This is a genomic window from Rhizobium sp. WW_1 (assembly GCF_003610155.1).
GTDB lineage: Bacteria > Pseudomonadota > Alphaproteobacteria > Rhizobiales > Rhizobiaceae > Rhizobium > Rhizobium tropici_A.
Genome location: NZ_RAIN01000004.1, coordinates 1 through 112937 on the forward strand (window position 1 = coordinate 1; position 112937 = coordinate 112937).

General features: G+C 58.9%; 113 protein-coding genes and 1 pseudogene (1 of these 114 running past the window's edge). 53 read left to right on the plus strand and 61 right to left on the minus strand.

The genetic code is table 11. From position 1 onward, the window contains the following. Positions 1-91: 91 nt before the first annotated feature. Positions 92-559: a DUF2026 family protein gene (locus tag BJ928_RS12960; RefSeq protein ID WP_047629578.1), complete on the minus strand. Its 468-nt coding sequence runs from the start codon at positions 557-559 to the stop codon at positions 92-94. Between the two features lie 533 nt (positions 560-1092). On the opposite strand from BJ928_RS12960, the gene BJ928_RS12970 reads away from it, so the two are divergent. Both BJ928_RS12970 and BJ928_RS12975 read left to right on the plus strand, forming a co-directional pair. Then, complete coding sequence (locus tag BJ928_RS12970) at positions 1093-1335, plus strand: helix-turn-helix transcriptional regulator (protein WP_047629583.1); 243 nt, start codon at positions 1093-1095, stop codon at positions 1333-1335. Next, positions 1332-2738 (plus strand): type II toxin-antitoxin system HipA family toxin, encoded by a 1407-nt coding sequence (locus BJ928_RS12975; RefSeq protein WP_082011783.1) that lies wholly within the window; start codon positions 1332-1334, stop codon positions 2736-2738. Before BJ928_RS12970 ends, BJ928_RS12975 begins: the two co-directional genes overlap by 4 nt. Before the next feature lie 39 nt (positions 2739-2777). On the opposite strand, the gene BJ928_RS12980 is transcribed toward BJ928_RS12975, so the two are convergent. The 5 genes from BJ928_RS12980 to BJ928_RS13000 form a co-directional block, all read right to left on the minus strand. Beyond that, positions 2778-3248, minus strand: a complete 471-nt coding sequence (locus BJ928_RS12980) for a ribonuclease HI (protein ID WP_047629585.1) — start codon at positions 3246-3248, stop codon at positions 2778-2780. 105 nt (positions 3249-3353) lie between these two features. Further along, a complete protein-coding gene (locus BJ928_RS12985; protein WP_047629586.1) occupies positions 3354-3785 on the minus strand; it encodes a hypothetical protein in 432 nt (143 codons plus the stop codon). Positions 3786-3788: 3 nt separating this feature from the next. Continuing rightward, on the minus strand, positions 3789-4187 hold the full coding sequence (locus BJ928_RS12990; protein WP_047629587.1) for a hypothetical protein: 399 nt from the start codon (positions 4185-4187) through the stop codon (positions 3789-3791). A 487-nt stretch (positions 4188-4674) separates the two neighbouring features. Then, positions 4675-5031 (minus strand): hypothetical protein, encoded by a 357-nt coding sequence (locus BJ928_RS12995; RefSeq protein WP_047629589.1) that lies wholly within the window; start codon positions 5029-5031, stop codon positions 4675-4677. Positions 5032-5215: 184 nt separating this feature from the next. Further along, positions 5216-5449, minus strand: a complete 234-nt coding sequence (locus tag BJ928_RS13000; RefSeq protein ID WP_047629592.1) for a DUF2171 domain-containing protein — start codon at positions 5447-5449, stop codon at positions 5216-5218. Positions 5450-5749: 300 nt separating this feature from the next. Between BJ928_RS13000 and BJ928_RS13005 the strand changes: the two genes are divergently transcribed. Next, complete coding sequence (locus BJ928_RS13005; RefSeq protein WP_082011784.1) at positions 5750-6853, plus strand: PAS domain S-box protein; 1104 nt, start codon at positions 5750-5752, stop codon at positions 6851-6853. 46 nt (positions 6854-6899) lie between these two features. Here BJ928_RS13005 and BJ928_RS13010 read toward each other — a convergent pair whose 3' ends face one another. From BJ928_RS13010 to BJ928_RS13015, 3 genes and pseudogenes are all read right to left on the minus strand, one after another. Then, positions 6900-7397, minus strand: a complete 498-nt coding sequence (locus BJ928_RS13010; RefSeq protein ID WP_047629596.1) for a ferritin-like domain-containing protein — start codon at positions 7395-7397, stop codon at positions 6900-6902. Between the two features lie 135 nt (positions 7398-7532). Then, positions 7533-7709 (minus strand): hypothetical protein, encoded by a 177-nt coding sequence (locus BJ928_RS38795; protein ID WP_183079405.1) that lies wholly within the window; start codon positions 7707-7709, stop codon positions 7533-7535. Between the two features lie 86 nt (positions 7710-7795). Next, positions 7796-9093 (minus strand): annotated as a pseudogene (locus tag BJ928_RS13015) (divalent metal cation transporter). Between the two features lie 231 nt (positions 9094-9324). On the opposite strand from BJ928_RS13015, the gene BJ928_RS13020 reads away from it, so the two are divergent. The 4 genes from BJ928_RS13020 to BJ928_RS13035 all read left to right on the plus strand — a co-directional run bounded on the left by BJ928_RS13020 (position 9325) and on the right by BJ928_RS13035 (position 11596). Further along, positions 9325-9540 carry a hypothetical protein gene (locus BJ928_RS13020; RefSeq protein WP_047629598.1) on the plus strand — a complete coding sequence of 72 codons (216 nt, stop codon included), beginning with the start codon at positions 9325-9327 and terminating at the stop codon, positions 9538-9540. Between the two features lie 51 nt (positions 9541-9591). Next, positions 9592-9834, plus strand: a complete 243-nt coding sequence (locus BJ928_RS13025) for a DUF2934 domain-containing protein (protein WP_047629601.1) — start codon at positions 9592-9594, stop codon at positions 9832-9834. A gap of 271 nt (positions 9835-10105) precedes the next feature. Further along, positions 10106-11008: a hypothetical protein gene (locus BJ928_RS13030; RefSeq protein WP_047629603.1), complete on the plus strand. Its 903-nt coding sequence runs from the start codon at positions 10106-10108 to the stop codon at positions 11006-11008. Positions 11009-11353: 345 nt separating this feature from the next. After that, the gene (locus BJ928_RS13035; RefSeq protein ID WP_047630428.1) at positions 11354-11596 is read left to right on the plus strand and encodes a DUF982 domain-containing protein; all 243 of its coding nucleotides are present in this window, start codon (positions 11354-11356) and stop codon (positions 11594-11596) included. Between the two features lie 16 nt (positions 11597-11612). On the opposite strand, the gene BJ928_RS13040 is transcribed toward BJ928_RS13035, so the two are convergent. From BJ928_RS13040 to treY, 3 genes are all read right to left on the minus strand, one after another. Further along, the gene (locus BJ928_RS13040) at positions 11613-11972 is read right to left on the minus strand and encodes a hypothetical protein (protein ID WP_120296554.1); all 360 of its coding nucleotides are present in this window, start codon (positions 11970-11972) and stop codon (positions 11613-11615) included. Positions 11973-12147: 175 nt separating this feature from the next. Next, positions 12148-14217 carry a glycogen debranching protein GlgX gene (gene glgX / locus BJ928_RS13045; RefSeq protein WP_047630430.1) on the minus strand — a complete coding sequence of 690 codons (2070 nt, stop codon included), beginning with the start codon at positions 14215-14217 and terminating at the stop codon, positions 12148-12150. A 90-nt stretch (positions 14218-14307) separates the two neighbouring features. Beyond that, positions 14308-16785: a malto-oligosyltrehalose synthase gene (gene treY / locus BJ928_RS13050; RefSeq protein WP_047629604.1), complete on the minus strand. Its 2478-nt coding sequence runs from the start codon at positions 16783-16785 to the stop codon at positions 14308-14310. A gap of 128 nt (positions 16786-16913) precedes the next feature. Here treY and treZ point away from each other — a divergent pair, with 128 nt between their 5' ends. Next, positions 16914-18683, plus strand: a complete 1770-nt coding sequence (gene treZ / locus BJ928_RS13055) for a malto-oligosyltrehalose trehalohydrolase (protein WP_047630431.1) — start codon at positions 16914-16916, stop codon at positions 18681-18683. Positions 18684-18729: 46 nt separating this feature from the next. Here the strand turns inward: treZ and BJ928_RS13060 are convergent, their stop codons facing one another. Then, positions 18730-19611, minus strand: coding sequence for an alpha/beta hydrolase (locus BJ928_RS13060; RefSeq protein ID WP_047629606.1), 882 nt, complete (start codon positions 19609-19611; stop codon positions 18730-18732). 169 nt (positions 19612-19780) lie between these two features. Here BJ928_RS13060 and BJ928_RS13065 point away from each other — a divergent pair, with 169 nt between their 5' ends. Beyond that, a complete protein-coding gene (locus tag BJ928_RS13065) occupies positions 19781-20035 on the plus strand; it encodes a DUF982 domain-containing protein (RefSeq protein WP_047629608.1) in 255 nt (84 codons plus the stop codon). A gap of 155 nt (positions 20036-20190) precedes the next feature. Next, a complete protein-coding gene (locus BJ928_RS13070; RefSeq protein ID WP_245432294.1) occupies positions 20191-20709 on the plus strand; it encodes a sigma-70 family RNA polymerase sigma factor in 519 nt (172 codons plus the stop codon). Positions 20710-21371: 662 nt separating this feature from the next. Here the strand turns inward: BJ928_RS13070 and BJ928_RS13075 are convergent. After that, on the minus strand, positions 21372-21611 hold the full coding sequence (locus BJ928_RS13075) for a hypothetical protein (protein ID WP_147413905.1): 240 nt from the start codon (positions 21609-21611) through the stop codon (positions 21372-21374). Positions 21612-21753: 142 nt separating this feature from the next. Beyond that, on the minus strand, positions 21754-22611 hold the full coding sequence (locus BJ928_RS13080) for an SDR family oxidoreductase (protein WP_047629612.1): 858 nt from the start codon (positions 22609-22611) through the stop codon (positions 21754-21756). A gap of 310 nt (positions 22612-22921) precedes the next feature. Between BJ928_RS13080 and BJ928_RS13085 the strand changes: the two genes are divergently transcribed. Both BJ928_RS13085 and BJ928_RS13090 read left to right on the plus strand, forming a co-directional pair. Next, positions 22922-23359, plus strand: coding sequence for a PPC domain-containing DNA-binding protein (locus tag BJ928_RS13085; RefSeq protein ID WP_052227525.1), 438 nt, complete (start codon positions 22922-22924; stop codon positions 23357-23359). Positions 23360-23446: 87 nt separating this feature from the next. Beyond that, a complete protein-coding gene (locus BJ928_RS13090; protein ID WP_047629613.1) occupies positions 23447-25540 on the plus strand; it encodes a catalase in 2094 nt (697 codons plus the stop codon). A gap of 133 nt (positions 25541-25673) precedes the next feature. Here BJ928_RS13090 and BJ928_RS13095 read toward each other — a convergent pair whose 3' ends face one another. Then, a complete protein-coding gene (locus BJ928_RS13095; RefSeq protein WP_047629615.1) occupies positions 25674-26756 on the minus strand; it encodes a DNA topoisomerase IB in 1083 nt (360 codons plus the stop codon). A 124-nt stretch (positions 26757-26880) separates the two neighbouring features. Between BJ928_RS13095 and BJ928_RS13100 the strand changes: the two genes are divergently transcribed. Both BJ928_RS13100 and ligD read left to right on the plus strand, forming a co-directional pair. Beyond that, on the plus strand, positions 26881-27759 hold the full coding sequence (locus tag BJ928_RS13100; RefSeq protein ID WP_047629616.1) for a Ku protein: 879 nt from the start codon (positions 26881-26883) through the stop codon (positions 27757-27759). A gap of 2 nt (positions 27760-27761) precedes the next feature. Continuing rightward, complete coding sequence (gene ligD / locus BJ928_RS13105; protein WP_047629618.1) at positions 27762-30332, plus strand: DNA ligase D; 2571 nt, start codon at positions 27762-27764, stop codon at positions 30330-30332. 38 nt (positions 30333-30370) lie between these two features. Here ligD and BJ928_RS13110 read toward each other — a convergent pair whose 3' ends face one another. After that, entirely contained in the window at positions 30371-31177 is an 807-nt protein-coding gene (locus BJ928_RS13110; RefSeq protein ID WP_047629620.1) for a Ku protein, read from the minus strand. 560 nt (positions 31178-31737) lie between these two features. Here BJ928_RS13110 and BJ928_RS13115 point away from each other — a divergent pair. From BJ928_RS13115 to BJ928_RS13150, 8 genes are all read left to right on the plus strand, one after another. After that, a complete protein-coding gene (locus tag BJ928_RS13115) occupies positions 31738-32016 on the plus strand; it encodes a hypothetical protein (RefSeq protein ID WP_245432295.1) in 279 nt (92 codons plus the stop codon). Between the two features lie 376 nt (positions 32017-32392). Further along, a complete protein-coding gene (gene tauA / locus BJ928_RS13120; RefSeq protein WP_047629622.1) occupies positions 32393-33406 on the plus strand; it encodes a taurine ABC transporter substrate-binding protein in 1014 nt (337 codons plus the stop codon). A 57-nt stretch (positions 33407-33463) separates the two neighbouring features. Beyond that, positions 33464-34252 carry an ABC transporter ATP-binding protein gene (locus BJ928_RS13125; RefSeq protein ID WP_047629624.1) on the plus strand — a complete coding sequence of 263 codons (789 nt, stop codon included), beginning with the start codon at positions 33464-33466 and terminating at the stop codon, positions 34250-34252. Next, complete coding sequence (locus BJ928_RS13130; RefSeq protein WP_047629627.1) at positions 34249-35103, plus strand: ABC transporter permease subunit; 855 nt, start codon at positions 34249-34251, stop codon at positions 35101-35103. The genes BJ928_RS13125 and BJ928_RS13130 overlap by 4 nt, the downstream gene beginning before the upstream one ends. 85 nt (positions 35104-35188) lie before the next feature. Further along, on the plus strand, positions 35189-36304 hold the full coding sequence (locus tag BJ928_RS13135) for an LLM class flavin-dependent oxidoreductase (protein ID WP_052227527.1): 1116 nt from the start codon (positions 35189-35191) through the stop codon (positions 36302-36304). 105 nt (positions 36305-36409) lie between these two features. Beyond that, positions 36410-36859 carry a manganese-binding transcriptional regulator MntR gene (gene mntR / locus BJ928_RS13140; protein ID WP_047629628.1) on the plus strand — a complete coding sequence of 150 codons (450 nt, stop codon included), beginning with the start codon at positions 36410-36412 and terminating at the stop codon, positions 36857-36859. A gap of 218 nt (positions 36860-37077) precedes the next feature. Then, positions 37078-38547 (plus strand): sensor domain-containing diguanylate cyclase, encoded by a 1470-nt coding sequence (locus BJ928_RS13145; RefSeq protein WP_047629629.1) that lies wholly within the window; start codon positions 37078-37080, stop codon positions 38545-38547. A 122-nt stretch (positions 38548-38669) separates the two neighbouring features. Beyond that, a complete protein-coding gene (locus BJ928_RS13150; RefSeq protein ID WP_047629630.1) occupies positions 38670-39509 on the plus strand; it encodes a mechanosensitive ion channel domain-containing protein in 840 nt (279 codons plus the stop codon). A gap of 173 nt (positions 39510-39682) precedes the next feature. On the opposite strand, the gene BJ928_RS13155 is transcribed toward BJ928_RS13150, so the two are convergent. The 4 genes from BJ928_RS13155 to BJ928_RS13170 form a co-directional block, all read right to left on the minus strand. Further along, on the minus strand, positions 39683-40345 hold the full coding sequence (locus tag BJ928_RS13155) for a hypothetical protein (protein WP_047629632.1): 663 nt from the start codon (positions 40343-40345) through the stop codon (positions 39683-39685). 413 nt (positions 40346-40758) lie between these two features. Further along, positions 40759-41850, minus strand: coding sequence for an LLM class flavin-dependent oxidoreductase (locus BJ928_RS13160; RefSeq protein ID WP_047629633.1), 1092 nt, complete (start codon positions 41848-41850; stop codon positions 40759-40761). A 240-nt stretch (positions 41851-42090) separates the two neighbouring features. Next, positions 42091-42402 carry a hypothetical protein gene (locus BJ928_RS13165; protein WP_047629636.1) on the minus strand — a complete coding sequence of 104 codons (312 nt, stop codon included), beginning with the start codon at positions 42400-42402 and terminating at the stop codon, positions 42091-42093. Between the two features lie 105 nt (positions 42403-42507). Beyond that, positions 42508-43416 (minus strand): LysR family transcriptional regulator, encoded by a 909-nt coding sequence (locus BJ928_RS13170; protein WP_047629639.1) that lies wholly within the window; start codon positions 43414-43416, stop codon positions 42508-42510. Between the two features lie 104 nt (positions 43417-43520). Here BJ928_RS13170 and BJ928_RS13175 point away from each other — a divergent pair, with 104 nt between their 5' ends. The 4 genes from BJ928_RS13175 (at position 43521) to BJ928_RS13190 (ending at position 50905) form a co-directional block, all read left to right on the plus strand. Then, positions 43521-44915: a VOC family protein gene (locus BJ928_RS13175; protein WP_047629641.1), complete on the plus strand. Its 1395-nt coding sequence runs from the start codon at positions 43521-43523 to the stop codon at positions 44913-44915. A gap of 57 nt (positions 44916-44972) precedes the next feature. Further along, positions 44973-46505: an aldehyde dehydrogenase family protein gene (locus BJ928_RS13180; protein WP_047629642.1), complete on the plus strand. Its 1533-nt coding sequence runs from the start codon at positions 44973-44975 to the stop codon at positions 46503-46505. A 5-nt stretch (positions 46506-46510) separates the two neighbouring features. Next, the gene (locus tag BJ928_RS13185; protein ID WP_047629644.1) at positions 46511-47746 is read left to right on the plus strand and encodes a pyridoxal phosphate-dependent aminotransferase; all 1236 of its coding nucleotides are present in this window, start codon (positions 46511-46513) and stop codon (positions 47744-47746) included. A 123-nt stretch (positions 47747-47869) separates the two neighbouring features. Then, positions 47870-50905: an FAD-binding and (Fe-S)-binding domain-containing protein gene (locus BJ928_RS13190; RefSeq protein ID WP_047629646.1), complete on the plus strand. Its 3036-nt coding sequence runs from the start codon at positions 47870-47872 to the stop codon at positions 50903-50905. A gap of 85 nt (positions 50906-50990) precedes the next feature. Here the strand turns inward: BJ928_RS13190 and BJ928_RS13195 are convergent, their stop codons facing one another. Next, the gene (locus tag BJ928_RS13195) at positions 50991-52094 is read right to left on the minus strand and encodes a saccharopine dehydrogenase family protein (RefSeq protein WP_047629647.1); all 1104 of its coding nucleotides are present in this window, start codon (positions 52092-52094) and stop codon (positions 50991-50993) included. A 138-nt stretch (positions 52095-52232) separates the two neighbouring features. Between BJ928_RS13195 and BJ928_RS13200 the strand changes: the two genes are divergently transcribed. After that, positions 52233-52664, plus strand: a complete 432-nt coding sequence (locus BJ928_RS13200; RefSeq protein ID WP_047629650.1) for an Lrp/AsnC family transcriptional regulator — start codon at positions 52233-52235, stop codon at positions 52662-52664. 10 nt (positions 52665-52674) lie between these two features. On the opposite strand, the gene BJ928_RS13205 is transcribed toward BJ928_RS13200, so the two are convergent. The 8 genes from BJ928_RS13205 to BJ928_RS13240 form a co-directional block, all read right to left on the minus strand. Then, a complete protein-coding gene (locus BJ928_RS13205) occupies positions 52675-53499 on the minus strand; it encodes an ABC transporter ATP-binding protein (protein ID WP_047629652.1) in 825 nt (274 codons plus the stop codon). Further along, positions 53496-54485 carry an ABC transporter ATP-binding protein gene (locus BJ928_RS13210; RefSeq protein ID WP_047629654.1) on the minus strand — a complete coding sequence of 330 codons (990 nt, stop codon included), beginning with the start codon at positions 54483-54485 and terminating at the stop codon, positions 53496-53498. Before BJ928_RS13210 ends, BJ928_RS13205 begins: the two co-directional genes overlap by 4 nt. 4 nt (positions 54486-54489) lie before the next feature. Continuing rightward, positions 54490-55347, minus strand: a complete 858-nt coding sequence (locus BJ928_RS13215) for an ABC transporter permease (RefSeq protein ID WP_047629656.1) — start codon at positions 55345-55347, stop codon at positions 54490-54492. A gap of 3 nt (positions 55348-55350) precedes the next feature. Continuing rightward, a complete protein-coding gene (locus tag BJ928_RS13220; RefSeq protein ID WP_047629658.1) occupies positions 55351-56355 on the minus strand; it encodes an ABC transporter permease in 1005 nt (334 codons plus the stop codon). A gap of 117 nt (positions 56356-56472) precedes the next feature. Further along, positions 56473-58374 carry an ABC transporter substrate-binding protein gene (locus tag BJ928_RS13225; protein ID WP_047629660.1) on the minus strand — a complete coding sequence of 634 codons (1902 nt, stop codon included), beginning with the start codon at positions 58372-58374 and terminating at the stop codon, positions 56473-56475. Between the two features lie 192 nt (positions 58375-58566). After that, positions 58567-60075 (minus strand): alpha-N-arabinofuranosidase, encoded by a 1509-nt coding sequence (locus tag BJ928_RS13230; protein WP_047629662.1) that lies wholly within the window; start codon positions 60073-60075, stop codon positions 58567-58569. A 218-nt stretch (positions 60076-60293) separates the two neighbouring features. Next, positions 60294-61223 carry an ArsR family transcriptional regulator gene (locus BJ928_RS13235; protein WP_047629663.1) on the minus strand — a complete coding sequence of 310 codons (930 nt, stop codon included), beginning with the start codon at positions 61221-61223 and terminating at the stop codon, positions 60294-60296. Between the two features lie 181 nt (positions 61224-61404). Next, positions 61405-61905 carry an invasion associated locus B family protein gene (locus BJ928_RS13240; protein ID WP_047629665.1) on the minus strand — a complete coding sequence of 167 codons (501 nt, stop codon included), beginning with the start codon at positions 61903-61905 and terminating at the stop codon, positions 61405-61407. Positions 61906-62065: 160 nt separating this feature from the next. Between BJ928_RS13240 and BJ928_RS13245 the strand changes: the two genes are divergently transcribed. Together BJ928_RS13245 and BJ928_RS13250 are read left to right on the plus strand one after the other, a co-directional pair. Further along, entirely contained in the window at positions 62066-62488 is a 423-nt protein-coding gene (locus tag BJ928_RS13245; RefSeq protein ID WP_047630435.1) for a GNAT family N-acetyltransferase, read from the plus strand. A gap of 287 nt (positions 62489-62775) precedes the next feature. Next, positions 62776-63798 (plus strand): LLM class flavin-dependent oxidoreductase, encoded by a 1023-nt coding sequence (locus BJ928_RS13250; RefSeq protein ID WP_047629667.1) that lies wholly within the window; start codon positions 62776-62778, stop codon positions 63796-63798. 159 nt (positions 63799-63957) lie between these two features. On the opposite strand, the gene cml is transcribed toward BJ928_RS13250, so the two are convergent. After that, positions 63958-65154 carry a CmlA/FloR family chloramphenicol efflux MFS transporter gene (gene cml / locus BJ928_RS13255; protein WP_047629669.1) on the minus strand — a complete coding sequence of 399 codons (1197 nt, stop codon included), beginning with the start codon at positions 65152-65154 and terminating at the stop codon, positions 63958-63960. 336 nt (positions 65155-65490) lie between these two features. Between cml and BJ928_RS13260 the strand changes: the two genes are divergently transcribed. Then, positions 65491-66993, plus strand: coding sequence for a globin-coupled sensor protein (locus BJ928_RS13260; RefSeq protein WP_047629672.1), 1503 nt, complete (start codon positions 65491-65493; stop codon positions 66991-66993). Between the two features lie 91 nt (positions 66994-67084). On the opposite strand, the gene BJ928_RS13265 is transcribed toward BJ928_RS13260, so the two are convergent. Next, positions 67085-67963: a LysR family transcriptional regulator gene (locus BJ928_RS13265; RefSeq protein ID WP_047629673.1), complete on the minus strand. Its 879-nt coding sequence runs from the start codon at positions 67961-67963 to the stop codon at positions 67085-67087. 171 nt (positions 67964-68134) lie between these two features. Between BJ928_RS13265 and bla the strand changes: the two genes are divergently transcribed. Then, entirely contained in the window at positions 68135-69028 is an 894-nt protein-coding gene (bla, locus tag BJ928_RS13270; protein ID WP_047629674.1) for a class A beta-lactamase, read from the plus strand. A gap of 68 nt (positions 69029-69096) precedes the next feature. Continuing rightward, on the plus strand, positions 69097-70290 hold the full coding sequence (gene ampC, locus BJ928_RS13275; protein WP_245432296.1) for a class C beta-lactamase: 1194 nt from the start codon (positions 69097-69099) through the stop codon (positions 70288-70290). A gap of 77 nt (positions 70291-70367) precedes the next feature. On the opposite strand, the gene BJ928_RS38800 is transcribed toward ampC, so the two are convergent. Beyond that, positions 70368-70526 (minus strand): hypothetical protein, encoded by a 159-nt coding sequence (locus tag BJ928_RS38800; RefSeq protein ID WP_183079406.1) that lies wholly within the window; start codon positions 70524-70526, stop codon positions 70368-70370. Positions 70527-70808: 282 nt separating this feature from the next. Between BJ928_RS38800 and BJ928_RS13280 the strand changes: the two genes are divergently transcribed. From BJ928_RS13280 to BJ928_RS13305, 6 genes are all read left to right on the plus strand, one after another. Continuing rightward, entirely contained in the window at positions 70809-71207 is a 399-nt protein-coding gene (locus BJ928_RS13280) for a hypothetical protein (protein ID WP_047629676.1), read from the plus strand. Positions 71208-71405: 198 nt separating this feature from the next. Further along, a complete protein-coding gene (locus BJ928_RS13285; RefSeq protein WP_047630437.1) occupies positions 71406-72095 on the plus strand; it encodes a GntR family transcriptional regulator in 690 nt (229 codons plus the stop codon). A 68-nt stretch (positions 72096-72163) separates the two neighbouring features. After that, entirely contained in the window at positions 72164-73678 is a 1515-nt protein-coding gene (locus BJ928_RS13290) for a putative N-acetylmannosamine-6-phosphate 2-epimerase (protein ID WP_047629678.1), read from the plus strand. A gap of 47 nt (positions 73679-73725) precedes the next feature. Continuing rightward, positions 73726-75051 carry an extracellular solute-binding protein gene (locus BJ928_RS13295; protein ID WP_047629679.1) on the plus strand — a complete coding sequence of 442 codons (1326 nt, stop codon included), beginning with the start codon at positions 73726-73728 and terminating at the stop codon, positions 75049-75051. Between the two features lie 53 nt (positions 75052-75104). Continuing rightward, positions 75105-75971 (plus strand): sugar ABC transporter permease, encoded by an 867-nt coding sequence (locus BJ928_RS13300; RefSeq protein ID WP_047629681.1) that lies wholly within the window; start codon positions 75105-75107, stop codon positions 75969-75971. Between the two features lies 1 nt (position 75972). Further along, on the plus strand, positions 75973-76794 hold the full coding sequence (locus tag BJ928_RS13305) for a carbohydrate ABC transporter permease (protein WP_047629683.1): 822 nt from the start codon (positions 75973-75975) through the stop codon (positions 76792-76794). 117 nt (positions 76795-76911) lie between these two features. Here the strand turns inward: BJ928_RS13305 and BJ928_RS13310 are convergent, their stop codons facing one another. The 5 genes from BJ928_RS13310 to BJ928_RS13330 form a co-directional block, all read right to left on the minus strand. Next, entirely contained in the window at positions 76912-77433 is a 522-nt protein-coding gene (locus BJ928_RS13310) for an ATP-binding protein (protein ID WP_047629685.1), read from the minus strand. Between the two features lie 216 nt (positions 77434-77649). Continuing rightward, complete coding sequence (locus BJ928_RS13315; RefSeq protein ID WP_047629687.1) at positions 77650-78630, minus strand: branched-chain amino acid ABC transporter permease; 981 nt, start codon at positions 78628-78630, stop codon at positions 77650-77652. After that, on the minus strand, positions 78627-79535 hold the full coding sequence (locus tag BJ928_RS13320) for a branched-chain amino acid ABC transporter permease (RefSeq protein WP_047629689.1): 909 nt from the start codon (positions 79533-79535) through the stop codon (positions 78627-78629). The genes BJ928_RS13315 and BJ928_RS13320 overlap by 4 nt, the downstream gene beginning before the upstream one ends. Continuing rightward, complete coding sequence (locus BJ928_RS13325; RefSeq protein WP_047629691.1) at positions 79532-80281, minus strand: ABC transporter ATP-binding protein; 750 nt, start codon at positions 80279-80281, stop codon at positions 79532-79534. The genes BJ928_RS13320 and BJ928_RS13325 overlap by 4 nt, the downstream gene beginning before the upstream one ends. Next, positions 80278-81075: an ABC transporter ATP-binding protein gene (locus BJ928_RS13330; RefSeq protein WP_047629693.1), complete on the minus strand. Its 798-nt coding sequence runs from the start codon at positions 81073-81075 to the stop codon at positions 80278-80280. Before BJ928_RS13330 ends, BJ928_RS13325 begins: the two co-directional genes overlap by 4 nt. A gap of 121 nt (positions 81076-81196) precedes the next feature. On the opposite strand from BJ928_RS13330, the gene BJ928_RS13335 reads away from it, so the two are divergent. From BJ928_RS13335 to BJ928_RS13370, 8 genes are all read left to right on the plus strand, one after another. Then, on the plus strand, positions 81197-81931 hold the full coding sequence (locus tag BJ928_RS13335; protein ID WP_120296539.1) for a GntR family transcriptional regulator: 735 nt from the start codon (positions 81197-81199) through the stop codon (positions 81929-81931). Next, positions 81928-82416, plus strand: a complete 489-nt coding sequence (locus BJ928_RS13340) for a DUF3830 family protein (RefSeq protein WP_047629696.1) — start codon at positions 81928-81930, stop codon at positions 82414-82416. The genes BJ928_RS13335 and BJ928_RS13340 overlap by 4 nt, the downstream gene beginning before the upstream one ends. Before the next feature lies 1 nt (position 82417). Continuing rightward, on the plus strand, positions 82418-82771 hold the full coding sequence (locus BJ928_RS13345; protein ID WP_047629698.1) for a TIGR04076 family protein: 354 nt from the start codon (positions 82418-82420) through the stop codon (positions 82769-82771). A gap of 5 nt (positions 82772-82776) precedes the next feature. Further along, on the plus strand, positions 82777-83832 hold the full coding sequence (locus BJ928_RS13350) for an aldo/keto reductase (protein WP_047630439.1): 1056 nt from the start codon (positions 82777-82779) through the stop codon (positions 83830-83832). Further along, positions 83829-84257, plus strand: coding sequence for a DUF4440 domain-containing protein (locus tag BJ928_RS13355; protein ID WP_047629700.1), 429 nt, complete (start codon positions 83829-83831; stop codon positions 84255-84257). The genes BJ928_RS13350 and BJ928_RS13355 overlap by 4 nt, the downstream gene beginning before the upstream one ends. A gap of 51 nt (positions 84258-84308) precedes the next feature. Further along, a complete protein-coding gene (locus BJ928_RS13360; RefSeq protein ID WP_047629703.1) occupies positions 84309-85565 on the plus strand; it encodes an ABC transporter substrate-binding protein in 1257 nt (418 codons plus the stop codon). A gap of 136 nt (positions 85566-85701) precedes the next feature. Then, positions 85702-87000, plus strand: coding sequence for an FAD-binding oxidoreductase (locus tag BJ928_RS13365; protein ID WP_047629705.1), 1299 nt, complete (start codon positions 85702-85704; stop codon positions 86998-87000). 174 nt (positions 87001-87174) lie between these two features. After that, positions 87175-88392 carry an SfnB family sulfur acquisition oxidoreductase gene (locus tag BJ928_RS13370; RefSeq protein WP_047629708.1) on the plus strand — a complete coding sequence of 406 codons (1218 nt, stop codon included), beginning with the start codon at positions 87175-87177 and terminating at the stop codon, positions 88390-88392. A gap of 81 nt (positions 88393-88473) precedes the next feature. On the opposite strand, the gene ftsZ is transcribed toward BJ928_RS13370, so the two are convergent. Further along, positions 88474-89481 (minus strand): cell division protein FtsZ, encoded by a 1008-nt coding sequence (ftsZ, locus tag BJ928_RS13375; RefSeq protein ID WP_047630440.1) that lies wholly within the window; start codon positions 89479-89481, stop codon positions 88474-88476. Positions 89482-89979: 498 nt separating this feature from the next. On the opposite strand from ftsZ, the gene BJ928_RS13380 reads away from it, so the two are divergent. Together BJ928_RS13380 and BJ928_RS13385 are read left to right on the plus strand one after the other, a co-directional pair. Beyond that, positions 89980-90276, plus strand: a complete 297-nt coding sequence (locus BJ928_RS13380) for a hypothetical protein (protein WP_047629711.1) — start codon at positions 89980-89982, stop codon at positions 90274-90276. Then, a complete protein-coding gene (locus BJ928_RS13385) occupies positions 90273-90473 on the plus strand; it encodes a hypothetical protein (RefSeq protein WP_047629714.1) in 201 nt (66 codons plus the stop codon). Before BJ928_RS13380 ends, BJ928_RS13385 begins: the two co-directional genes overlap by 4 nt. On the opposite strand, the gene BJ928_RS13390 is transcribed toward BJ928_RS13385, so the two are convergent. Next, a complete protein-coding gene (locus tag BJ928_RS13390; RefSeq protein ID WP_047629716.1) occupies positions 90451-90993 on the minus strand; it encodes a phospholipase D family protein in 543 nt (180 codons plus the stop codon). The genes BJ928_RS13385 and BJ928_RS13390 overlap by 23 nt on opposite strands. 144 nt (positions 90994-91137) lie before the next feature. Between BJ928_RS13390 and BJ928_RS13395 the strand changes: the two genes are divergently transcribed. From BJ928_RS13395 to BJ928_RS13410, 4 genes are read left to right on the plus strand one after another with little or no spacing between them, the layout of a single operon-like run. Further along, positions 91138-91341: a hypothetical protein gene (locus tag BJ928_RS13395; RefSeq protein ID WP_052227528.1), complete on the plus strand. Its 204-nt coding sequence runs from the start codon at positions 91138-91140 to the stop codon at positions 91339-91341. Between the two features lie 4 nt (positions 91342-91345). Beyond that, a complete protein-coding gene (locus BJ928_RS13400) occupies positions 91346-91849 on the plus strand; it encodes a hypothetical protein (RefSeq protein ID WP_052227529.1) in 504 nt (167 codons plus the stop codon). Between the two features lie 11 nt (positions 91850-91860). After that, positions 91861-92583, plus strand: coding sequence for an SOS response-associated peptidase (locus BJ928_RS13405; RefSeq protein ID WP_047629718.1), 723 nt, complete (start codon positions 91861-91863; stop codon positions 92581-92583). A gap of 8 nt (positions 92584-92591) precedes the next feature. Continuing rightward, positions 92592-92891 (plus strand): hypothetical protein, encoded by a 300-nt coding sequence (locus tag BJ928_RS13410; RefSeq protein WP_047629720.1) that lies wholly within the window; start codon positions 92592-92594, stop codon positions 92889-92891. Positions 92892-93075: 184 nt separating this feature from the next. On the opposite strand, the gene BJ928_RS13420 is transcribed toward BJ928_RS13410, so the two are convergent. The 4 genes from BJ928_RS13420 to BJ928_RS13435 all read right to left on the minus strand — a co-directional run bounded on the left by BJ928_RS13420 (position 93076) and on the right by BJ928_RS13435 (position 94754). Next, on the minus strand, positions 93076-93423 hold the full coding sequence (locus BJ928_RS13420) for a DUF1515 family protein (protein ID WP_047629722.1): 348 nt from the start codon (positions 93421-93423) through the stop codon (positions 93076-93078). A 131-nt stretch (positions 93424-93554) separates the two neighbouring features. Next, a complete protein-coding gene (locus BJ928_RS38805; protein WP_052227530.1) occupies positions 93555-93914 on the minus strand; it encodes a hypothetical protein in 360 nt (119 codons plus the stop codon). 2 nt (positions 93915-93916) lie between these two features. Continuing rightward, positions 93917-94519 (minus strand): glycoside hydrolase, encoded by a 603-nt coding sequence (locus tag BJ928_RS13430; RefSeq protein ID WP_047629725.1) that lies wholly within the window; start codon positions 94517-94519, stop codon positions 93917-93919. Further along, complete coding sequence (locus BJ928_RS13435; protein ID WP_047629728.1) at positions 94506-94754, minus strand: hypothetical protein; 249 nt, start codon at positions 94752-94754, stop codon at positions 94506-94508. Before BJ928_RS13435 ends, BJ928_RS13430 begins: the two co-directional genes overlap by 14 nt. Before the next feature lie 272 nt (positions 94755-95026). Between BJ928_RS13435 and BJ928_RS13440 the strand changes: the two genes are divergently transcribed. Continuing rightward, entirely contained in the window at positions 95027-95914 is an 888-nt protein-coding gene (locus BJ928_RS13440) for an alpha/beta hydrolase (protein ID WP_047629730.1), read from the plus strand. On the opposite strand, the gene BJ928_RS13445 is transcribed toward BJ928_RS13440, so the two are convergent. The 17 genes from BJ928_RS13445 to BJ928_RS13525 all read right to left on the minus strand — a co-directional run. Further along, positions 95893-97623 carry a right-handed parallel beta-helix repeat-containing protein gene (locus BJ928_RS13445; protein WP_047629733.1) on the minus strand — a complete coding sequence of 577 codons (1731 nt, stop codon included), beginning with the start codon at positions 97621-97623 and terminating at the stop codon, positions 95893-95895. The genes BJ928_RS13440 and BJ928_RS13445 overlap by 22 nt on opposite strands. A 2-nt stretch (positions 97624-97625) precedes the next feature. Further along, positions 97626-99332 (minus strand): glycosyl hydrolase family 28-related protein, encoded by a 1707-nt coding sequence (locus BJ928_RS13450; RefSeq protein ID WP_047629735.1) that lies wholly within the window; start codon positions 99330-99332, stop codon positions 97626-97628. 621 nt (positions 99333-99953) lie between these two features. Beyond that, complete coding sequence (locus BJ928_RS13455; RefSeq protein ID WP_052227531.1) at positions 99954-102155, minus strand: hypothetical protein; 2202 nt, start codon at positions 102153-102155, stop codon at positions 99954-99956. Then, the gene (locus BJ928_RS13460; RefSeq protein WP_047629737.1) at positions 102152-102559 is read right to left on the minus strand and encodes a hypothetical protein; all 408 of its coding nucleotides are present in this window, start codon (positions 102557-102559) and stop codon (positions 102152-102154) included. Before BJ928_RS13460 ends, BJ928_RS13455 begins: the two co-directional genes overlap by 4 nt. A gap of 7 nt (positions 102560-102566) precedes the next feature. Next, positions 102567-103163 (minus strand): hypothetical protein, encoded by a 597-nt coding sequence (locus BJ928_RS13465; RefSeq protein WP_047629740.1) that lies wholly within the window; start codon positions 103161-103163, stop codon positions 102567-102569. Continuing rightward, complete coding sequence (locus BJ928_RS13470) at positions 103163-103897, minus strand: hypothetical protein (protein WP_047629742.1); 735 nt, start codon at positions 103895-103897, stop codon at positions 103163-103165. Before BJ928_RS13470 ends, BJ928_RS13465 begins: the two co-directional genes overlap by 1 nt. Positions 103898-103899: 2 nt before the next feature. Continuing rightward, on the minus strand, positions 103900-107985 hold the full coding sequence (locus tag BJ928_RS13475; protein WP_052227532.1) for a phage tail tip lysozyme: 4086 nt from the start codon (positions 107983-107985) through the stop codon (positions 103900-103902). Positions 107986-107987: 2 nt separating this feature from the next. Further along, positions 107988-108266, minus strand: a complete 279-nt coding sequence (locus BJ928_RS13480) for a hypothetical protein (RefSeq protein ID WP_120296541.1) — start codon at positions 108264-108266, stop codon at positions 107988-107990. 74 nt (positions 108267-108340) lie between these two features. Further along, positions 108341-108772: a hypothetical protein gene (locus tag BJ928_RS13485; protein ID WP_047629743.1), complete on the minus strand. Its 432-nt coding sequence runs from the start codon at positions 108770-108772 to the stop codon at positions 108341-108343. 11 nt (positions 108773-108783) lie between these two features. After that, a complete protein-coding gene (locus BJ928_RS13490; RefSeq protein WP_047629744.1) occupies positions 108784-109275 on the minus strand; it encodes a hypothetical protein in 492 nt (163 codons plus the stop codon). A gap of 61 nt (positions 109276-109336) precedes the next feature. Next, on the minus strand, positions 109337-109780 hold the full coding sequence (locus BJ928_RS13495) for a phage tail terminator-like protein (RefSeq protein WP_047629747.1): 444 nt from the start codon (positions 109778-109780) through the stop codon (positions 109337-109339). Continuing rightward, positions 109773-109898: a hypothetical protein gene (locus BJ928_RS39730; RefSeq protein ID WP_281024130.1), complete on the minus strand. Its 126-nt coding sequence runs from the start codon at positions 109896-109898 to the stop codon at positions 109773-109775. The genes BJ928_RS13495 and BJ928_RS39730 overlap by 8 nt, the downstream gene beginning before the upstream one ends. A gap of 70 nt (positions 109899-109968) precedes the next feature. Next, on the minus strand, positions 109969-110430 hold the full coding sequence (locus tag BJ928_RS13505) for a hypothetical protein (protein ID WP_047629751.1): 462 nt from the start codon (positions 110428-110430) through the stop codon (positions 109969-109971). Continuing rightward, the gene (locus BJ928_RS13510; RefSeq protein ID WP_047629752.1) at positions 110430-111482 is read right to left on the minus strand and encodes a hypothetical protein; all 1053 of its coding nucleotides are present in this window, start codon (positions 111480-111482) and stop codon (positions 110430-110432) included. Before BJ928_RS13510 ends, BJ928_RS13505 begins: the two co-directional genes overlap by 1 nt. A 342-nt stretch (positions 111483-111824) precedes the next feature. After that, positions 111825-112190 carry a hypothetical protein gene (locus BJ928_RS13515; RefSeq protein ID WP_047629753.1) on the minus strand — a complete coding sequence of 122 codons (366 nt, stop codon included), beginning with the start codon at positions 112188-112190 and terminating at the stop codon, positions 111825-111827. Beyond that, positions 112190-112687 carry a DnaT-like ssDNA-binding protein gene (locus BJ928_RS13520; RefSeq protein WP_047629755.1) on the minus strand — a complete coding sequence of 166 codons (498 nt, stop codon included), beginning with the start codon at positions 112685-112687 and terminating at the stop codon, positions 112190-112192. Before BJ928_RS13520 ends, BJ928_RS13515 begins: the two co-directional genes overlap by 1 nt. A 49-nt stretch (positions 112688-112736) precedes the next feature. After that, a protein-coding gene (locus BJ928_RS13525; RefSeq protein WP_052227534.1) for a hypothetical protein crosses the window boundary here: on the minus strand, positions 112737-112937 show its 3' portion. 273 nt of this gene lie beyond the right edge of the window; 201 of the gene's 474 nt are visible here — the last part of the coding sequence; its start codon lies beyond the right edge, outside the window; its stop codon occupies positions 112737-112739.

Genomic DNA, 112937 nt, shown 5'->3' on the forward strand with positions numbered 1-112937 from the left:
TCAAATCAAAGCGCGCCATCACAGCCTCCAATCGCTGAAGAAAGTGAATCACAAACCGCTCAAATCTAAAACTATTTTATGGGTATGTGACCTAGATCGATCGAACGCTCTTCGCCTCATCCTCGAGCGGGCGCTGCATCATCTTACGCGGGAGTTCAGCGGCAGTAGGATGCCCACTAAAGGCCTCGCGATAAATTGGCGCCATGAAATCGATCATGTGGGTCTCGGTCTGCAGCCACATATGGAAGGCATCGCGCGCAGACACCAGTTGATTGCCATCGAACCTGCCAAACACCGCGACGTCGCACTCACCGACACAAAAGCTGAAAGCTCCTCCTGCGACCCGCGCCTTGCTCTTGTACTTCTGGTTAAGCACGTAGCCGCCGGTCAAATGGCGCTCCAACGTGAGCATTTCGCCATCGTTGTTCGCGAACTCCACCCAAGCCGTCTCGTAGCCGGCGGCCTCGTCGATTACTTTCTTGAGTTCTTCTGCGCCCAGCACATAGTCGACAAGGCGCAGCAGGTAGCTCTTGCCGGTATCGGAGTCCCCGGTGACCACGTTCGACCCAGGCTCGAATCTTACGATTGCGTCCGTCTGCCCTGTCCCCGTCAGTCTTATCTCAGCTAAGGCAGAAGGCCTTGTAGGACTTGGCGTCGTCGAACAAGCGGAGATGGCTAAGCGTGAACGTCCGGCAATACGGGGACAGCAGGAAGTGCTGGTTGCGCCAATATTTCTACCCTCCGGAGGACCTCCAGGTCGGGCGCGGGTTTGCGCGGCTGCGGAATGACGGACGGCAGGCTATCGGAGACCATGTTCAGTTCCCTGTAGGATACGCGATACGACGGGATCTCGCCGGGGTCGGCGAGCGGAAGGTCAGCGTTGTCGTATTCGTATGATCCTGAACATGCGGCGGACCATACCAAGGTGTTCGAGAGGAGTCGATCGCGAATGTCTATCGATATCATTTGCTTGCAAAGACTCTTAAATGCGATTATTTTAGCATTAAATGTGCCTAAACGCGATTGGGTGTTATTATGTTCGCATTTAACATGTCGTCTCCAGCCGAAGTCATTTGCGGCTTGTCGGAAAGAATGAAGCGCCGAAGAATACAGCACGGACTGACCCAGCGGGAACTGGCGGCAAGATCGAATGTCTCATACGGATCACTGAGGTTATTCGAAGAAAGTGGGAAAATTTCGCTCGAGAGTCTCGTGAAAATTGCCTTCGTCCTTGAGGCCGAGGCTGAGTTCGACCACTTGTTTCCAAGTCGGCCGCCGCAGAATATCGATGATGTCGTTGATCGTCCTCTTAAGCAGCGGGTGCGCCGGAAATGAAGTTCAAACCAATCCAGCAGATGAGTGTTTATCTGAATCTCGAAGGGAGCGACAAGAAACTCGGCACACTCGCTTGGAGTAGTAAGGAACGAAGGGCCTACTTTGAGTACTCGGCCGAGTTTCTCGCGGCGCCCCTTCCGATCTCGCCATTCCATATGAAGGTCGGCTTGATTGCGGCGCCGCGCGACCCATTCGACGGGCTCCATGGGCTATTTAACGACAGCCTGCCCGATGGATGGGGCCGTTTGTTGCTGGATCGTCGTCTCCAGCGAGCTGGCATCGACTATACTCAGCTCACACCCATTGACCGCCTCTCCGCCGTGGGTAGAACGGGCATGGGCGCGCTGACATACGTTCCTGAGTGGCCGGACGATCCAAAACAGCCGACCGACGCTGACGACCTTGACTGGTTTGCGGATCAGGTGGATTTGGTGCAGACGGAGATGGACGTCGCTGACATCGATAGGTTGCAGGGCGCGCAAGGCGGGTCCGCGGGCGCACGACCGAAGATTATGATCGGCTTCAACAGGGCCGAAAACACGTTTGTGTTGGATTACGGACAGCAGTTGGATCCGGGATTTGAAAGATGGATGGTCAAGGCTCCAAGTTCTGACGACCCGCGAGAAATTGGCGCAGAGGAAAAAGCCTATGCGCTCATGGCGGTAGCTGCGGGGCTGGAGATGGCAAAGACCCGCGTATTTGACACCAGAAAAGGAAGACGGCTTTTCGCAACAAAACGTTTTGATAGGACAGGTGCCGGCAGGCTCCACATGCACACAGCAAGCGGCTTGTTGAATGCCAGTCACCGCGAAGCCTCTCTGAACTACGAGCAACTGCACAAGCTTACGCAAATGATGACCCGTGACGCTGCGGAAGTCCTCAAGATGTTCCGAAACATGGTGTTCAATGTCTATGCCAAAAATCGCGACGATCATGCTAAGAACCACGCATTCCTGATGCAAGGGAATGGCCGTTGGTCATTGGCACCTGCATACGATCTTACCTTTTCGGCCGGACCAGGCGGAGAACACAGCGCGGCAATCGCTGGTGAAGGTCGAGCCCCTGGCATGCCTCACCTCATGGCGGTCGCCAGAGGGGCCTCGATCTCGGATCAGGACGCCAAGAATGTCATCGAACAAGTGCGAACGGCCGTCGATCGATGGCCGGAATTTGCTGAAAAAGTCCGGCTATCCAGATCCCGTACCGTTGAACTGGACAACTTCTTGAATGGTAATCGGCCGGCTCAGACGCTTCGCGTGTCCTATGACCGGAATGACTACAGCATTTCTACGCCAACACGAGCAGTCAAAACCTCGAGCGATGATGATACGGGGGGGGGGGCAGCCCGAAGCGCTGAATCCCTCTTTCAAGTATGGTGGCAGTTGCTACCTAATTGCGGATAACACTTGAGCCACGGAAGCACAGCGATTAAGGCCAGACAGCTAGGTCTTCGCCGAGCGCGGTGTGCGCGCCAGGGCGTCGGCGAGTTCGTTGCCTGCGGCTCCTGAATGCCCCTTGCGCCACTCCACGATTACATTTGGATGCTGATCCAGAAGGCGGTCGAGTTGCTGCCAGATCTCCATGTCGCTGATCGGTCGTCGTCGCGCGTGCGGGTTCGGAGTGATCCGCTTCCAGCCGTTGGTGCGCCAGATGGCCCTCCATCGACAGCAGCCTTCGATGACGTGGACGGCGTCCGTCCAGAGTGTAATCGGCCGTGCTGGAGCCTCCGAGGCGATCCAAGCCATCGCGTTCAGAACGGCGAGGACTTCGAATGTGTTGTTCGATGTGCCGGACCCCTTGCCGGAGGCGGCGTGCACCTGGCGGTCACCTTCATAGACGACGAAAGCCCATCCTCCGGAGCGGGAGGCGGCATCGAAGGAGCCGTCGGTGTAGGTGTGGAGCGCGTCAGTCATTCGGAGGCCATGGTATCGAAAGGGAGGCCGCTATGGAAAGAGTTCGAGGACTTTCGCGAACGGGTTCTTTCGCTTAGGTGCCCCTCTCTCTTTCTCGCGGGAGCATTACTGCCTACATCGATACGGATCCTTGACACGGAGACCGTCGATCTTCCCATGGTAGGGCTGCGATCCTTCGACCAGGACGAGATTGCGGTCGATGGCCGTGGCGACGACCATGCGGGACATGTCGCCCAGATCCTCGTCGCCATCGACCTGGAGATCGAGCTGGGCGATCCGGGAGAAGACGGCCCCCGCCGCTTCGTCGAAGAGCTCGAGAGCATTGTTCCTGCGTGTGAAGGATACAAACGCTCTGAGCGCCAGATCCATCACCTCCCGGCCTTCTTCAAGCGGGGTCGCGAGGATCTCGGCCTGGACATGGGCGACCGAAACAACGCTTGCATGAATGGCCTGCGCCGGAACCGGGCGGATCCATCCGGTCACGTCCGGGTTTTCGCAGATGATGTCCATCAGCGCCTGCGTTGAGAGTAAGAACATGCGTCAGAGGGCCATCTTCGCGCCAGAGGCATTATCGCTGCGCTGCAGACGTTCGCGCTTGCGGCCCTGACCGACGATGATGCGGCCGCCGGAGTACGGCTTGAAACCGATGGCATCGAGCGCTTCTCCGAAGGTCTCCTGCTGCCGTGCGGCGGTGACGAGTTCGGCGAGATCCTGGACGGAGATCACGACCGCCATGTCGTCGGCCTTCTTCATGTTGCCGATGACCTGGGGAACGCCGCTTCGGGCCTTTCCAAGCACCGCACTCAGCTCGTCCTTCGCCTTCCTGACGGTCAGCGGATCGCCTCCGATCTGTACGATCGTCTCCACAAGGCCGTCGGTGATGTCCTGCCTGCTTGCGTTGCGGGCCACCTGCACCGTCTTGAGTATCCTCGCGTCCATGTCGTCATCTCCATTTGCTGAACAGGATAATGGGGGCGTGGCCACTTTTGTCAAGAAAGATGGCCACGCATGCGGATGGCCGTCGGTCCCGACGAGTTTGCTCGACATAATCGGCCCTGCCGTGAACATCGCCAATCGCTACAGCGTCCGACTGACCCGGCTGGACAGTCATTGTATCAGGGGTGTTCCTGCTGCCGTACCCCGCAGGTTCGACCGACTCTGATGGACAGAATTTTCGGTTCCAGAAAATGGATGGCAGCGCAATTGGGTTCGACCCATGGGAAGGCAAAGTCCGGCGCGAAAGCCGGTTCATCGAGACTCAAGGGAATGAAAGGCGGACGCCCTAAGAAGAATGCAGCAGCGTCGTCACTCCTCTAACTCGCCCGAAAAGGAGGTCTGGTAGGCAAGGTATTCCGTTGGTGGCAGTTGCTACCTCCGTAATATTCTTTTCGTTGGCGACGTGTTGCAAAGGATCAGCGCCTGTTCCCTACTTGGGATCCGGGTGCTCGCCGATGGTCCTACCTGTGCAATATTGATTGCCCTGAGCTGCCTGCGCGGACAATTCGCCTTCCATACTTCGCAGAAGCTCGAGTGCCCTTTGTCTTTCTTCCGGCATGTCCCGGCTGAAGTGAGCGAGCGCCGTTAGTGTCGACAGATGGTGAAGCTTATCGAAATCGACGATTCCGGCCCGGTAAAGCTTGATCAGATCCGAGGCAAACGCCTCTCGGCTGAAATCGGTCAGATCGAACCATGGCTGCGCTATCACTACGTCGAAGATCCTTTGAAGGTCATTGATCTCCTCCGGTTGAAGCACTCCTTCAACCAGATGATGATGGGCAAGCATTGCCGTCTCCCTCGAATGGACGGCCTCCCCCGGTCTTCGGTGGCACCGCCATCCCTTCGGGGTATCTTACTGGGAGGGCGCCTTGATTTCAATCTTTGGCGCGCTCCAGCGATCATGGATTTGGATCAATGTTGCGCATCAATAATGAGGTGGAGCCGCATCAACGCGGCTCCATGGATCCGTGTCAGGTGGCGGAAGACCATTGGCTTCGAACATCGTTCGAATTCTTTTTCAAATGGACGTGTGTGTCGACGTGGTCGACCCAATCGACGGGGATCAGGTGATGTTGGCCGTCGACCGAATCGTTCTTGGTAAGCTTGATGCGGGTGTCGCCTTCCATGTGGTCGACAGTTCCGACAGGAATCCCATCGGCTGCTATCACTTCCATATGCTCGGCAATCTGTTCTGCAGAATTCATTTTTGCCTCCTCTTCTTTCTTGGGCTTTGTCTAACCCCTGCAAAAGCGGATGGTTCCCAGCGACTATTTCTGTTGCGGTAATTGGTCGAAACGTTTTCGATATCCAGAGGTCGATGGCTCATGCAGCACCCAAGATTGTTCAAGGGCGATCGGCACGTGCGCGCTCTCGTTAGAGTTTTAGCCATCCCCAGAGTTCATCAAGCTGGACAAAGCGATTGACGCGCCTATCTTCCCCTTGTTTCGCCAGAACATCTTCGGATGCTTTAAGCTCGCCGTTGATAGCGGGACGTGGAGGAAGGCATGTCGGCCGAACACGATCATCAAACACGCGAATCCACTCTGCGGAAGACGTTGCCACCTCGTGGGCAGGCTAAAAACACATTGCTCGGACAGCTCGGCTCGAACGCTCCGTCGGCCCAGGCATTCCTCGCGGCAATTGTCGAGAGCTCCGACGACGCCATCGTCAGCAAATCAATTAATGGCATCATCACGAGTTGGAATAAAAGCGCCGGGCGGCTGTTTGGTTTCACAGCGGAAGAAGCCGTTGGCCAGCATATCACCATCATCATTCCCGAGGATCGGCTGCACGAGGAGGAGGCGATCATCGCCAGCATTCGCGCGGGAAACAGGATCGACCACTACGAAACCGTCCGGCGCCGAAAGGACGGCACCTTGGTGGACATCTCGCTGACGGCCTCCCCGGTTCGCGATGCCGAGGGAAACATCATCGGAGCATCGAAGGTCGCCCGCGATATTTCCGAGCGCAAGCGAGCAGCCGAACGGCAGGAACTGCTGCTCCGGGAAATGAACCATCGCATCAAGAACATCTTTGCGGTCGTAGGCGCGGTGATCGGTCTGAGCGAACGCACAGCGACCTCGACCAAGGACCTGCCAAATGATCTTAGAGCCCGAACCAATGCGCTTGCGATCGCCCACGAATTGACCTTGCCGGATACGGATGGCACGAGCGTCCGGTCGCAGGCCACGACGTTGTTCACACTGGTCAAGGCGCGCTTTGCGGCTCATCAGAATGATGGTCACGAACGAGTGGCGATAAATGGCAGGGATCTTCCTGTAAGAGGCGCAGTGCTGACCTCGCTTGCGTTGGTTCTGCACGAGTTCGCGACGAACGCGGTCAAATATGGAGCCCTTTCCACTCAGGATGGACGGATTGCGATCCATGTCGACCGAGACGACGATTTAGTCCTCACCTGGTCGGAAATCGGCGTACCCGAAGTCGAGCCGCCTGAAGGCCCCGGAGGATTCGGATCCCAACTGGAACGGGCAACGGTCGGATCGCTCCACGGTTCCATCGAGCGAGAATGGAAGCATTCTGGCCTCAGTATTGTCCTGAGGATTCCGTCACGCGTCTTGGATGACGAGAAGGATCCAACCTCGGGCTGAATGAACGGTGCGCCGCCTTCGCAACGCACCGCAGGCTCGTCGCGGCTTATGCCGCCTTCGCCTTCGCGTTAGCGGCGGTTTCCGCCAATTTGGTCAGCTTCTGATCGGTCGCCTTCTCTTCCTGCAATGTCTGCTGCAGCAATGTGACGGCCTCCTTGAGTCCTAATTGTTTGGCCCATTCGATCAACGTGCCGTAGCGCGCGATCTCATAATGCTCGACGGCTTGCGCCGACGAGATCAGGCCGGCATCGAGTGCTTGGGTACCTTTGAATTCCTCGATGATTTCGTCGGCCTCGGCGATGATCCCCTGGATTGCTTCGCAGGTCTTTCCGCGTGCCGGCTTGCCAAGGAGCTCGAACACCTGCTCGAGGCGCTCCACATGACCCTGGGTTTCATCGCGGTGGTGAAGAAAGCCCTGCTTTCCTTCTTCCGCCTGCACCGCGCGTGCCATCTTGGGCAACGCTTTCAGGATTTGCTTCTCGGCGTAATAGATATCTTTCAGCGTCTCCAGAAAGAGATCGTTCAACGTCTTCTCGGATGCCATTTTGGGGTCCTCCAACATTTGTGGTGAATTTATCGCGGTGTGAGGCACTACACTTCCATAGCCCTGAGAGCGGCCAGTCGAAGAAGCGTATCAGAGGAAGAGAGTCTCGCGTTAGCGGGCCTCTCTCGCACTCGATCAGGAATTCTTGTGGCTGTGCTGACCGGCCTTTACATGCTGTTCGTGCGAGCCGCCGCGTTCGCCGCCGGACTGCGGCTCCTTGCCGCCAGACAACGCCTGCTTTGTGTCGGTATTCTTGTGGCTCTGCTGGCCGGATTTAACGTGCTGTTCGTGAGATCCACGGTGGGAAGCCATGATGTTTTCTCCTCTCGTTTGATGGCGAGACCTCCTCGGTCTCGCGGTTCGAACAGCGGATGGGAAGTTTGGTTCCTGCATGACTTCTAAAAAAATGCAGTGATGGCCATTCCGACCACTGCGGCGAACATTGCAAGGCAAGAGGCCCAGCCCAGCGCCTTCAAACCGCCCTTTATAACAAACTGCTTCATGACCTGCTGATTGGAGGCGATCAGCATGAGGATCGCCATGACGGGAACCGCGAACACGCCATTGATGACAGCACTCCAGAACAGTGCCTTCATCGGCGAGATCGGCGTAAAGTTCAAAAGCATGCCGACAATCGTCGCCAGTCCCACCGTTGTGTAGAAAGCCTTGGCCTCGCTCGGTTCGCGCGACAGTCCCACCTTCCAGCGCGCTGCCTCCCCAACCGCGTAGGCCGCTGAACCCGCAAGAACAGGGACTGCCAGCAGACCGGTTCCGATAATTCCGGTTGCGAAGATTATCTTGGCAAAATGTCCGGCAAGCGGCTCGATCGCTTTCGCCGCATCGACCGAGCTCTCGATATTGGTCGCACCCGCCTTGTTGAGCGTGGCGGCGGTGTCGTGATGATCGCAAGCGCAACGATATTGGAGGCCGCCATGCCGATCAGCGTATCGAGCGTGATGCGTGTGTTCGCCCTCTTTGCCTCATGCGGATGCTCAATCAGGGGCTCCTGACGCGGCTTATCCTTCAGATCCTCCGCTTCCTGGGAGGCCTGCCAGAAGAACAGGTACGGGCTAATGGTCGTCCCGAAGATCGCAACGATCATCGACCAGTAGTTCGGGTCCGCCTTGAACGTCGGCAGCAGCAACCCCCGTATGAAGTTCGACCAATCGACGTGCACGACAAACAGGGTCGCGATGTAGGAGAGCAGTGCCAGGCTCAACCATTTGAGAACAGCGACATAGCGCTTGTACTTAAGGAGCACTTGCAGGAGGATACAGATCACCCCGAACGCAGCGACATAGATCAGCGAATTGCCGTTGACGAGCAGATGCGCCGCATCCCCCATCGCGCCGAGATCCGCGCCGAGATTGATGACGTTGGCCAGCAACAATGGAACCGTGATGCTGACGCCAACCCAGCGCGGATAGCACTGCGTCATGCTGCCCGCCAAGCCTTTGCCCGTCGTCCGGCCAATGCGCGCACTGATCATCTGCACGGCGACCATCAGCGGGTATGTCAGTATCAGCGTCCAGCTCGCAATGTATCCGAATTGCGCTCCGGCTTGCGAATAGGTGGCGATCCCGCTCGGATCGTCATCCGAAGCACCTGTCACCAGGCCCGGCCCAAGGATTTCCAACAGTCGTGGCTTTGAAGGTTCAACAACAGCGCTTCTATCATCCAAACGGTAGTCGCTCATGACCGCCTCCCAGCAGACAACGGGAAGGACTCGCACTTCCCGGTCCGACTGAACTTCACACGTCGACCGTTTGTTCCCGCGGACCGGCAAAGACTAAAAACAATGCAACTCCAAAAACTTAACTTCCTCATCTCCTCAATCCTTGCGTGCTGTTTCGCAATATTTCTGGGCTGAGGGAACTTTCAACACTCGTATCGATTTGCTTGATCGAAATGAGGAGGATCATCGGATATGAAAACGCAAGGGCTTTTCGAACGGCGCCGGACGATCCGGGGTGCAGCCTATTCCCTGGCAGAATTCCAGAAGAAGTACCGTCTCGACGACAGGATGGCCGAAGACCTTTTCATTCGTTTCGGCCCGTCCTCAGTCGAATTGGATTTGCTCATGGCAGCAAAGCGTCGGTCTCTGTCCTTCGATGAACTGACGAAGGAGATGCCATTGCGTTAGGCATCCTTGAAGGACGTCAACCCCAGCATCGAAAAAGAAGGAGGAAGTTCAATGAACAATGACGAAAACGAGAATGAAGACAAGCGCCGCGAGCGTGCCTACAGGATCTGGGAAGAGGAAGGACGGCCCGAAGGGCGTCATCTGGACCACTGGCAACGAGCCGAAGAACAGCACGAGCGCACCGAACAGGAAGCGGAGTCGCCCACAGGACAGGAAAGCGGCGATCCAACCGCGCGTGACCACGAGCAGACGGGAGCCGCTTCCGCAAAGGCTTCCAAGTCTGTTCGGGAGTGAGACGTTTCGACATCGAACCTGCGCCGCAGATTATGTACTTGCGGCGCGGAAATATCCTGCAATGTGCTTCGATTTACTATTCTCGATACAAGCACAACGCGAAACACCCGCAAGGACTTCGGAACAAAATCGGCTCGATTGCCGTTGCTGGTGACATCAGTTCAAACTCTTGGAGGATATTCAAATGGGTCGAGGTATTCTGCTCTGGCTTCTGGGAATCCCGTTGCCGATCGTCATTCTTCTCGTTCTCTTCACACGATAGGAGGCGTCAATGGCCGCCTTCGAAAACGCGCCTGCGGGAGCCGAACCCATTGAATCCTCCAAACCCGCCATCGTATGGGGCCCAATTATCGGCGGCGCTCTTGCCGCAACGGGAATCGCCCTCATCCTTCTGCTCCTTGGATCGGGCGTCGGCCTGTCGATGGTCTCTCCCTGGTCCGGTCAAAGCAGCTCGGCGACGACCGTCGGCATTACGGCGGCCATCTGGCTGGTGGTCGTTCAGTGGCTGTCATCAGCGATCGGCGGCTACCTGACAGGTCGGCTTCGCACCAAATGGGTGGAAGTCCATTCCGACGAGGTTTTCTTTCGCGACACGGCACATGGTTTTCTAAGCTGGGCATTGGCGACGGTCTTTGTGGCAGGTTTTCTCGCCTCCTCATTGACCTCGCTGGCCGGTGCGTCGGTCAATGCCGCAGGCCAGGCTGCGCATACGGCCGTCACTGCAGCCGCATCCGCGGCCCCCAAAGGCAATCTGGATTCGACCGCGTATTTTACCGACGCCCTGCTTCGCCCGGCAAAAGCGGGAGACCGTGGTCAGTCCGACAATGGCGCCGCCGCCGCCGAAATCTCGCGGATCCTGTTGCAAGGTGCCGCTAGCGGACAGATTCCGGAAGGCGACAGATCATATGTCGCGTCGATCATTGCAGCGCGAACCGGTCTCTCCGAGGCAGACGCCCACAGCCGCGTAGACACGGTGCTCAAGCAAATCGACGATGCAAAATCGGCGGCGAAAGAAGCGGCTGACAAAGCCCGGAAGGTCGGAGCAACGACAGCGCTGGTCGGTTCTCTATCACTGCTGGTCGGCGCCTTCATCGCCTCCGCTGCAGCAGCCCTTGGCGGCCGCCAACGTGATGAGGAAGAAGATCTGCTGATCGGTGCGCGTCGACGTCCGTAACGACGCCGATATGCCGCTCGTAACCAAGAATGGACAAAAGTCTCAAGCACGGCTCACCGTCGTGCTTGAGACTTTTGAATGAGCCGCTTCCCAGCTTTCAGACAGTGAGATCCCGGCGACCGTTCTCCTCCTTCAATCCGATTTGGATCCTATTCCCGAGACAAGCGGATAAATGTTGCGCCAGGAGATGCAAATTTGTCCCCGCGCTTCGGGCGATGTCCGCACGCAGATCGAAAGCGCTATTCTGGCGACAGCACGATGCCGGGCAGTAGTTTGCTTGAGAAATGGAACCAAGCCGCCACCTCAGCATTTCTACCCACGGGAGAAAATGTGGAGGAACTTCTCATGCTGATCAATACATGGAGCAGACCGGTGCAAATTGAGCTTGGTCCCTCCGGTTCTCGTTCCGTCAACGGACCTTTCGAGGCGATGATCTATTTGACGGATCTTTGGCCAAATCGTTCAGGCTTGCACTTCATTCGCGCCCGCAATGCCTGCAAGGCCGCAGTTGCCGGACGGAAAAATCCCGAAGATGCCCGCAGCGAATTCCTGGCTGCGGCCAAGGAGATACAAGACGCGACACGCTAGCCGCTTTCGCCCATCTCTACTTCTCTGCACGTTGCAAGAGAATGCGCATCTCCTCGAAACGCCGTTTCCGGTCGGCATCGCCGTCATTGGGCGCATAGCACGTATTCGATACGCAAAATTTCGCGAGGTTGTGTGGCTTGTCGGTCCTGTCGAACTCACACTCGAATGTGTCAGTCATATCCGCTGCAGCGGTTCCCTGGCGCGTCGAGTAGGTCATGCGCACACCGGGTGGCTTGAGTTCCGGAAAGGACTGAACCAGACCGATGGCAAGCCCGTCCGACAGGAAGAAGTTCTTGGCGACCGTCTTGCACGTGGCCTCGAGGTCAGGGGATTGAGCAAGAGCTCCGGTCGGAAAGACGATAAAGCAGGCTAACATGACATGCTTCAACACGGCGATCTCCTCTCGATCTTTGCCAGAATCATTCAAAATCCTCATCAGAAAACGCAGGTGAAAACAGTAGGTTCCGCGGTATATGGCGCCACATCGCCGAAGAAATTTCATGCGCCGCCGGGAGCCGCCAGCCCGTCAGCGCTTCGCTCGATGGAAGGCGTCAGGCCTGTCGCAAGAGCGCGAGACTGCGGGCCTCGAGTTGCAGGACCTGCCCGTCGAGCCTTTCAGTTCCTTGCAATTCAGGATTCGAGGTCGACAATTCCAGGGCCCACCGCTTGTCGTCAGGCAAGGTAAAGTCGATCCCACCATCGAGGGGATTGAAAAGGATCAGAACATCGTCCCACCCCTCTTCGAGTGGCTGCACCCGGGATATTCTAAGGCCGATGCTCGTATTTGATCCGTCGTCCCATTGATCTTCCGTGTGTTCGCCGCCACCGGGATTGAGCCAGATGACTGCCAAGCCGTCGCGCCAATTTTCACGTCTCAGGATGGAATGCTCCTGCCGCAACGCGATGAGACGCCTGGTAAAGGCGCGAAGGTCCTCCGCGCTCCCATAAGCATCTTCCCAATGCAGCCAGTTCAGTTCGTTGTCCTGGCAATAGCCATTATTATTGCCCATCTGGCTGCGGCCGAATTCGTCCCCCGCCAGCAGCATCGGCGTGCCATGCGAGAGAAACAGGGTGCCAAGAAAATTGCGCTTCTGGCGCTCCCGAACGGTGTTGACACCATCCTCGTCCGTCGGCCCTTCCGCACCGTAGTTGTAGCTGCGGTTGTCATTGTGGCCGTCGTTATTATCCTCCCCATTCGCTTCGTTGTGCTTGTCGTTGTAGGAGACCAGATCATTGAGCGTGAAGCCGTCATGCGCGGCGATGAAGTTGACGCTTGCCCAGGGTCGGCGGCCACGCAGATCATAGACATCGCCTGACCCTAGGATGCGGGCTGCAAAATCTCTCGTCGTACCGGGTGTGCCCTTCCAGTAATCCCGGACAGTGTCGCGATATTTATCGTTCCACTCCGCCCAGCCGGGCGGAAACCCGCCGACCTGATAACCGCCCGGTCCGATGTCCCACGGTTCCCCGACAAGCTTGACCTTTGACAACACCGGATCCTGGCCCACTGCATCGAAGAAGCCGCTGCGCTGATCGAAGCCCTCCGGTTCGCGGCCGAGAATGGTTCCGAGATCGAAGCGAAAGCCGTCGACTTCCATCTCCTCGGCCCAGTAGCGGAGCGAATCCGTCACCATCTGGAGCACGCGCGGGTGCGAGGTGTTGATCGTGTTACCGGTGCCGGTGTCGTTGATATAGTAGCGGGGCTGGTCCGGAAGAGTGCGGTAATAGGAAAAGTTGTCGATACCCTTGAACGAAAGGGTGGGGCCAAGCTGGTTACCCTCAGCCGTATGATTGTAGACCACGTCCAGGATGACTTCGATGCCAGCATCGTGGAAGGCGCGTACCATGTCGCGAAAACCCGCAAGACCTCTTGGGCCGTAATAACGCGAGGCGGGAGCAAAGAAAGCAAGACTGTTATAGCCCCAGTAATTGCGCAGACCCTTGTCGAGCAGGTGGCTGTCATCCGGAAAGTAATGGATGGGAAGAAGCTCGATCGAGGTTATTCCAAGGCTCTTCACATAGTCGACAATCGCCCCCTGCCCCAGGCCGTCGAAGGTGCCACGCAGCGTCTCCGGAATTGCCGGGTGAAGCATCGTCATTCCCTTGACGTGCGCCTCATAGAAAATCGTTTGCGACCACGGAACGCAGGGCCTTTCAACGCGCGCGTCCCTCTCGATGTCGATGACGCGGCACTTCGGCATCCCGGCCGCACTGTCGGTCTCGTCGAAGGAAAGATCCTTCTGCTCGTCATCAAGACCGTATCCGAACTGCGCCTGTGACCACTCGACCTCACCCACGAGTTCACGGGTATAGGGATCGACGAGCAGTTTGTTTGGATTGAACCGGTGGCCTTTCTCCGGGTCGAAAGGTCCGTGAACGCGGTAGCCATACAAGGTGCCCGGCTTCAACCCCGGAAGATAGCCATGCCAGATCTCATTGGTGTATTCGGGCAGGACAATCCGTTCGATCTCACGCTTTCCATCCTCATCGAACAGGCAAAGCTCCACCCGCTCCGCATGAGCACTGAAAATTGCGAAGTTGATGCCCTGACCATCATAATGTGCGCCAAGGCGCGTGAAATCGCCTGATTGGATCGCATGCCGCTTGTCGTTTTCAGTCATGGAAACCTCATCGTTGATGCGCAGCAGAAACACCGCAACGATGGGCTTTGTTCCGGTGTCGCATTTGCAGGCAAGTTGCCGGCGAAATCGTCAGCTGTGTCTGACGAGAATGGCTACGGGATGATCCTCAAAGAGCTGCGCCGCGAGAAGATCGCCGCCCGTCAACGGCCGATCCGTCAGCAGATTGCGCATCTGCGCGCGCAGGTCTTGTGGCACAATGACGGCTGTGTCCGACCAGAAATCCGAGGAATGGCCGTCAATCAGACGCGGCACGACCGTTATCGCAATCTCCTGCTCGTAAACGCGAGCAAAGGCTATGAGATTGGCTGCTCGTTCGCCGCTTGTCTTGAGCGGCAAATAGTGACCAGCGACAAACAGAAGTGGATGGTCCCTGCGGTCGCGCAGAACGCTACGGATGATCTGTCGCTTGAGCGATGCCGTTTTCGACGCGAGCGAATTGGCGTCTGTCGAGACATCGCTCCACACATGGTCAACGGGCCTGCGGTTGTCCGGATCGACGAGGCTGAGATCGAGACCCTCCGATCCCTGGTAAATATCCGGAATTCCAGGAGCCGTGAGCTTGATCAGCAATTGGGACAAGCTGTTGCGATAGCCAATCTCCATAAATGGTTGGAGGGTTCTTGCGAAGTCCGTGGCGAATGCCTCGTTTTCACTTGAAAGCAAAGCCCTGGCATAGGCCTCCACGGCGCATTCATATGCCGTGTTCTCATCCCGCCAATCCGTCCGGAGCTTCGCCTCACGCACCGCTTTCAGAGCATAGGCGACAAAGCGGTCCTTCAGTTCATCCCGATCGCTTTGTCCGATATCGTCGGGCCAAATCCCGGCCAGCGCCTGATACAGCATCCACTCGATATTGGGCTCTGGCGCCGGTCCGTCAGCAAGATTTTCAAGAAAGGGAGAGTTCATACTGCGCCATCGCTGGACGCCCGCAACCCATGCTTCCGGATCCTGGCTAAGGCTATACAGGCGCGCGCGGGCATCCTCCCCGCGCTTCGTGTCATGCGTCGAGGTCGCGGAAAGGCCATGAGGCTGGCGCCGAACACGATCATCCATGAAACGATGAAAAGTCGCTGTAGCCTCAGGACGTATCTCGGCGCGCGCGCCTACTTCGTTCATCGCAATCAGGCGGTTATAGCGATAAAACAGCGTATCTTCGACCGCCTTTGCCATCACCGGGCCGCTCAGTTGCTGGAATCTCGTGCAAAACTCCAGCGCTTCGGCGGTGGTGAGATTACCTTTCAAGAGACCGGCAATCGCCTCCACGGCGCCAACGCCTGGCAATCGGGCCCGTGCCCGTTCAGTCGCGCTGCGGATAACGGCCTCGTCCTCCCCAGACGCAGCTCCCTTGCACCCATAAGTACGATAGACCGGGAAGGCGACCAGCAATTCCCGCAGCGCCGACTGTCTATCGGACTCGCTATATTCGGGAAAAATCGAACGAGCGAGCGTGGCCAGTCGCGCGGTCTCTCCGGCAAAATTGCGGTCAATCATCAGAAGTTTCGCCTTGCGCAAGCCCCCGGCGAAATCGGCGTGTTCCATGTCGACAGCCCTGTAGGCTGCATCCAGTTGGCACAATCCCTCTTGGCTGACGAACAAATCGGCCATGGCGGATATGAACTCGTAGCCGGTTGTCCCCGAGACAGGCCAGTTCGCTGGAAGTGTCTCACCATCATGGAGAATTTTTTCGACCACGATGAAAATGTCGCGGCCGACCGCGCCCCGCAACCGCGTTAGATAAGTTCCCGGATCGGCAAGCCCATCGATGTGGTCGATGCGCAGGCCCTGGATCTGCCCTGCCCGTACCAGTTCGAAGATCAGCCGATGGGTGTCATCGAAAACCTGTTCGTCCTCCACCCGCACGCCGACAAGGCCTGTCACCTCGAAGAAGCGCCGGTAGCTGAGGTTCGCGGCGGCATCTTTCCAGTAGAGCAATTGCCAATTCTGTTGTGCGAGGAGCTCCGTCATTGCGAGCGGGTCCATCGAAAGGGCCAGCAAACGGCCAGTATCCGTTCCGATCCGCGCCTCGATCTGCCCGGCGCTTTCATCCGAAAGAGGAAGAAGGCTATCGAAATACTCAAGGTACATACGGCCATCGACGGGCTCATGGCGGAGATGAAGCTCTTGCGCCGCGAGAACTTCGTTGAGGGGCTTTCCAAGCTGAGGCAAAGTAAGCTTCCGGCTCCAGTCTATGTCGAAGCATCTGGCATAGCGACTAGCCGATCCATGCCTGAGGACGTCGTTCCATCGGGCATTTTCGACGGAGGCGGCCATATGATTAGGCACGATATCCAGGACCAGCCCCATTCCCGCACGCTGCAGGGCCGCACAGAACACGTCGAAGCCTTGACGACCGCCGAGTGCTGGATCGATCTCGTTCGGATCGGTGACATCGTAGCCATGCGTCGATCCCGTCGTGGCCGCGAAGATGGGTGACGCATAGACGTGGCTGATACCGAGATCCTCAAGGTAAGGAACAAGCTTGACTGCTCGGTCAAAGGTGACATCGCCTCGCAATTGCAGGCGATAGGTGGAGGTCAGGACGGTCATGGCTCTCTCTCGACATCTGAGCGCCCTTACCAACGGAATTGAACGAGATCTGTTCCTATTTCAGGAACCGTTTCCTGAAAGACGCGTTGGCAATGCACATAACCGGCGACACCAAAGGACGAGATGCCATGCTGCAACGCTTCGCATTTGGCCCCGAAATCAACGAGCATGCCGTCATGTTTCGCCTATGGGCGCCGCTTGCCGAGCAAGTCCTCGTCCAGATCGAACAACGCGGACAATGGGCAATGCAGCCAGGGAAAGACGGCTGGCATGTTGCCGAGGTCTCACATGCCCGCGTCGGCGACCGCTATAGTTTTCTCCTGCCGGACGGCACTAAGATCCCGGATCCAGCCTCCCGTTTTCAGCCAGACGATGTTCACGGACCAAGTGAGCTGATCGATCCGTCGTTCGAATGGCAAACTCAAGGATGGAAGGGCCGCCGGTGGGAGGAAATGGTCATCTACGAACTTCATGTCGGTGCCTTCACGGAGGCTGGCACCTTCTTGTCGACGATCGAGAAACTCGACCATTTGCAGCGGCTCGGCATCACCGCAATGCAGCTCATGCCGATTGCAGATTTCCACGGGCGCTATGGCTGGGGCTATGACGGTGTTCTGCCATATGCGCCAGACAGCAGCTACGGCCGCCCCGAAGACCTCAAGGCTCTCATCGATGCAGCACATGATCGCGGCATCTGCGTCTTCCTCGACGTCGTCTACAATCACTTCGGGCCTGACGGGAACTACCTCCCACTCTATGCGCCAATATTCAGCAGCCGGCACAAGAGCTTTTGGGGCAACGGCCTGAACTACGATGGCGAGGGCAGCCGCTTCGTCCGCGATTTCGTCATCGAAAACGCGATCTATTGGCTGAGCGAGTTCCGCATGGACGGACTGCGCCTCGATGCCGTTCACGCGATGACGGATGACAGCGATCCGCATATTCTCACGGAGCTCGCCGAGCGCGTCAGGCTCGCCTGCCCCGAGCGCCACATTCATCTTATTGTCGAAAACGAGAACAACGACGCGGGTCTTCTTTCTCGAAGGGAATCTGGGGAACCACGCCATTTTACTGCGCAATGGAACGACGATATCCACCATGCTCTGCATGTGGCCGCGACCGGCGAGATTTTCGGATACTATGGAGATTATGCCGATCATAGATCGCGCCTAAGCCGTTCCCTTCGCGAAGGATTCGCGTTTCAAGGCGAGCACATGCGATACAGAGGTCGCTCCAGGGGATCGCCGAGCGCCGGACTACCACCCACGGCTTTCATCTCCTTCATCCAGAACCACGACCAGATCGGCAACCGGGCGCATGGCGATCGAATGATCTCTTCTCATGCCGTTGCGGCAATCAAGGCGATCGCGGCCATTTATCTGCTCTCGCCGCAAATCCCGATGCTGTTCATGGGTGAAGAGTGGGGCTCGGTCGATCCCTTTCCCTTCTTCTGCGATTTTAACGAAGAGCTGAACCGAAAAGTCCGGCTCGGCCGCAAAGAAGAACTGGGGCGCCTGCCCGGCTTCGATGCGCGAGATGCTCCCGACCCGACGTCGGAAAGCACATTCCGGAGTGCGAAGCTGCGCTGGGAGGAGCTCTCGCACGACCGGGGTCTCGGCGAACATTATCGACGGTTGATAGGGCTGCGACATCAAACGATCGTACCGCTCCTCTCACAAGGTGGCGGTCAGGCGGCCACTCATGACAAAAACGGCTCACTCATCAGCGTGCATTGGACGTTTCGGACAGCAATCCTTTCGTTGATCGCCAACTTGTCGAATGCTGTCGTTGTCCCCAGCGGTCCAATCCACGGGCAGACGATATTTTCGTCGGCGCCCGGTTCAGTCGGATCATTCGATCCATGGACCGTCATCTGGAGTCTGTCCTCGGAAATCTAGTTCGAAGTCGGATGCGTGCATGAGCCTCGACGCCACCCGCGGCGATCTAGGTCTCGCTCCGGAGCGGACCATCGTTGAAAAAGCCTCGCAGCGAATTCGCCAGGGCCTCCGGGTTCTCCTCAGCAACGTGATGACCGCTGTCGATTCCATGGCCGACGACGTTGGTCGCCCATGATTGCCAGATCTCTCGAGGATCACCGAAGAGCTGCTCCAGATCATCCCGTGTCGACCAAAGGCAGAGCAAGGGGCATGTGATCCGTTTTCCCGCAGCACGGTCCCGCAATTCATCTTGTCGATCGAGGGTCAATCCGGCCCTATAGTCCTCGACCATTCCATGGACGACGGCAGGATCTTGGATCGCCGACATCAGATCCTTATAGGCTTCTGCGCCCATGAACTCCGGAGTTATGGCGTTGTACCACGCCTTGGGGTTGGCGTTGATCGCCTGTTCGGGCTTTTGCCGTTGCGCGAAGAAGAACCAATGGTACCAATCTCGGGCAAATTGCCAGTCCATTCGCTCGAGATGCTCGACGATTGGAATGCTATCGATGACGGCGACCTTGGTGACGGTCTCGGGATAATCCATCGCAAGTCGAAATGCGACGTAACTGCCGCGGTCATGTCCCGCTACGGCGAAAGTCCGATGCCCCAGCCTGCGCATCAACTCCAGGCAATCAAGCGCCTTCGCCCGCTTTGAAGAATGGCGGCTGTCGTCGCTGTCGGTCGGTTGGAAGGACCTTCCAAATCCCCTAAGGTCCGGGCAGACGATCGTGAAATGCGAAGACAACAGATCAGCAACATGACCCCAGGTCATATGTGTCCGCGGATGACCGTGTAGAAGTAACAAGGGCGGGCCGCTGCCGCCATGGCGGATGCGTAAGGTGCCCGGCCCAACGTCGATGTAATCCAACGCCATTCCACTGAACATCTCCGGCCTCACTGCAATTTCCGCGGATTGACCTTACGTTTGTCTCTTCGAATTGTTCCACCTTCACCAATCCATCAGACGATTGACACGGGATGAACGACGACGCTCGCGGAAGCTGTTTGCCGGAACATTCAGGTCGAGGTGCCGTTTCTCTTTTGGAGGACAGCAGATGATGCGACAATTGTGGAGCAAGCCAGTCACAGTCGAGACGAGCAAGCCTGGTCAGCGCCTGACAATCACAAATACCGAGGCTGCTACCTACTACCTGCTTCGAGGCTGGCCTGTGAAGACGCACGGATCCGCCTACAAGACCGCGAAGAGGACTCTTATCAGAGCCCATGAAGGTCATTCGGGCGCCCTGGCGGCGAGAACGGCATTCCTTGCCGCCATCGAAGAAAGCGACATCGAAATCTTTGACGCGTGACGGCAAGCCAGGCGCGAGATCCGATACGAGCCTCCGAATTCCTCTACTGCCGTCTCGTTGCTACCTGCAGCATTGATCGCAAATAACCTTGAGGAATCCTTGGAACAAGGACGCTTCGCAAGCATTGCTCTTGTACCCCACCAGGAGAAATGAAGATGCCTGAAGCAACGCGCGCGTCGCTGGACGCCGACGTCGTAGTGCTACTTCCAGCACTGCGAAACTTTGCCAGAAGATTTGTGTCCAGCCCGACCGATGTCGACGATCTCGCGCAAGAGACCATCTCGAAGGTGCTGCGTCATTCCGAAAAATTCACCCCCGGCACCAGCCTCAAGAGCTGGGCATTCACCATCATGCGAAACACCTACATGACCGAATACAAGCGTCGAAAGCGGCTGCAGGTTCGCGCGAACAGCGATGCGCTCTTCGAAATCCCGACAGAGTGTTCCCAACAGAAATGCGTTTATGCCGCAGAGGTCGGCAAGGCGCTTGGCCAGCTTCCGAAACATCAGCGCGACGCTCTTCTCATGATCGTGGAAGGAGTTTCATACGAGGCCGCCGCCAAACACTGTGGCTGTGAGGTGGGAACAATCAAAAGCCGGGTCTCTCGCGCGCGAACCACTCTCGTCGGGATACTCGGCGAGGATTCGATACACGCCGCCGCCTCGATTCATTGAAATCCGATCCCCATCAAACTTTCCGCAGAACGGAGGAACCGCCATGCCAGAAAAATCCGGCTCGCCCGCAGTCCAATAGTGCTGAACGAACGGCAAGAGCAACGCAAACGATCCACTGGAAGTGATCTCGACAACGCGCTGAAAGATACCTTCCCGGCGTCGGACCCGATCTCCGCCACTCATACGGCGGTGCCCTCTGGGAGGGTTGCAGCGGAAACCTCGGAAGGCGCCGTCGCGGGGGGCCATGTGGATCGCTTCGAAGATAGTTATCCGATGAGGAGGACAACGTCGAAGCCTGCGAGCGAACCAGACACTCGAATCGATGCTGGCACCGCAAGAAGGAACGTCCGGGCCCTCTACAAAGCCGTCCGCCGAATTGGCACATATGATCACGAGAGCATATCCCGGCCGGCCGTTGCCGCGCCTGGGTGTTCGAGCGTTGTGGGTGACATCAAGCAGAAGATACGTCAAAGACCGCTGCTCTCCGTCATAGCTGCAGCGGCCATCGGATTCGTATTGAGTTCGACACGATAGGAAGCGGTCGTTGGAGGTCATGCCCGCTTGAAGCGCGGCCCGTTGACAGCGGGTCGCACAATTGTCGCAGGACTTATATCCTTTTGAATCCAGGCTTCGAACGAAGCCACTTTAACGAGCCCGGCGAACTACGCTGCCTGCGTATCCGCTTGGTCCGTCACAGGCAACATCGTTGCCAGAACTTCGAAATTATCTGACGGCCGCCTGCATCGGCCCATCCGACGCGTTTCGTAAATTATCTCGATAGCTTCGGTGTGCGAAGATCGTGTCATCGACGAAATGAGGGCAATTGCTTCCCTGTCGTCAAAGACTCCCGATTGAAGCTCAATTGTTCCGCCTTGTCGCACTGCAATGCTGACGCTCAGCATCTTTGTCTCCTTACCGATTTCCGCGAGAAAAACGCCCAGACGAAGGACCAGTTCCAACGACCTGAAAAATCTCCGAAGCGGCCTTCGCCTGCGAGGTCCGTGGGACAATATCGAATGATTGACCTTAGCCGTCTCACCGCTGCTACAGGATGGGTCTGCCTCCGGTCACCGCCACGGTCGCTCCCGAGACGTAGCTCGACAGCGGATCCGCGAGCATGACGTAGGCTGTCGCCAATTCGGCCGGCTGGCCGGGTCGCTTCATCGGAACCTGCTTGCCGAAATTCTCCACGGCTTCAGTGGACATGGTCGAGGGAATAAGCGGCGTCCATATCGGCCCCGGCGCGACGGCATTGGCGCGGATACCGTTTTCGGCCAGCAATTGCGCGAGTCCCGCCGTGAAGTTCTGGATCGCACCTTTCGTGGTCGCATAGGCCAGCAGTGTCGGATTTGGGCTGTCGGAATTGATTGAAGCGGTATTGATGATCGCGCTCCCCGGCTTCATGTGGGGAACCGCCGCCTTTGTCAGGAAGAACATGGCGTGGATATTGACCCTGAATGTCAATTCCCATTCCTGATCGCTGATATCGCCGATGTCATGAAAGCTCGCCTGATGAGCGGCGTTGTTGACAAGGATGTCGATACCGCCAAGCTCCGCGACTGCGGTGTCGATGATCCTTCGGCAATGTTTGCTGTTCTGGATATCGCCGGGGAGAAGTACCGCCTTGCGCCCTGCCTCCTCAATCCAACCCTTTGTCTCCGCCGCATCCTCGTCTTCATTGAGATAGGCAAGGAGAACGTCCGCCCCTTCGCGGGCATAGGCGATCGCAACTGCCCGCCCAATGCCGCTGTCTCCTCCGGTAATGACCGCTTTCTTGCCCAGCAGGCGGCCGGATCCGCGGTAGGATTCCTCGCCGTGATCGGGAAGCGGCCGCATCGCTGCGGTATTTCCAGGCATCGATTGCTGCTGTGATGGAAATGGAGGCTGGGGATGAGTGAACATGCGCTTCTCCCTTCTAGGGTGGTTTCAACTAGATCGTTTGCCGCCTAACCGTGGAGTCGCCTTGTAGCTCCCACAGCTGCAACGATTTCTCGCCAAGAGAGCAAGCGATCGATCAACCCATTGGAACCTTCGGGCCCTCGCAAGGTTTCAATCCGTCGACCTTGCGAGAGTTCTACGAACCGGCCGCAATCCACGTGAGGCGCCGGTTCGTCGGCTCAAGGCCGACAAAGTGACTGTACCGGGACTGTCGTCGACGGCAGGAGGCGGTCTCGGTACGCAAGATCGCGAGGGCCAGCACGGAGGCAATGCCATGCATCACAAGACAATCGAACTTCAAAATGGACTGAAGACCTTTATCGTCGTCCTCGATGCGAACGAAGAAGCATTTTCCACGCTTGCCGCGTTTGCAACCGAACAGGGTTTGACCGCGGCTTCGGTTACCGCAATGGGTGCATTTGAAAGGGCGACCGTCGGCTGGTTCGATTTCGCTGGTCGGAGCTACCGCAAGATCCCCGTTTCCGAGCAATGCGAGGTGCTCAGTCTGATCGGTGATATTGCGATGGGCGACGATGGCAAGGCGAGCCTCCATCTCCATGCTGTCCTGGGCCTCAAGGATGGATCCACCCGCGGCGGTCACTTCGTCGAAGGCATCGTGCATCCGACCTTGGAAGCAACCATTCTCGAAACGCCAGCAGAACTGCATCGTCGGCATCAAAGGGATCTTGGCATCGCACTGATCGAGCTTTGAGATTGGCGGCCATCGAGCTCCAGATAGAAGGAACATTCTCGACCGGGAGAGGTTCTGTCAGCATTCCGACGGCAGAAGGAGGATATCATGGCGACGGAAGAGAGCTCCGAAACTTCACGCGGCATCGGTGGCGAGACGCACCAGCACGTTCCCAAAGGCGGTCCTCATGATGGCGCGGAGCACCTGACGACCAATCAAGGCATTCGGGTTTCGGACAATCAGAACAGCCTCAAATCCGGTAAACGCGGTCCGACGCTGCTTGAAGACTTCGTCCTGCGTGAAAAGATCTTCCATTTCGACCACGAGCGCATTCCCGAAAGGATCGTGCATGCCCGCGGGTCGGCCGCGCATGGCTTCTTCGAGCTCTATGAGCCGCTTTCGGACATTACGAGCGCCGATCTCTTTCAACGCAAAGGCGAAAAGACAGCGGTTTTCGTCCGCTTCTCGACCGTCGCCGGTGGCGCCGGCTCAGTGGACACACCGCGTGATGTCCGCGGCTTTGCGGTGAAGTTCTATACCAAGCAAGGCAATTGGGACCTGGTGGGCAACAATATCCCCGTGTTCTTCATACAGGACGCGATGAAGTTTCCAGACCTCGTCCATGCCGTGAAGATGGAAGCTGACAGAGCCTATCCGCAGGCTGCCTCCGCTCATGACACCTTCTGGGACTGGGCATCGCTGATGCCGGAATCCACGCATATGCTGATGTGGGCAATGTCGGATCGCGCCATTCCCCGCTCGCTGCGCATGATGCAAGGATTCGGCGTTCACACCTTCCGCTTCGTGAACGATGCGGGCAAATCAACATTCGTAAAGTTTCACTGGAGACCGAAACTCGGGATTCAATCGCTGGTCTGGGACGAGGCGCTGAAGTTGCAGGCGGCCGACAATGACTATCACCGCCGCGATCTCTTCGAGGCGATCGCCGCCGGACATTTCCCGGAATGGGAATTGGGTCTTCAGCTATTCGACGAAGCCTTCTCCGAAAGCCTTCCCTACGATGTTCTGGATCCCACCAAGATCATTCCCGAAGAAATTCTGCCGCTGAAGATGGTGGGGCGCCTCGTTCTTGATCGCAATCCAGACAATTTCTTTGCCGAAACCGAACAAGTAGCATTCTGCCCGGCCAACATCGTGCCAGGCGTCGATTTCACCAACGATCCCCTGCTCCAGGGGCGTCTGTTCAGCTATCTCGATACGCAGAAATCCCGTCTCGGCACAGCCAATTTCCATCAGTTGCCTATCAATGCGCCAAAATGTCCCGTCATGAACTTCCAGCGCGACGGGCAAATGCAGATGCAGGTCCCAAAAGGCCGCGCCAATTATGAGCCGAACAGTCTCGGCGAAAACGGCGAGGCCGGTGCGCCGCGCGAATGTCCGGTGACGGGTTTTCGTACCTACGAACATCAGGCGGGTGACGACGAACAAGGCAACAAGCTGCGCGTCCGCGCCGAGCTGTTTGCCGACCATTACAGTCAGGCGCGTCTCTTCTGGAAATCACAAACGCCGTCAGAACAGGCTCATATCGCATCGGCCTTCGTCTTTGAATTGTCGAAGGTGCAATTGCAGCATGTGCCGCCGCGCATGGTCGGGAACCTGATGAATGTCGATGCCGGCCTCGCCAGTCGCGTTGCCGCGGGGCTCGGACTTGTCGGGCCCACCAAGAACTGGCCGGCGCGCGAACCGATCGAACTCGATGCATCTACAGCGCTCTCCATTCATAGGAACATGAAGGAGACGTTGGAGGGACGCCAGATTGGAATTCTGATCGCTGCTGGAAGCGATGCCAAGGCGATCTCCGATCTCGTCGATGCCCTGAACGATGTCAAGGCGAAGCCGTTCATCGTGGCTCCAAAGATCGGAGAAACGAAACTTTCCGACGGCAATACGATCCGCGCCGACGGTCAGCTCCTTGGTTCGCCGTCACAACTTTTCGACGCCGTCGCCATCATTCTTTCCAAGGAGGGCGCAGCGTCCCTGATGAACGAGGGAGCGGCCATACAATGGGTGATGGACGCATTCGGGCACTTGAAGGCGATCGGCCATGACGCGGCAGCCAAACCGCTGCTCGATAAGGCCGGCATTCAACCTGATGCTGGTGTCGTGGATCTCGGATCCTTCATCGGGGCAGCTGCCAAGCGATATTGGGACCGCGAGCCCAAGATACGCATGCTGGCCTGAGGTTCCCAACCCGCCATGTCGCCGACCCAGCCTCCTGTCCGGCGACGAGCAGCACCTGTCGATCCATGCGGGCCGATGGGTGCTGTTTGTTTATCATCGCCCAAATGCATGGTGCTGACAATTTAACCCCCAGTCAGATGACTTGCCGTTGCTGGGCCATACGCTTAAGCCAGCGCTCGACGCCGACTTCTTCCAAGTCCATCCATTCCAGAAGTCTTTTGCTACTGGTTCGAATCTTGAGGACATCGCCAAGGATTCCCGCCCTGAAATCCTCGAAGACCGCGGGATGGATGTAAGAGGACCTGCACACGGAGCGCGTATTGACCAGCTTCGATGCCACAACGTCGATCGCCTCGTTGATCTGGCGCGCGATCCCCCGCTCGGAATTTTCGACCTTGAGCGGAGCGAGCGCCGCGACCGCCATGCAGGTCGCTCCCCAGGTCCTGAACTGTCGAGAACTGAAATCCTCTCCGGCCGTTTCCTGGATGTAGGCATTCACATCCTGCGACGAGATCTGGCGGCACCCGCTTTCGTCGCAGACATATTTGAAGAGCTGCTGTCCCGGCAGTTCCTGCAGGCGTCGCACGACGTTGGCGATGCGGCGGTCGTAATGAGTGAGGTTCCATTCCTTGCCGGATTTCCCCTTGAAGCGGAATTTGACGCTTCCACCCTCCACCCGCACATGCCGATTCCTGAGCGTGGTCAGGCCGTAGGATCGGTTCGTTTCCGCATAAGCCGAATTGCCCACACGAATATAGAGATTGTCCAGCATCCAGACCACGGTCGCCAACGCCTTTTCCATGGTCAGACCTCGAGAGCGCAGATCGTCATCCACCCTGCGCCGAATGTCCGGCAGGCGGTCGGCGAAATCGACAAGTCGATCGAACTTCGAGCGGTCGCGTTCGGACTGCCAGTCGGGGTGATACCGGTATTGCTTGCGACCACGTGCATCCGTGCCGATCGCCTGGAGATGGGATAAAGGATTCGTGGAGATGACGACGTTCGTATAGGCAGGAGGAACGGCCAATGCGTCCAGTCGGGCAATCTCCGAAGGGCGAGTGATCCGGCTCCCTGCGGGCGAGTAGTAGAGAAAACCCTTTTTTCCCTGTTTTCGGGTAATGCCCGTCTCAAGGCCCGGAATGTATATCAATCCGGAATGGAGCTTCGCTTCCGCTGCTGCCGCGGCAAGACCGACTTTGGAAAGCATCTGGTTCATGCCCGGATAACTCCGCTTGAGCGACCCGGTTCCACCGCATTGGATCGGATGACCCTGATGTCATGTAGACGACAGGGAACAATGCCCATTCGACGCCGTTTGAGTCCTATCGTCGACATGGAGTCTGCAGATGAGCCCGCGCGCGCAATGGAAGGGGTACCTGAAGTTCGGAGAGGTCAGTTGCGCAATCGCGCTCTATACGGCGGTTTCCACTTCGGAGCGGATTTCCTTTCATACGCTGAACCGGGAAACCGGAAACCGCGTCAGGCGCGAATTCATCGACGGCGAGACCGGAAAGCCGGTGCCGCGCGAAGATCAGGTTAAGGGATATGAGCTCAACAAGGACGACTATATCGTCCTCGAGCCTGAGGAAATTTCTGCCGTGGTGCCGGAGAGCGACAAGATCCTGCACGTGAAGGCCTTTCTGGCATGTGCTGAGATCGACGACGTCTATTTCGACCGGCCGTATTATCTCGCTCCTTCGGCCCCGGCAGCGGAAGAGGCATTCACGCTGATCCGTGAGGGCATGCGCGCTCGGAAGGTTGCCGCCATTGCCCAGACCGTTCTTTTTCGCCGCCTGCGCACGATGATGATCCGCGCCCATGGCAAAGGATTGATCGCCACCACATTGAACTTCGACTACGAGGTGCGCCCGGCAAAGGAAGCCTTTGAAGACGTTCCGGACATGACGATCAAGGGCGAGATGCTCGATCTCGCCAAACACATCATCGATACGAAAACAGGGACCTTCCACGCAGGCGAATTCGATGATCGTTACGAGGCGGCCCTTGCCGATCTCGTGAAAGCCAAGATCGAGGGCAAGGCGATCCCACAGCGCAAGCCAGCAACACCTGCCAAGGTTACCGATCTCATGGAAGCCCTACGCCAGAGCGCCGGGCTGGATGGCAAAGGCAAAGCAAAGGCGAGGTCGAGCCCCCGGTCCAAGAAAGCAACGAAACCTCGCGCGCCATCCTCTTCACGCACGCAACGCAAGGCGAGCTGACCATGGCATTGGAAATCTACAATCGTAAGCGTGATTTTACTAAAACATCCGAGCCAAAAGGTCGCGCAAAGAGAAAAAAAGCCGCCGCTGCCGGCAGCAGCTTCGTCATCCAGAAGCACGATGCACGCCGCCTCCACTATGATTTTCGTCTTGAACTCGACGGCGTGCTGAAGAGCTGGGCCGTGACCAGGGGACCGAGCCTGGTGACCGGCGAAAAGCGGCTTGCGGTGCAGACCGAAGACCATCCTCTCGAATACGGTGGTTTCGAAGGCACGATCCCGAAGGGCGAATACGGCGGCGGCACGGTTCTCGTCTGGGATAAAGGCTCCTGGACGCCGATTGGCGATCCGCACAAGGGACTGACCAAGGGACATCTCGAATTCGAGCTCCACGGTAAAAAGCTCGGCGGACGCTGGCACCTGATCCGGATGGCCGGAAAACCCCGCGAGAAGCGCGAAAACTGGCTGCTGATCAAGGGAGAAGACAATGCGGCTCGCCCCGAAGGAGCACTCGACATCCTGGAAGAACGACCGGAATCGGCCAAGACGGGACGGCTTATCAACGAGGTCGAGAACGAGAGGCCGGGCTGGTCATCCAAGACGGGTAAGATCGATCGCAGAACGGCGAAACCGAAGAACAGCTCCCCTGTGTCGAGTAAGACAGAACCAGAACGCGATACAGAGCCTGTCGATCCCTCTTCCTTGAAGGGCGCAAGGAAGGCAGCGCTGCCTTCCTTTATCGAGCCGGCTTTAGCGACACTGGTATCCAAGCCGCCCTCGGGTAAACGTTGGCTCCACGAAATCAAGTTCGACGGCTACCGGCTTGAGGTCCGCATCGAGGCTGGCCGCATCAAGTTGCTGACGCGCAGCGGTCTCGACTGGACGCAAAAATTCGGCAAGGAGATTCTCGCCGCCTTCCGGGATCTTCCGGTCGGCACAGCTGTCATCGATGGCGAACTGGTCGTCGAGCCCGCGGCCGGCGCCTCTGACTTTTCCGCCCTCCAGGCCGACCTTAGCGAAGGGCGCAGCGACCGCTTCGTCTTCTACGCGTTCGATCTCATCTATCTCGACGGCTATGACCTGACCGCCTGCCCGTTGATCAGCCGCAAGGAATTGCTGCAGAAGACCATTCCATCCGAAACCGGGACCCTTCGCTTCAGCAGTCACTTTGATGAAAATGGAAACCTGCTGCTTAGCCATGCCTGCCGATTGAGCCTGGAAGGGATCGTATCCAAGGTCGCCAGCGATCCCTATCGCTCCGGTCGCAGCAAGACATGGATCAAATCGAAATGCTCGTCACGGCAGGAATTCGTCATCGGAGGCTTTGTGCCCTCGACCACATCTCGAAAGGCGATCGGCTCGTTGGTTCTCGGTGTCTACGAGGACGGCAAGCTGGAGCATGTCGGCCGCGTCGGCACGGGCTATACGCACACCGTCGCCGAGCAGCTCTTCCAGAAGCTGACGCGCATGAAGCCGGAGGAAAACCCCTTTGCCACAAAGCTGACCGCGGAAGAAAATCGCGGCGTCCGCTATGTGCGGCCGGATCTCGTGGCGGAAGTCGAGTTTCGCGCCTGGACGGCCGACGGCCACCTGCGCCACGCCTCTTTCCGCGGACTTAGAGAGGACAAGAACCCGCTCGACATCGTTCGGGAGACGCTGGAATCTCCGATGAAAGCCTCAACGGAAAAGCCTCCCGGAAGCAGCGTATCCCTCACCCACCCGGATCGCCTCTATTGGCCGGACCAAGGCGTGACCAAGGCCGGGCTTGCCGACTACTATAGCGAGGTCTGGCGCTATATGGGTCCTTTCGTCGTCGGACGGCCGCTCGCGCTGGTGCGCTGTCCGAATGGAATCGGCGGCCAGCACTTCTTCCAGAAACATGACTGGAAGGGCATGAACAAGAATATCGCGCTGGCAAAGGACCCGCAGGACGACGAGCCTTATGTGAGCATCGATGACCTGAATGGCCTGATCGGCCTCGTGCAGGCCGCGGTCCTCGAAATCCATCCCTGGGGATCGATGGTTGGCGATTGGGAAAGGCCTGACATGATCGTCATGGATCTCGATCCCGGTCCGGACGTCGCATGGCGCGAAGTCATCGTCGCGGCCAAGGAAACAGCCGAACGGCTGAGACAGGCGGGCCTCGTACCTTTCGTCAAGACATCGGGAGGCAAAGGATTGCATGTCGTGTGCCCGCTGGTCGCCAAGGCCGAATGGCCGGCCGTCAAGGCCTTTACCAAGGGTATCGCCGATGCGATGGCGGCAGACGCCCCCGATCGTTACGTCTCGACGATCACCAAGTCGAAACGCCGCGGCAAGATCCTCATCGATTATCTCAGAAACCAGCGCGGCTCGACCGCCGTCGCCCCCTATTCGACCCGCGCGCGTCCGGGAGCGGCCGTCTCCATGCCTTTGTCCTGGGAGGAGTTGAGCCCGGCAATCGGCCCGGACTATTTCACCGTGCTCAACGTGCCGACACGGCTTGCGGCGCTCAGATCGGATCCTTGGGCCGATTTCAGGCGGGCGGCCGAACCCTTGCGTCAGCCCAACGGGAAGCGCAAACGCGGTTCCTGACAGACGCCCGGCTTTGCGAGGGAAGCCCGCCATGTGAACTATCGTTTTTTTGCGCTTCTTTCCTGCGAAAGGCTCTTTCGAAGCGCATCCATGATGTTGATGACATTGTCTGGCGCAGGCGTCTTCTCCATCTTCGTCTTCGAGGGACGCTTGCGACCTTTCTTCTTGGAAGCAATGATTTCGAGAAGCTTGTCCTGGACGGGATCGGAGACCATTTCAGGATCCCATGGCTTGGTACGTTCTTTTATCAATTCTTCGACAAGCTTCATCAGCTTGGCATGGGCCGGTTTCGCGTCGATATCCTCGAAGTAATCCTTCACGTCCCGGACCTCGTCGCCAAACCGCAAGGTCCAAAGGACGATCCCCCTGTCTCGCGGTTCCAGCATGACGGCCCGCTCGCGGCGATACATGACGAGCCGCGAGATGCCAACCATGCCACTCGCGGCCATCGCGTCGCGGATGACGCAATAAGCCTCCTCGCCGACGGCGTCATTGGGTGTCAGGTAATGCGGCGTGTCGAACCAGATCCATTCGAGACTGTCGCGCGGCACGAACATGTCGATATCGATCGTCCGGGTGCTTTCGAGCGCGACCGCATCGAGTTCGTCATCCTCGAGCATCACATAATCGTCCTCGCCGCGCTCATATCCTTTGACCTCATCGTCCTCGTCGACCACGCCGCCCGTGACGGAATCGACATATTGGCTGAGGACACGATTGCCTGTCTTTCGGTTAAGCGTGTGGAAGCGAACCTTCTCATTGTCGCTCGTCGCCGGCGCCATGGCGACCGGACAAGTCACCAGCGACAGTTTGAGATAGCCTTTCCAGAATGACCGCGGCGCCATGAATTTCCTCCATTAGCAAGAGGAACGGTCGCGGGCACCCATGGTTCCGCTCGCGAATCCGTTCCGGCTCCAGCCTTAGTGCATGCCGCCACCGCCGCCTTCCTTGAGATCGACATTGCTGAGGATCAGTGCAAGCGGACTTCATACATCACCGCCCTTTAAACCTCGGAAACGGTCGTTTATCAGACGCCCTATCGACATTCGACTTTGGCGGTGTCGAGCACATCTATCAAAAGTCAGATCTCAGCTTCAACTAGCCACCGTTCCTCGAAGAAACGACCTCGAGAATCCGCTTCGGCGGGTTTTTTCGTCTTCTGTACAGAATCTGGCCGTCCAACTGTGACTCCTCTTGGACGCCAAATTGCTCACTTTCGCAGGCATCGCGGGATCGAGGCATTGAAATCATTGGCGTTTCTGGAAAAATGTGACATTTGTGACGGACCATGCAAGAAACAGCATGATGGCCTCAAAGAACAGCGCCGTGGGTTGCGATCACCAACTTCGTCGAAGAATGGCCGGGCGGGCGGCTCGGCATCGGACAGCGACTTTGCGATGATCGAATGGATAGATTGCCAAAAGCCGCAAATCAGTTCACTTTTTCAATCATGCCTAATATTGCGCGACCATTCGTGACCGATGATGATCCCGATAGGGAGATCCGCTGCCAGGACGCACTGCAAGCCGCTTTTCGAGAGTTGCTGATTGCAGCGACGCTGGCAGGTTGGTCGGAGCGCGAGGCTACTCGGGCAATCGGCGAGCTTGCGGACAAGCACCTTCTCTCGCTGGAGTCCAATGACAACACGGACGCGTTGATCGCGCTGCTGCGGCGGATGACCTAACCCCTCCATCCGGCCGATTCTTTCCGTTGTCTTTTCGGGTGTGCATCACGGGAATCTCCCGGAAGTGGTGTTCGACCGCAAAGGCCTCAATCTGATCCGCTGACGCTCGATTGCCGAATCCTGGGCCATTTGCGATGGATGTGCTGGCGGCAGCGGGATGCCTGGGCGGAACGATGAGACAATTGTGACGCCCGGCCCGGTTTACTCCTCCGAAGGGCGTGAAACCCGACGATGCCGTCGATTCAGACAAACAATTCCTATTATAATCTATAAAAATAGTTTGCTATTTCTGTCGATCCCATCCCCGATTTCGCTAGGCTTTGCTCATTGCACTCAGGGAACCGCCGGAAAACGTAGTCCGGCCAAGGGGACAAGTATGAAGTTCAACACACTGATCGCTGCCGTCGTCCTAGGCGTCGCCAGCATTTCGACGACGGTCGGCGCGTATGCTGCCGAAAAGAAGGTCGTCGTCGCCTATCAGACCGACGCATTGCCCTCTTCCGTCGCGATCGCCAATGGCGATTTCGCCAAAGAGACCGGCTACGAGATCGACTTCCGCAAATTCAACTCCGGAGCGGAGATCTTCGCAGCCATCGCATCCGGCGATGTCCAGATCGGCTACGTCGGTTCGAGCCCGTTTGCCGCTGCCGCCTCGCGCGGGCTCGAGGTGAAGGCCTTTTACCTCTCCTCCATATCGGGCGTCGATGAAGCACTCGTGGTGCGCAACGGCTCCGGCATCAACACGCTCGCCGATCTGAAGGGCAAGAAGCTCGCGGCAGCACCTGTCTCCACTGATCATTATCAGTTGCTCGCTCTCATCAAGTCTCTTGGCCTCAGCGAAAAGGACGTGCAGGTCTTCGCAGTGCCGCAGCCGGAAATCGTCGCAAGCTACAATCGCGGCGATATTGACGGCGGCTTCGTCTGGGACCCGGCACTGACCGAGCTCAAGAAGAGCGGCAAGGTGCTGGTGACTTCCAAGGACGTCGCCGACAAGGGCGCTCCGACGTTTTCCGCCTGGGTCGCGACCTCGAAATTCGCTGCCGACAATCCGCAATTCCTGAAGGCCTACGCCTCGGTGATCAACAAATACTATGCCTCGTTTGCCGTCGATAAGGCCGCGTGGGGACCGGATAGCGGCAATGCGAAAGCGCTTGCAAAGCTCCTGGGAGGCACGGCCGAGCAGCAGGCTGCAGCGCTCAAGAACCTTACTCTGTTGACGCCGGATGTGCAGGCATCGGCAGCATGGCTCGGCGGCGGCGACCAATCCGGCGCCGCCAGGATCCTGAAGGACACCGCAACGTTCCTTAAAAGCCAGGGGAAAGTCTCCGAGGTCCTGCCGAATTACGGCGCATTCGTCACGGCTGACGCATTCACCAGCGCCAGCAACTGATACCTCCCCGACACCGGCGCACGCGTTGCGTCGGTGTCGCTCCTTTTTGAGGGCCCCATGCTTCAAGTCGACCATGCCAGCGTTTTCTTTGCAGCGCGTGACGGCAGAACCGTTCACGCGCTCGACCGCGTTTCCTTCAATATTCCCGAGCGCGGTATCGTCGTGGCGCTTGGCGCATCGGGCTGTGGTAAATCCACCTTGCTCAACGCCATCGCCGGCTTCCTGCCGCTTTCGGAGGGAAAGATCACGCTCGACGGCAGGCCGGTCGCCGGCCCCGGTGCCGATCGCGGCGTCGTCTTCCAGAAGGATTCGCTGCTGCCATGGAAATCCGTGATCGACAATGTGGCCCTCGGCCTGCAGTTTGCCGGATTGGGACGACGGGAACGCCGGGAGCGCGCGTCCGAGCTTTTGCGCATCGTCGGGCTAGGCGACTTTGCCAATGCCCTGCCCTATGAGTTGTCGGGCGGCATGCGGCAGCGCGTCGGTATTGCCCGGGCTCTTGCCACCGATCCGGATATATTGCTGATGGACGAGCCCTTCGGCGCGCTCGACAGCCTGACACGCGAGCAGATGCAGGAGCTTTTGGTTTCCATCTGGGCCAGAACCGACAAGCGCATTTTCTTCATCACCCATTCAATCGAGGAGGCGCTGTTCCTCGGCACGGAGGTACTGGTCATGTCCCCAAGGCCGGGTCGTGTGGTTGCCCGCTTCGAGCTCGAGTTCGTGCATCGCTTTGCCGCAAGCGGCGATGTCAGGGCAATCGTCTCCTCTCCCGAATTCGGCAGCCTTCGGGAAGACATTCGCGCCATCCTCCATGACGCCGAAAACATCCGGAGCGCGGCATGAGCGACATTATCGAAACGCGCCCGATCGTCACGCCTCAAACACAAGCGCAGCCGAAGCTGGTTCGCATTCCAGGCTTCGGCGTCGGCGAGAAGCCGACTATCGCCATCAGTATCGCCACCGCGCTCGTCTTCCTGGCGTTGTGGTGGCTCGTCGCCAAGCTCGGACTGGTGTCGCATCTCTTCCTTCCGCGCCCCGACGAGGTGCTGACGCAGATCGGCGTCATCTATCGCGACGGTTATGCCGGCGCCTCGCTTTCCGAGCATGTTCTGGCGAGCCTGTTTCGCATTGTCGTCGCCGCGGTCATCGCGATCGGTGTAGGCATTCCCGTCGGCCTGTTGATGGGACTCAACCGTTGGGCAAAGGGCGTTCTGGATACGCCGATCGAATTCTATTGGCCGTTGCCTCCCCTTTCCTATCTGCCGCTGATGATCATATGGCTCGGCATCGGCGAGACCTCGAAGATCACGCTGCTCGTGCTCGCCATGTTCGCGCCGATCTGCCTGTCCGCCCAGGCCGGCGTCCGTTCGCTGCCGCTGGAGCGGGTCAACGCCGCGCGTTCGCTTGGTGCGAACCGGCTGCAGCTCTTCTTCGTCGTCGTCCTGCCATCGGCTCTGCCGGAGATCCTGACCGGTATCCGGATCGCCTTCGGCATTGGCTGGGGAACCCTGGTGGCGGCAGAGCTCATCGCCTCAACGCGCGGCATCGGCTTCATGATCATGTCGGCATCGCAGTTCCTCGCCACGGATGTCGTCTTCGTCGGCATCGGCATCATCGCGATCTGTGCCTTCGCCTTCTCGGCCGCCATCCGCATTCTCGAAGCCATTCTCGTTCCCTGGAAGGGCAAGCTCTAGATGCGATGCCCCTGAGCCGAGCATTGAACGCGGCTCTCTCTGCCACAAATCCCACATTAATTCATACAGACCGACAGGCGCAGGCATGAGCGATAATAGCGAATTTCTCTGGTACATCCCGAATGACGTAAAACCGGGCCATCGCGGCGATTCCGCCGTTGAGAACCATAACAGCCTGGAGACGCTCACCAGCCATGCCAAGGCTCTGGAGGATCACGGCTGGAAGGGCGCGCTGGTCGGCACGGGCTGGGGTCGCCCCGATACTTTTACCGTCGCGGCAGCGCTTGCCGCACGCACCACCACGTTCGAACCGCTGATTGCAATCCGCCCCGGCTACTGGCGACCGGCGCATTTCGCTTCCGCCGCTGCAACGCTCGATCAACTGAGCGGCGGCCGCGTGCGCGTCAACATCGTATCGGGCAAGGACAATCTTGCCGCCTATGGTGACAGCGAGGGCGATCAGGCCCATCGCTACGGCCGCACCAAGGAATTCATGCGGCTTACCCGCAAGCTCTGGACGCAAGAGAATGTGACCTATGAGGGAGAGCATTTTCGCGTCAGAGAATCCACGGCTGCGCCGCGCATCGAGCCTCGTGGCGAACGCCTGCATCCCAAGCTCTATTTCGGCGGCGCTTCGGACGCGGCGGAACGTGTTTCCGCCGCGGAGGCCGATGTCCAGCTTTTCTGGGGCGAGCCGCTCGCCGATATCGCGGAGCGCATCAGCCGACTCAAGGCGCTAAGCACAGACCTCGACCGCGATCTGCCGCCGCTGGAATTCGGACTGCGCATCACGACGCTGGTTCGAGGCACCACGGAAGAGGCCTGGGCAGATGCCGAGGCAAAGGTTGCGGAGATGGCGAAGAACAACGGCGTCGGCTGGAACGACCACCGGCAATCGATCGCTGTCGGGCAGAAACGGCTGTTCGATCTTACCGCACGCGGCGACGTGCTCGATGACAATCTCTATACCGCGCCGGGCAAATTCGGCGGCGGCGGCGCCGGCACCACCTGGCTGGTCGGCTCGGCTGAAGATGTCGCGAACTCCCTGCGCAAATATCGCGATCTCGGCATCACGCATTTCGTCCTCTCGGATACGCCGTACCTACCGGAAATCAAAAGGCAGGGCGAGCAACTGCTGCCGCTCTTACGGTCTGACGGCGGAATGCGACGCCCCGGTGAAGACAGGAGAAATTCGATTTGACGGCTGGCTGCGATCGGCAACCGGGGTTTCATAACGCAGCTGAATTATTTATAGTCGAGGCTAAACATCATTACACGACTCTCAACCCTAGGGAGATGAGCCGCCTTGACGAAATCGCCTGCCGCCCCGGAAAGCCGTCTTTCTTCGACCGAGATCGAGATACATGCCGAGGCATTTCAGAAGAGCCGCGACGATCGACGCACGGAATTGATGGAAGACTACGTCGAACTCATCGCCGACCTGATAGAACATACCGGCGAAGCGCGCCAGACCGATATTGCCCAAAGACTGGGCGTGACGCAGCCGACAGTTGCCAAGATGCTCAAGCGACTGGCCGAAGAAAACCTAATTACCCAACGCCCCTATCGCGGCGTCTTCCTGACCGAAGAGGGCCAGCGCCTGGCTGTGGCGACCCGCCGGCGCCACGAAATCGTGGAGGCCGTTCTTTGCCGTCTTGGCGTTGATCCCGACACGGCAAGGAACGACGCAGAAGGCATCGAACACCATGTCAGCGAGAGAACCCTCGAAGCCTTCGAACGCTTCTTGAAGACATGACGCTTATATATCGAACACGTCCGATATCGATCAGACCAGAGAGCCATTTGGGGCACAGTTTCAGCAAGAATGGGTTGAAAAGAAGCGGATATTGATCGTCCGGCTTGACCTGCTGCCTGATATCAACGCAAGGTTTACGAATGCTCGTTAAGTAGAACTTAGCGAATTGCCGGCCTTTGCATTTGATGTACTGACTTTTATTGCCGGCGCAGGGAATCATGATGAACGCCCACGACTTCAGCAGCACCATTTTCGACCTCGCCCCCGTCGCCATGTGGCTGGAGGATTTCAGCGGGGTCAAGGAGCAGTTCGAACTTTGGCGTGACGAAGGCGTGACCGACCTGCGTTCCTATCTGCTTGCCGACGTGCAGCGCGTCGCTGCCTGCTCGCAAAAGATCAAGCTTCTTGCCGTCAATGCCAGAACGCTGGAACTCTTCGAAGCGCCGTCCTTCGAAACGCTTGTCGGAAATCTTTCCCGCGTCTTCCGGGACGAAATGCTGCAAAGCCATGTGAACGAGCTTGTCGCGCTTTGGGAGGGCAGGACTGAGTTTTCCGGCACTGCGATCAACTATTCGCTCAGCGGCAGAAGGCTTGACATCCAGCTTCGCGGCGTCATCCTGCCGGGTCATGAGACGTCCTGGAGCAGGTTGCTGCTGACCACGGAAGACGTGACGGCGCGCGAGGAAGCAAGGCGGCAGGAAGAGCGGCAACGCCGCTACGCGGAGGGGATGTTCGAGCATTCGCCCGTCTCTCTCTGGGTCGAGGATTTCAGCCGTATCAAGATTCTGCTCGACGAGATCCGCCACCGCGGCATCGTCGACTTTCAGGTATTCCTCGACGTGCATCCGGAATTCGTCCAGCAATGCATGAGCGAAATCAGCGTGCTCAATGTCAATCAGGCAACCCTCGATCTCTTCTGTGCGCCGGATCGCCAGACGCTGCACCATCGGATCGGCGAAGTGTTCCGCGATGATATGGAGAAGCATTTTCGCGGACAGCTGGTCGAGCTATGGAACGGCCGCCTCTTCCATCAGCGCGAGGTGCTGAACTATGCCCTCGACGGATCGGAGCGTCACGTTCTCCTGCAATTTTCCGTATTCCCCGGCTACGAGGACGACTGGTCGCTCGTGCAGGTGGCGCTGACCGATATTACGGCGCGCAAGAAGGCGGAAGCCTATCTCGAATATCTCGGCAAGCACGACGTGCTCACAAGGCTTTACAACCGCGCCTTCTATATGGACGAACTCAACAGGCTGGAGCGCAAGTCGCTTCGACCGGTATCCGCCATCATCATCGATCTCAACGGCCTGAAGGAGGCCAATGACGAGAGCGGTCACGACGCCGGCGATGCGCTGCTGCGCCGCATGGGCGAAGTGCTGAACAGCGTCGTCTCCCTGCCGAACCACGCGGCGCGCATCGGCGGTGACGAATTCGCCGTTCTCATGCCGGGCGCGGACGACATTACCGCCACGGCAATGGTGGAGACCATCAACGAGCTGCTGAAGATCAACAATCAGTTCTATTCCAGCGCGCCGCTCAGCGTCTCTATCGGCGTAGCAACAAGCCAGCCCGGCGAGACCATGGAAGCGATGATCAAGCGCGCCGATCTCGGCATGTACGAGCAGAAGAAGGCGCATTACGCTGCGGTCGCCACCATGGGCCCACATCAGGCAAAGCATGGCGCCTGACGCCTCCACCTGAAAACCAACCCACGCAATCCATTGAAACGGCTGCCTTTCATTGTGCTCGATAATCGGGAACAAAGATTGCGACTTCTCATTTGGCTCTCTGGGAAAGATGGAGTTTTGACATGGAAGATCAAACGGCCAACATCGTCGTCGCCACCCGGACTGCACTCGATCAAGCCTCGGCGCTCGCGGTCCAATACGGCTTCTCGCTTCTCGGCGCGATCATTCTCCTGATCGGCGGCTGGCTACTGGCAGGCATCATTAGCCGCTCGGCTTATCGCGTCATCTCGCGCATTCGCGGCATAGACGAAACGCTGGCGAGCTTCTTCCAGAACGTCCTGCACTACAGTTTGCTTATCCTCGTCTTCATCACCGTGCTTGGCCAGTTCGGTGTGCAGACCGCCTCGATCATTGCCGCTCTCGGCGCCGCCGGCCTGGCAATCGGCCTGGCACTGCAGGGCACGCTCCAGAACATCGCCGCCGGCATCATGCTGCTGATCCTGCGGCCGTTCCGTGTCGGCGAATATATTGAGACGACCAATGTCAAAGGCTACATCAAGGACATCGGGCTCTTCGCAACGGAAATGAGGACGGCGGACGGCCTCTATCTCATGGCGCCGAATTCCACGCTCTGGAACACGCCCATCACCAATCATAGCCGCGAGCCGGATCGTCGCCAGCAGTTGTCCGTCGCCTTGGGCGACAAGGTCGACATCGATCTTACCCGCAAGACTATCCTCGACATCCTTAAAGCGGACCAACGCATCAAGACCATGCCCGCGCCGAAGGTCTACCTCGATGATCTGGCAGTCGACCAAGCCGTGCTCAACATCGAATATTGGGCAATCACCTCGTCTTGGTCGGATGTCCGGCACGATGTGGTATCGAAACTGAAAGCCAAGCTTGCCGAACCCGACATCACAGTCAAATCGCCGGCTGATGCAACAGGTCCGGCCGACTAACCGTCCTGGCGCAAGCGCTAAGCCTGCCGCCGGCAGGGAGTTGAACCAGCGGCAGGCTTCGCGAGGTCACAACACCCCAAGCAAGATCGATGTCCTGCCAGTTGTAAACTGCCGCAAGCGGCATTTGTTCCTCGCATAGATAAGTAAATGCCGGAGGCGGCAACCTCCCAGCCTTACCATCTGATGCGGTAATCCACGCGCACATTGCCTGTTGGTGTCAACGTCTGCGGATCGGCAAAGGAAGCCGAAAAGTTCAGGTTCGGCGCCAACGGCTGTTGAAACGAAACCGTAGTCGAAAGGACGTTTCCGACATCCTTCAGATTGCCGATCGCCGACACGGAGGTTCCCGTCCAGGGAACGGCGACGGTTACGGCCTGCGTCGCGATAATGGAGTTGGCGGCGTTTCGCGAGCCTGCATAGTTCACGTTCAGCGACCGAGATGTCCTCATGTCCAGATTTTCCGACACCGTCCAGCTTCGCGAACGTTCGAGGCAGAGCGTTCCCGTGCTGTTCAGCGTATCGACCCTCAACGCGACTTCGCGTCGTAATACGGTCGAAAAGCGCTTGTGATCGTCGATCGCCGTGCCCCAGAGTGTCGCCAGGCTGCTGCTGCGCAAGATCGTACCGCTCGCTGCCCCACCCAGGCCCAGATCCATGCCCGCACTGACTTCCCATGCCATCGGCAGTCGAAAGCCGAGCGTCGTCTTGTACGTTCGCGGCGCGACCTTGACTGGCGACCAGATCATTAGGTCGCTGGCTTTGGCGACCTGTGGCAAGCTGACACTCGCGAGAAGACCAAGAACGCCGCGAAGGGCGCGTTTTGACTTAATGCCCATGTTAAAGCCCGCATTCTCCATACCCGACGCAACCGCGTTCGGGACGCACTAAGACAGCGACCAGACACGGAACAACGCCGCATTCTGGCCTTGGATTGATTTGTTCGGTTAAGCGCCGGCAAACTGCGGCGCGTCGGAGCCAAGGTTGACGGCATCCGGTTGAAGGGATCGTCGCCGCCGCAAATCGAGCAGCACCCCTCGCCTAGAGACTCCCATCCGGGGCCGCGCTTGTAAACCCCTTGAGCCGATGTTTTTTGCTGCGTTGCACACATGTCGCAGTCAAGACATGCGACATGAAAACGACAATTCGGTGATGTATCACGAAAGCTGGCTCATACCGGCCGGCTATGGCCCCGATGGCGAGTGATCACATTCGCGCGAGCAAGGTCGCACCCAGACGGTAATGCGGCGGCTCACTCGACCCGGAGCCCGGCCTTCTTGAGAATCGGCAGCACCCGATCGCAAAAATAGGGAAGCTCCTGCGTGTAATTGACGAAGGATAGCGCAATGCCCGCATAGCCTTGCGCGGCAATGGCAATCATCTCGTCCGCAATCCGCTGCGGGGTTCCGATCAGCGGATAGCTGCCTGCCCCACCGGCAAAGCGTTGGCGATAGCGGTCATAGGCTTCGCGACCATGGGACTGCGAGAACTCCTTCTTGCCGGCCATGTGCTGATCGACGGCGGCGTGATCCGCCATGGTTACGGCATAGCGGGTGTAATAGTCCTCAGCCTCTGTTTGCGCCTCGCGGCAGACGACATGACAGACTGTATAGACCCCGACCTGCCGGCCCTTGCCTTCGGCGCGCCCGGCGATATCAGCCACATGTCTTCCCGCCTCGTCGATCTCGGTAAAGGTGGTGAAGAGATAGTCGCAATGGCCGGCGGCGAAGTCGCGGCCAAGGCCCCCGAATGCCGCATTCATCGTGACCGGTCGCGGCGCCTGCAGGCTTGCAGGGCGGCTGACGGCTTCCTTCAGATTGTAATAAGTGCCGGCATAATCGAGCGGCTCGTCCGAGGCATAGAGCCTTTCGACGATTTCGAGCCATTCGGCCGCCTGGTCATATCCCTTTTCGACCAGCGGCACGCCGAACATGCCGAACTCCTTCGGATTCCAGCCGCAGACGATGTTCAGTCCGGCTCGACCCTGGCTGATATGGTCGACGGTTGCCAGCGACTTTGCCGCATACAGCGGATGGACAAGTGGCACATGTACGGTCATGAACAGCCCAATCCGGTCGGTCGCAGCCGAAAGTGCCGCCGCCCAGGTGAAGGTCTCGAACGACCATTCGCGAACCCGGTTCTTACCGCCAAAGCCGCGCCACCGGGCAATCGGCAGAAAGAATTCGAGCCCGGCGCGGTCAGCGATCTGTGCGGCGGTGAGATTGTCCTGCCAGTCAGCCGTCCAGCGCTCCGGCACATCAGTAATTGCCAGGCCGCCATCCGCATTGGCGGAAAAAACGCCGAGCTTCAACCGGTTCGGTCCCTTCAGCGGATGCGTCTTCATGGTGGTTTGCTCCTCCCCGAGTTCACCGCACGCCTGCGCTGCTCAAGATATGCAGCGACACGATACGAGAATGTGTGACGCTCGCGAGAGGGAATTTCAAGCTTAAAATTTATAGATCTACGTCGAATTCGGGGTCCACGAAATCGATGCCCCGGATGTCGCCTTGACGAGTGCTGCGAAGCATTGGCTCCACGCAAATTCACCGAGAGGTACGCGCTCCGGCGGCTAATAGCCTAGGGGCTATTTTCCCATTGATTTGTATTCAGCAATCGAGGCCTTGCCTGTCTTCTTATCGTAGAGACATAACAGGTTGACGTTCTGAACAGCGGCTTTCGATTTGCCGATCGAGCCACGCAGCAAGAGCCCGACCTTGCCGGTCGCATCATCAAAGACAATGGGAGCCGAAACCTCTGGCGTATTCATGCGGGACATTCCGATGCAGGTGCCGTTTACCTTGGCGAAAAGCGCGTCCCACGCGCGTTCGCTGGAAGCATAGCTCTGCGCACTCGACACGAGTAGAGCCAACGCGGCGATCCCAAATTTCTGATACATGTCAAACCTCTCGCACAGACCAAACGCCTTCTTGTTACGGCACCCTGAGCTGAGCCATGACGGCTGAGTGCCTGACGCGACTAGATACAAATCAACATGGCTTCATCAAGTCTGCTCTTGGGGAGTAACCTCACTCAGCAGCCAATCTTGAAACAATGTTGCTATCTCGTTCGTCTGCTTCTTTTCCGGCATGACGACATAGTAACTGTTCTCGGTCGGCATCGGCAGATCAAACAGCGGCCGAAGCGTGCCGGCCTTAAGCTCTTCCTCGATCAGATAGATCGGCAAAAGCGCGACGCCGAGCCCGGCGATGGCAGCGGCGATAATCATGGAGAATTGGTCAAAGCGCGCACCGGGATAGGCGTTCTCGGTCGGCAAGTCCTGCAAATCGAACCATTGCGCCCAAAGCTTTGGGCGGGTCGTCAGATGCAACAGCGGAGCCGCCGCCAGTTCTTCCGGTGCGGCAAGACCCAATCGTCCGGCAAGTTCCCGGCTGGCGACGGGCAACACGGTCTCGCTGCAAAGAAAGGTCGCAACAGCCCCTGCCCAGGCCGGCAAGCCATAGTGAATGGCGAGGTCGAAATTATCCTCATCAAAGCCGAAGGGCTTGGATCGCGATTCCACCGTGACGGCGACGTCGCGATGCTCGTCGAGAAACCGGCCGAGACGCGGCACCAGCCAGCGCGCGCCGAAGGTCGGCAAGGTCGCGACCTTCAGCGACAGTTTCATCTGGCCAGCGGCAACAGCGCCGATCATCAGCCGCTCCGAACGCAAGAGCAGATCTTTCACCTCCGGCAACAGCCGAAGACCAGCCTCGGAGAGGACGACGCGCTGGCGCACGCGTTCGAACAATTTCAGCCCCGTCTGCTGCTCGAGATCGCTGATCTGGCGACTGACAGCGCTTTGCGTGAGGTTCAACTCTTCGGCCGCGCGCGAAAAATTCTGGTGGCGCGCCGCGCATTCGAATGCCTGCAGATTGACGATATCAGGGATGAGGCGCCGACGCATATTCATTCCATTTTCGCATCAAGTTAGAATTCTCTCTCACAACAAAAGCGGCCAAACAAGAGATATTCTGCAAAACAGGAATGATATAGCCTTTCAGGAAGAGATCGCACATGAAGCCTGATCACGTCTCGACCAGCGATATTCGCAGCGCTTTTTCGGCCGCCATGTCGGCGATGTATCGCGAGGAAGTCCCCGCCTACGGCACGCTCATGGAACTGGTTGCCCGCGTCAACGACGAAACGCTCATCGCACAACCGAAGCTTAAGGAGCGCCTGGAGGCGACCGATTATCTCGATCGTATTTCCGAGGAGCGGCACGGCGCCATCCGGCTCGGGACAGCGGCGGAACTTGCGATGATGGCGCGCGTCTTCGCCGTCATGGGCATGTACCCGGTCGGTTATTACGATCTGTCGACCGCCGGCGTGCCGGTTCATTCGACAGCGTTTCGCCCGATCGGTGATGCCGAGCTGAAGCGCAATCCCTTCCGCGTTTTCACCTCGCTGCTGCGGCTGGATCTCATCGCCGATGAAGACCTTCGCAAGGCTGCCGCGGACATTCTTGCCAAGCGCCGGATTTTCACCGATGGCACGGTTGCGCTCACCGAGAAGGCCGAACGCGATGGCGGTCTGACCATGGCCGATGCCAGCCGGTTCGTCGACGAAGTGCTGGAAACCTTCCGCTGGCACGACGAAGCCAATGTCGATGTCGGCATGTACCACCGCCTTCACGATGCGCATCGGCTGATCGCCGATGTCGTGTCGTTCAAGGGGCCACACATCAATCATCTGACGCCGCGCACGCTCGATATCGATCAGGTCCAAGCATTAATGCCGGATTACGACATCGCGCCGAAAGCCGTCGTTGAAGGGCCGCCGACACGTGCCTGCCCGATCCTGCTGCGCCAGACCTCGTTCAAGGCGCTCGAAGAACCCGTTTCCTTCCGCAATGCCGATGGCGTTTGGGAGGCCGGCTCGCACACTGCCCGCTTCGGCGAGATCGAACAGCGCGGCATTGCGTTGACGCCGAAGGGCCGCGCGCTTTATGACAAGCTGCTCGATCAGTCCCGCAAGGTCGTGCGCCCGGCCGCCGACGGATCGAATGCCCGCGATTATGAGGCAGCACTTGCGCAGAGCTTCGCCGAATTCCCGGATGATTGGGCGGCAATCCGCGCCGAAGGCCTCGGCTACTTCACCTATTCGCTGACGGCCAAGGGCCAGACCGCCGCAACGAGCCATGCGGATATCGACGCGCTGATCGACCAGGGCCTCGTCCAGTTCGACCCGATCGTCTACGAGGATTTCCTCCCCGTCAGCGCCGCCGGCATCTTCCAGTCCAATCTTGGCGATGGCGCACAGCAGGATTTTGTCGCCAGCCCGAACCAGCAGCGCTTCGAAGCCGACCTCGGCATGAAGGTGCTGAACGAATTCGACCACTACGCCGGCATCGAACAGGCATCGATCGACGCCTGCCTGCGGGCACTATCCAAACAAGACGCCGCCGAGTGAGGCGCAGCGGCGTCAATCGCCGCTCGCCGGGATCAAAGACAATTGGAGTTTCATGAGATGAACATCGCAGCCAAGACCCCTTCCGTTGCAGCCGAAGCCGCCGCCATTCTCGAAAAGCTCGGCGTCGACAAGGCGCTGTATATCGACGGCAGCATGCCTTCCTACTCCCCGGTTACCGGCGAGAAGATCGGCAGCCTCAAGACCGTTTCGGCCGATGAAGCGGCAAAGAAAATCGAGAAGGCCCATGCCGCATTCCGCGCCTGGCGCCTCGTGCCGGCACCGAAACGCGGCGAACTGGTGCGCTTGCTCGGCGAAGAGCTGCGCGCCGCCAAGGACGATCTCGGCCGTCTGGTGTCGATCGAAGCCGGCAAGATCCGCTCCGAAGGCCTCGGTGAAGTGCAGGAAATGATCGACATCTGCGATTTCGCCGTCGGTCTCTCCCGCCAGCTCTACGGCTTGACGATCGCGACTGAACGTCCGGGCCATCGCATGATGGAAACCTGGCACCCGCTCGGCGTCGTCGGCATCATCTCGGCCTTCAACTTCCCGGTCGCGGTCTGGTCTTGGAACGCGGCGCTGGCACTCATCTGCGGCGACGCCGTCATCTGGAAGCCCTCGGAAAAGACACCGCTGACGGCGCTGGCCTCGCAGGCGATCCTCGATCGCGCGCTTGCCCGCTTCGGCGATGCCCCTGAGGGCTTGTCGCAGGTGCTGATCGGCGATCGTGCGATCGGCGAGATTCTCGTTGACCATCCGAAGGTGCCGCTCGTTTCGGCAACCGGCTCGACCCGCATGGGCCGCGAAGTCGGGCCCCGGCTCGCCAAGCGCTTTGCACGCGCCATCCTCGAACTCGGCGGCAACAACGCCGGCATCGTCTGCCCGTCGGCCGATCTCGACATGGCGCTGCGCGCCATCGCCTTCGGCGCCATGGGCACGGCCGGCCAGCGTTGCACGACGCTTCGCCGCCTCTTCGTCCACAAAAGCGTCTATGACCAGCTCGTGCCGCGTCTGAAGAAAGCCTATCAGAGCGTCTCGGTCGGCGATCCCCTGCACTCCTCCGCTCTCGTCGGTCCACTGATCGACAAGGCGGCGTTCGACGGCATGCAGAAGGCAATTGCCGAAGCGAAGGCGCATGGCGGCACGGTTACCGGCGGCGAGCGGATCGATGTCGGCCATGCCGACGGCTACTACGCAAAGCCGGCGCTTGTGGAAATGCCGAAGCAGGCAGGCCCGGTGATGGAAGAAACCTTCGCGCCTATCCTCTACGTCATGCCCTATGACGATTTCGATGCTGTCATCGACGAGCACAATGCGGTTGCCGCCGGCCTTTCATCCTCGATCTTCACGCGCGACATGCAGGAATCCGAGCGCTTCCTCGCAGCCGACGGCTCCGATTGCGGCATCGCCAACGTCAACATAGGCACGTCGGGTGCTGAAATCGGCGGCGCATTCGGTGGCGAGAAAGAAACCGGCGGCGGTCGCGAATCCGGCTCGGATGCCTGGAAGGCATACATGCGCCGTGCGACCAACACGGTGAACTACTCCAAGGCCCTGCCGCTGGCGCAGGGTGTCTCCTTCGACATCGAGTAAGCTCCATGACGATCGCCACGAAAATCGAAGAGGCGGGCTTTAAGCCCGCTTCGCGGATCGCTTCCATCGGCGTTTCCACTATTCTCCAGATCGGCGCGCGCGCCAATGCCATGAAGCGGGACGGCCTGCCCGTTATCATTCTCGGTGCGGGCGAGCCGGATTTCGATACGCCTGATAACGTCAAGGAAGCCGCAAAAGCCGCCATCGATCGCGGCGAAACGAAGTACACCGCGCTCGACGGCACGCCGGAATTGAAGAAGGCAATCGCCGGAAAATTTCAGCGCGAAAACGGCGTCGATTACGCGCTCGACGAAATAACCGTGGCGACGGGCGCCAAGCAGATCCTGTTCAACGCCTTCATGGCCTCGATCAATCCGGGCGATGAGGTCATCATCCCGACGCCCTATTGGACCTCTTACTCCGATATCGTCGAGATCTGCGGCGGCGTACCTGTTCTGATCCCTTGCGATGCTGAGGCCGGCTTTCGCCTCAAGGCTGATCAGTTGGAGAAGGCGATCACGCCGAAGACGCGCTGGTTGTTGCTCAACTCACCGTCGAACCCATCGGGTGCGGCGTATTCCGAGGCCGATTATCTGCCGCTGATCGAGGTCCTGCTACGCCATCCGCATGTCTGGCTGATGGTCGACGACATGTATGAGCATATCGTCTATGACGGCTTCAAGTTCGTCACGCCGGTCGCGATCGAGCCAAGCCTCAAGAGCCGGACGCTGACAGTCAACGGCGTTTCCAAGGCCTATGCCATGACCGGCTGGCGCATCGGCTATGCCGGCGGCCCGAAGGCGCTGATCAAGGCCATGGCCGTTATCCAGAGCCAGGCGACCTCCTGCCCCTCCTCCGTCAGCCAGGCCGCGGCTGTCGCCGCCCTCAATGGCCCGCAGGATTTCCTTGAGGGCCGCAAGGCAAGCTTCCAGAAACGGCGCGATCTGGTGGTCGGAAGGCTAAACGCCATTGATGGCCTGGATTGCCTTGTGCCGGAAGGTGCCTTCTACACATTCTCTGGCTGCGCAGGCGTACTCGGAACCACAGCGCCATCCGGAAAGTCCATCGAAACGGATGCGGATTTCTGCGCCTATCTGCTGGATGACGCGCACGTCGCCGTCGTACCCGGCTCGGCTTTCGGATTGTCACCCTATTTCCGCATTTCCTATGCGACGTCGGAAGCCGATCTCGTCGAGGCCCTCGATCGCATCGAAACGGCCTGCGCGGCTCTCCGCCGCTAAAGCAATTCTCGTGGAAGCGCAAAGCCGAACTGCGTGAAAACAAAGAGATAGAGCATCTCCGTAATTCTGTTTAGAAACGGGTATGCCCTAGTCATCGCGTAAAACGCCGGAAGCTTTCGCATCATGATACCACGCCTCGTTTCGGCCAAAGACAGCTTCAATCAGCAGATCGACGCCCTTGCGCGCCGACTGGCTGCACTCAAGTTTCAAGGCGATGTCGAGACGGATGATGGCGCGCGGACGGTCGCCTCGACCGACAATTCCATCTATCAGCTCAAGCCGGCAGCAATCCTCTACCCTCGCGGCATCGGCGACCTTAAGATTATCGCCAAAGCCATATCCGAGCCCGAGTTTTCCGATCTCGCCATCACCCCGCGCGGCGGTGGCACCGGAACCAACGGTCAATCCCTGACTTCAGGCATCGTCATCGACTGCTCCAGGCACATGAACCGCATTCTGGAGATCGATCCGGTACGAAGGATCGCGCGTGTCGAGGCTGGCGTCGTCAAGGATCAGCTCAACAAGGCGCTGAAACCATTCGGGCTGTTCTTCGCACCCGAACTTTCCACCTCCAACCGCGCGACCATCGGCGGCATGATCTCCACCGATGCCTGCGGCCAGGGGTCCTGTTTGTACGGCAAGACCAGCAATCATGTTCTCGGCCTTCGCGTGGTGCTTTCCGATGGCAGCGACTGGTGGTCGCGACCGCTCGCCGTTGCCGAACTGGAGGAGATCAAGGCGCGTGACGGTCGGGTCGGTGAAATCCACAGGGTCGTCGATGCGATTGCCAGGGACAAAAGCGAGCTCATCGCGGCGACCTTCCCGAAGCTCAACCGCTACATGACCGGCTACGATCTCGCCCATATCAGGCGCGAGGACGGCCGCTTCGATCTGAATGCGGTGCTGTGCGGCTCGGAAGGCACACTTGCGATGATCGCCGAAGCCGAGCTCAACGTGCTGCCGATCCCGGCGCATTCGGCCCTCATCAACATTCGCTATGGCAATTTCAACACGGCGCTTGAGGATGCACGGCGGCTGGTGGCGCTGAGGGTCGCTTCCGTCGAGACGGTCGACGAGAAGGTGCTGGGTCTGGCCAAGGGCGACATCGTCTGGAGCGGTATCGCGCGCTTTTTCCCAGAGGATGCTTCAGGCCACGCCAATGGCATCAATATCGTCGAAGTGCTGGCCGACAATCGCGACGAGCTGGAGCGTAAGCTGACCGATGTGACCGCCGCTCTTGATGACCTCTCGGCAGCCCGCCACAAGGGCTATACGATCGCGCGTGAAAGAGCGGAGATCGAAGCGATCTGGTCCATGCGCAAGCGCGCCGTGGGCCTGCTCGGCAATGTCGAAGGGCCGGTGCGGCCGGTGCCGTTCGTTGAGGACACCGCCGTCCCGCCCGAGCATCTGGCCGCCTATATCGGCGAATTCCGCGCACTTCTCGATGCCGAGGGGCTGGACTACGGCATGTTCGGCCATGTCGACGCCGGCGTGCTGCATGTCCGCCCGGCGCTTGATCTTACCCGCGCCGACCATCAGCCACTCGTCCGCAGGATCAGCGACGGCGTCGTTGCCCTTACCCGCAAATATGGCGGCGTGCTCTGGGGAGAGCATGGCAAGGGCGTGCGCTCGGAATATGTGCCCGCCTATTTCGGCGATCTCTATCCCAGCCTGCAGGAGATCAAACGCGCTTTCGATCCCGGCGACCGGCTCAATCCCGGCAAGATCGCCTCCGGCTCATCACGTCCATTACTCAAGATTGACGAAGTGTCGCTGCGCGGTGACTTTGATCGGATTATCGGCAACGATATCCGCGCCGCCTTCGATAATGCCGCCTATTGCAACGGCAACGGGGCCTGTTTCGATTTCGATGCGACGAGCCCGATGTGCCCTTCCTTCAAGGCGACGGGCGATCGGCGCTATTCTCCGAAGGGCCGCGCGGCGCTGATGCGGGAATGGCTGCGCCTGCTTGCCGAACGCCAGGTCGATCCGCGGCGCGAGGCGGAGGTGCTACGCCGCGCCAACCCTCTCGGCAATCTCGTGCGGCGGATGGTCAACTCGCTCGATCCGGCCAATCGAGATGACTTTTCTCATGAGGTGCGGGCGTCGATGGACACCTGCCTCGCCTGCAAGGCCTGTGCCGGCCAATGCCCCGTGAAAGTCAGCGTCCCGGCCTTCCGCTCGAAGTTCCTGGAGCTCTATTACGGTCGATACCTCAGGCCGCTGAAGGACCCGATCGTCGCCGCCATCGAAACGACTCTGCCGCTGATGGCGCGTTTCAAGCCCGGCTACAACATGCTGACCGGATCGGCCGCCGGCCAAGCCTTCATGAAGCTTGCGGGCCTCACGGCGCTTCCGACCATGCCTGCAATGTCGCTTGAGCGGGAAGCTGCCCGCCTTGGCGTGCAGGTTGCTACTCTTCAACGATTGAAGAAGCTCTCCATGGAGGAGAAGACGCAAGCCGTTGTCATCCTCGCAGACGTCTTCTCAACCCATTTCGATCCAGCCGTCGTCATTGCGGCACTGAAGCTCGCACTGAAAATGGGCTTCAAGCCGTGGCTCGCCATGTCGCAGAACAACGGCAAGGCCCTGCATGTGCATGGCTATCTCGGCCGCTTCGAAAGGGCGGCGGCGAAATCCCGTGACTATCTCGATCGCATCTCGCAGATGGGCGTCCCGCTTGTCGGCATAGATCCGTCGATGACGCTCACCTATCGCAGCGAATATGCCGCTCTGCCCTCTACCCGGCTAGGGGCCTCGGTGCTGCTGCTTCAGGAATGGCTTGCAGCCAATCTCGACCGGTTGCCTTCGCCACGAGCCTTACCGCAGGAGCGTTTCACGCTGCTTGCCCACTGCACGGAAAAAACGAACGCGCCGGCTGCTCTCAAGCAATGGTCCGTGCTCTTCGGGAAGCTTGGCATCAAGCTCAATATGGCCGATGTCGGCTGTTGCGGTATGGCAGGCACGTTCGGCCATGAGGTGCGCAATCGCGCGATTTCAGAGAAGCTCTACACAATGAGCTGGCAGGACAGGGTCGCTGAGAACGGCGATCAAACGGTGGTCATGGCGACCGGTTTCTCCTGTCGTTCGCAGGTTGCCAAGATCGATCGTCAGACCATCCAACATCCCGTCGAGATTCTCGATCGGCTGATTGCCTAGCCGCTTCAGAGCCGCTGCCAACGGCCAAAACACATGTGGCGCCCGAAGGCGCCACATCTCGAAAATAGTAAGTGGAAATAGCCGCTTAGACGGCTTCTCTCATCCTGATCTTCTCCAGGCTATAAACCTGCCCGAAGCGATTGGCGAGGAAATCGCCGAAATCGATTTCTTCCTGGCAGACAAAGCCCTTGGCGGGCAGCTTGCCCTGCGCCAGCAAATCAAGCACGGTGGTGATGCCGGCGGCCGTGGTGATCTGGATCGCGCTCATCTTCTTGCCCGCAACGATGCCGGCATAGACCTTGTTGGCATAGGTCTCCTGCATGTAGCGGCCTTCGCGCCAGCCGCAGACGGTGACGAAAACGACGACCACGTCCTGCATGGTGGCCGGCAGCGCATTTTCGAAGAGATCCTTCAGCACATCGCGGCGGTTCTTGAGGTTCAGGTCGTTGAGCAGCGCCTTGATGATGGCCTGATGACCGGGATAGCGGATGGTGCGGTAGTTCATCGTGCGCACGCGGCCGGAAAGCGTCTTGGCGAGCGTGCCGAGACCACCCGACGTATTGAATGCCTCATAGGTGACGCCGTCGAGCGAGAATTCCTCGCGCTCTTCCATGGCCGGCACGGTGACAAGCTTGCCTTCGACGATCGCCTCGCATGGCTCGATATATTCGTTGATCAGGCCGTCCGTGCTCCAGGTCAGGTTGTAGTTCAGAGCGTTCGACGGATACTGAGGCAGCGCACCGACGCGCATGCGCACGCTGTCGAGGCTGTCGAAGCGCTTGGCGAGATCATTGGCGACGATCGAGATGAAGCCCGGCGCCAGACCACACTGCGGGATGAAGGCGGTGTTTGCCCCCTGAGCCAGCTCTTCCACCTTCTTAGTCGTCGCGACGTCTTCGGTGAGATCGAGATAGTGAACGCCGGCTTCAAGTGCCGCTTCCGCAACGAAGCCTGTGAGATGGAACGGCGCTGCCGACAATACGGCGAACTTGCCCTTCAAAACGCCGACGAGCCCGGCGCGGTCGGAAATGTCGACGGCGGCCGTGGAAATTGCAGGGTGACGATCGATCTTGTCGAGCTGTTCCTGGCTGCGGTCGGCGACAACGACCTTGTAATCGCCCGTTTCGGCCAGCATCAGAGCGATCGCCCCACCGATCTTGCCTGCGCCGATTACCACTATGTCTTTCATATGACTCCCCTGCATTTCATTGATAAGATTTTTATAAGTGTAGGCAGGAATTGAACGATTCATAGCGACATAAAATGCATTTCGTTGTATGAATTTGTACAAAATGACGAAATCATTTCGCAAAATGCAGGAATAGCCATGCAAGTTACCGATAAGGACCGCGAATTGATCGCCTTGCTCGGCGAGAACGCCCGCATGCCCGTCGCGACGCTCGCCAAGAAGCTGTCGCTGTCGCGCACCACAGTTCAAGCCAGGCTCGAACGGCTGGAGAGGGAAGGCGTGATTTCAGGCTATGGTGTGCGGCTGTCGGAGACCTATTTGTCCGGCCTCATTCGGGCGCACGTGCTGATCACCATCGCGCCGAAAGCGCTGTCGGCGGTGACGGCGTCGCTGGATGCCATTCCGGAGGTGACGACACTTCATTCGGTGAGTGGCACGTTCGATCTGATCGCCATTATTGCCGCGCCGTCGATCTCCCAACTGGATCAGCTGATCGATGGTATCGGCACAATCGATGGCGTCGAACGCACTCTGTCGTCCATCATTCTCTCAACACGAATCTCGCGTTGATGCCCGCTGGTCAGCCAAGCGCTGCCGGCTCCATCTCGGGCGTGGTGGACAAGACTGCTTCCTTCAAGGCCCGCGAATAGGGATGCTGCGGATTGTCGAGAACGGCGCGCGCGCCGCCCTGCTCGACGATCTCGCCCTTCTTCATGATGATGATGCGATCGCTGATGTAGTAGGCGGTCGCCAGATCATGCGTGATGTAGATAATCGAGAGCCCAAGCTCCCTCTTCAGCTGACCGAAGAGATTGACGATCGCCATTCTCAACGAAGCGTCGACCATGGAGACAGGCTCGTCGGCCACCAATAGCCGCGGCTGCGGGATGAGCGCCCGTGCTATAGCCGTTCGTTGCAACTGGCCGCCCGACAGCTCATGCGGAAACCGCCCCTTCACCTCGGCAAGCGTCAGGCCGATATGGGCAAGTGCCTCGTCGGCCATGCGCTCGACATCGGTCCGGTTTGGCCGCATACCATCAGGCGCAAAACTTTTTGCTGTTTCAAAGAGATATCGATCGACCCTCTTAAGCGGATTGAACGCTTCGAACGGGTTCTGAAGAACCGGCTGCACCTCGCGCATGAAGGCACGCCGCTCGGATCGCCCGTGAACGGCGACGGGCTTGCCGCGAAAAGTGAGATCGCCTGATGTCGGTGCCGTCTGGCCGAGGATCATGGAGGCGATGGTGGATTTGCCCGAGCCGGACTCGCCGACGATGGAGAGGATCTCCGGCTCGTCTCCCAGGCTCAGGCTGACGTCGTTCACCGCCACGATCTGACGGCGGCTGAGCATCCCGCCCTGCCGGTAGACCTTGCTGACATGCGAAAGGGAAAGAAGATCGCTCATGGCGCGCCTCCCGTCACTGCAAAACAGGCAACACGCCGATCCGGCTCGACGGCTACCATGGGCGGCGCTTCGCGACTGCAGATATCCATGCGTTTCGGACAGCGCGGATGGAAACGGCAGCCCTCCGGCGGCATGGCGAGATTGGGCGGACGCCCTTCCAGCGAAGGCCGCTTCGAAGCATCACCGATCCTCGGCAGGCTTGAGACCAAATGCTGGGTATAGGGATGCAGCGGTATCTGAAAGAGCTTGCGCGTCGGCGCCTCCTCCACCAGACGCCCGGCATAGACGATGCCGATACGATCGGAAACGGCGGCGTGAACGCCCATGTCATGGGTAACGAAGAGGAAGGACGAGCCCATTTCGCGCTGAATCTCTCGGATCATCGACAGCACATCGCGCTGAACGATGACATCGAGCGCCGTGGTCGGCTCGTCGGCAATGATGAATTCCGGCGTGAGAATGGTGGCAAGCGCGATCGTCATGCGCTGGCGCATGCCACCGGACAATTCATGCGGATAGGCATCGAGGAGATGCGCGTCGAGCTTCAGCCGCTGGAGATGAGCGCCAACCCGGTCGAAGAAGGTGGCGCGATCGGCCTTCATATGGCGGAAGGCGAAATCCGTGAACGAGTGCCGGATGCGCCGCACGGGATTGAGCACATTCATCGATCCCTGCATGATATAGGACAGATGCCGCCAGCGAAGCGACGCCCGCTGCTCAGGCGTCATCGCGTAAATATCCTGCGTCCCGCCGTTAAAATGAAACTGGACGGCACCGGAAACGACGCGAAGCGGCGGCCGGATGGCGCCCGCGATCGTCTTGATCAGTGTCGTCTTGCCGCTGCTCGATTCACCCGCAACACCGTAGATCTCGCCGCGGCCGATCGACAGGCTGACATCATCCACCGCGCGCACCTCGCGATCGACGCCGTAAAGGAAGGCCCGATAGTAGGCCTTGAGGTTGTTGACCTCGACGACAGCCTCCATACCCTTAGCCTCCCATCCGGTTCAAACGACTGCGGGGGTCGTTGTATTCGTTCATCGACATCGACAGCAGGAAGAGCGCCATGAACAGCACCACGATGGCCGCCACCGGCGCTGCGACCCACCACCATGTTCCGGCGATCAGCGCCGAATGCGCATTGGCCCAATAGATCATCATGCCCATGGTCGGCGTCTCGATATCGGTGAACCCGAGCACCGAGAGCGTGATCTCCATGCCGATTGACCAGATCATGTTGTTCATGGTCGTGGCAAAGACGATCGGCAGCACATAGGGCAGATGCTCCTGAATGAGAATCTTGCGCATGCTCATGCCGGAATAGACGCTTTGCGTGGTGAAAGGTCGCGTCTTGAGACTGATTGCCACCGAGCGGATCAGGCGAGCATCATAGGACCAGCCGAGCGAGGCCATGACAACGATGAGCACCGTCCAGGTCATTTCGTCCTTCAGCACGAAATAGAACAGGATGAGCACCGGAAATTGTGGAATGACCATGATGCTGTCGTTGATCGCCATCAAGACGCGATCGACAACCCCTCCGGCGTAGCCCGCAACGAGCCCCACCGCCAGCGAGATGACGCGAGACAGGAAGGCGACGCCAATGCCGAAATAAAGCGTGTTGCGGAGTGCGGTCGTCAGTTGCCAGAACACATCCTGCCCACGTGATGTCGTGCCCAGCCAATATTGCCCATCCGGCGGCATATCCGGCGGTAGCAGATAAAGATCGGAAGGGCCATAGGGCGAGAAATAGGACAGGATGACCAGCCCCACGATGACGGCGAGCAGCAGGAGGCCGAAGAGGAATTCCATATTCTGGCGAGCAAGGTCGCGAACGATCGTCAGCATGGCCTACTCCACCTTGATGCGCGGGTCGATCAGAGGACCCAGTATGTCGATGATGAAGACGGCGGCGGCGACGCCGACAATCGAGAGCGCGCTCAGCCCCAAGACAAGGCTGTAGTCGCCGGCATGCACCGCCGAGATCAGGAGATTGCCGATACCAGGATAGCCGAAAACGATCTCGGTGATGACGGTGCCGTTGAAGACGGCGCCGAGCGACATGGCAAGACCGGTGAACTGCGGGACCATGGCATTGCGGGCGATATAGGAGCGCAGGATCTTGCGCTTCGGTACGCCGCCGAGCTCGGCGAAGACGACATAGTCCTCGGTGATGATGTTGGAAACGAGCGCGCGCATGCCGATCAGCCAACCACCCGTCCCGACAAGGATCAGGGACAGCGCCGGCAGGATGGAGTGCCGCAGGATATCGAGAACCAGTGTGACAGAGAGATTGAGATTGGTATTCATCTCATAACCGCCATTGATCGGCAGGATCGGCCAGATATAGCCAAAGAGAATGATGAGAACGAATGCCAGGATGTAATAGGGGATCGGCTGCATGGCGATGAAGACGAGGCTGACGGCCTTCAGCACCATGCTCTTGCGATAATAGCCCGCGAGCGCGCCGATCATGTTGCCGAGCAGGAACGTGATGATGACGGAAACGGTCATCAGGCCGATCGTCCAGGGCAGCGCCCTTGCGATGATGGCGGAAACCGGCGTCGGAAATGCCGAGAGCGACGGCCCGAGATCGCCGGTCGCAAGGCGTCCCCAGAAATGCAGATACTGTTGCCAGATGGAGCCCTCGAGACCGTAGAGTTCCCTCAGCGACTGGCGCATCAGCTCGACGGCACGCGGATCGGACTGGCCCATTTGCTGGATGGCGCCGATGCTTTCCGCGACCGGATCGATCGGCGTCATATGGGTGATGAAGAACGTCGCGGAAATGCCGAGGAAGACAACGAGCAGAAACTGGCCAAATCGTTTCAATACGAAAACTGGATAGGACGTCATGCCGCCGTCTTCCTCGCTGCTTGCTCTTCATCATCAATTGAAAAGATTCGCCGGACGTGCCTAGTGTCCGGCGAAAGGTGCCTGATGCCGCGATTGCCGCATCAGGGTCGGGAGAAATCAGGGCTGGGCCGGCTTCAACTTGACCATCATCAACCGGGAATTCGCCCAATTGGGAACGGGGTCCGTATAGGGGTCTGATATGGTTGGATAGCCCTTCCAGTAGGTCGTATCCATCGACGTGAAGACGTTGTAGGACATCAGCGGAATGGTTGGCATCTGCTGTGCCACCAGTTTCAGATAGTCCTTGCCGAGTTCGATGCCCTTCGGATCATCCGCGCTGATGCGGCGGATGTTTTCGATGATCTTGTCGAGCTCCGGATTGGACCAGCGCTGCCAGTTGCGCGGCGCCTGGTTCTCGCCTTTCTTGGCAACGAATTCGGAATGCCAGCTGTCGAGAAAGAAGGACAGATCGGGATCGCCGCCCCAGGTCTCGACGCTCCACGCGATAGCGACCTGGTAATCGCCAGGCTGCAAGCCCACCTGCCAGACGTTCGTTGACGGCGCAGCCTTGGAGTCGATCCCAAAGGCTGCCCATTGCTGGGCGATCAGAGTTCCCGCACGGGTAAAGACGGAGCGGGTGTCGCCTTCCACCGTCAGGCGGATCTTGAACGGCTGGCCCGCGGGCGTCATCCATTTGCCGCCCACCTTCTTGAAGCCGGCCTTTTCCAGGAGCTCGGCCGCAGCCTGCGGATCAGGCTTCCACCAGCCATAGCCGAAGGCGTTGCTGATCGCTGCCGGATCGGTCGGGATCTGATCCTTGTACTTCGGCTGCTTGCGCAGGATATCTGCGATCTGCTGGCCGATCGTTGGATCGTAAGGCTTGATCTTGCGCTTGCCGGTATCGATCTCGAAATTCTTCAGCCAATCCTGCATCGGCGCCTGGTAATCGGTCATCGCGATTGCCGTCGGCGGAACGCCGAGTGCAGATAGCGTGGCTGCGCCGCGATAGCTTGCCATGTCGACAGCCTTGATATCGATGAGCAAAGCCAGCGCCCAGCGTACGTCAGGATTCTGGAACAGCGGGTCCTGCGTATTGAAAATCACGGCCGGCAGCGTCGGATCGGGATGAGCGAAGGGGAAGCCGGGGAACCAGCTTTCGATCGTCTTCGACTTTTCCTTCAGCGTGAACATGCCTTCGGGCGTGTTGTCGTGAATGATATCGAGATTGTGCTCAAGCTGCGCAATCGTGCGCTTATCCGGCGGACCGGGATCGACATAGCTTACATATTTCGGAGCCGGCTCGCCGAAGCGCGCAAGCGAGGTGCGCTGCCAGTCGTCGCGCTTCTCCCAAGTGTACCATTTGCCCTGCGGATCGAAGGCTTTCAGCTTGTAGGCGCCGAGCGAAACGGGATTGGCGAAATCGTAGCGAACCGGATCAGCGACCTTTTCGAAGACATGCTTCGGCATGATCCAGGCGCCGTTCCAGCGAACGGTGAAAATCGAGTGGAAGCGCGAATTCGGCTTCTTCAGCTTGAAGACGACGGTGTAGGGGTCCGGAGCCTCAACGCTTGCGACTTGCACCGAGAAGGCCGCGCTCCAGTTCATGCCCGGATGGTCCATCTGCGTCTTGACGGTGTAGACCACATCGTCGGCGGTGAATTCGACGCCGTCGCTCCAATAGATGCCCTTGCGCAGCTTCACCGTCATCTGGGTGAAATCGTCATTATATTGCGGCTTGTCCGCAGCCAGCGAATTGTCCCAGGCCGAGCCGCCCAAGCCCTTTTCGGGGTCGATATACCAAAGCGTATCCATGGTCAGTTGCTGGAGGCCGGTCGAAACACCGCCGCCGCCGTTGACCCAGATGTTGAACCAACCCGGATTCTTGATCGTTCCCTCTGGATTCTCGACGATCAAGGTCTCCTTGCGAGGCAAGGCGGTATAATCCTGAGCCTGGGCAGCCGCGATGAGGCCGAACGTGGCCAGTGCGACACCGAAGGCAAGCTTCTTCCACTGCTGCATGATCTCCTCCCATTTTTGTCGATTGCGCAGCGCACCCAGGCAAAGGGGAGCAAACCACGACTTTCACCCTCTTCCCCGGCCGACCACGCAAGCCTTGCGCGGCAGTCCGGGTCTGCAACGGGCCGGCAGTCGCCTCCTCGCGACCTTTCGACCGTTGTCACCGCCGGGCACATACCGGCCCGGCCGCCAGCATCACACCGCCAGTCGGATCACCGTGTAGGAGAGCGGCTTCAACGTTGCGCGCAGCCGCCCATCCTCGATCTTGGCATCGCCGGTTTGGGTCGGGACGACGGCATTCGGCTGCGTCGCCGTGTTGACAGCCCGCAGATCGCTGTGGACCATCTCATGCTGTTCGACCACGCGGGCGCCGGCAAAGCCTTCAAGACGAGTATCGAGATCGAGCGAACTGTCGGGGTGGCGATTGACGGCAAACAGCGTGACCATGTTGCCGAGTTCATCATGGGCCGCCGACACATCGAGATAGGGCACATCATCAGCCTCGTCGCTGTCATAGGTCGGGCCGTCGGTGATGAGACGCAGCGCGTAGCCTCGACCATATTTCGAGGCGAAATACAGCGGATAATAGATGGTCTGGCGCCATGCCGGGCCGCCATCTTCCGTCATGATCGGCGCGATCACGTTGACGAGCTGGGCGATGCAGGCAATCCGCACCCGATCGGAACGGCGAATGAACGTGTTAAGGATGCCGCCGACCTGCAGCACATCTTCGAAGTTATAGACATCCTCAAGCAGATGCGGCGCATCCGGCCATTCGTTGCGAGCAAGGATATCCTTGTCCTGCTGGTTGGAGTGATACCAGACATTCCACTCATCGAAGGAAATGCCGATCGTCTTCTTCGAGCGCTTCTTCGCCTTGATATAATCGATCACGCCGCCGATGGTGACGATATAGCGATCGAGCTTCTCTGCCTTGGCGAGATAGTTCAGCGTATTTCGCTCGCGATTAGCGAAATACATATGCAGCGAGATGTGATCGGCGCTGTCGTAGCATTGGTCGAGAACCTGCGCTTCCCAATCGGGATAGGTCTTCATGTCGGAATTGGACGAGCCGCAAACGACCAGTTCGAGTGACTTGTCGAAGCCGCGCATGGCCTTGGCGGTCTCGTCTGCCAGGCGTCCATATTCGTAGGCGGACTTGTGACCCACCTGCCAGGGACCATCCATTTCATTGCCAAGGCACCAGAGCTTCACGTCATGCGGATCGGACCAGCCGTGCTTGCGGCGCAGATCCGACCAATAGGTGCCCCCCGGATGATTACAGTATTCGAGGAAGTTTCTCGCCGCATCCAGCCCGCGCGAGCCGAGATTGACGGCGAGCATCGGCTTGGTATTGGCCTTTTTGCACCAATCGACGAATTCGTTGACGCCGATCTGGTTGCTCTCGCGCGTCCGCCAAGCCAGATCCAGGCGAACCGGCCGCTCGGAACGAGGCCCCACCCCGTCTTCCCAATTGTAGGCGGAGACGAAGTTGCCGCCGGGATAGCGGGTATAGGGCGCGTTGAGTTCGCGCACCAACTCGATCACGTCCTTGCGGAAGCCATGCTCGTCGGCGGTCGCGTGGCCGGGCTCGTAGATGCCGCCATAGATTGCTCTGCCCAGATGCTCAAGGAAAGCGCTGTAAAGCCGGTCGTCAATGTCGGCAATTCGGAAATCACGGTGGACGATCACATGCGCCTTCACGGCCTTCCTCCCATATATATCATATATTTCGTTCTTATACCTTGATCTTGATACACTTTTGGGGTGCCGTCAACGCAGTCGAAGTGGAGAGCCATGTCGAAACCGCAGCAAAGAGGCGTACAGGCAAAGATAATACCTTACAAAAACAATTACTTATAAAAAATATGACTTATCGGAATTTTGCGCCGATCGTATGTTATATATCAAATTAATTGATATTATTGCGCCAAGTCGATGCGCATCAGGATATCGCGGCCGTAATTGCCGAAACCGCGGCCAAAAATATTGATACCGCCGGTGTTGCGCGCATCCTCGGCGATGCCAATTCGCAGACGAATCGACGAATGCTGGCCAATGGCGAGATCATCGATCGTCAAGTCGGAAGCGGCCACACCATCGATGAACGTGCCTTTCTTCGAGATTCTCCAGGTCTTCAGCTTGCCGTATTGCGAACCCTCGAGCTTCCACCAGCTTGGCGTGAAGGCACCGCGCTTGTCGCCGTAGTCGCCGGGCGAGGTCCATGTGCCGACAGCGACGCCGTTGACCCAGACCGTGATGTCGGACGGCCAATCCGGATTGGTGCCGGGCACCTCGGAAGACAGCTCCATCGAGAACTCGATGGCATTGACATTCCGGTTCAAGATCTTGGCATTGTTCGGGAATTTATATTCGACATGGCCGCGGCCGAACCAGAGAAGGCCGGTCTGCATGCGCTGCGGATCGAGAAAATAGTCGGGAACATCGAGCAGCCCGATCACGCCCTCGGTGGAACACAGGCCACATGGCGCGTGCGTCTCGCAACTCGTATAGAGGCCGATCGGCATGGCCACTTCGATCACGTCCTCATCGTGCTTGAAGGCCTGGTCCTCAAAACTCAAAAGGATTTCGTCGTAAAGCGCGGTGCAGATCTTCTGGTAGCCCTTGCGTGCTTTCGCGGCCTTGGTTTCGACCAGACCTGCTTCCTCCAGGATCATGATTCCCGTCGCGACGGTGGATTGCGGCAGATCCAGCTCCCGGGCGATCTCGTTGACGTTCAACGAGCCTTTGGCACAGAGCAATTTCAGCATATCGACGCGCGCCGGCGCCGAAAGTGCCCTGAAGACCGCCGCGTTCTCACCCGCATAAATTGTCAGAAAGCCGCGCTTCATTTAAATCCTGAATGCCCCATCAACAGGTTTCATTTATATCAGGATTTTTGATTTCACAAGAGATATCGGTCCGAAAGTCCGACTGGCGCTTTCTCCACAGCATAAGAAGGTGCCAGTCGGCTGATCCGCTACATAATTCGTCGCGAGGAAATCCTGGATCGGGTTTCGGATGCCGATCGACTTACTTGCACGTCTCTATCCGCTTCAAAGCAGCCGTAATACCGGAGAGCGAATAGGAATAGCTCGTCTCGGTGCCGCGCTTGGAGGTTGCCTGCAACTGAAGCTGGGCGCCGCCCTTCATAGCGCTCACCATGGTCGGTTCCTGCCCCTCGTTCCTCACCCAGCCATGCCGGTCTTTCGTAAACATCGGGAATGTCTTGTCGCCGACCGTCGCCGTCATCTGCGCGCCGTCTTTCAAGTCGTAGCCCATTGCGGCTTCGGGAACCAATTTGTCGCCGGGGGACAGGCGCGAGACAATGAAGAAGTTGTCGCCATGGTCGACGCTGGCGGGCTGCTGCGCGACCGGCCGCGATAGAACGTAGCAGCTGACGCTGTCGCCCGATTTATAAGAATACGCGCCCCAATGATCGAACTGATCGATACGGACGGGCACTTCCGCATGCGCAATACCGGCGCCGAATGCGACGAAGACCAGAGCGGGGGCGAATTTTCTAGCAAACATAGTTTCCTGCCATTTCTTGTTTCAAGGACGTTGAAAGCGAGAGAAGCACTCACACACGCGGCAGTTTCGGTGCGGTGCGTTATCCGATTGTTAATGTGTTCCTTAAAATTTGTTCATGTTAGAAGACGCGCGGGAAACTATGCCGGAGGAAATTGCAACCATGTCGAGCGCCACCATTTCAGTCCTGGACAATCCGTCCGACGCCGACCGCCGTGCCATTCTTACGCCTCTGGACGCCTTCAATACGGCAAGAGCGGGTAATGAGAATTACGAGCCGATCGCCGTCGTCCTCCGCGACGAAACGGGCGATATCGTCGGCGGCCTTTGGGCGCAGCTCTATTTCGACTGGGCCTTTATAGAACTGCTTTTCGTCCCCGAAAGCCTGCGAGGCGCGGATTTCGGATCGAAGCTGATCCGTGAAGCGGAGGAGATCATCAAGGCAAAAGGCGCCGTCGGCATATGGCTCGACACGTTCAGTTTTCAAGCGCCCGGCTTCTATGAGCGTCAGGGCTATGAGCGCTTCGGCACGCTCGAGAATTATCCGAGAGGCATGAAGCGTTTCTTCTATCGCAAGATCTTCTGATCCTTGGCGTCGGGGGCGAAGCCGCTGCATCCAGAGCGTGCAAACTGAATCCACAGAATAGTCAAGGGCTCACCCATTTCCAGCGCGTCTGGCACCGTTGACGGTCAGTTCACAGATTGCGCTGTTCCATCCGGCTGCATCCGTGCACATATACGCGCCTGAACCTACGGCTTTTGCGAGCCATGGCAGCAAGAGGCAGGCAACGACATATATTGTTCGGCTGGATCTGCCTCGGTGTGCATGACGCAATATCGGGCCGTGCTAACAGGATACAGTAGGATGGTATCATGAAGAAGATCGGTTTCCTTTCCTTCGGCCACTGGACGCCCTCACCCCAATCGCAGACACGCTCGGCGGCCGACACGCTGCTGCAGTCGATCGATCTTGCCGTCGCGGCGGAACAGTTGGGCGCAGACGGCGCCTATTTTCGCGTGCATCATTTCGCGCGCCAGCTCGCCTCGCCCTTTCCGCTGCTGGCTGCGGTCGGCGCCAAGACCAGCCGCATCGAAACCGGCACCGCCGTCATCGACATGCGCTATGAGAACCCGTTCTACATGGCCGAGGACGCAGGCGCGGCCGACCTCATCGCCGGCGGACGTCTACAGCTCGGCATCAGCCGCGGCTCGCCGGAACAGGTTATCGATGGCTGGCGCCACTTCGGCTATGCACCGATGGAAGGGGAAAGTGACGCCGATATGGGTCGTAGACATACGGAAGTGCTGCTCGATCTCTTGCGCGGCGAAGGCTTCGCACAGCCGAATCCGCGGCCGATGTTCCCCAATCCGCCCGGCCTGCTGCGCCTGGAGCCCTATTCCGAGGGCCTGCGCGAGCGCATCTGGTGGGGTGCCGGCTCCAACGCCACGGCCGTATGGGCGGCAAAGCTCGGCATGAACCTGCAAAGCTCGACGCTGAAGGACGATGAAAGCGGCCTGCCCTTCCACGTTCAGCAAGCCGATCAGATCAGGGCGTATCGCGAGGCCTGGAAAGAGGCCGGGCATAAGCGCGAACCACGGGTCTCCGTGAGCCGCAGCATCTTCGCGCTGGTGAACGATCTCGACCGTGCCTACTTCGGCAGCAGCGGCAAGGATGACGACAAAGTCGGCTTCATCGATGAGAAGACGCGCGCGATTTTCGGCCGCAGCTATGCCGCCGAGCCGGATGTGCTGATCGAACAACTGGCGAAGGACGAAGCGATCGCCGCCGCGGATACGTTGCTGCTGACCGTGCCGAACCAGCTCGGGGTCGATTACAACGCCCATGTCATCGAGTCGATCTTGACCCATGTGGCGCCAGCGCTGGGGTGGCGTTAACGCGGTCACGAATGCCGGGATGCCGATCAGGCATCCGCGGCACACGTTCGCATGAAACAGCAAATGCTACAAACGAAGTCGATCGCCCGCGAAGAAGCTAGCCTTCTTCGCGGGCGACGGCGTTAGGCTTGATCCCCTGAAGTGCGCGCGCTCGGCGAGTTAAGCCGGGGCATTACCACATTGCAACAGGCGTAATGCCATTAGCACCAGCAACGCCATCAGCGTCGAGAAGGCGACAAGCGGCCATGCGCTATCGCCATTCAGCACGGTAACCGCCAAAGTTCCGGCAACGCTGACGATCAGGCTTTGAATGCAGAAGTAAAACGCGACGGCCGATCCGGCTATGTCGTCAAATTCCGCCAGCGCGCCATTCGCCGTAACCGCTCCGGCGAAGACAATGCCGACCGCCATGATCCACATCGGCAGCACGAAGCTTGCAAAGGACGGCGAGCCGTATAACTGACCGAAAGCAAGCGCTGCGGCACCGACAAGAAGCAGCAACATGCCCCGTGCGGTACAGCCTGCGACGCCCCATTTCCCGACAAACGATCCGGCAAAGCGCGTGACGACGATCATCACGACGGCAACCGTTGCAAATGCGACGCTGAAACCAAGCTCGGAATAGCCGGCCTGACCGATCAACACGCGCGGAGCAGTCGAAAAGAACACGAAGAACGTGCCCATGCTCGCACTGAAAGCCAGCGTATAGGTCCAGAACGGCCGGCTGGTGAAAATCAGCCGGACGGAACGGCGTGGTCCGGTCGTGACCGTAGGCATTGTTTCGTGCCACTTCACCATTGCGGGAAGAATAGCCATCAAGGCCATGATTGCGAGCAACATGAAGATGGCGCGCCATCCGAACTGATCGGCAATCATGGCCCCTGCGATAGGGCCGAGCGCTGGGACGAAGGACAGTATCGAGCCGAATGTGGCATAGATAATGGCCTGCTCCGGACGATTGCCATAGACATCCCGCACAGTCGCAAAGGTCGCGACCAACGCAGCGGAAGCGCCTGTGGCCTGCAGCAGGCGGCAAAGCACGAAGGCGGAAGCGCTCCATGACAAGGTCGCTCCAAGAGAGGCAACGGCAAAGAGAACCGCGCCCGAAAGCAGGACGGGACGCCGGCCGATGCGATCCGAAAGCGGACCGAACAGGACCTGCCCGAGACCGAGCATGATCATATAGAGGCTCAACGTCAGCTGGATCACCGCAGGCGTCGTGTCGAGAATGTCGGGCATCGACTGCACGACAGGAAGATAGATATCCATAGCCAGCGAGGCGAGAATATCGAAAGGCGCCATCAGCAAGAGCGCTGCCGGCAGCGTATAGGCCCAGGACGGGCGCATGTCAGACATGAGAAATTTCCGCTCGAAAGAGAGTTCGGGCGGCGCCTGCCAGTGGCTTCAATTGCAATGAGATCGACAGCACGCCGCAACAACAAAAGCTGTTGCGGCTTATCTATCTGCTGACTTGGAGTTCCCCATGCCAATTGCTCCACGACGAAATATGTAGTGACGGCCAGTCTGTAACAGAAGCCGGCAAGACGGGCAATAACATTGCAAGGCGCAAAAGGCTGCAACCTGACCATGTGAAGCTGCGACAATCTTGCCGCGAAAATCGGCTGAAAATCTAATAGATTCTTAACCATACCCATGCCCTAACTGCTTGTAATTTCTTTCTTGGAGCAGACTATGGTGCGCGCATCGAAAATGGACGAGTTGAACGATCGGCTCGACTTTGTTGGACTGGGGCAAGATGCCCGGCAAGCTCTCTCGGAGCTGCAGCCGACCATCGAAGCCGCCGTCAAGGGCTCTCTCGACACCTTCTACGAGAAGATCGCCAAACATCCGGCAATGTCGAAGTTTTTCTCGTCGCAGCAGCATGTGGCACATGCGAAATCCAAGCAGCAGGATCATTGGAAGACGATTGCCTCGGGCAAATACGGTCCCGATTATGTCGAGGCCGTCTCTGCCGTCGGCAGGACCCATGCCCGCCTCGGGCTCGAGCCGCGCTGGTATATCGGCGGCTACGCCCTGATTCTCGAAGGCATGGTCCGCTCGATCGTCGCGCAGCAGCTGTCAGGCTTCATGCATCGCAAGCACGAGCAGGCCCTGTCGCGCCGGCTGTCGGCTATCGTCAAGGCCGCACTCCTCGACATGGATTACGGCATTTCCGTCTATCTGCAGGTGCTTGCCGACGAACGCGATCGCGCCGAAGCCGAGCGGGCCGCAGCACAGCGCGAGCAGGAGCGCGCGCTCAATGCGCTCGGCTTGGCGCTGAACGGCCTTGCGAACGGCGACCTGACGGCTGACATCACCGACGCCCTTTCGACCGAATTCGAAGTTCTGAAAAGCAACTACAATGAGTCACTCGCCTCTCTCGGCACGGCGATGCAGCGCATAGAGGATTCGGTGACCCGCGTTCGCGACGAAGCCGGGTCCATTTCTTCCGCCGCTGACAACATGGCGCGGCGCACGGAGCAACAGGCGTCAGCGCTTGAGGAAAGTGCGGCGGCGATCGACCAGATCACCACGATCTCCGAGCAGACCGCAGAGCGAACGCGCGAAGTCCAAGCAATCGTCAAGGAATCCGCCTCCGAGGCAGAGCGCTCCCGCGAAGTCGTCCAGCAAGCCGTTTCGGCCATGGGCGATATTGAAACCTCCTCCCGCAAGATGACCGACATCATTTCCGTCATCGACGATATCGCCTTCCAGACCAACCTTCTGGCATTGAACGCTGGCGTCGAAGCGGCAAGAGCCGGCGAACAGGGCAAGGGCTTTGCCGTCGTCGCCCAGGAAGTCCGCGAACTGGCCCAGCGTTCGGCAACGGCCGCCAAGGAGATCAAGAATCTGATCGACAGGTCGTCGAACGACGTCCGTCGCGGCGTCGAGCTGGTCCACCGGACCGGCGAAGCGTTGTCCTTGATCGGCAATCAGGTCGCCTCCATCGACAGAAATGTCGGTGCCATCGCCCGCTCAACGCAGGAACAGGCCGTCGGCATCAGCGAGATCAACTCCGCCGTCCGCAACATGGACCAAATGACGCAACAGAACGTCGCGTTGATGGAGGAAACCAACGCCTCGACCCGGCACCTCGCCGATATCAGCAACGAACTTGCTGGTCTGGTTGGCCGGTTCAAGACGGTGCGCTCTGGCACGCGGACGGGCGCCGTGAGGTTGAAACTCGCAAGCTGAAGCCGCCGAGCTTAGCCGCCTTCACGGCCATAAAAGCCAATTCATTGCAAATAGCTCCGGACGCACGTCCGGGGCCGTTTTAGGTTGCGTGTCACCCAGGCATCTCCTCGATTTCCGCAAGCAGCCACTGCCGAAACGTTTTCATCGACGCCGTCTCTGCCCGCGATTTCAATCGCGTCAGCCAGTAGCTTCCGGTCGTCGCGGTCATTGTGAACGGTTGCATGATGCGCCCGGTCTCGATGTCGTGCGAGAACATCGCCACTGGCACGAGCGCGACGCCCACGCCGCGTGCCGCAGCTTCCACGAGTGTCAGTGAGGAATCGAACATCCAGCCCCGCAGATGAGGAGGCTGCAGACCCGCAGCCCTGAACCAGAGCGACCATTCGTCGAGCCGATAAGAGCGCAACAGCTCGACATCGGCGAGATCGGCAGGCGTGCGCAACCTTTCCCCAAGCGCCGGCGTGCAGACCGGAGAAAGCGGCGCATCCAAAAGGTGGATCGCCTCGGTCCCATGCCAGGCGCCGTCGCCGAAGCGCAGAAAGAAATCCAACCCGTCGAGCACCATATCGGCGCGATTGTTATTTGTTTTCAGGCGCAGATCGACATGCGGATGCAGCGCCTTGAAGCCCCCGAGGCGCGGCAGCAACCAGCCGATGGCAAAGGTGCCGACGACGCCGACCGTCAGGATTTCGGCAAAGTTCCCCTCCTCCAGCTGGCTGAGCGTGGCGCTCATGCGGCGAAAGGCATCGGTCAGCACCGGCAGCAGCGCGTGTCCCTCATCGGTCAGGGCAAGGCCGCGCGGCAGGCGCTTGAAGAGGGTCACGCCAAGCACGTCCTCCAGCGCCTTGACCTGATGGCTGATAGCCGTCTGGGTGACCCGGAGTTCCAGTCCGGCCCGCGTAAAGCTGCAATGGCGCGCCGATGCCTCGAAAACCCTAAGAGCATTCAACGGCAGCTGTGAGATGTCCATTTGTGTCCTAAGGCCAAGTTTTTCTCATGTCTAAGCGCAGAATTGATCGTTTGTCTAGGGCAGGAAGCGGAGCCATAGTCCGCCTCGCAGGGTGATTTGCCAGACCTCAATGACGTCCACGAGGGCCTGATAGGCGCACCTCTGCCCAACATAAATCGAAGTGGAAAAAAGATGACGATCTTACTGTCGCGCCGGCAAAGTCTTGCCGGCAGCTTGCTTGCGCTGCCTGTTCTGGCAGGGATCAGCGCGGTTGGACGCACTGCAGACGAGAATGCGGGTGAGGCACAGCTTGCCGCACTCGAAAGCAAGCATCCAGGCCGCATCTGCGTCAGCGTTCTCGACATGGCAAGCGGCAAGCGCATCGAACACCGGCCTGGCGAGCGCATCCTGATATGCAGCACCTTCAAGACGCTGGCGGCCGCCCTGGTGCTGGCACGCGTCGATAAGGGCGAAGAGAAGTTCGACCGGCGCGTTCATTATACGGAACGCGATCTTGTCGACAGCTCGCCAGCGACGAAGGCGAATGTAGGTAAGGGCGGCATGACCATCGCGGAACTCTGCGCGGCAATGATGACGCTTAGCGACAATACCGCCGGCAATCTATTGCTTGCAAGCTTCGGCGGGCCAGGAGCACTGACAACCTTCTGCCGCAGCCTTGGCGACGAAATTACCCACCTCGACCGCCTTGAGCCGGAACTGAACTATCACGATACGCCAGACGACCAGCGCGATACAACAACGGCGGCGGCCATGCTGGAAAACCTGCGACGGCTTCTGTTCACCGATGTGTTGTCGCCGGCTTCGCGATTGCAGCTGGCCGCCTGGCTGATGACCAACAGGACAGGCGATACCCGATTGCGTGCCGGTCTTCCGAAGAATTGGCTGGCCGGTGACAAGACCGGCACGAACGGCGACAAAGACGGCAATGCCAATGACATTGCAGTTCTGTGGCCATCAAACCGCGCGCCCATCATCGTCACGGCCTATTGCGAAATACCGGCGATCGCAGCCGACGAACGCAACGCCATCATCGCCGAAATTGGCCGCATCGCCGCGACGATATGAATTCCAGCCCCATCTCCCTTTCCACCGCACAATCCGGCACGGCCGATCATCATAATGAGGATATCATCTTGAATATACGTTCCAATTCGCTGCAGAAGCTCGGCATAATCGCGGGCTGCATCTTTTATGGGATCGGCGTCCATGCCGCCGAAGACAATGACCGGGATCAGCTGGAGCGTGCCGTCAACGAGACTATTCGCCCGCTCATGAAGGAAAACGACGTGCCGGGCATCGCAATCGCGATCACCGTCAAGGGCAAGCATTACATCTTCAACTATGGCCTCGCCTCGAAGGAGAACGGCCAGAAGGTCACGAACGACACGATCTTCGAGCTTGGCTCTATCAGCAAGACCTTCGCGGCCACACTCGGCACCTATGCCCAGATCAGCGGAAAGCTGTCTTTGTCCGACAAGGCGACGAAGTATATGCCTGAGCTCATGGGCACCAGTTTCGACAAGGTCAGCCTCCTCGATCTCGGCACATACGCGGCAGGCGGACTGCCCCTGCAATTTCCCGATAGCGTGACGGATCAGGACAAGATGGTTGCCTACTATCGCAACTGGCATCCTTCCTTCGCACCGGGCACGTACCGGCAGTATTCCAACCCCAGCATCGGCCTGTTCGGCTATCTGACCGGTCAGGCTATGGGCCAGCCGTTCGATGCGCTTATGCAGGAAAAGATCCTTAACGGCCTCGGCCTGACCCACACCTATGTCCGCGTTCCGCCGTCAGAGATGGGCAACTATGCCTATGGATATTCAAAGCAAGACAAGCCGATCCGCGTCAATCCCGGCGTGCTCGACACGCCGGCCTATGGCATCAAAACCACGGCCTCAGACATGCTTGCCTTTCTTGAAGCCAATATGGGCGACGCGAAGCTCGACGGCACGCTTCAGCAAGCGGTCGATGCGACGCATGTCGGCTATTACCGCGTCGACAACATGACGCAGGCGCTGGGCTGGGAAATCTATGCCTATCCGACGACGCTCGCGCGACTGCTCGCCGGCAATTCATCCGACATGGCACTTGAGCCGCACAAGGTCACCCGCCTCGAGCCGCCGCAACAGCCGCGCAAGGATGTCCTGCTGAATAAAACGGGTTCGACGAACGGCTTCGGCGCATACGTAGCCTTTTTTCCCGCCCGGCAAGTCGGCATCGCGCTGCTGGCGAACAGGAACTTTCCGATCCCTGCACGCGTCTCCGCCGTCTACAAGATCCTGACCGCCGTCGAAAATCTGCCGGGATCGAATGAGGCAAAATAGAAACCGGGCTTGAAGCTTTAGTCCGCCTCGACAAACGGCCGGCCCTCGCAAAAGCTGATGAGGCCGGCCAATATTATTTACGAATTATCGGACGTCCGGCGCGGGATCGCATCGGCTTGGGAGGCCTCTGTCCCGTTGAAGAATTCCTGCAGGAGCCGGGTTATGCGCTCTGGCGATGTACCCTTGGCATATTCTTCCTGCATCCGGCGTCTGACCAGCATTTCCAAGACTGACATGTCTTTCACCTCATAATTCCGGCGCAAGGGAAATGTCGCTCTCAATGGCGCGGGAGGCAAGTTACAGTTTTTTCATGGTCTTGGCGGTTTTGTGGCCAAGCGTTGCCGCGCCGTACCAAACACGGCGCTGACCGAAGCGTGATCGATCTTTCACTTGCCAAATAGCGGCGCATCGTAGAAGTGAAAGCGGCCAATCGGTCGGTTGTTTGCGCTTCGTTAACCTGAGTGCTTTAGCGGGCCACATCCCGACCTTTGGATGATGTCGCCTGCAAGGAATGAATAATGCCCATAAAGAAAAGCTCTGCCTCTGATGTTTTCCAGCGCAAGATTTCGGATTTTTGCGATATGCGGCTCCAGCCGCTACTTCAGCCGCGTAGCTTCGAGAATATCAAAGGCTTCATGATCGGCCTGATCGTTTTCCAATCGCGTCCCCCTCTTCGGGCAGGGCGCGTGGACTTCCAGGAAATTGCCTCGCTCTGCGGCATGGACGAGGAAATGAGCCCGGAATTCAAGCGGGCCGCCCAGCCCGGCTTCGACGCTATCCTTCGCTGGCTGGGAGCCACGAAGACCAATACGACCCATATTCCATCCGCCGCCTCTCGGGCTGCGGCGAAAACAACTTTGCGTGTTCCCGGCAAAGCCATGCCGGCACCGCTAGAGCGCCGCGCTCTAGCCTCCTGATACGAACTGCATACCGGTCCGCACTTGCGGACCGGTATGCCCTTTATCTGTCTCGACAGACCGTAAAAACCTGTACAGTATAATACCAGTATCGAACAGGACGATATTTTTCATCGTCGTGCCGTCAAAGGAAAGATTGCCTTGGCAACTGATATTGTCGAACTGGTCAGGAAAGAGCTCGCTTCCGGCGCTCAAGGAATGCCGCTCTACAAGCAGCTGAAGAGCGCCATCGAAGCCGCCATTCGTAGCCACGCCTTCAAATCCGGGTCGGTATTGCCGGGCGAGCGCTCGCTTGCCGAGAACCTTTCCCTTTCACGCGTAACGGTTCGAAAAGCGCTTGCCATGCTGGAAGAGGAAGGCATGTTGAGCCGGCGGCAAGGTGCGCGCAGCGAGATCGGCTCGCGTGTCGAAAAGTCGCTTTCCACCCTTACCAGCTTCTCCGAAGATCTGCGTGCTCGCGGCATGGAACCGGGCTGCATCTGGATTTCCAAGCAGTTAACCCGTCCGTCACCGGCCGAAATGATGGCGCTCGGTATATCGGCCAATGCGCAGGTCCTGCGTATGCGCCGCGTGCGCACCGCCGATGGCGCTCCGATCGCCGTCGAACACGCCGCCGTGCCGGTTCGCTTCCTCCCCTCGCCTTCGCTCGTCGGCGATTCCCTCTACGAAGCGCTTGCCGAACGCGGTTTCCTTCCGAAGCGCGCCGTTCAGCGCATGCGCGCGCGTGCCGCCTCGCCGGAGGATGCGCAGCATCTGCGCTGCGAGCCGGGTGCGCCGATCCTGACGACCGAGCGGCGCTGCTTTCTCGCCGACGGAGAGATCGTCGAGTTTTGCGAGACCCGCTACAAGGGCGAGGTCTACGATTTTGTCTTCGAGCTACAAAGATAATACCAGTTTAAAACCGGTTGCTTTCTGGTAATCATTGTCTATCGTAGCGCTCCGAAAAGGGGTGTCGAATGCGCAAAGAAGATCTCAATCTGAGCCTCATCGTATCATGCCAGCCCGTGCCGGGCGGAGCGATGGACGAGGCGATTTTCGTCAGCGGTTTTGCACGCGCGGCCCTGGCCGCCGGTGCCCGCGCGCTGCGCATCGAGTCGGCGGCCTATGTCGCCGCCGTCAGAGCCGCCGTCGACGCGCCAATCATCGGCATCGTCAAACGCGACCTTGATGATAGTCCGGTGCGCATTACCCCTTTCATCGCCGACGTCGAGGCCCTAGCCGATGCCGGCGCCGATATTATCGCCTTCGACGCCACCGATCGACCTCGTCCTGAAACCATCGAGGCGCTGCTTGCCGCCATCAAGGCACGGGGCCTGCTGTCCATGGCGGATTGCTCCTGTCTGAAGGATGCGGAACGTGCGCTTGAAGCCGGCGTCGACTTCGTCGGCACGACCATGTCGGGCTATGTCGGCGGCCCCGAGCCAGTCGAACCGGACATCGCGCTAATTGCCGCCATGCGGCAGCTGACCCCCTACGTGATCGCGGAAGGCCGTATCCGCACGCCTGAACAGGCCGCCGAGGCAGTGCGGGCGGGCGCCGGCGCCGTCGTGGTCGGCTCGGCGATCACGCGGACAGAGCATGTGACGTCCTGGTTCGACGCCGCCGTCTCGACTGCCTTTTCGCAGCGCGAAGGCGCCACGCTCGCAATCGACATCGGCGGAACCAAGACCCTGGCAGCGTTGGTCAGGGGCACGCAGGTGCTTGCGGAAAGGACGATCGCGACCAGCCGGCAGGTAGGGCCGGACGCGTGGCTGGCGGCCATCGCCGAACAGGCACAGTCCTGGAGCAGGCAGTACGACCGCGTCGGCATCGCCGCAACCGGCCTGATAGACGACGGGCGCTGGTCTGCACTCAATCCCGCGACGCTCGCAATTCCGGACGCCTATCCGTTGGCGGCGCAAGCTGAAAACTTGTTCGGCAAGCCGGCCTTCGCCGTCAACGATGCGCAGGCGGCAGCCTGGGGCGAACACAGGTTCGGTGCCGGTAATAACGAGGACACCGTGTTCCTGACCATATCCACAGGAATTGGCGGCGGTGTCGTGGTCAACGGGCAGCCATTGCTCGGCCTTGCCGGTCATTTCGGCCTCATCCGCGGACCCACGCACGGCCAAGCTCCGCTGGAAGATGTCGTTTCCGGCCGATGGATGGCAGCGGAAGCCGCCCGCACCGGGCATCCGGCCGAGGCGCCCGAGATCTTCCAAAAGGCACGCGAAGGCACTGACTGGGCCGAGGCGATCGTCGCACAGTCCGCAGCGCGCGTCGCACTTCTATGCCGCGACATACAGATGATGTTCGCGCCAAAACGCATCGTCATCGGTGGCGGTATCGGTCTGGCGCCCGGCTATCTCGAAGCTGTTCGTGCACAGCTCGCAGGGTTGGCTCCGCATCTCGCACCGCATCTGGTTGCGGCAAGCCTCGGCCCCCATGCCGGCATCATCGGCGCGGCGGACCTGGCCGGGCGCCAGCGATAGACACGCCTGCCGCATTCAACCAACAACGATAAGGAAAGGGAACGAGAATGAAATTCAAGCACATATCATCTGCAATGCTTGCCCTGATGCTGTCAGCAACAGCGCTGCCGGGCCTTGCCAACGCCAAGGTCGTCGTCCTCGGCTGGCCGGGAGGTTCCGAGGAAACGGCGCTGCGCGCCACCGCCGATCTTTACAACAAGACGGCGTCGGATGCCGACAAGGTCGAACTTCTGTTCTTCAACCGCGACGGCTTCTTCGACAAGCTGCAGGCCGATATGGCGGCCGGCTCCAATGCCTTCGACGTCAATCTGGTCGCAACCTATTCGATCGGTCGCTATGCGCCCTATATGGAGCCGATCGAGCTTAATGCCGACGCCTCGAAGGTGTTCGGCGATACCGTCCTGAAGACGATGCAGTTCGACGGCAAGCAATATGGCGTGCCGACCGATCTGTCGCTGCATTTCATGTACTACCGCAAGGATCTCGTCGACGCGTTGATCGCCGATCCCGACGCCAAGGCCAAGTATGCCGAGATCTCCAAGAAGTATCTCGGCAAGGAGCTTGCGCCCAAGCAGCCCGATGACTGGACATGGGACGATTGGGCGGCGACTTCGCTCTATTTCAGCAAGCAAGTCAACCGCCAGAGCCCGGTCCGCTATGGCACCGTGCTGCAGATGAAGAACCTTCTCTTCAACATGATGGTGTTCCAGTCCCTGCCGCGCTCCTATGGCGGCGACTGGATGGACGCCAGCGGCAACGTCACGATCGACTCGGATGCCTACAAGACGGCGCTGAAACTCTACAAGACGCTTTATGACGCCGGTGCGTCGCCGAAGGATTCGCTCAGCTACGAATATCCCGAAACCAATGCCGCCTTCAGCTCCGGGCAAACCGCGACTGCCCTGCAATGGAATGCGGCAGCGGCTGAGCTCACGGACCCGAAGAAATCGCCTGCCGTCGCTGACGTAACCGGCATCGTTGCACCACCGGCCGGGCCGAACGGACGCGCCGATCATATTCACGGTCTCGGCCTCGGGCTCAACAAGCACGCGCAGAACAAGGAAGGCGCGATCAAGTTCCTCAAATGGCTGTCTTCCGAGGATGCGGCCCTTGCCTATGCCCGCGCAGGCGGTTCGCCCGCGCTGACACCGGATGTCGTCGCCAAGGTGGCCAAGGAACGCCCCGATCTCGTGAAGCTCGGCGAATTCGCCAGCAAGTATGGCTACGTCATGACGGGTGCCACCTCCGCCAAGGCGCTTTCGGTTTACGAACTGCAAGCCAAGGAATTCACCGGTTACTGGTCCGGCCAGCAAAGTCTTGAGGATGCGCTTGCCCATACCAAGGCGGGCATGCAGGATCTCTTGAAGAAATAGGGACAAGGGCCGGATGCCGGCTCGACGGCATCCGGCCACAACGGCTGACACCCATGGCTCTCGTAAAACGCTCTGAAGGCAGACTCTACCTGGCACCCCTTGTCGGGTTTCTGCTGCTGTTCCTCGGCTTCCCGGCTCTCCTCAATCTCGTCTATTCCATCTCGACCGTCTCGTTCGAGACCTTGCGCAGCCCCCGGATCAGCGGCTTTGACAACTATGTCTTAGCGCTCACGGACGCGTCGTTCTGGCAATCGGTCTGGTTCTCCGTCCGCTTCGGCATCATCACCGCCGTTTCGGAGTGTCTGCTCGGCCTTTTCCTGGCGATCTTCCTCAAGCCGCTTCTGTCAGCACGGCCCGTGCTGATGGCGCCGCTGATGCTGCCGTTGATGGTTGCGCCGGCCATGGTCGGTCTGATGTATCGCCTCGTGCTGCACGAATTTGCCGGACCGGTGCCGTATTATCTCTTCGAGTGGTTCGGCGACAGCCCGGCCTTCCTCGACTTTCAGAATGCCTTCCGCACGCTCGTCGTCGTCGAAGTGCTGCAATGGACCCCCTTCGCCTTTCTGCTGTTCTATGTTGCCTATATCGCTATTCCCGAGGACGTGCGCGAAGCGGCGGCGCTAGACGGGGCGACCGGACTGCAGCGCCTGTGGCGTATCGAGCTGCCGCTGATGATGCCGACGCTGACCGTCGCCTTCTTCATCCGCTTCATCGACGGCTTCCGGGTGTTCGACAATGTCTATGCCCTGACCGGCAGCGGCGCTGGCGGATCGACGACATCTTTGTCGATCTACATCTACCAGGCCTTCTTCAAGGAAGGCGCCATCGGCAAGGCGGTTGCAGCCTCCGTCGTGCTGTTCATCACATCGCTGCTGGTTCTTTATGGCCTGAACTGGCTCGGCGCGCGAAGGAAGAGATGAGATGCTGAAACCCCTGCGCTGGATCGTCTACGGCATTGTGGTCTTTGCCATGAACTTTCCGATCCTCGTCACCCTCATCACCTCGTTCAAGACGACGCGCGAGATCTCCAGCAATGCCGGCCTATGGATCGAGCAACCGACCTTCGACAACTATCTGAAGGTACTGACGGACACCGAGCGCTTCAACATTTTCCTCTATCTCGCAAACAGCGCGGCGGCAGCGCTGATCGGCACGCTGCTGGCGATCGTGCTCGCCTTTCCGGCAGCTTACGTGATTGCCCGCAGCGAAACCGGGCAAAAGCTCCTGCTTCCGCTGGTCATCAACCTTCGCGCCGTGCCGCTGGTCGTCTTCGCGATCCCGCTTTACATGATGTATCAGTGGCTCGGCCTGCTCGACACGCGGATCGGCCTCGGGCTTATCTTGACGATCGTCAACATTCCGCTGGCGCTGGTCATGTTGGTCAATGCCATATCCGACATACCAATCGAACTCGATGAGGCCGCGACGGTCGATGGGGCAAGCGTTTTCCACATCATGATCAGGGTCATTCGTCCGGTGGTTCGTCCCACCCTCGTCACCACCTTCATCTTCGGCTTCATCACCGCGTGGAACGAATTCCTGTTCGGACTGATGCTAACGACCAATCAAGCCGTTCCCATGACGGTCGGAGCCTCGTTCTTCTTTGCGGCCAGTGGCGGCGGCGTGCAATGGGGCATGGCTTCGGCGGTCATGATCCTCGGCGCCCTGCCGCCGGCTTTGCTCGGCCTGGTGATGTATCGGCAGCTTTCCGGCTCGATGACGGCCGGCGCGGTCAAGGGCTAGGTTAGGCTCAAACGTTTCCGCGAAAACTGCGTGCTGCTTTCGGCACAGTCCAACTCTCCAGCGACGCCGAGGATGCAGCAAACCCCGGCGCCGTCCGGTCTGGTAGGATGTCGAGCGTCAGGCCGACCGAAGGATGACGTTAAACCCCTCAGTCTCCGATGGTGAGACAAAATAGCTGGAGATCTGCTCGAATTCGGCATCCGAGGCTGCGAAATCATGCGTACCAGCAGCGTTGCGGGCGCGAAGACGCGCCTTGCACACCTCGTCGGGCACATCGAGGAAATGCAGACGATGATCGGCACCGGCTGCCTCGAAGAGCGTCCTCATCCAGGCCCGCATAGCGACCGTGTTCGCAGGAAAATCCAGTACGACAGAGACCCCGAGACGCAGCAAATCCTGAACATGCGGACCGACGGCCTCGCGCAGTCGCCGTGAGCAACGGATGTAGTCCGCAACATCCTTCATTTCGGGGCCAAACAGGCGGCTCAGCCAAAAGTCCTCGCTGATAACTACGGTGGAGGGCATTCGGCCCAGCTCGGCGGTGAGGGTGGATTTTCCGGCAGCGATCTTTCCGCACAGCATGTGCAGCGTCGCGCGATGAGAGGCCTGAAGATCGCTGTTGAATTCCTGATCTGACATTTCCAACTCCGGGAGAGCCCACGAGACGGAAAAAGAAAACCCGCCTCTGGGCGGGTTTCTTTGCTTGGACAACAAATATCCGACCCACCATTCAGTGAATGGCGAGAATAATCTGCAAGTTGGTGCGGGAAACGTTGTCCATGCTTCTCAGTATCATGCCTTTCGTCGTCGTCAAAGATTGATCCATCGTCCGTTCGGGATTGCCGTCCTGAAGCGTCAGGAAGAGCTGGCTTCGTCCGTGGCAGGGGAGGATCGACGCGCAGCCGGACGCCGGCGAGGCATGTCCCCAAGAATCCCACCTGGGCGCACCAGCAGAATTATGCAGAGCATGACGCCGATTGCGACGATCTGCAGCGAGGCGGCACGAGCCTGCTGCTCCGGAGAGAAGAGTGCGCTTGTCAGCGCGCCTGAGCCAGCCCAGATTGCCCAGACAACAATGCTGCCGATGATAGCTCCCTTGTTGCTGCCGGAACCACCGACGATCAGCATGACCCAGACCTGAAACGTCAGGATCGGAAGATAGTTGTCAGGCGCGATAAAGCCGATGAAATGCGCCTGTATCGCGCCGGCGAGCCCCATGATCGCGCCGCCGACGGCAAATGCCTGAACGCGATAGAAACGTGCGCTCTTGCCGAGCGAAACTGCCGCGCGCTCATCCTCACGCAACGCTTTCAGCACGCGCCCCCAGGGACTGTGCGCCAAATGCTCCAGCGCAAAATACGCGACCAGCAGCACGGCGACCACAACGCCGAGATTGGCGAAGTTGAAGAGCAGCGGCGTCTCGGCAAGGCTCGAAAACGGCCGGGGTATGAAGCCGATGCCGAAGGGGCCGCCTGTCAGCTTTTGCGCATTCAGCGCGACAAGCTGGACGACCACTGCGACGCCGAAGGTGGTGATCGCCAGATAGTCCGATTTCAACCGGAGCGTCGCCACGCCGATGATCGCGGCGGCAACGCCGGCCACTATCATTGCGCCCAGCCAGCCGATAAGGATCGGCAAATCGAATCCGCCGAACCGCCCGGCCGTATCCGGCGTCGTCAACAGAGCCGAGGTGTAGGCGCCGATGGCGACGAAACCGGCAAGGCCGACGTTGAAAAGGCCCGTCAGTCCCCATTGCAGGTTCAATCCGAGCGTAATGAACGAAAAGATCAACGCCGTCGTCAGGAAGAAAGCGCCGTAGCCAATAATATCCATCATCGCTCTCTCACTCCGAAAAGCCCGATCGGCCGGACGAACAGCACCGCCATCAGGATGATGAAGGAGATGGCAGCGCGCCACTCCGCTCCGATCAGTTGAACCGCACCAGCTTCAGCAAGTCCGATGATCAGGCCGCCAAGAACAGCTCCGGGCACGCTGCCGATGCCGCCGAGAATGGCTGCGGCAAACATAGGCAGCAGCATGTCGAAGCCCATCAGCGGGCGGATCTGCACGAGGATGCCGATCATGACGCCGGCAACGCAGGCGAGCCCCCCACCGATCAGCCAGGTGATGCGCACGACCTTGGTGACATCGATGCCAACGACACGGGCAAGCGCCGGGTTCTGGCTGAGTGCCTGCATGGAGCGGCCTGTCTGCGTCCTCGTCATCAGCATATGCACGCCGAAAACCAGCAGTGCCGTGACGATCAAAAGCGCGATCTGATCGGGCGTGATGCGAATGCCGAAGCCGACGGGCATGGCGATCTGGATGGCACGACTGAAATAGGTCGGGCGTGAGGTGAAGAGGAATTCAAGCAGGCTGCGTAGCGCCATGGAGGCGCCGAAGCTTGCCATGACGACGATGATCGACTGGCCCTTGGCTCGCAGCCTGGCGAACAAGACCTTGTCGAGCGCAAGGGCAAGAACGCCGGTAAAGCCCATGGCGACAATCACCGCGACGATCAGCGGCCAGCCGAAGGAGAGCGGGCCGATCGGTGCGACCTTGCCGAAGATCGCTCCGATGGCGCTGACGACGGCAAGGGTCGCATAGGTGCCCCAAGCCATGAAGTCGCCATGGGCGAAATTCGAAAAGCGCAGGATCGAATAGGTCAGAGTCACCCCGATGGCGCCAAGACCGATCATGGAGCCCGTCAGCAATCCGTCGACGATAAATTGCAGGTTCATGCCGCACCTCCGTTGACTGACGGTGCCGGTCGCTGGCCGAGATAGAGCTCAGCCACGACGGGGTCGTTCCAAAGCTCCGATGCAATGCCTTCATGCCTGTCCTTGCCCTCGACTAGAACATAGGCGCGATCGCCAATGGCCAGCGCCGCCTTTGCATTTTGCTCGACCAGCAGAATGGTCACGCCCGACTTGCGGATCTCGGTCAGCATGTCGAAAACCATCGAGACGAACTTCGGCGAGAGGCCCGCCGAGGGTTCATCGAGAACGAGAAGCTTTGGATGAACGATGAGGGCACGCGCAACGGCCAGCATCTGCCGCTGTCCTCCGGAAAGATTGCCGGCCGCGATGCGACGATGGCGCGCGAGATCTGGAAAGGTCGCATACATTTCCTCGATGCGAACAGGCACTTCCTTCGGCTTCAGAATGCCGCCGGCAACCTTCAGATTGTCTTCGACGGACATCAGCGGGAAGACATTTTCCGTCTGCGGCACAAAGGCGAGGCCGAGCCGCACCATGTTATGTGCCGGCGCGCGGGTGATCTCGGTGCCGGCGAGTTTCACCGAACCGCTTTCAACTGGAACAAGGCCCGCAATCGCCTTGATAAAGCTCGATTTTCCGGCGCCGTTTGGACCAAGGACGACGACGATCTCTTTTTCCGCAACGGTGATCGAGGCACCGCGCACAATGGGCACGCCAGGCTCGTACCCGGCGACGAGATCTCGAACGATGAGCACGGGTTCGCTCATGCCGCGCCTCCCAAATAAGCTTCGATGACGCGCGGATCGCGAGCAACCTCTTCCGGCGTCCCCTCGCAAAGAAGCTGGCCGCTCGCCATGACGAGCACGCGATGACAGAGCCGCGTCACCATATCGATATTGTGCTCGATCAGCAGAAAGGTGACGCCGCGCTGGTTGATATCGCGGATGCGGTCGATAATCGTCTCCAGAAGCGTGGCATTGACGCCGGCAGCGGGTTCATCGAGCAGAATGAGGGCGGGATCGGCCATCATGACGCGAGCAAGCTCCAGAAGCTTGCGCTGTCCACCGGACAGAACGCGCGCGGGTTCATGCGCCAGACGTGTCAGGTGAACGAGATCCAGCAGTTCCATCGCCTTTGAATGAGCCGCCCTCTCCTGCTCCGCGACTTTCCACGGGCGCAGGAAATTCGACAGCAAGCGCTCGCCCGCCTGATCCTGTGCAGCCAGCATGACATTGTCGAGAAGTGTCAGATTGGGGAAGGGCCGCGGAATCTGAAATGTGCGTCCGAGACCGCGGCCGATCCGGCGGTGCGCCGCCTCACCGGCAACTGGCGTGCCATTCAACGTGATCTCGCCACTGGTGGGAGCAACGCTGCCGGCCAGCAGATCGAACATCGTCGTCTTGCCGGCTCCATTCGGGCCGATCAATCCCAGGATTTCGCCTTGCCGCACATCGAACGAAACATCGCCGACGGCAGTGATGCCGCCGAACCGGCGCACCACGTTCTTTGCGCTCAGAACCGGCCGAGCGTCCTCGCCATGTCGTTCAGTGGTCGTACTCATGAGATCCCTCTGGCCGGAAAGCGATCATTGCGCTTCCCTGATTATTTGATTTGTGATCACACTTGCATTGATCACGCTAATCAGCTTTAATCCACTCTGCAAGCCGAAAAAGGGATTTCGAATGCAAAAGGCCGCCGCAGAGAAGAGCGATCCGATTGCCGCACAGCTTGCGCCCGTTGGCCGTGAGACGGTTCAAGACCGGGTTTACTCCGAGCTGCGCCGCGCGCTGATCGGCGGCCTTTTCGAGCCGAGCCAGGTGCTGACGATCCGAGGCCTTGCCGACGCATTGATGACCAGCACCATGCCGGTGCGCGAGGCGCTCGGCCGGCTGATCACCGAAAAGGCGCTGGAAGCCCTCCCCAACCGATCCGTTCGCGTGCCGCCGATCACGCTCGAGCGCATGGACGACCTCTTGCGTGCCCGCATTCTGATCGAAGGCGAGGCGATCGCGCTTGCAGCGACCCGCATGACCGCGCGCCAGATTTCCACCATCGAAAGCATGCTTGGCGAATGGGACGAGATGCGCGCCCTCAAGCACAAGAAGGATGTCGACCGCGAGGTGACGCTCAATCAGGCTTTCCACTTCGAGATCTATCGCGCCTGCGGCTCGGCTGTGTTGATCCCGATGATCGAGAGCCTATGGCTGCAATCAGGTCCCTGTATCCGTGTCGCAATCTACGCCTTCTCCGACGCCGGCGAGGTCGACACTGCCCATTATCACCGCACCATCGTCAAGGCGATGGCCGCACAGGATGCCAAAGAAGCCCGCAATGCGCTGGTCGCAGATATCAGCCGGCCCTTCACCTTCCTGCGCAGCAAACTGGAAGCAGAAGCGAAGAAGGGCCTATCCATATGAGCCAGCGCGCCATCAAGATCTCCGAACCACGCTCCGGTCTCAACGTCCATGCGCCGCTGCTGGATGCCAAGTCGCCGGACAATGCAGCCTTTCTGTGGACATATCTCAGCGAGCCGCGTGTGGTCGGCGGCATTCATGCGATGTGGACCGGCCCGGAAATCTCCTGCCCTGTCCCGCCGGCGCATCTGATAGGCGCTTCCTATGCGAGCGCCCTGCCGGCGGAGAATGCAACGCTGACACCACAGCCCGGCGATATCATATTGAGCTATGTGCCTCCGCGCATGTGGGGCGGCAACCCCGACGCCATTTTCGATATCGGCCTGTTTTATGGACAAGGTGCTCGCCTGCTGTTCCCCATCGGCTGGCTTGCCGGCAGCGTCGTCGCCCAGGTCCGTCCCGACGAACGAGAAGATTTCGCCGCAGCCTGCGGCGTCATTCGCCGCAACGGCGCCTGCGAAGTCACCTTCGAGCGCGCGGAGATATGAGATGACCGCACCAGTCGACGACAGTTTCGAGCTGTTCGATCTCAGGGTCGAGGCCGTCATACCTGAGGGCAAGCCGATCTATTGCGGCGCCAAGCCGGGCGACTATTTCGAGCTCAAGGGCGAAATGCTGTCCCTGCCGCCGGGACAGGGCTTTTCGATCTATTCGATATCCGCCGTCCTGCCGTTGCTCGCGGCCAAACAGCGACCAACCCATAAGAACGACTGGATGACCTCGGATGCGGAAATCGCCTGCCCCGACCCCAACTGCGCGAGCCGGCTGCGGATCGTCAGAACGAGCAAGCGGCGGTTCAGCCATGCCGAAACGACGGCCGTGCCGTTGCCTGAAGGAGAATGAACCGCATGACCGCCAAGACTTTTGAGCTCAGCCCCGGATATAAGATCTCCCGCGTCATCCGCGGCGGCTGGCAGCTTGCCGGAGGACACGGCGCCATCGATCGCGTCCAGGCCGTCACCGACCTGATCGCCGCCTTCGACGTCGGCATCCGCACCTATGATTGCGCCGATATCTATACCGGGGTCGAGGAACTGATCGGCGAGGCACGGGAGCGGCTTCGCAATGAACGCGGCGCGGAAGCCGCAGGTGCCATGAAGGTGCACACGAAGCTGGTGCCCGATCTTGAGAAACTGGCAACGATCAGCCGCGATTATATTCGCGGCATCGTCGACAAATCGCTACGCAAGCTGAAAACCGAGCAGCTCGACCTGGTGCAGTTTCACTGGTGGGACTACGCCCTGCCCGGCTATCTCGAAGCGCTGAGCTGGCTGGACGAGATGCGCCGGGAAGGCAAGGTGCGCAATGTCGGCACAACCAACTTCGACACGCCGCATATTGCCGAGATCCTAGCTGCCGGCATTCCGCTTGTCAGTCAGCAGCTGCAATATTCGGTTCTGGATCAGCGGCCGTCGCACAGCCTCGCCAAGCTGGCGGCTGAAAACGACGTTAGATTCCTCTGCTACGGCTCGGTGGCAGGCGGCTTCCTTAGCGACAAATGGCTGGGGCAGCCCGAGCCCGAGATGCCGCTCGAGAATCGCTCTCTCGTAAAATACAAGCTGATCATCGACGATTTCGGCGACTGGGAGCTGTTCCAATCGCTGCTCGGTGCGCTGAAGGCCGTCGGTGATCGCCATGGCGTCGATATCGCCACGATCGCCAGCGCCTGGGTGCTGGAACAGCCGCAGGTGGCCGCCGTCATCGTCGGCGCGCGCAACCAGGCGCATGCGCTCGCCAATGCAAAGATTATGGATATCTCGCTCTCGGACGAAGACCGTGGGCAGATCTCGGACATTATCGCCCAGAGCCCGGGTCTTGAAGGTGATGTGTACACGCTAGAGCGTGACCGCGCCGGCAGGCACGGCTCGATCATGCACTACAACCTCAATGCAGGAAAAGTATGAGCCAGGAATCGTCTCTCTTCAGGAAAGCCAGCGCCGAGGTCATCGACTTTCATCGCTTCTTCGAAGCCTGGTATGATGCGGCAACCGCCGATGATACGGATTTCGGCCGCTGCGAACACACCTTCGGCCAAGCTTTTCATATGATCCCGCCGACAGGGCGCGTCTTCGACCGCCCGGAGACCATCGAGCTAATCCGGGCAAACCGGGCAAGCTTTCACGGCAATTTCAGCATCGAGATTTCCGATATCCGCGCGACCTTTGAGACGGAGGACATGATCGTTCTCACCTATGTCGAGGCGCAGATGCGCGCCGGCAAATATAGCCGGCGTCAGGCAAGCGCGCTTTTCACCGCAAGTTCATCGGCGCCCAACGGTGTCGAATGGCAGCATCTGCATGAAACCTGGCTGCAGATGCCGGACAACTGACAGGTTCCTAAAATCAAAATGAAAATCGTTGACCGAACAAGGGGAACAAAGATGAAGAAGACGATATTTCAAATCACGACGGCTCTGGCCCTTCTGGCCGCAGCCGGTGTTGCCAATGCCGCCGACTGCAAGGTGACTGTGGGTCTCGTGATGGAACTGACCGGTCCGGCCGGCGAATATGGCCAGGCCGGCGCGAAATCCGTCGAGATGGCCTTTCGTGACATCAATGCCGCCGGCGGCGTGCACGGCTGCGATCTGGTGACGGATACGCGCGACAGCCAGAGCCAGGGCAACGTCGCAGTCGACGCTGCCACGCAGCTCGTGCAGGTGAAGAAGGTTCCCGCTGTTATCGGCGGCATCATTTCTTCAGTCACGATCCCGATCCTGACCTCGGTCACTGCGCCCGCCAAGGTCGTGCAGATCTCGCCGGCCGCCTCTTCGCCGACGCTGACGGCGCTCGGCCGTGAAGGCAAGACCAACGGCATCTTCTTCCGCACGATCACCTCGGACTCGCTGCAGGGCATCGCTGCCGCCAAATACGCGATCGACAAGGGCTTCAAGAAGCTGGCGATCATTCACGTCAACAGCGACTTCGGCGTCAACATGGTCGCTGAGTTCTCGAAGGCCTACAAGGCGCTCGGCGGCACGATCGTCTCGACCACGCCCTACAATGAGAAGCAGTCTAGCTATGCGTCGGAAGTCACCGCCGGCATGGCAGGCAGCCCGGATGGTCTCTATCTCGTCAGCACACCGGTCGACGGCGCCACGATTGCCCGCACCTGGATCTCGCAGGGCGGCCCGCAGAAATTCCTGCTCAATGACGGCATGAACAGCCCTGACTTCATCGACTCCGTTGGAGCCGATTACCTCAAGGATGCCTATGGAACGTCGTCCGGCACGACGCCGACGCCGTCGACCGACTACTTCAACAAGAACTACAAGGATTTCTCTGGCATCGAGCCGACCAACCCGGCCGCGGACCGCGCCTACGACGCTGGCGCGATCGTTGGTCTGGCTCTTGCGATCGCCGGCGACGACACGTCCAAGCTGAAGGACGACATCTACAAGGTCGTCGACCCGAAGGGCACGCCGATCTATGCCGGCAAGGACGAGTTCGCCAAGGCGCTGGGCCTCATCAAGGAAGGCAAGCCGATCCGCTACGAAGGCGTCATCGGCCCGGTTTCCTTCGATCAGTATGGGGACATCACCGGCCCGTTCCGCCTGTGGAAGATCGCCGATGGCAAGGTCACGACCGATGGTGAGCTAAAGATGGAAGACGTCGCAGCTCTCAAGGACAAGATCAAGTAATCTGGCACAAGTCATTGAAAGCATGACGAGGCGCGTGAAACGGCGCCTCGTCTAAAAAACATGGACCAGAGATTCCTTTCAGCGGCCGGCATATCGAGACAGCGATCTGGCATAGGTTTTGGAAGATCACCCGCTCATGCCCAGCAGCATTGCCCGCCCCACCAATCCGACGCTCTGGACGCTGACGGCCAACCCGCCGCCGGAGCTTGTCCGCGAGCTGCCTTCACACTGCGATATGGTGGTGATCGGCGGCGGGTTTACAGGCCTCACGGCGGCACTTCATCTTGCCCGCGCCGGCCGTTCCGTCTGCGTTCTGGAGGCGGGCCGCTTGGGCGCCGGCGCAAGCGGCATGAATGCCGGCTTCGTCGTTCCGAATTTCGCAAAGGCGGATCCAGCGACCGTTCGCCAAAAGCTGCCTCGCGATAAAGCCGACGCCCTTCTATCTCTCGTCGGCGCGGGAGCCGATCGGGTCTATACGACCATCGCCGAAGAAGGGATTGCCTGCGATGCAGCCCAGACCGGCTGGCTGCAGCCTGCCTATGGCGAGGCTATGGCCGACGTTCTGCGCAAACGCGCCCGCGATTGGGCGGAGCTTGGCCGTCCCGTCGAATTCCTCGAGGCCCGGGAGATCCAGAGCGAAACGGGAATGGATATCTATTCTGGCGGGTTGATCGATCATTCCGGCGGAACCATCCATCCGTTGAACTATCTCTATGGTCTTGCGCATGCCGTAACGCGGCATGGTGGCAAAGTCAGCGAAAGCAGCCCGGTGGATCGGGTCGAGCGACATGGCAGCATCTGGCGGATTGCCTTTGCGGGCCGGGAGATCGAGGCGGACAGCGTGCTTCTGGCGACGAACGCCTTTACGAGCGGTGTTGCGACCCGCATGGGGCGCACCGGCGTGCCGCTCAGGGTCTATCAGGTGGCGACCAAGCCAATCGAGACGGAAACGGTTGCCCGTATCGCGCCGCACCGACGCCCGGTTGGCGATACGCGCTCCAATCTTTTTACCTATCGGCTAGACCGCGACAACAGGCTGATCAGCGGCGGCATGGCGATCAATCCGATCGGCGCCTTCGAGCGCGTCGGCTGCGCCGTCGTCGACCGGCTAGCATCCGAACTCCGCCTGCCGCGCCATCCAGGCGTGGAGATCGTCTGGACTGGGACGGCGATCATGACGCCGGATTTCCTGCCGCGTCTTTACCATTTTGGTGACGGCTTCTTTGGCGGGATCGGATGCAACGGCCGGGGTATCGCCATGACGGCGCAGCTCGGCCGGACGCTGGCGAGACTGGCCCTCGGCGAGACGGCGGATTCCCTGCCGATACCGCTTCAATCCAGCCGCCCCCTGCCATTCCACGGTTTCACGCCGGTCGTTGCTTCGCTTGCGCTGGCCCACGCACGCTTCGAAGACTGGCGAGCCGGTCGCCGCTAACCGGTGGTAACATCAATCTCTATCCGCATTGGCGTAGCCTTGGGCAGTAAATGACTATAAATTCTATAGAGAAAGGAATGAAGAGGCAGTCGCATTCCCAAAAACGAAATGCCTTTCCTCGAAGCCCCGCTTTGAATGCTGCATCGTGGCGCCGAATGAAATCGGAGCCTGCTCATGAACGCGCAATTGCACCATATCAACGCCACGCATCCCGAGGCGGCCTTGCTGGAAACCGAGCAACAGGCGCTGGCCGTCGCGCAGGAGCTTGCCGCGCACTTTGCCGCCACCGCCTCGCAGCGCGATAGCGAGAGATTGCTGCCCTTTGCCGAAATGGATGCATTGGCACTATCCGGCCTGCTGGCGATTACCGTGCCCGAGGACTATGGCGGGCTCGATGTCTCGAATGCGACGCTGGCCGAAATCACGGCAATCCTGGCACAGGCGGACGGCTCGTTAGGCCAGATACCGCAGAACCATTTCTACATTCTCGAAGCTTTGCGCATCGACGGTTCGGAAGATCAGAAACGCTATTTCTTCAGCCGGGCGCTCGCCGGAGATCGTTTCGGCAACGCCCTTTCGGAAAGGGGCACGAAGACGGTCGGGCATCACAATACCCGCATCACCCGCGATGGTCCGGGCTATCGCATCAACGGCCGCAAGTTCTATTCGACCGGCGTTCTTTTCGCCGATTGGGTCACTGTATTCGCGCTCGATGAAGCCGACAAGCTTGTCATGGCCTTTGTTCCAAAAGGTACGGAAGGCGTTGAGATCATCGATGATTGGGACGGCTTCGGACAGCGCACCACCGGCAGCGGCACCACGGTCCTCAACAATGTCTATGTGAATGCCGATCATGTCGTGCTCCACCATAAGGGCTTCGAACGGCCGACGACGATCGGCTCCGTCGGCCAGATCATCCATGCCGGCGTCGATCTCGGCATTGCCCGGGCTGCCTTTGCCGAAACACTCGACTTCGTGAAGACGAGATCCCGTCCCTGGATGGATAGCGGCGTCGAGCGTGCAAGCGACGATCCGCTCACGATCGCCAAGGTCGGCCAGATCGCTATCCGACTGGAAGCTGCAACTGCGACCGTCGAGCGCGCCGGGCGCAAGGTCGATGCCGCGCAGGTCGAGACAACCGAAAAGAGAGTGGTCGAGGCAACGCTCGCCGTAGCGGCCGCCAAGGTGCTGACGACGGAAATCGCCATCGAGGCGACGAACACCCTGTTCGAGCTTGCCGGTACGGCCTCGGTCAAGCTCGACCTCAACCTCGATAGGCACTGGCGCAATGCGCGCACGCATACGCTTCATGACCCTGTTCGCTGGAAATATCACGTCGTCGGCAATTATCACCTCAACGATGTGATTCCGCCGAAGAACGGCGCGCTTTGACGTATAGAAAAAGCCCCGTCGCAGGCGCCGGGGCTCTAATGCAATCGAAGGAATAAATCAGGACTACCAAGCCCAAGCCCGTCAGTACCGATCCATATTGATTTCCATGGGCTGACCAGCGGATGCCGAGAGACTTTCCAGACCCGTCGCTACGACCGATACCCTGAACACGCCGTCGAGATTCTTGTCGAAGATCGCACCGACGACGATATCGGCATCGGCAAAGACTTCATCGCGGATGCGACTGGCGGCCTCATCGACCTCGAATAGCGTCATGTCCGTTCCGCCGGAAATGGAGATCAGCACGCCCCGTGCGCCCTTCATGCTCATGTCGTCCAGAAGCGGGTTCGAAACGGCGGCATCTGCCGCTTTCAATGCGCGGCCCGGTCCTGAGGCCTCGCCCGTTCCCATCATTGCGCGCCCCATTCCCCGCATCACGGATTTAACATCGGCGAAGTCGAGGTTGATGAGACCCTCCTTGATGATCAGATCGGTGATGCAGCTGACGCCCGAATACAGGACCCGGTCCGCAGTCACGAATGCATTTGCGAAGGTGGTCGTAGCATCCGCAATGCGAAACAGGTTCTGATTGGGAATGACGATGACGGTGTCCGCGCTCTCACGGAGCCGCTCGATGCCAGCGTCGGCTGTGCGCATGCGCCGGTTGCCTTCGAACGTGAAGGGCTTGGTGACGACTCCGACCGTGAGGATGCCCGCCTGCCGCGCGACCTGGGCGATGATCGGGGCGGCGCCCGTGCCAGTGCCGCCGCCCATTCCGGCCGTCACGAAGCACATGTGCGTGCCCTGGAGGTGATCCATGATCTCGTCAATGGATTCCTCGGCAGCTGCTCGTCCGATGTCCGGCAAGGAGCCAGCGCCAAGACCTTCCGTCACCTGTGCGCCAAGCTGAATGCGCCGGGTGGCTTTGGACGTCGCGAGCGCCTGCGCATCCGTATTTGCCGCGATAAATTCGACGCCCTGAAGTTGTTGCGCGATCATATTGTTGATCGCGTTGCCGCCGCCACCGCCGACACCGACGACGGAAATCTTCGGTATCACCCCGGAAAGTGGTGCGCGGATGTCAGCCATGAAGGACTCCATTGGATCAATTTCGTTCTCAATCGCAATCGCCTGCCCTTGTGAAAACGGACGGTGCAGTGATTCGTGAGCGAAGAGATCCTAATGAATAACATGTGCGCATTGCGGCGTGCGCCGGTGCCCCTCCACAGAATAATGAGTTGAGCACAGGATTTGTGAGCCGGATATTAAAGCATCTATCGTCCAGCACTGTGTGGAGACCCCAACCGAACGAATGCTCAACGCTGTGGCGTATTCTAACCTCGGTCGACACCACATCAGACAGCAATGACGCTGACCGAGGTTAAATACGCGTAAAGTCACCGCCTGCGGGGATTGCGAGCCTATCTATTTTTTAGACTGCGCTACGTCCTCACTCTGGTGTTCAGCTGTAGAGGCAGCTGCAGTCTTGAGCAGTTTCTATACGCCCGTGTCACTCTGTTTCTGTGGCGTTCACCTACGGAATAAATTGTGAGACATGTTTTGTTCACGGTCAAAAGGATACCACCAATGAATATGATTGAGCGCGTGGCTAGGGCAATAGATCCCGATGTTTGGGAGAGTAATATCCCTATCCCGACAAGAGGAGATACGCTTGATTTTCATGAAAGACGCCAGAAATCATGCGCTCTCGCTAGAGCCTTCTTTGAGGCGGCGCGAGAGCCTACGTCAGAAATTCTTGACGCTCCCGCCATGAGGGATTGGATATGGAACGATGGAAACCCCGTCACCGATGGCGAACTCAAAGATGCATGGCAAGCCATGATCGACGCAGCCCTTCAGGAAAGCAAGGAGGCGGGAGAATGAGCGACGAGGCTTCCGTCACCATTAACGGCAAACAGCTTTCCAGTGCGCAAGCTATGACCCTTCGTGTGGCCGTGATGAATTTCTTTTCGGAAATGACCGGTGATCCCCATGTACTCGGGGACGACGAGCACGGAGTAACTATGACACGTCTCTATAAAGAGCACTGCGCAGAGATCATTGCCCTGATGGCGCGTTAGTCCTGGCACCTTCAAACGCTCTCGACACCTTCAGCCGGCTATCCCAATTTGCCAGATACTCGCGGGCCAACTCCCGGCTCTCAGTAAAGGTCACGTTCTCCGCATTCCGCTTCTGCGCCGCTGCGGTGTAATTGTAAGAGCCGCCGATCGTCAGGTGCTCGTCAACCACGATGATCTTGTTGTGGGCAATCGCTGGCTCGAAATCGATCCAGACCGGAATGCCGGCGGCGTCCAACAACGTGGCGCCCGAATATTTCCGCTCGTTCGTCTTGTCGAGGATAGCCAAGACTTCAACGCCCCTGCCCGCGGCCCGCTGTAGCGCATGGATGATCGGGAATGCCGTGAAGCCATACGCCTGGACCCGGATGGAGGATTGCGCCTTGTCGATCGCATCAACGATCTGGGCCTCGCACTGTTCGGCCGGCGTGAAGCAGACGGATATTCTCGCGGTCACAGGCTCCCCGGCATAAAGCGGGCTGGCAAACATCAGAGCAGCGATCGTGGCAACGGCGATTCTCATGTGGCACCCATAGCATTTTCAATGGTGCTTGACTCTCCCCAAAAATGAGAACATTTTGAGAACAAACGAGGCGTAGTAGCCTCAGTTTTCCAAAATTTCCTATGTGAGAACCGCCCTTAACGGCGGAACGGAGACGTGCGACCAATGACTGCCGAACAGATCGCCATTGAGGAACCAGAGATTGATCCGGTGGACGCGGCTCTTGCCCTTTATCACGGCGATGCCAGGGCAACGATCGCTGCGGCGCTGGAGATGCTGCAGTTCGTCCGTGGTCAGCTTGCGTTGACCGAGGCAGCAATGAGCCAGGGTTTTGGCCGCGGTTTTAGGCCTGCTTACGAGCCGGAATGACCCGATGTCGCACGTTAAGCTCGTAGAATCTCCACCGAACATGCTTGCAGACTATAAGGGCGAAACAATCGACTTCATCTGCGAGGATTGCGAGATCCTCAAACGGATCAAGCCAGCGGCTCTCATGGAAGAGCATGGCAATCTGTCGATGCCTTCGCTTCCAGCGCTCGTCGCAAAGTCGCTGGGATGCAAGCGCACCGAAAGCACGGTCTATAACCGCTGCAAGATGCACTATCACTTCTCGCCAGACGAGTGGGCGAAACGAATGGGATACATCAACCCGCAGGAGCACAGGAAGGATGCACTTCTCTTTTCCGACCTGAGGGAATGGCATAGGCTTTATGCGCATTGCTCGTGCGGGAGAAAGAGCGAGATTGACGCCGTCAAACTAAAGAAGGCTCTTGGGGAAGATGCACCGGTCTCGGGTGCCAGTAGCGTTCTAAGGTGCCGGAAATGCGGCCTCAAAGGCTTGGCGAATATTGTCGTCACATCGCTGGCGCGGGGATAGAGGAGTTTTGTATGTGCAATCTTTATAATATCTCGACCAACCAGGAAGCCATCCGTCAGATCACGAAGGCGTTGATCGACAGTATCGGCAACCTCGAACCGGAGCTTGACCTTTACCCCGATCAGATGGCGCCGATCGTTCGGAACACGCCAGCCGGCCGGGAGCTTGCCAAGGTTCGGTGGGGATTGCCATCCTCCCAGAAAGCCCAACTGGACGCCGCCACCAAGCGCGCCGACAAGCTCCGCGCCAAGGGCAAGCAGGTCGACTTTGACGAGCTTCTGAGGATGGAGCCCGACGGCGGAACGACAAACGTTCGCAACACCTCAAGCAAGCATTGGAAGAGGTGGCTCGGCGTAGAGAACCGCTGCGTGGTGCCCTTCAACCGTTTTGCCGAGCCGGATCCGGCCAGCAAGGTCGACGGAGGCAGAACGCCGAACGCTTGGTTCGCCCGCAGCCCGGACGAGCCGCTGATGTTCTTTGCGGGCCTATGGGTGCCGCAATGGCGATCGGTGAGGAAGGTGAAGGAGGGAGAGATTACGGTCGATCTCTTCGGCTTCCTAACGACTGAGCCGAACGGGGTCGTTGGGCCGATCCATCAGAAGGCCATGCCGGCAATCCTGAGAAATCAGGACGAGATCGAAACCTGGCTTACGGCGCAGTGGGAAGAAGCGAAGGCGCTTCAACGGCCACTACCAGACGATGAAATCATTCTTCTACCAAAGAAAGAAAAGTGAGGTCCGACATGGAAAACGAGCGTGCCGATCATCTGGAAAAGCTGATCACCGAACTCAAAGGCCGCTGCTTGATGCATGAGCTTCTGATGGCCCACATCTTAGCGAGCGTCGGCTCGGCATCCGGCAACATCGGCGCATACATCGACGATGTGCTGGCGCGCGTCGGCTCCAATCTGAAAGAATCAGGAGAGCGAACACCTGATGAAAGAGCCAAGGTGCAATTTGCCTATGCGCTGAAAAGCCTCGAGAACTTTTCGGGGAGTTTGGCATCCTCGATGCGGCACATGCGCGGCTCGGGTCTAAACTGATGAGCGATGAAGCCAACGCTATCCCGCGTCAGGCGCCCTCTGTCCTTTTCGAACACTGGTGCGAGCATCCCGGTTGCAAGGTGTGGGGCAGTCTTGGGTATAACATCGGCAAGGGCGAAACTCGCTGGTACTGCTTTGAGCACAGGTGGGAGGAGTACCCTCAGCCTAAGGGCGGCAGGAGGTTTTAGCGACCGATCAACACGGTTGCTATTCGTTTCAACACATCGGCGAATGATACCCCGAGCGCCATCCCTGCGACGCCGATCACGCCCAACGCGCCGATTCCCATTAACTTCCAACGCTTCACATCATCCGTGATCGGCTTCATTTCCTTGACATCTTCCTGAACCGAGATTGCCGAATTTTCCACCTTAGCAACCCGATCCACGATCTCATCCATACGTCGATGCATCGAGGCCCGGCTAACGTCGGATTTCTCCTCTGATCGCCGAGTGGCCTCTATCAACATGTCAATCTTGGCCGTGAGAGAGCCAATCTGTTGGTGAATGTGATTATCATCCGGAGGCGCCATCAGGGTCGGTCTTTCACGGCAGGAGAGAAAGCAATCGGCCAGCGATCATGGTGATGAGTGCGCCGGCGGTCAGGATGAACAAGGCAAGCGAGACGGCTCTAGGCATGAGCCGCCCTCACCAGCATTTTTGCTCATGGCCGAATCGGTTGTGAGCCGCGACTTGGTTGGCAAACGGACGATCCGTCTGCAGGACCGTTACTGACGTTCCCAGGCTTGGCGTTAGTTTCTGCCAGCCGTCGCACGCATTCTGCGGCGTCACTGTCTGACAGCCCGAAATCAGCGCACAGAGAGGCAGCGTCAGAAGAAGTGACCTGATCATTGACGACATTCCTATCGCGAAGGAGGGTTACGGATTTGGAGAGCGCGGCGGTTGCCGCCATCTGCTTGCCTTCGCCCTGGCCGATCCAGCGCGCCGGGTAAAAGACGAGCGATGCGCCGAGCGCTATGCCGGCGCCGATTTTGAGATAATCGAAGATGCCAAAACCGAACATGATCAGATCCCCGATACGCAAAGCTCGCCTTCGCCGATCCGGGAGGCATCCCCCATCTCGCGGCGCTTGGCGAGGCCGATGATCATACGACCGCCGGCCTTGTTGAAAGCAGTCGCTGCATTGCAGCTCGCCAGATAATCCGGCCGCCTGCTCTGGCGGGCAGCATCGTTGACGATCCGAGCCGCCGTCGAGCCACAGGCGCCCCCGGTCCCGATGTTCCACGACAGGGACAGCATCATACCGCGCCAGGCGAGCGGCTGCTTATCCCAGTCGGGAATGCAGGCAACGAGCGCCGGCCGATACCGCTTCTCCATCTTCATGGCGGTTCGCTGATCACAGCCGGCCGGCGTCTCGACCAGACCCGGGCGAACGTCATCCGTATCGCCGTCACAGATCGTCCAGACCGGCGGCTTGGCGATCCGGTCGAAATAGGCGACGAGCTGGCGGCCTTCCCACGGCATAGCCGTCTTGATGGCAAGCGCCACGTCATCGTGGACCTTCGGCTGCCCCGGAAAGATCGCGACATACCCGGCGACCGATGCGGCCACGATGGAAGCAATGAGGGCCTTGGCCCGCGGCGTGGAGCGGAGCTTACTGATCGGCATCGCGATCTCCTGAGATTTTGGATTGAAGGACGAACCGGAAGGCCCACGCCAACGAGCCGCAGACGGACGCAAGGGCGAGAAGCCAGACAGGATTGAAAGGAAGGTATGACGCTACGGCAGGCGCCAGCGACGCCGCCAAGTCGAGCAGCGTGATCGCGACAAACGCCTCGATCATCCGCAGACTGAGCGAACGCTTAAGCACCCGCCCCGCGTTCGGGACGAGTTTGGGCTTCATGGGGTTTTCCTAAAGGATACGGATTTTCTGGATCGCAACTATTGCGCTAAGGCGACTGATCGAATCGCGGCGAGGATAGTTGCGTTGAACATGAACGGCTCCAGTTGTGATCGGAACCGAGTTTAGGGCGGCGCGGATAGGGTCAAATGCATGCCGCCGCAACTTCCTTCGCTGTGGCGGCGAACCACACTTATCAAAACCGAGCGGAACCATAGAAAAGCAATCTGGACTTGCAATACAGCTTATGCTTTCTTCGCCCACTGGGGGCAGACATGACTTTGAATTCTTCAATAATATTTGGCGGCCGCTTCATCCGCGTGCATGCCGCAATTGCCGATATGGGCGATGTCGTTGTGTGTTTCGATGCATGGCACCACGCTCCGAGCCTCGATGGAGAGCCGTTTGGCCTGCAATACCTCACGTCCAACAATATCAATGTGGTTTCCGTAAAGTGCGCTCGCAACGACTGGTACCAAAATGACGAAATACTAAAGGCTATTGAGGTCATTGACGCACACTGCGGCTCCAGAGGTCGGATCGGGTACGGGTCGAGCATGGGCGCATATGCGGCGCTCAATTTCTCACGCCATCTTTCTTTTCGAAGAGTTGTGGCCTTCGCACCGCAATTTTCGATGGACCAGAAAAAGGCACCATGGGAAGACAGATGGCGCGAGGATATGAAAAACGTTCCTTTCACCTTCGACGAAGTAGAAACCAGCAGCACGCCTAGCGGCATCCTAATGCTCGATCCCATGAATGTGAGAGATCGATTGAATGCAGAGAAGATCCTCGAAACCCATAATTTGAGGCTTGTGTCCCTTCCGTTTGCTGGGCACATCGTACTGAGCTACCTTGGTCAAACGCCTATACTGGGAAAACATCTACCCGGTATGCTGCTCTCTGGCGCACCTGATATCCGGAGCTTTATTGAGGATATTCGAGATATTCGGTCGAGCCATTCCACTTATTGGAGCCAGATCGGCGCTGCTCATTTGAAGCGCCGCCGCTATGAGCTGGCGCTTGATGCCGTAGATAGGGCACGCAAGGCCACCTTTGGCGAGAAGGTTTATGCGGAAATACTCATGGATGATATTGCATCGCTTCTTAGAGAACGCGATCGCCGTGCCGCATTCAACAACTATAGCCTAGCGACAAAATGATAGGTTGAATTTGGGGCCAAGGTTCCCTTGATCTGAAATCCGCTGGCATTTTGATCGTCTGGATAATTTGTGTTGACTGGCAGAAGGTCTGCATTCGGCGCTCGCGTCATTTCACAAGACGCGCGCTTTCCACGCATCGGGATGATCTTGTGGGAAAGGTAGAATTGCGGATCAACGTCAGGGGCGGTCGCGCCGGTTGTTATGGAAAAATACACAACATCTTCGTACGCCTCAACGGTCGTGGTAGCGCCCGGGAAGGCAGAGATGAAGCTTACCTCCGCACCATTCTGGATGCTGCGATCAATCGTATCGGACACATTGTTGGAGCCACGCACTACCGAATTGGTGATGATATTCATGCCTCTATTCGTGGTTGTTGTGGATCTATAGTGATTACCCTCAACCACGCAGCCGACGGAGTCGGAGCCGCCAATAGTGCAGCCCGTGCTAAAATTGGCGTCTGCCGACAGGCCATTAAGGCCAAAATCGTCAACAAAGTTATTTCGCATCGTTACGAAAGTCGTTTTCGCCGATCCCTGCGATTGCACCGATAGACCGGCTGAGCCAATACTCCTGATTGTGTTTCGTTCGAAGATCGATCCGAAATCGGAGCCGATGCCATCACTCGATGTTGCTGAGCATCCCAAGGAAGCGCCACCAAGCGTTTCATTTCCTTCGAAAATGTTGTCGAGACCGCCGGCTGATGTAAGCAAATCTCCCGTGCCAAACGCCGCGAAGATACCTGCTGCGGAACTGGAGGTGTTTAATCGAATAGTGTTCGCATCGATGATCTCGGTAACGAGCGCCTCGTAGCCGCCGCTGTAAATTGCGTAGTGACCAGGTCGCACTTTTTCTAGCGTCGATCCTCCGGTTCTTGTGAATACGCCTGCCACAATATTTCCCGCGACCGCCAGAACGCTTTGAGCCGATATGTAGTTTCGCGCAACATAGCAGCCCTGGGATCGCCAGAGAGCGATGGCATGGTTGCCGATATAGCCGGTAAGACGGTTTCCAGCAATTCGGTGGCCAGCTCTGTCGCCGACGCTGACCGCATTCGCGAAGATCGCGATGACATTGCAATCGAAGATCTCGTTGTTTGTGATCTGCGCCCGCTTTCCCGAGCTTACAAAGATACCATAGCCCACAATGCCGCCGACCCTGCAGGCGTCTATCCTGACATCATCGGCACGACCAATCAGGCAAGCAAATCGGTCGATGTTTAACGACTGCGATCTCCCAGCCTGGTCGCCATCTATTTCGATCCCATTCAGATGCGCCGATCGAGCAAGATAGGTGTCCCAATCGACCAAAACCGTGAGATCCTTACCTGCCGCCTGCGTGATCCTTCCAGCTCCTGGCATTGACCAAATCGAGACGCCCGGGCGCATTCGAAGCGGTTGCGTTAGCGAAACCTCCCCCTGCAGGGAAATGGTCGGCAACCCAAGGAAATAAGACGCATCCACAGCTTTCTGCAGATCGCCACCAGCCATGGTGAGGGTGATCTGCTCCTCATCGATCTCGAAATAGCGGTCGCCGTTCAGGAACCACAGCGCATGGCTTGGCTGGGTTGCCGTTACCGCGAAATACGCTTTCCGGTCCTCGACATAAACCCGCTGAACGACATCCGGTATTTTGGCCTGTCCCGCCTTCGCGAATTCGCCGATCCAGTCGGCACGGAGCTGGGGGGTGATCCTGGTGGGTGCGTTCATCGCTATTCCGCCTTGAAGATGATGCCGTCGAGGGTGATGGTTTGATTGCCGCTGCAGGTCGGAACGATGTTGCCGTTCGAACTGTCGGCGATCAGAAAGGCGCTCTTGTTGTCGACTGCGCTAACCGTGGAGAACCGCGGATGGATGCCGGCGGGGATAGGGCGATAGCCGGCAGGAAGCGAAAACGCGGGGCTACCATTGGCGCCGACGACGAGCTCGCCCGTCAGGTGGACGAAGCCGCCTTGATCCTTGAAATAGGTGATCGGCCGCGCGCCGACGGACGAACCGTTGAGAAAGGCCGATATCGCCTGCGCAGGAAACGGCTGCATCGTCGAAGTGCCCGACAGGCGGTTGCCGCCGGTCTGCACATCCCGGCATGTCGAGTTCCAAAAGATATTCTGGTTGAAGAGCCGGTTGCGTTGAAAGGCGCCGCCGAACCACTTGGTAAATTCGAACGCGGCGCCGAAAGACAGCCAGTTATTTGACATGTCCAGGCCGTACACACCGGTCCCGAAACCGAAGGGATCAGTGACGCAGTACTCGGTATAGTTTCCAACAAAGCGGGCGGACGAGCCGCCATCCGCGAGGTTGAAGATCTGCCTGCAGCTTTCGAAATCCGAATTCTGGACGACGAGATTATCGGTATGTCCATCAATCCAGAGAAAGCATCCGGAGTTTGCAACGCCGGCATTGAACGCCTTGCAGCGATCGATGATGGTGTTGTGGGCGGGCGTGTTCGAATAAATCGAATAGCGGCCAACGTTGACCGTCTGAATGCCGACGAAGCTGACGGCATAGCTGTCCGTCATGTCGAAGCCGTCATTCATGGTATCGAGGAAGATGTTTTCGAATTGGGCGCCATTGGCGTTTTCCAGCCGGATCGCCGTCTTGCCGGTCTGACTTTGACCGACGAACTGCAGCTGCTCCGCCCGAAAATTCGTGCCGCCCGCCGCCAGAGCGCCGCCCACATACCAGGCATGATCAGCCACGCCGCTGACATCGATGACCGTACCGGCCCCTTCGCCGACAACGCGCAGCCATTTGCCTGCGGTCTTCGGAAAGGAAATGCTGCTGCCGGCGCCATAATGCCCTGCAGGGAGGTAGATCGTGCCGCCGTTGGGAAAGGACATGGCGTCATCGATGGCATCTGCCCATGCGGCGCTATTGTCGAAGGTGCCATTACCCTTGCCGCCGTAGTCGGCGAGGCTGCGGACTTCCCTGAATTTCTCGGAGACGCTTCGCTTCACATAGGGTGCGGCGAGGGCGGTGTAAGAAAGCTTCGTCGCCTCGATCGCCGCATCATCGGCAACCTGGACGTTCCGCACGCTCTGCATTAGCGGTACGGCAGCCGCAATGCTTATTGGCATGCCGATTCCGAGCTTGACTTGGAGCGTGACCTCGGGCCAATCGCCGTCAACCGGCGTGATCAAGCCTTCCGTCACATTGAAAGTATCCTCATTTTGCAGGACGCCATCCAATGCCATCCAGAGCACATGGTGCTTGGTGACCTCAGCATTCTCGACGTCAGCCGACTGCACATCACCGCCCACTTGGAAGGTGTAGACCATTGGCAATGCTGCGGAGATTTGATTGGTAATCGAGGCCAGCGCAGCAACTGCGCCATCTCGTGCCAATTCAGCTGCATCCCTCGCCGTGACAGCAGCGTCGCGCGCCGCATAGATGAGACTTGCGACGGCCGTGTCTGACAAAAGATAGAAGAGGGTTCCCAGCCTTATCCCAAGGAGGAAACCAGGCGTAAGGTCTCCATCCGCAATATCTTGGCCGCTCCGGGTCTTTACGATCAAAGGCGGCTGATTATTGAAGGTGACCGTTACTGGAGACGTTGCGTTCTGGACCGCAATTGGAACCGAAACCAACATACCATTGGTGACCGGAATTGAGGTTGTCGCTCTGATCGCTGAGGAGGTACCAGTCCCGGCGTTCGCCGCAACAATGAACGAATATGGCAATGGCAACGCAAATGACCACGCTCCAGAACCACTTGAGCCACTTTTACGATAGATGCCGTTCGACGTAGCATTTCCGTCCGCATACACCCACGCCATCGTATCTGCAGCATGCGCAAGATCGGCATTGAGTTGTGCTAGAGTTTGCTTGGCAATTGTCCCGGCGCCAGACGCGATGGCGTCTGCAGCAGCTTCGAGCTGGCTGCCCCAAGCGCGGACGTCTGGCTTGTACGGTTGCTTTGGCGCGCCGGTGGGACCATCAGCGAAGATGATTTCGGCATTTGGGCTAAAAGGCATAAGCTCCTCCGAGCTTCGCCACTCCGGCTTTGAGACCAGAAGAACGAGGCAAGTTTGCTGGATTGACTAGGAGACTGTGAATGCACCGGTTGCGACGGGAGTCCCTGCCACACCGGATCGATTGAGAGACACAATCCAGGCGTACTTGACGCCTGCAGTAAGTGTTATGGTGGCGGACGAGAACGCGTTCGGCGCGCCGCTCGTCGGCGGAGAAACCGCTGTCGCTGTCGCGAAGTTATTGGTCGTATTCCAATAGATCCGAGCAGCTGCATAGTTCCCGCTATTAGGAGCGGTCCAGTTGATAGTTGCGTTCCCGGTCCCCGGCGATACAGACGGGTTGATTACTGGGCCGGCCGGGGTGGGATCCGCCGTCGTATGAACAGTTTCGGTCGGCGACCGTGGTCCATATGATCCGTCAGAGCCGATGTAACCGGCTTGGACGTCGAGATCGACATCAACGGGAACTGGGCCGGTGTTCAGCTCTACATACCCGCCAGAGGCGCCCCATGTCGGGAACTGCTGTTCGATCCAAGCGCTGTTGGAACCGGAGACCCGATAGAAGATAACCGGTGTCCAACTGGTCGATTCCGGATCGAGCAAAAGCACCCGAAGGTAGACAGAGCCTCCATTGGCCTTTGCCTGAACAGTGTTGATGACGCCGGGCGGTATCTTGTCGGTACCGAGAGTATTCGGGACCGGCGGCTGCATCCCCTCGTCAACCACAGGGTTCCAATCGTCGATATTGTCCGGGTGCTGAATAAGGTCCATGCTGAACCCGCCACGCGTGATGGCGACGGTTGGACGTCGGTTCTCAAACACCTTACCATTGCACTTCGGCAGTCGGACCGGTGTGAGCAATCGCACCCACCGGCAATAGACAGCATTGAAACCAGACAAGCGGCTATCGATCGATCCCCTGACCTTCTGTCGCTCTCGAAGCCAGTCTCGTTTTCCAAGGCGTCGCGCTTGGCGCCATTGTTGGCAATAGCGATAGTCGCCTGTCTTCGCCAAGACGCGTCCAGCTTCCATTTGAGCCGTATTGTCTTCGAAATAGTCGGTATCGCATGTCGAATATCCTGTGTCGGGATAGGTAAACCTCGGCACGAGCCGGTTGCATTCGTCCTCGAAGAGGACGTCATATTGTATCTGATGGCCGATGATATCGGCATCAGTCAGCGTCTCTACTCGGCTCTCGCGGAACTTACCGACTGTGAGCAGGAGGGCGCCATCGCCACGCTCGATCGTCCATCCGTCGCAGCTCGCGAGTATGGCCTGTGTCCCGACCTTCGGGCCATTGTCTGTCGTGTCCCAGCCGTTTGTTTCGTAGCGCTTCTCAGTTCCGCCGGATGCCCGAGGGACATCTTCGTCGCAGATGTTCGCCTCTTCGATCCACATATCGAGAACTGGCAAGATCGCCTTTCGATAGTCTCGACGGTTTCCGAACTCGTTGAAGCATTCATGCCAGCAAAGAACCAAGGCGCTGTTACGGGTCCAGACCCAGGCGGCCGGGTTTCCGGGATCGGCACTGATGCGAAAATCCCAGCAGAACGCACCATCAACCTCTACAGAAACTTGTGGTGCGCCATACGGGAAGCGCTTGTTCTGGTTCTTCGCAGGCGCAGAGGTAGCGATCATGGCGACAGAGGCCTGACCATCTCCACGGTGGTTATAGGTCCAGATCCCGGAAGCAGAGAGTGGATCGGCAATCGGAGCGTAGGCCGTTTCGGTGGAAAGCCCCAACCGTGTCAGCAGCCTGACGTTATCTCCATACCTTCCATCATCATCGTTGGTGGTGACGCCATTGGCATCGATGAAAACCTCGTCGTCATGGAGCCAGTAGCGGTTGATCGACTTCACACGGTGAGCGACCAGAGCCTGGACGGCATAGAGATAGTTGCCGCTCGCTTCCCAGAGCATGTAGGCACCGGCAAGACGGTTGCGCCCGACAGCCCAGACGCGCGAGGGTGTGCTCTGTGTCTTCGGTACTCGCCCATCTTCGGGGTCCGGTGGTTTCGGCGCCAAGAGGGCCTGTATGCCGATAGCCAGCGCGGTTGTCGCGAGCGCCGAGGCGATTGAGGCGAAGGTGATCGTCTGCGCGCCGATCGTGATGCCGGCGGTACCGAACACAGCGGTGAAAATTGGCGTGAAAATCGGGTCATAGACCGGCGCCGGGCGAACTAGCGAGCTGCTAGCATATAGGGAATACTCCCAGCCCCGCCGAAGAGCCTCTTCAGACGACAGGTTTTCATACAAAGTGCGCAAGCTCATTGCGGCACTTCCCATGCCGCAATCCACTCGGCAGGCTTCCCGACGACGCCGGCAGGCCCAAGGCAAGCCCATAGCGGGCCGAACCGGATAGCGCCAATCTCTGTCATTTCGCCGTCAAGGCTGGATGGTGCACGGATGATCCCGATATCGCCGTTGCGGGGATCGCTGGTGCGCTTGATGCCTGCTCGCGCGGCGACGGTGTCGACCAGCGCAATGATCCCGCCATGCGAAGTGATCAGGGCAGTCGCCTCTTCTGCCGTCGAATAGGTGCCACGGAACTCGGCAACCGGATCCGTACCGGTAACATGAGCGACCCATGAGGCGCAGAACATCAGGCAATCGTCGCCGCCTTGGCCGCCCCAGCGGAACCGGTGCGCACCCTCAAGCCAATCTCTCAGTATCATGGATGCCTCAGTAATTCGGCCAAACCGGTGCAATGCCGCGCGCCAGGCGCTGCACTTGCTTGCAAAAGTCGTCAGTCGGCGATCGAGCCTTCTGTTGGGCGTCTGACCAGAGCGCCAGCGCCGGCCGGGATCGCGTCACGCTCCCAGCGACAACGGAAAGCATGAGGGTGATGCTGGTATCGCCATTGTCGCCGGCCTGCCCGACCTCAGAAGGATGCGAGGCCGTCCCGTTCCAAATCGGAATGACTGGTGCCAATGGCTGATAGTAATCGTCGAGCACCATCAGCCCGACTTGCACGGCGGCGCCCCGAACCGGCGGAATGCTGTCCATCGTCTTAGCGGCTAACCCGGGCGTGATGCCCGAGAGGGTGAAGTCGACGTTGTCGGCCGTGCCATTGATCAGCATTTCCAGCGTAGGGACGCCGATGAGGTAGCCACCACCAATATAGACCGTCCCTTCCGGGTCGATGCTGTCGAAACGGGCTGTCTTGTCCTCGACGCCAAACCAGACGTGCAGGGCCGGGTCTGTCGCGACACGAAGGAAGATGCCAAGCGCGTGGCTCTGGCGCATCGCTGCGATAATGTTGTCGGGCAGGTATCCCATCAGAACGCCTCAGTGAACTGAAGGGTCGGCCGGGACTGGTACCAAGCCTCGTAATCCCATGGCAGCGTGAAGCCCTTAGGCAGCTTCATAACACACATCGGCCTAGCCAGTTCGACACGAGTGCCGACAGTGATCGCTTCCCTCAATGCAGGCCCGATCGCCAGCCTGTAAATCGGATCCTCGTCAAAGCTGACTGACTGGACTTCCCAATAGCGATAGGCTCGCCAACCCTTGATGGGATGGTAGATCGAGAACCAATCAGACCAGCGAAGAGGCCGCGCGCCGCCAAGCACTTGCATTTCGATGATGCCAGCACCCGCGCCGGCGTTGGCCGTGACAACGGCATAAACCGACGCCTGCGAGTATCCGGAATCATCGGAAAAGAACGAGCCATCGGAATGCGGGATATGATCAACTATCGGGCGCTGTTTGCCTCCAATGATCGGAAATGGGCCGATCCCATCGTTGATGATCGGCACGTTGAAGAACCGGAATCCTCCATTTCCTCTAGCACCCAGCCAGTTGATGACTTCATGGCGCTCCATATCGTCGCCCTGAAGGACGCAACGCTCGTAGGTGGCTGTCACCCTGCCACCGCCGCCAATCTCGATCGAGATTTCCTCACCGAACGAGTTGGTGCCGCCGCTAATCCCAGATCCGACCACATCGAAGCTTGCCTTCGTCGGTCTGAGATACAGAATGGGGACGGTGGGCTGATTGATAAAGCTGCCCATCGTTACCCCTTCTGATTTCCATAGCGAGCTTGCAGGACACCAAAGCCGCCGCGGCGCTGTTGCGTATTGTATTCGCTCAGGGCAGCACCGACGCCCTGCTGAACGAGCGAGCGGATATGCTCGTCGCCGCTTGCGCCTTCGACATTGACCGTAAGCGCCTGGTTTTGCTGCGGCTGATTAGAATTGGCAGCCAGAGCGGACATCAGCTTGTGATTGCTGGTGACCTGAGAGCCTTGCGGCAAGTTCAGCAGCTCTGGACCGTTTTCACCAACGATTGCCGGGCCGCCGGGAGAATAGTTCGTGCCGGTGGCGAAGCCTTTGAAAGGCACCGCGTTCGACCCAATGTTGAAGCCGGATGAAGCGCTGGCGGCAGGCTTGAATAGGTTGCCCAGCCATCCGAAGAGACCACCGCCGCCAGAAGCCGCGCCTGCCGCACCGCTGCTGAGAGACGAGCCAAGCTGGCCGAGGCCATTGCCAAGCGACCCTAAACCCTGGGTCGCGTCAGTCGTCGTGCTTCCGAACTTCGACAATGCATCATTTGCCGCAGTGAGCCGTCCAGAGAAGTTGTCCGCGCCTTCGGGGTTGCCCCAAGAGAAGCCGCGAGGCCGCTCGAAGCCTGCAAAGGCCGCTGTGGCTCCCCGAACATCCGTGGACTTCATCAGAGCCTGGAATGCCTTGTTTTCCGGACCCTGTAGCTCTGACCACGCGTGTTCGAGCTGCCCGTTGGTACCGCTCGACAAGAGCCCACTTCCGCCGCCGCGTGCGGCGTGGTGCTGGAATAGCCCAAACGCCTTGCCAGCATCGCCGATCGCATTCGGATTGAAGCTGCTCTCGGCTTTCATGTTGCCGAGGACGCCAGCAATCTGATGAGGTGCAAGCCCCTTGCCCGCGAAGAAATTCCAAGCTTGAGCGTCAACTCCCGTTAGAGCAGTCGCCGACGCGGCAGCCTGTCCAGCACCGGAAGTGCCACCAAGAAGCTTGGCGCCGACGCTCGTTGCGGCACTCCCGACCGATCCAGCCTGCCCCTTAGAACCGGTGATCCAGTCAGCGAAGATATTGCCGATCCCGTCAAAAAACTTCTCCCAGAGCTTCGACGCCTCATTTTCGAGCGAGGTCTGAAAGCCCTTGAGGAAGGCTTTGCCGATATTGTGGCTGCCGGAAATCAGCTCGTTGCTGAATGCGTTGCCAAACTGCTTGGCTTGGTCTTTCGCATCCTGCCAATCGAGCTGCTTGCCGATGCGCTGACCGTTTGCGTCGTTCGGGTTTTCGGAGAGCCCATATTGCCGCTGGGTCTGGACGATCTGGCGATCTCGCGAGGAAAGCAGGGCGTCCGACATGTTCCGGTTCATATCGAAGTTGAATTGCACCTGGTTTCGCTGGGCAACAAGCTTCTCATATTCCGCGGTGGCGACCTTGATCTGTTCGATCTGCTTGGCGAAGACCTTCTGAAATTCGCTTTCGCTCGTGATTCCCTGCTGCGCTGCCTGTTGGCGAAGCTGGGCCAATAGCTGGATCTGCTCACGAGCCGCCGTAGCGGCAGCACCGGTCTTGCCGATGAGATCGATATCCTCTTGCTGCTGCTCAAGCAGCCGGCGAAGGTTCATTGACCGCTCGCGGTCGGCATCGGCTTGCTGTCGGTTGACCTGCGCGCGAGCAATCGCCTCGGCATCGTTGATGCGCTGCGCGCGCTCCGGATCGGTCTCACCATCATTGTGCTGTGCCTCAGCAGCCGCTCGAGCCGCAGCGATCTTCTCTGCCGGCGTGCGGGCATTGATACCAGCAACCTGAGCGTTGAAGCCCTCACGGGCATAGCCCATGCGCTGATCAGCCATTGCGGCGTTGGTCTTGGCGATTTCCGCTGCTTGCTTAGACAGAAGGTCGACTGGCAGTCCAGCGCCGCGAAGCTGATCGGCAATGCGGCGCTGTTCGGGCGAGCGGCCCAACTGGTCGCGCTGGAACGACAGATCGTTGCTTAGCTGGGCACGCGCCCGAGCCTCGACGAGCCGGCCATATTCAGCCGACAACGTCTTGATGCTCTCAAGTTCCTTGCCATAGATCTCGCTGAACTTGCCTTCGGCCTCGACGCCGTTCTTGATTGCCTCGAGGCGGATCTGCGACGTCAACTCATACTGCTTGCGCAGCGAGGCTTGTTCCGCGCCTGACTTGCCGACGAGGCTGATTTCCTGCTGCTGGTCGGATATCGCCGACTGAATGGCGGTCGACCGGCTGAGAGCGGCATCGCGCAATTCGCGAGCTTGACGGTTGCGCTCTGCCTCGACGGCGCGCGCGGCTCGACCGGCAACGCCGCCGCCTTCATCCATGTTGGTGGGGCGCTGCGCACGAGACACCCGATCGGCAGCAGCGAGCCGCTCCGAGAACGTGCGCGCGTTCTGCTGCTGCTGATCAGCGTCAAACTGTTCTGTCACCTGACGAAGGGTCGCGGCGCGGCGTGCAACGTATCCCGGGAGATTATCCCGATCTCGCATCCCCGGCCTGGTATCTTCGCGGTCGATCGCTTGCAGGGTACGACGCAGGGTCTCGGCTTGCTGGGCGAGCTTGACGATATCGCCGCCCTTCGAGATCAACTCGTCGGCAAGCTTCGAGATGCCCTTTTCTTCGCCGATACGGTGAACTTGATCGGTGAAGGCGGAAAGGCCATCGACACCGCGGACCTTCAAGATGTTGATGGCATCCTGGAAAGGCTTGAATTTTCCACCGACAGAGAAAGCCTTGTCGGCAAGGCCTTCGACCGCGTCCGCGGCGGCGCGAAGGGCCATCGGATCTTTCGACGTCAGAGCAAGGGTGTTGTAGAGATTTTCGACGTCCTCGTTGAACTTCTCCAATCCCGGCTGCCCGCTCTTCACGCGCGCCAGAAGGTCGCTCACTGCCGAGCCGAATTGCTTCTGATCTCCCTTGAGGTTCTGCAAGCTGTTGACGGCCGAGACGCCGGAGCTACCAAAAAGTGCACCAGATACGGCATTGTTGTTGGCCGCACCCAAGAAGCCGCCGAGCTGATCGCGCATGGTAGCCTGCATGGCGACCTGCTGGCTACGTGCCTCCGAAAGGACAAAGGCACTCCCACCGACGCTGCCGATGCTCGCCGAGACCTTCGCCAGTTCGCCATAGCTGTCTTTCAGGCGATCCAGCGTTTCGGCATTGGATTTCAGCACGTCGTCGAGCGACTTTGCCTTGCTCGTCCCGTTCATGAAGAACTGGATAGCAGCAGCGGACAGACCGGCTAGAGCAATGGATGCGAGCGAAATCGGGCTCAGGATGCCGGCAAATGCTCCACCCAACGCCGCAGCAGTCTGCTTCAGGGTTAGCCCCTGCACAGCGCCGGCAATCTGGGTGCCCTGCTGAAGTGCAATCGCCTTCGGGCTCATTCCGCCAACAGCGGTGACCGCAATGTCTTGAAACTGGAAACCAAGGTCACGGCCGATGAAGCGCTTATTGCCTTCCGACAGCTCATTGCTGTTGGCAGCAGCCGGTCCCCGACCCTGGGTCTTGCTGGCAGCAGCATTGAGGCGCTCGAAAGCGGCTCGCTCCTTGTCGAGCTCTGCCGTCATCTGCTGGGCGGAAATGATGTTGAGACGATGCGCGCTCTGAATGTCTGCTATGGCAGCCTGATACTTCTGGGCGGCGGACTGCACAGGAGCGAATTTGGTGGCGAGACGGTCGATCTCGTCGCGGAATGCCTTCACATGGGAAGCCTGATCGCCGAAGCTGCGGGCGCTTTCGCCGCTCTTGCGGATCTTGTCGCTGAGATTGTCGACGCCCTTGCCGGCATCGTTGGCAGCATCGCCCACGCCCTTGGCTGCCCGAGCGGCGCTGGTTGCCGACCGTGCCATGGCGTCGAGCTTCGAGCTGATCGAAGTGGAAGTCTGGTTAAGCTGCTCGATACCGGCAATGATGCGCTCAAGAGCGGGCGAGATGTCGCTGAAGCTTCGGCTAGCTTTGGTGGCCGCCAGGCTGACCTTGTTCGCCGCCTGCTCTGCCTTGCCAGAGGACGCAGTGAGCCTGTCGAGATCAGAGGCCGCGCCGACAGCCTGCGAGCTATCGACGCGGAAACCTAACACGGCCTCGGTCATACTTACTTCCTCTTGCCCTTTGGTGGAAACAGCGCGTCGAACAGAGCAGGCGTTAGCGGGCGCTCGGAGACGACCGGCTTGTCCTCTGTTTCGGCGGCTGTCTTTTCGTAGAGGAGCTGTAGCCGCTGCCCATCCATCGAGATCAGCGCATCAAGGTGCCAAGCCAGCAGCGATATTCGCCGTAGCCTCGTCCATGCGTCGATGTCGGAATAGGAGAGCGGGTTAAGCCCGTACCCGTTGGAAGCGCGGGCTCTGTCCAGTTCCCTGAACCAAGCCCACACATGCGCCCCGGCTGCCGGGACGCGAACCTTCTTGCCTTGATGCTGATCGCGGATGCAGCGGCAGAGCCGAGCGATCAGCCGGGCATAAAAGAACTGCGGCGCGAGGCCTTGACCTCGAGCTGATCGCGGACGAAGCGATACTTCGTCAGCAGCAGTTTGACATTCGCTTCGCTGAAAGCGAGAGGAACGCCATCAACGATCGGATCCTTTGGTCCCCAGGAAACCGAAGCCTTCGACAGGATGGCCGTGAGACGCTTGTCGCTTGCGTCGGCAGGCTCCTCGCCAAGATCATCGCGCTTAGCAGCTTCGGCAGCCGTTTCGGCTCCCACCTGTGCAATTGCCTTCTGCATCCGCTCGCTGTCGGGACCGCAAATGACAATCTGCAAACCGATTGGCTTGTTGTTCGGAGACAGGATGTCGACGGCGATGCCATCCTCCTGAGCCTTCAGGAATGCATCGAAGACGCCGAAGTCGGCGCCTTGCACTTCTTTTACCTTCTCAGCCATGAATGCTCCTGTTATGGGCCAGCCGTCGGAGCGACGGTGACGACGTTGGAATTGACCTCGATGTTGCCCTGCAGAAGGCGCGCTGTGTTCGCTCCGCCGCCCTGCTCGTTGGCAGACATCACGATCCCGTAGAAATATTTCGTGGTGCCGGTCGGAGCGGTACCGGTGGGCGGCGCGTCATCATGAACGATCTTGAACGGGTAATTGTGCTCGGTCGCTTCGGCAGCGATGAGAGCGATCTGGCCCGCGTCAGTCGGCAGAATGATGAAGTTGTTCTGCATCGAACCTGCGTTGCGCGTGCCCTTGGCCTTCAGATCGCGCTTCGCGGAGATGACCGCTTCCGTGATCAATGTCGCAGTGTCGCCGACGGCGCCCATGTTCTGCCAGCCCTTGATTTCGGTCCAAGTGACAGAGGTGAAGTCGGAGGCCTCGACATCGTCGTCCGGAACTACACCGGCCGGGCCGATATAGATCTTCGCACCTGCAACGGGATAAAGTTGCATGAGAGTTTCCTTTCATGTGTCTGATTGCGCTTGCCGAAGGCGCGGAGGGACGGCAGGCCAATCAGGCCGGAACTTGAGGCTGGCAATTCCAGCGGATCGTCACAGGGACTGTGACATGAGTATCGCCCGTCACGACGACGCCAACCTCTGGGGCCTCATCGATGCGGACTTGCGTGTCGGCGCGCAGTAGTTTCGTACCGCGTCTGAAGAAAGCGGCGATGCTGCCCGCCAGGTCAATGCCGTCAACGAGAGCAGCGCCCTTCGGCCACATCACATTGCAGCGCATGAAGCCTTGGCGGATCGGGTCCATGACAAGCGACAGATCCGTCTCAATCGACCGATTGAAATGCACCTCGACACTGATGAACTTTGTGGTAGCCGTCGGCGTGAAAGGCGCGTTCGGAAGCGCGACGTTCGCAGACTGCGTCATACCGGTGGGCAATGGCAGCGCCTGCACTTTTGTGAGCAACGCCTGATAGATTTTCTTTTCAACGCTATCAGCCATCTGCTACCTCTGGCCCATGGCCGAAAACCGCCCGCTGTCCGACGAAGAGGTCTATGACCTTCTGCATCAGTCGCTTGCCCTTCTTCTGAACAGGACAGTTCGGACGAAGCACGCTCAAGACGTGCTCTCCATGGCCATCCGCGACTTGTCGATTATCCAGACCGCGTTCTTGTCGCTTTCAGAGGGCGTCAAGCTTTCTCGAAACGACCCTGAACAGTAGTTTCGGCTTCGGCGACGATCTGAGGCCAACGCTGAGCGACTGCGTCTACAAAGCCGAACCCGGCCTGATTGTAGGCTCGCCCGAGGCTATCCTCTCCAACGAAGCCATAGTTCATGCGGGCCGCGTAAGCCGCCTGGAAGCCTAGATAGACCGTTCCGCCAAGCTCGGCGCCGGCAATGACCAGTTCCACCGGGTTGTCGGTGAACTCCTGCTTTCCTTCGATGATCGTTGGCATGGAAGCCGTCGAAGCCATCAGCGAGCGTCGCAGGTTGCCTGTCTTGATCGGCATCCGACCGCCCTCGGCGACTGGCGTCCGGACCTCATTGGCGACCGTCTGGGCTGCTGTCTGAAAGACCGCTTCTGCCCGTTCCATCTCCGCCGCTGCCCAAGCACCGACTTGCGCGCTGAAGGATTGGCCTTCGTTCGCCATCATCGACCTCGCGACCGGGCATACGCCTCGGCGAAGTTGAAATTGTATTCGCAGTCACACTCGCAGTTCACGATCTCGGACGCCGGTGCTCCCAGCGACGTATCCCCCGGATAGCGCAACATGGCGCCGGAGACGGAATGGAACGGCATATCCAGTCCCGTCACCTCTTGGGCGTTCAGGATCTGGTGGGTATGTCGAGACGTCCGTTTACCAGAATTCCGCCACCGACGGGTGATCAGGCTTTCGTCTCGGTTGGCCTTTGATGCTGCCTGCCTATAGCTCTCGTGCCGCGCCGACATGACGGATGTCAGCGTCTCGGTCCGGGCGATGGTGTTGCCACGCAGGCGAAGATTGTTATCCCTGAGGCGCATCAGCACCTTATCGAGCGTCGCCTTGTCCAGTGGCTTTTCCGCAGCCATTGCCTTGTTCACCGCGCCGTCGAGCCGCTTGTCTCGCGTCTGAAGAGCCAGATACTTCGCCATCAAGGTCGGATCGCCCGAGGCAAGATTGATCCGCGCCCGCTCGATAAGCTCCGCCTGTGGGGCATTGAGCCCGATCACGCCGCCTTCCCGCTTGCCGGTGACAGCGTTCTTCCGGCCAACCAAGTCGAGAGCGATCGTGTTCGGCCCCTGCCCGCGCGAGTAGCCTTCAACGATGGTCTGACGGGCCGCCGCGATCGTGCTTTCCGAGACGTTGGTGATCAGGGTCGCGGACAGGTCGCGGATGTGCGCCTCTGCACCTTGATTGCGGACGTCCCAGCGGAACACGACACGGCCGCCATTCGGATCGAATAGACGCGGCATATTCTCGGTAACGAGCGAGCCGCCGGCATTGTAGGCGTTGCGCAGCGCCTCAGAGAGCGGCTGAAATGCTTCCGGGTCGATATGCAGGGCAGCCAGCGCTCCGTTGATGTCGCGGCGTTCCAGGCGCTCGACTACCTCTTTCAGGACGATCTCATCCTTCAGATTGTCGACTGCAGCGTGGAAGGCCTTCTCCATGTCGGGGGACAGCTTTTCGATGAGGTCGTCGAGCTGCTGGCGAAGAGTGGGCATTCCCTACCTCAATGAAAAAGGCTCTCCGAAGAGAGCCTTATGAAATCGTGGCCGGTCGTCGCGGTATCTTGGTAGTTGGCTCCCAGTGCGGGCTTACCGGCCTGGCCGCCCTATGGTATTCCACCGCGCTTAGTCTACTGCTAAAATCATGGCCGTTAGCCGCTCATGGTTAGTGGGCGACCTTCATCGAGAGCCACGGCGAAAGACGTTGTCATCAAGGCAACTAGCGGAACCAACCGCCGCCCACGTTGATCGATCTCGATATATGACAGGCCCATCGAACGGGCGTTGATCACCCACACCGCTGATCAGCCTGAAAACCTAAGCATACATATTGACGCTTTAGGCGACAATCCTTCCCTGCACGATGAATACGACATTCGTCACGCCGTCGTAGTTGTTAGGATCGGCATTGATGACGCGATAATCCACGCCGCCGGCCGATACGATGTCACCGACCTGCGGCACGACGGCGAGCCCGACCGACGATACGTAGACCTGCCGGTCATTGGCGAGGATCGTCGTACCGTCGACGTAGCGCTGGTCGTACGACATCGGCACGAGCTTGGCCGGATATGAGATCGTCGACCCTTCGCCGCCTTCGATCGGATCGGGAGGTGAAATGCGCTTAATGGCGCCGGTCTGCCCGTATTTCTCGATCAGGCGCTTTGCGGTGGCCTGCAGGCGTGTGTAGAGAGCGTTTGCCATCAGACAGCCAAGATCCCCGGCAACACCGGCCGCAGAAAGAGAAAGAGCAGCCCCTCGATGATCGAGACGACAGGCGTAGCCAAGGCGATCAGTTCGTCTCGTGTCGCGCCTGTCGGGCTGTCTTGATACTCAACTTCGAGATGGCCGATCCGCTCGCGCTTCACGTCCTCTGAAAGCGTGATGACCGGCAATAGGCTGCCGGGATTCGTCAGTTCGAGGAATGCAGCTTCATAGCTCGCATTGACGATGGGCGCGGGAATGACATCCCCTGGGATCGGCTCACCATAGTAGGTGCAAGCCCCGGAGCGCGGCCATGCCCGATCCTGCATATAGCCGCCGCTTCGCGAGCCGCTGAACCGCATTTCGTACCGATCGATCACGATAGAGCCGCGCTGACGCGCAGCGGCGATATCGGCATCGCTCGTTTCATCGGGGATGACATAGCCGGCGGCGGCGGCATAGTCGCGGAATCCTTGATTGTCGCCGTATCCAGCCATGTCTATCTCCGATGAATTGAAGCCCGGCGGTTTCCCGCCGGGTTATTGATTATGCGCCCTGCTTGGCCTTGAGAGCGGCGATGATCTCGTCTTTGGTGCCGGGAGTGGCATCGCCCAGGATCTTCTTGGCCTCCGCCTCGAAGGTCTTGAAGTGCGTGCCGTCCTCGGCAAGGACCAGAACCTCGTCGATCGTCTTGGGCTGCTGGGCGCCGGTGCCTTCGAGCTCGGCTATGCGCTGGCGCAGAGCCTT

Coding starts and splice junctions, on each gene's coding strand:
- BJ928_RS12970 (WP_047629583.1), top strand. CDS start 1,093: ATGAAGCGCCGAAGAATACAGCACGGACTGACCCAGCGGGAACTGGCG.
- BJ928_RS12975 (WP_082011783.1), top strand. CDS start 1,332: ATGAAGTTCAAACCAATCCAGCAGATGAGTGTTTATCTGAATCTCGAA.
- BJ928_RS12980 (WP_047629585.1), bottom strand. CDS start 3,248: ATGACTGACGCGCTCCACACCTACACCGACGGCTCCTTCGATGCCGCC.
- BJ928_RS12985 (WP_047629586.1), bottom strand. CDS start 3,785: ATGTTCTTACTCTCAACGCAGGCGCTGATGGACATCATCTGCGAAAAC.
- BJ928_RS12990 (WP_047629587.1), bottom strand. CDS start 4,187: ATGGACGCGAGGATACTCAAGACGGTGCAGGTGGCCCGCAACGCAAGC.
- BJ928_RS12995 (WP_047629589.1), bottom strand. CDS start 5,031: ATGCTTGCCCATCATCATCTGGTTGAAGGAGTGCTTCAACCGGAGGAG.
- BJ928_RS13000 (WP_047629592.1), bottom strand. CDS start 5,449: ATGAATTCTGCAGAACAGATTGCCGAGCATATGGAAGTGATAGCAGCC.
- BJ928_RS13005 (WP_082011784.1), top strand. CDS start 5,750: ATGTCGGCCGAACACGATCATCAAACACGCGAATCCACTCTGCGGAAG.
- BJ928_RS13010 (WP_047629596.1), bottom strand. CDS start 7,397: ATGGCATCCGAGAAGACGTTGAACGATCTCTTTCTGGAGACGCTGAAA.
- BJ928_RS38795 (WP_183079405.1), bottom strand. CDS start 7,709: ATGGCTTCCCACCGTGGATCTCACGAACAGCACGTTAAATCCGGCCAG.
- BJ928_RS13020 (WP_047629598.1), top strand. CDS start 9,325: ATGAAAACGCAAGGGCTTTTCGAACGGCGCCGGACGATCCGGGGTGCA.
- BJ928_RS13025 (WP_047629601.1), top strand. CDS start 9,592: ATGAACAATGACGAAAACGAGAATGAAGACAAGCGCCGCGAGCGTGCC.
- BJ928_RS13030 (WP_047629603.1), top strand. CDS start 10,106: ATGGCCGCCTTCGAAAACGCGCCTGCGGGAGCCGAACCCATTGAATCC.
- BJ928_RS13035 (WP_047630428.1), top strand. CDS start 11,354: ATGCTGATCAATACATGGAGCAGACCGGTGCAAATTGAGCTTGGTCCC.
- BJ928_RS13040 (WP_120296554.1), bottom strand. CDS start 11,972: ATGTTAGCCTGCTTTATCGTCTTTCCGACCGGAGCTCTTGCTCAATCC.
- glgX (WP_047630430.1), bottom strand. CDS start 14,217: ATGACTGAAAACGACAAGCGGCATGCGATCCAATCAGGCGATTTCACG.
- treY (WP_047629604.1), bottom strand. CDS start 16,785: ATGACCGTCCTGACCTCCACCTATCGCCTGCAATTGCGAGGCGATGTC.
- treZ (WP_047630431.1), top strand. CDS start 16,914: ATGCTGCAACGCTTCGCATTTGGCCCCGAAATCAACGAGCATGCCGTC.
- BJ928_RS13060 (WP_047629606.1), bottom strand. CDS start 19,611: ATGTTCAGTGGAATGGCGTTGGATTACATCGACGTTGGGCCGGGCACC.
- BJ928_RS13065 (WP_047629608.1), top strand. CDS start 19,781: ATGATGCGACAATTGTGGAGCAAGCCAGTCACAGTCGAGACGAGCAAG.
- BJ928_RS13070 (WP_245432294.1), top strand. CDS start 20,191: ATGCCTGAAGCAACGCGCGCGTCGCTGGACGCCGACGTCGTAGTGCTA.
- BJ928_RS13075 (WP_147413905.1), bottom strand. CDS start 21,611: ATGCTGAGCGTCAGCATTGCAGTGCGACAAGGCGGAACAATTGAGCTT.
- BJ928_RS13080 (WP_047629612.1), bottom strand. CDS start 22,611: ATGTTCACTCATCCCCAGCCTCCATTTCCATCACAGCAGCAATCGATG.
- BJ928_RS13085 (WP_052227525.1), top strand. CDS start 22,922: ATGCATCACAAGACAATCGAACTTCAAAATGGACTGAAGACCTTTATC.
- BJ928_RS13090 (WP_047629613.1), top strand. CDS start 23,447: ATGGCGACGGAAGAGAGCTCCGAAACTTCACGCGGCATCGGTGGCGAG.
- BJ928_RS13095 (WP_047629615.1), bottom strand. CDS start 26,756: ATGAACCAGATGCTTTCCAAAGTCGGTCTTGCCGCGGCAGCAGCGGAA.
- ligD (WP_047629618.1), top strand. CDS start 27,762: ATGGCATTGGAAATCTACAATCGTAAGCGTGATTTTACTAAAACATCC.
- BJ928_RS13110 (WP_047629620.1), bottom strand. CDS start 31,177: ATGGCGCCGCGGTCATTCTGGAAAGGCTATCTCAAACTGTCGCTGGTG.
- BJ928_RS13115 (WP_245432295.1), top strand. CDS start 31,738: ATGGATAGATTGCCAAAAGCCGCAAATCAGTTCACTTTTTCAATCATG.
- tauA (WP_047629622.1), top strand. CDS start 32,393: ATGAAGTTCAACACACTGATCGCTGCCGTCGTCCTAGGCGTCGCCAGC.
- BJ928_RS13125 (WP_047629624.1), top strand. CDS start 33,464: ATGCTTCAAGTCGACCATGCCAGCGTTTTCTTTGCAGCGCGTGACGGC.
- BJ928_RS13130 (WP_047629627.1), top strand. CDS start 34,249: ATGAGCGACATTATCGAAACGCGCCCGATCGTCACGCCTCAAACACAA.
- BJ928_RS13135 (WP_052227527.1), top strand. CDS start 35,189: ATGAGCGATAATAGCGAATTTCTCTGGTACATCCCGAATGACGTAAAA.
- BJ928_RS13145 (WP_047629629.1), top strand. CDS start 37,078: ATGATGAACGCCCACGACTTCAGCAGCACCATTTTCGACCTCGCCCCC.
- BJ928_RS13150 (WP_047629630.1), top strand. CDS start 38,670: ATGGAAGATCAAACGGCCAACATCGTCGTCGCCACCCGGACTGCACTC.
- BJ928_RS13155 (WP_047629632.1), bottom strand. CDS start 40,345: ATGGGCATTAAGTCAAAACGCGCCCTTCGCGGCGTTCTTGGTCTTCTC.
- BJ928_RS13160 (WP_047629633.1), bottom strand. CDS start 41,850: ATGAAGACGCATCCGCTGAAGGGACCGAACCGGTTGAAGCTCGGCGTT.
- BJ928_RS13165 (WP_047629636.1), bottom strand. CDS start 42,402: ATGTATCAGAAATTTGGGATCGCCGCGTTGGCTCTACTCGTGTCGAGT.
- BJ928_RS13170 (WP_047629639.1), bottom strand. CDS start 43,416: ATGAATATGCGTCGGCGCCTCATCCCTGATATCGTCAATCTGCAGGCA.
- BJ928_RS13175 (WP_047629641.1), top strand. CDS start 43,521: ATGAAGCCTGATCACGTCTCGACCAGCGATATTCGCAGCGCTTTTTCG.
- BJ928_RS13180 (WP_047629642.1), top strand. CDS start 44,973: ATGAACATCGCAGCCAAGACCCCTTCCGTTGCAGCCGAAGCCGCCGCC.
- BJ928_RS13185 (WP_047629644.1), top strand. CDS start 46,511: ATGACGATCGCCACGAAAATCGAAGAGGCGGGCTTTAAGCCCGCTTCG.
- BJ928_RS13190 (WP_047629646.1), top strand. CDS start 47,870: ATGATACCACGCCTCGTTTCGGCCAAAGACAGCTTCAATCAGCAGATC.
- BJ928_RS13195 (WP_047629647.1), bottom strand. CDS start 52,094: ATGAAAGACATAGTGGTAATCGGCGCAGGCAAGATCGGTGGGGCGATC.
- BJ928_RS13200 (WP_047629650.1), top strand. CDS start 52,233: ATGCAAGTTACCGATAAGGACCGCGAATTGATCGCCTTGCTCGGCGAG.
- BJ928_RS13205 (WP_047629652.1), bottom strand. CDS start 53,499: ATGAGCGATCTTCTTTCCCTTTCGCATGTCAGCAAGGTCTACCGGCAG.
- BJ928_RS13210 (WP_047629654.1), bottom strand. CDS start 54,485: ATGGAGGCTGTCGTCGAGGTCAACAACCTCAAGGCCTACTATCGGGCC.
- BJ928_RS13215 (WP_047629656.1), bottom strand. CDS start 55,347: ATGCTGACGATCGTTCGCGACCTTGCTCGCCAGAATATGGAATTCCTC.
- BJ928_RS13220 (WP_047629658.1), bottom strand. CDS start 56,355: ATGACGTCCTATCCAGTTTTCGTATTGAAACGATTTGGCCAGTTTCTG.
- BJ928_RS13225 (WP_047629660.1), bottom strand. CDS start 58,374: ATGCAGCAGTGGAAGAAGCTTGCCTTCGGTGTCGCACTGGCCACGTTC.
- BJ928_RS13235 (WP_047629663.1), bottom strand. CDS start 61,223: ATGAAGCGCGGCTTTCTGACAATTTATGCGGGTGAGAACGCGGCGGTC.
- BJ928_RS13240 (WP_047629665.1), bottom strand. CDS start 61,905: ATGTTTGCTAGAAAATTCGCCCCCGCTCTGGTCTTCGTCGCATTCGGC.
- BJ928_RS13245 (WP_047630435.1), top strand. CDS start 62,066: ATGTCGAGCGCCACCATTTCAGTCCTGGACAATCCGTCCGACGCCGAC.
- BJ928_RS13250 (WP_047629667.1), top strand. CDS start 62,776: ATGAAGAAGATCGGTTTCCTTTCCTTCGGCCACTGGACGCCCTCACCC.
- cml (WP_047629669.1), bottom strand. CDS start 65,154: ATGTCTGACATGCGCCCGTCCTGGGCCTATACGCTGCCGGCAGCGCTC.
- BJ928_RS13260 (WP_047629672.1), top strand. CDS start 65,491: ATGGTGCGCGCATCGAAAATGGACGAGTTGAACGATCGGCTCGACTTT.
- BJ928_RS13265 (WP_047629673.1), bottom strand. CDS start 67,963: ATGGACATCTCACAGCTGCCGTTGAATGCTCTTAGGGTTTTCGAGGCA.
- bla (WP_047629674.1), top strand. CDS start 68,135: ATGACGATCTTACTGTCGCGCCGGCAAAGTCTTGCCGGCAGCTTGCTT.
- BJ928_RS38800 (WP_183079406.1), bottom strand. CDS start 70,526: ATGTCAGTCTTGGAAATGCTGGTCAGACGCCGGATGCAGGAAGAATAT.
- BJ928_RS13280 (WP_047629676.1), top strand. CDS start 70,809: ATGCCCATAAAGAAAAGCTCTGCCTCTGATGTTTTCCAGCGCAAGATT.
- BJ928_RS13285 (WP_047630437.1), top strand. CDS start 71,406: ATGCCGCTCTACAAGCAGCTGAAGAGCGCCATCGAAGCCGCCATTCGT.
- BJ928_RS13290 (WP_047629678.1), top strand. CDS start 72,164: ATGCGCAAAGAAGATCTCAATCTGAGCCTCATCGTATCATGCCAGCCC.
- BJ928_RS13295 (WP_047629679.1), top strand. CDS start 73,726: ATGAAATTCAAGCACATATCATCTGCAATGCTTGCCCTGATGCTGTCA.
- BJ928_RS13300 (WP_047629681.1), top strand. CDS start 75,105: ATGGCTCTCGTAAAACGCTCTGAAGGCAGACTCTACCTGGCACCCCTT.
- BJ928_RS13305 (WP_047629683.1), top strand. CDS start 75,973: ATGCTGAAACCCCTGCGCTGGATCGTCTACGGCATTGTGGTCTTTGCC.
- BJ928_RS13310 (WP_047629685.1), bottom strand. CDS start 77,433: ATGTCAGATCAGGAATTCAACAGCGATCTTCAGGCCTCTCATCGCGCG.
- BJ928_RS13315 (WP_047629687.1), bottom strand. CDS start 78,630: ATGATGGATATTATTGGCTACGGCGCTTTCTTCCTGACGACGGCGTTG.
- BJ928_RS13320 (WP_047629689.1), bottom strand. CDS start 79,535: ATGAACCTGCAATTTATCGTCGACGGATTGCTGACGGGCTCCATGATC.
- BJ928_RS13325 (WP_047629691.1), bottom strand. CDS start 80,281: ATGAGCGAACCCGTGCTCATCGTTCGAGATCTCGTCGCCGGGTACGAG.
- BJ928_RS13330 (WP_047629693.1), bottom strand. CDS start 81,075: ATGAGTACGACCACTGAACGACATGGCGAGGACGCTCGGCCGGTTCTG.
- BJ928_RS13335 (WP_120296539.1), top strand. CDS start 81,197: ATGCAAAAGGCCGCCGCAGAGAAGAGCGATCCGATTGCCGCACAGCTT.
- BJ928_RS13340 (WP_047629696.1), top strand. CDS start 81,928: ATGAGCCAGCGCGCCATCAAGATCTCCGAACCACGCTCCGGTCTCAAC.
- BJ928_RS13345 (WP_047629698.1), top strand. CDS start 82,418: ATGACCGCACCAGTCGACGACAGTTTCGAGCTGTTCGATCTCAGGGTC.
- BJ928_RS13350 (WP_047630439.1), top strand. CDS start 82,777: ATGACCGCCAAGACTTTTGAGCTCAGCCCCGGATATAAGATCTCCCGC.
- BJ928_RS13355 (WP_047629700.1), top strand. CDS start 83,829: ATGAGCCAGGAATCGTCTCTCTTCAGGAAAGCCAGCGCCGAGGTCATC.
- BJ928_RS13360 (WP_047629703.1), top strand. CDS start 84,309: ATGAAGAAGACGATATTTCAAATCACGACGGCTCTGGCCCTTCTGGCC.
- BJ928_RS13365 (WP_047629705.1), top strand. CDS start 85,702: ATGCCCAGCAGCATTGCCCGCCCCACCAATCCGACGCTCTGGACGCTG.
- BJ928_RS13370 (WP_047629708.1), top strand. CDS start 87,175: ATGAACGCGCAATTGCACCATATCAACGCCACGCATCCCGAGGCGGCC.
- ftsZ (WP_047630440.1), bottom strand. CDS start 89,481: ATGGCTGACATCCGCGCACCACTTTCCGGGGTGATACCGAAGATTTCC.
- BJ928_RS13380 (WP_047629711.1), top strand. CDS start 89,980: ATGAATATGATTGAGCGCGTGGCTAGGGCAATAGATCCCGATGTTTGG.
- BJ928_RS13385 (WP_047629714.1), top strand. CDS start 90,273: ATGAGCGACGAGGCTTCCGTCACCATTAACGGCAAACAGCTTTCCAGT.
- BJ928_RS13390 (WP_047629716.1), bottom strand. CDS start 90,993: ATGAGAATCGCCGTTGCCACGATCGCTGCTCTGATGTTTGCCAGCCCG.
- BJ928_RS13395 (WP_052227528.1), top strand. CDS start 91,138: ATGACTGCCGAACAGATCGCCATTGAGGAACCAGAGATTGATCCGGTG.
- BJ928_RS13400 (WP_052227529.1), top strand. CDS start 91,346: ATGTCGCACGTTAAGCTCGTAGAATCTCCACCGAACATGCTTGCAGAC.
- BJ928_RS13405 (WP_047629718.1), top strand. CDS start 91,861: ATGTGCAATCTTTATAATATCTCGACCAACCAGGAAGCCATCCGTCAG.
- BJ928_RS13410 (WP_047629720.1), top strand. CDS start 92,592: ATGGAAAACGAGCGTGCCGATCATCTGGAAAAGCTGATCACCGAACTC.
- BJ928_RS13420 (WP_047629722.1), bottom strand. CDS start 93,423: ATGGCGCCTCCGGATGATAATCACATTCACCAACAGATTGGCTCTCTC.
- BJ928_RS38805 (WP_052227530.1), bottom strand. CDS start 93,914: ATGTTCGGTTTTGGCATCTTCGATTATCTCAAAATCGGCGCCGGCATA.
- BJ928_RS13430 (WP_047629725.1), bottom strand. CDS start 94,519: ATGCCGATCAGTAAGCTCCGCTCCACGCCGCGGGCCAAGGCCCTCATT.
- BJ928_RS13435 (WP_047629728.1), bottom strand. CDS start 94,754: ATGAAGCCCAAACTCGTCCCGAACGCGGGGCGGGTGCTTAAGCGTTCG.
- BJ928_RS13440 (WP_047629730.1), top strand. CDS start 95,027: ATGACTTTGAATTCTTCAATAATATTTGGCGGCCGCTTCATCCGCGTG.
- BJ928_RS13445 (WP_047629733.1), bottom strand. CDS start 97,623: ATGAACGCACCCACCAGGATCACCCCCCAGCTCCGTGCCGACTGGATC.
- BJ928_RS13455 (WP_052227531.1), bottom strand. CDS start 102,155: ATGAGCTTGCGCACTTTGTATGAAAACCTGTCGTCTGAAGAGGCTCTT.
- BJ928_RS13460 (WP_047629737.1), bottom strand. CDS start 102,559: ATGATACTGAGAGATTGGCTTGAGGGTGCGCACCGGTTCCGCTGGGGC.
- BJ928_RS13465 (WP_047629740.1), bottom strand. CDS start 103,163: ATGGGATACCTGCCCGACAACATTATCGCAGCGATGCGCCAGAGCCAC.
- BJ928_RS13470 (WP_047629742.1), bottom strand. CDS start 103,897: ATGGGCAGCTTTATCAATCAGCCCACCGTCCCCATTCTGTATCTCAGA.
- BJ928_RS13475 (WP_052227532.1), bottom strand. CDS start 107,985: ATGACCGAGGCCGTGTTAGGTTTCCGCGTCGATAGCTCGCAGGCTGTC.
- BJ928_RS13485 (WP_047629743.1), bottom strand. CDS start 108,772: ATGGCTGAGAAGGTAAAAGAAGTGCAAGGCGCCGACTTCGGCGTCTTC.
- BJ928_RS13490 (WP_047629744.1), bottom strand. CDS start 109,275: ATGCAACTTTATCCCGTTGCAGGTGCGAAGATCTATATCGGCCCGGCC.
- BJ928_RS13495 (WP_047629747.1), bottom strand. CDS start 109,780: ATGGCTGATAGCGTTGAAAAGAAAATCTATCAGGCGTTGCTCACAAAA.
- BJ928_RS13505 (WP_047629751.1), bottom strand. CDS start 110,430: ATGGCGAACGAAGGCCAATCCTTCAGCGCGCAAGTCGGTGCTTGGGCA.
- BJ928_RS13510 (WP_047629752.1), bottom strand. CDS start 111,482: ATGCCCACTCTTCGCCAGCAGCTCGACGACCTCATCGAAAAGCTGTCC.
- BJ928_RS13515 (WP_047629753.1), bottom strand. CDS start 112,190: ATGGCAAACGCTCTCTACACACGCCTGCAGGCCACCGCAAAGCGCCTG.
- BJ928_RS13520 (WP_047629755.1), bottom strand. CDS start 112,687: ATGGCTGGATACGGCGACAATCAAGGATTCCGCGACTATGCCGCCGCC.